Genomic DNA, 111,637 nt, shown 5'->3' with positions numbered 1-111,637 from the left:
TCAGGTCGTCCTGGCGCTCGGTGAGCTGCTGCTTGAGATCCCTGACCTGCTTGGCGCGGTCGTCGGCGGACTTCTGCGCCCGGTTGGCCGACTGCATCGCCGACAGCAGCGTCATGACGCGGGTGCCGTCCTGGTTGGCGAAGTAGCTGAGGGTCGCGCTCTGGTCGAGGAACGCCTGGGGGTCGTCGGAGGTCGCGAGCAGGAACGCCTGGTCCGACGTCGTGCCGCCGGTCATGTAGCTCGTCGCGGCGAGCGTGCCGACGCGCTCGGCCGCGTTGTCCATGGCCTTCTGCTGCCGCCTGGCGTTCTCCCTGGCGACCTTCGCCGCGCGCTCGGCCTGCTTCAGCTTGACCTTGAGACCGTTGATCTCCTCGCTGACGGTCTCCAGTTCCTCGTGGATCTCCTCGATCTTCTTCATCGGGTCGGGCTCGGCGTGGGCGACGCCGGGGGCCGCGACGCCGGGGACGACGAGGGCGGAGACGAGCAGGGCGCTGGCGACGGCGAGCAGACGGCTTCGGGCGTGCTTCACGGTCTTCCTCTCCTGGGCCGCCTAGGGCTCGGCGAGGAGACTAACGAAAACCCCGGTCCGTGCCAACCGGAACCGTGCACGGGTCGGCGAAAGCGCTGTCCTGCGGATAGTCTCGGCGTCACTATGGAGTTGACGATCCGGAGGGCGCGCACGCCCGACGTCCGCGCTATCCGGCGGCTGGTCGACACCTATGGCGGGCAGGGCCGCCGCCTCCTCCAGAAGAGCACGGTCAAGCTCTATGAGGACATGCAGGAGTTCTGGGTGGCGGACGCCCCCGGAAACGGCGGAGTCATCGGCTGCGGGGCCCTGCATGTGATCTGGGAGGACCTCGCCGAGGTGCGGACCGTCGCAATCGACCCCGAATGCAGGGGTCTGGGCATCGGCCACCAGATCGTCGAGCGGCTGCTGGAGACCGCGCGGGATCTCGGGATCAGGCGGGTTTTCTGCCTCACCTTCGAAGTGGACTTCTTCGCGCGCCACGGCTTCACCGAGATCCAGGGCACCCCGGTGTCCCACGACGTCTATGAAGAGCTCCTTCGCTCCTATGACGACGGCGTCGCGGAGTTCCTGGATCTGGACCGGGTGAAGCCGAACACCCTGGGCAACACCCGGATGCTGCTTCGCTTGGAGGAATGACGTCATCATGAGTGGACCCCCCAACCCGTATGGCCCCGGAGGGGGATATGGGCCTCCCCAGCCGCAAGGCGGACCTCCGCAGGGGCAGGGATTTCAAGGACGTCCCGGATTTTCCGATCCGGGACGCGCCCAAGGCGGCCGTTCGCCCGAGCCGCCCCGTCCGCCGGTGCGTCCGGCGGGCCCGCATCCGGCCGAGAGCCTTCCGCTCGCGGCATTCCGTCCTCGCGCGCTCGCCCGGCTGATCGACGCCGGACTGGTGTGGGCGCTCGGATTCGCCGTGCTGTTCCCGATCGTGCTCGCCTCGATCGGCGTGAACAAGGAAGAGGACGGCGTCTGGTCCGGCCCGGTGCTGTGGACCACATTCATCGTCGTCGCCGTCATCCCGTTCCTGTACGAGGCCGTCCAGTTGGCGGTGTGGGGGCGGACCCTCGGCAAACGGCAGATCGGGCTGCGGGTGGTGCTGGCCGACCCGGCCGGCGAGCCGCTGCCCATCATGACCGCGGTCTACCGCGCGGCGATCAACAATCTCGGCTACATGCTGGGCATTTTTCTGTTCCTCCTCCTGGGCGTGAAGGTGTGGTCCTTCTTCGTCTTCTTGATGTTCGTGGCCGCGGCCGGGGTCTTCATGGCCTACGCCTGGTCCGTCTGGGACAGGCCGCTCTTCCAGTCCATCCATGACCGTTACGCCGGTACTGTCGTGGTCGATGACCGCGCCGACTGGTCATAGGGTCAGGCCATAACGTTCCCCCCTAAGGGGAGATGCTCATCACACGAAGGCCGTCCGGAAGCATCTTCCGGACGGCCTTCGTCGCGTCCGGGCGGATCAAGCAATTCTCACCCCATATCTCCGGGTATATCTGGTGTGGGAGGCGCCGCGGAGCCACGGTGATGGGTTAAAGGTGGCATCTGCGTTGGATTCGGGTGGGAATCCATGATCGACTTGTCGCCCGAGATGGCCTCGGCATGAATCTTCCGTTGGAATCCGGCACGATTACGGTCCGTCACATCCCGGGAGCGAAAACTCAGGCGGGCGCTGAATTGTCATCGGCAGTCGTCGGGTATATCTTTGGCAACCGAATGAACTATCGCCGGGCTCGCCCGATCGGTGCGCGACCCTATCGGTGTCCGACTCGAGTGCCCCGGCTCTACCGATTGCTGAAAGGCCAGCCCCATGGCACGCGAAACTATTGTTCGTCTGGTCGACGATCTCGACGGCGGCGCGGCGGACGAGACCGTGTCGTTCTCGCTCGATGGCGCGGCCTATGAGATCGACCTGAGCTCCGAGAACGCCAAGAAGCTGCGCGATTCTCTCGCCGCGTTCGTGGAGCACTCACGCCGCGCCGGCGCGGCCAAGCGCGGCCGTGCCGCAGGGCCCGCCAAGCGCGGCGCGTCCAACCGCGAGCGCAGCGCCGACATCAGGGCCTGGGCCAAGGGCCAGGGCATCAAGGTCAACGAGCGGGGCCGCATCCCGGCCTCCGTGGTGGAGCAGTACGACGCCGCACACTGAGCGCGCGGCGCACATCAGCGAACGGCCCGTCCCGCCCTGTGCGGAGGCGGGCCGTTCGCTTGTGGCGTACCCGAAAGTCCCAACAGAAGCGGGAAACTGCGCGTCTTCAGGGGTAGTCGTGGGAGGAGAGCCCCAATAGGTCGTTCGCCTGTGGCGTATCGGGAACACGGCACGCTCAGTCGGTAGTTGGATGAGGATGAACAGCCCCAGCACTGGGAAGGTCTTCACCTGAAGACCTCCTGCGGGGCGGTGTGAGGGAGCGACGAGATGTTCGAAAGGTTCACCGACCGTGCACGGCGGGTGGTCGTCCTGGCCCAAGAAGAGGCCAGGATGCTCAACCACAACTACATCGGCACCGAGCACATCCTCCTTGGCTTGATCCACGAGGGTGAAGGTGTCGCCGCCAAGGCCCTCGAGAGCCTGGGGATCAGTCTCGAAGCCGTGCGCCAGCAGGTCGAGGAGATCATCGGCCAGGGTCAGCAGGCGCCGTCGGGGCACATCCCCTTCACCCCGCGCGCCAAGAAGGTGCTTGAGCTGTCGCTGCGCGAGGCGCTGCAACTCGGCCACAACTACATCGGCACCGAGCACATCCTGCTCGGCCTGATCCGCGAGGGCGAAGGCGTCGCGGCGCAGGTCCTGGTGAAGCTGGGCGCCGATCTCAACCGGGTCCGCCAGCAGGTCATCCAGTTGCTGCACGGCTACCAGGGGAAGGAGGCGACGGCGACCGGCACCGCTACGGAGTCCGCTCCCTCCACGTCCCTGGTGCTCGACCAGTTCGGCCGCAACCTGACCCAGGCCGCCCGCGAGGGCAAGCTCGACCCGGTGATCGGCCGGGACAAGGAGATCGAGCGGGTCATGCAGGTGCTGTCCCGCCGCACCAAGAACAACCCAGTGCTGATCGGCGAGCCGGGCGTCGGCAAGACCGCGGTGGTCGAGGGGCTGTCCCAGAAGATCGTCAAGGGCGAGGTCCCCGAGACGCTCAAGGACAAGCAGCTCTACACGCTCGACCTCGGCGCGCTGGTCGCCGGTTCCCGCTACCGCGGTGACTTCGAGGAGCGCCTGAAGAAGGTGCTCAAGGAGATCCGCACCCGCGGCGACATCATCCTGTTCATCGACGAGCTGCACACCCTCGTCGGAGCGGGCGCGGCCGAGGGCGCGATCGACGCCGCCAGCATCCTCAAGCCGATGCTGGCCCGCGGTGAGCTGCAGACCATCGGCGCGACCACGCTTGACGAGTACCGCAAGTACCTGGAGAAGGACGCGGCCCTCGAGCGCCGCTTCCAGCCGATCCAGGTCGCGGAGCCGTCGCTGTCGCACACGATCGAGATCCTCAAGGGCCTGCGCGACAGGTACGAGGCGCACCACCGCGTCTCGATCACCGACGGCGCGCTCGTCGCGGCCGCGCAGCTGGCCGACCGCTACATCTCCGACAGGTTCCTGCCGGACAAGGCGATCGACCTCATCGACGAGGCGGGCTCGCGCATGCGCATCCGCCGGATGACCGCGCCGCCGGACCTGCGCGAGTACGACGAGAAGATCGCCGACGTCCGTCGCGAGAAGGAGTCCGCGATCGACGCGCAGGACTTCGAGAAGGCCGCGGCGCTGCGCGACAAGGAGAAGCAGCTCCTGGCCGCCAAGGCGCAGCGGGAGAAGGAGTGGAAGGCCGGCGACATGGACGTCGTCGCCGAGGTCACCGAGGAGCTCATCGCCGAGGTCCTGGCGACCGCCACCGGCATCCCGGTCTTCAAGCTGACCGAGGAGGAGTCCGCGCGGCTGCTGCGCATGGAGGACGAGCTGCACCGGCGCGTCATCGGCCAGGAGGACGCCATCAGGGCGCTGTCCCAGTCGATCCGGCGTACCCGTGCGGGTCTGAAGGACCCCAAGCGTCCCGGCGGCTCGTTCATCTTCGCCGGCCCGTCCGGCGTCGGTAAGACCGAGCTCTCCAAGACCGTCGCGGAGTTCCTGTTCGGCGACGAAGAGGCACTGATCTCGCTTGACATGTCCGAGTACATGGAGAAGCACACGGTGTCGCGGCTGTTCGGCTCTCCGCCCGGATACGTCGGGTACGAGGAGGGCGGCCAGCTCACCGAGAAGGTGCGGCGCAAGCCGTTCTCGGTGGTCCTGTTCGACGAGATCGAGAAGGCCCACCCGGACATCTTCAACTCGCTGCTGCAGATCCTGGAGGACGGTCGCCTGACCGACGCCCAGGGCCGGGTCGTGGACTTCAAGAACACCGTCATCATCATGACGACCAACCTCGGCACCCGGGACATCTCCAAGGGCCTGTCCATCGGCTTCGGCCGCGCGGACGACGCCAAGGGCGACTACGAGCGGATGAAGGCCAAGGTCGGCGAGGAGCTCAAGACCCACTTCCGGCCCGAGTTCCTCAACCGTGTCGACGACATCGTGGTCTTCCACCAGCTCACGCCGAAGGAGATCATCCAGATCGTCGACCTGATGATCGCCCGCCTCGACGAGCGGCTGCGCGACCGCGACATGGGCATCGAGCTCAAGCAGTCCGCCAAGGACCTGCTGGCCGAGCGCGGTTACGACCCCGTCCTGGGCGCCAGGCCGCTGCGCCGGACGATCCAGCGGGAGATCGAGGACACGCTGTCGGAGAAGATCCTGTACGGCGACCTCAAGGCCGGCCAGATCGTCGTGGTCGACACCGAGGGCACCGGCGAGAACGCGAAGTTCACGTTCAAGGGCATGCCGAAGCCGTCGTCCGTGCCGGACGTCGCGGTGATCGAGGAAGCCTCGCCGCTGAACCTCAACAAGGACTGACGCAAGTCCCGAGCCACGGGCCCGCGACCCTTCGGGGTGCGGGCCCTTCGGCTTTCCCGGGCTTGCTTCCGGGGGTTCAGGCGTCGGCGGGGGCGATGGTGCCGGGCAGGGCGTACCTGCCGTCGTCCAGGGGGTCAACGAGGGCGTCGGTGATGAGGCCGTCGAGGGCGCGTTCGCGTTGGACGGCGTCGGCCCACACCACGTCGAGGGCGGCCTTCTCCACGGGGTGCGGGGAGTCCCTGAGGACCGCCAGGAGCCGTCCCCGGCACTGCCGGTCGGTGCCCGCATAGGTCTGGCCGCGCCGCGGCGGGCCGTCGTAGGCGGGCTTTCCTGCGCGGTACCAGGCGCACTGGGAGATCACCGGGCAGTCGGCGCAGCGGGGTGAGCGCGCGGTGCAGATCAGCGCGCCGAGCTCCATGACGGCCACGGCCCAGGTGGCCGCCGTTTCCGGGTCGTCGGGGAGCAGGGACTCGGCGAGGCGGAGCTCGGCCGTCGTCTGGGACTTCGGCGGGTGCTCGGCACCGGACTTCAGGCGGGACAGGACGCGTCTGACGTTGGTGTCCAGGACGGCGTGCCGCTGGCGGAAGGCGAAACTGGCGACGGCCGCGGCCGTGTACGCGCCGACGCCGGGCAGCGCGAGCAGCTCGGCGTGGTCGGAGGGCACCTGGCCGCCGTGCCGTTCGGTGATCGCCACGGCGCAGGCGTGCAGCCGCAGGGCGCGGCGCGGGTAGCCGAGGCGTCCCCAGGCGCGGACGGCCTCGCCGGACGGCTCCGCGGCGAGGCTCGCGGGCGTCGGCCAGCGCGCCATCCAGACGGTCCACACGGGCAGCACCCGGTTGACCGGCGTCTGCTGGAGCATCAGCTCGCTCACCAGGATGGACCAGGGCGAGGCGGACGGCGCGCGCCACGGCAGATCGCGGGCGTGGACGGCGTACCAGTCGAGAATCGGTTGGGAGGGCATCGCCCGTCAGCTTAGGGGGTGCGCGTGTCGCACGGCACGGCGGAAGATCCAAAAAGCATACTGTCGGCATGGATTCGGGCACGCCGGGTTACGAGGATGACGGTTACGCCGAGGCGTACTGGCGGCGCAGGGCGCTCGCGCTGGGCGCGGTGCTGCTTGTCGTAGGCGGTGTGGCGTGGAGCTGCATGGGCGAGGACGCGCCGGTCCAGAAGGCGGCGGGGACGGGCACGGCCAGCGCCGCGCCCAGCGCGTCGCCGAGCCCGGGGCCGAGCGCGAGCGAGAGCCCGACCGACGCGTTCGTGATCCCGACGGTGACGTTCACCGCCACGGTCACCGCGACGGTCGCGGCCCCGCGCAGGCCGGGCGACAGATGCGCCAAGAACACCGTGGTCGCGACGATCACCCCGGACAAGCCGCAGTTCCGGCCCGGTGAGCGGCCGACGTTCCGGGTGACCGTGGTGAACACCGGGGAGCTCGACTGCACCTTCGACGTGGGGGCCGAGCGGTTCGTCGCGCGGATCACGACGGGGCCGTACAAGATCTGGTCGTCGGCGCACTGCCCGGCCGGGGGCGGCTCGTCGATCCAGCTGCTGCGCAGGGGCGTCCCGTACACGACGACGCTGGAGTGGAACCGGCGGCGCAGCAGCGCGAGCGCGTGCGCGTCGCGGCTGGACAAGGTGTCGCCCGGCGACTACACCGTGCGGGCGACCGCGCCCGGCGTGAAGACGCCCAAGCAGACGTTCACCCTGCTCGCGCCGAACTGAACCGCAGGTCAGAGCCCATTTCTCGAAGTTGTCCACAGGCTCGGAAAAAATTGTCGGCGGTTCGGCCTAGGGTCGTGCCATGGCCAAGGCAGTGAAGACCGCGTACAGGTGCGGCGAGTGCGGATGGCGGACCGCCAAGTGGGTCGGCCGGTGCGGTGAGTGCCAGGCGTGGGGCACCGTCGGCGAGGCGGGCGCGGCCGCCACGCCGCCGCGGGTGGTGGTCGCGGGGCCCGTCACCACGCCCGCGCGGCCGATCGGCGAGGTCGACGTGCGGTCGTCGGCGAGCAGGCCGACGGGGATGGACGAGCTCGACAGGGTGCTGGGCGGCGGGCTCGTGCCGGGGGCGGTGGTGCTGATGGCGGGGGAGCCGGGCATCGGCAAGTCGACGCTGCTGCTCGAGGTGGCGGCGCTGGCGGCGGATCAGGGGGCGGTGCTGTATGTGACGGGTGAGGAGTCGGCCGAGCAGGTGCGGCTGCGGGCCGATCGGGTGGGCGCGATCACCGAGCGGCTGTATCTGGCGGCGGAGACGGATCTCGGGGCGCTGCTCGGGCATGTGGAGGCGGTCGAGCCACGGCTGCTGATCGTGGACTCCATCCAGACGGTCGGCTCGGCCGAGGCCGACGGCGCGCCGGGCGGGGTGACCCAGATCCGGGAGGTCACGGCGAACCTGATCCGGGTGGCCAAGGAGCGGGCGATCACCACGGTGCTGGTCGGGCACGTCACCAAGGAGGGGGCGATCGCGGGGCCGCGGCTGCTGGAGCACCTTGTGGACGTCGTCCTGTACTTCGAGGGAGACCGGCACAGCAGGCTCCGGATGATCCGCGCGGTGAAGAACCGCTACGGGCCGACGGATGAGCTCGGCTGCTTCGACCTGTCGGAGGTCGGCATCGTGGGGCTCGCCGACCCCAGCGGGCTGTTCCTGACCCGGCGGGAGGAGCCGGTGCCGGGCACCTGCGTGACCGTCACGCTGGAGGGCAGACGGCCCCTGGTGGCCGAGGTGCAGGCGCTGGTCGGGCAGAGCTTCCTGCCGTCGCCGCGGCGGGCGACGTCGGGGCTCGACTCGACGCGTGTGTCGATGGTGCTCGCGGTGCTGCAGCAGCGGGCGCGGATGAAGATGCACGAGAAGGACGTCTACGTCTCGACCGTGGGCGGGGTGCGGCTCACCGAGACGTCGGTGGACCTCGCCGTCGCGCTGGCGGTGGCCGGGTCGAGTTCGGAGCAGCCGCTGTCGCCGACGTTGATCGCGGTCGGCGAGGTCGGGCTCGCCGGGGAGGTGCGCGCGGTGCCGGGGGCGCAGCGGCGGCTGAGCGAGGCGGCGCGGCTCGGCTTCCGCAGCGCGATCGTGCCACGCGGGGCCCTGGAGCTGGGGAAACGCGGTCCGCTGCGGGAAATCGGGGCAGTCGAGTTCGAGGGAATGAAGGTGATCGAAGTGGACACGCTCGCCGAAGCCACACGTGTCGCGTTCACCGCGCCTTGATCGCGATGAACATCTCATATCCATCACTTCAGCAAAAAAGGGGAACCAAGGGGGTGAGCAGCACGTCCGATCGAACGGAGAAGGGTTCTCGGTAAACTGTCTTCGCCCGAATCTCTTCCCAGGGGCGTAGAACGGTGGAGATCTTCCGGTCCCGCCGCGTTCCCTCTGACGACCGGCGACCTGCGGGGGTCCAGTGCCAGCACCAGAGAAGACCGTCGACGACCGACGCCGTACGACCCTGGGCGCGGTGGCTCCGGGGACGCAGTTGCGCGACGGGTTGGAACGCATCCTGCGCGGCCATACCGGCGGCCTGATCGTCCTGGGCTACGACAAGCTGGTGCAGGAGCTGTGCACCGGCGGGTTCGAGCTCGACGTGGAGTTCTCCGCGACCCGGCTGCGCGAGCTGGCGAAGATGGACGGCGCGATCGTGGTGGACTCCTCGTGCACCAGGATCGTGCGGGCCGCGGTGCACCTCGTGCCCGATCCGGCGATCCCCACCGAGGAGTCGGGGACCCGGCACCGGACCGCCGAGCGCGTCGCGAAGCAGACCGGCCACCCGGTCATCACGGTGAGCCAGTCGATGCGGATCATCGCGCTGTACCTCGACGGGCGCTATGTCCTCGAGGACTCCGCGGCGATCCTGTCGAAGGCGAACCAGGCCCTCGCCACGCTGGAGAGGTACAAGCTCCGGCTTGACGAGGTCTCCGGCACGCTGTCGGCGCTGGAGATCGAGGACCTGGTGACGGTCCGGGACGTCACGGCCGTCGTGCAGCGGCTCGAGATGGTCCGGCGCATCGCCGACGAGATCGACGGCTACGTCGTGGAGCTCGGCACCGACGGGCGGCTGCTGTCGCTCCAGCTCGACGAGCTCGTCTCGGGCGTCGAGGAGGAGCGCGAGCTGATCGTGCGGGACTACCGGCCCACCCAGCGGCCGGTCGCCGCGGTGCTCGAGGCGCTCGACGCGCTCACGGCCGCCGATCTCATCGACCTCGGCGACGTCGCCCGCACCATGGACTTCACCGGCACCGACGCCCTCGACCTGCCGGTGAGCCCCAAGGGCTACCGCCTCCTGGCGAAGGTGCCCCGGCTGCCCAACACCGTCGTGGAGCGCCTCGTGGAGCACTTCGGCGGCCTCCAGAAGCTCCTGGCGGCCACCACCGACGACCTCCAGGCCGTCGGCGGCGTCGGCGAGTCCCGTGCCCGCTCCGTCCGCGAGGGCCTGTCCCGCCTCGCCGAGTCCAGCATCCTGGAACGCTACGTCTGACCCGCCCGCCCGCCGCGTCGTCCCGCGAACGCGGCGGGGTCGGGGGGCCGGATCAGATGTGGGTGAGCAGGGTCCTGAGGTGGTCGGTCAGGGGGGTGGGGCGCTCCAGCATGGCCATGTGGCCCGCGGTGGGGATGACCTCCAGGCGGGCCTTGGGGCACTTGGTGGCGATGGTGAGGCTGTGCTCGACGGGGGTGAGGCGGTCGTTCTCGGCGGCGACGATGAGGGTCTCGATGTCGGCGAGGGGGGTGCAGGGGGAGATCTCGGGGGTGGTGATCATCGAGTGGAGGAAGCCGGTGAGGGCGTCGAGCCGGGTCTCGGCCATCATGTCCTCGGCGAAGCGGACCGCGGTGGGGCTGGCGTCGGGGCCGAAGGCGATGAAGTCCTCGATCAGCAGTGACGCGGTGCGGCCGTGCCGGCGCACCCGCTCCAGCGGCAGGACGCGCGGGGTGGCCGAGCGCAGGCCCGTCGGCAGGAGGCGCTGGGTGATCCTGGCGAGCGCGGCGGGCAGTCCCAGGGTGACCTCGCCGAGGCCGCCGCTCGACGTGCACACCAGCGCCGCCGCCTTGATGCGGGAGCCCATCAGCTCGGGGTAGGAGTCGGCGAACCGCATGATCGTCATGCCGCCCATGGAGTGGCCGACGAGGACGACGGGCGTGTGCTCGGGCACCGTCGCGTCGAGGACGGCGCGCAGGTCGTGGCCGAGTTGCGGCAGCCCGTAGGTGCCGTGCGCGGCCGATCCCGACCTGCCGTGGCCGCGCTGGTCCCAGACGACGACGCGGGCGCTGTCCTGCAGGGCCTCGCGCTGGAAGTGCCAGGAGCCGCCGGTGAGGGTCCAGCCGTGGCAGAAGACGACGGCGACGTCGTCGCGGTCGGGGTTGTCGATCTCGGCGTGCAGGATCGTGCCGTCGTCGGCGGTGACCTCGACGGGCGTGCCGCGGCGGCGGCCCAGGGGTTCGCCCGCGTAAGGGTCGGGGCGCAGGGCAAGGCGGCGTGCGGCGTGCCGTTGGACGGCGGCCCCGGCGACTGCTGCCCCGGCCGTGGTCGCGCCGAGGGCGGCGGCGGTCCACAGTGTGGTGCGACGGCTCATGGATCGACCTCCTCTTCCCGCATTGTTATACATCTTGTCCAGCAATGGGAAGCGCCGGGGTCATGCCCCGCGGGCCCGGTCAGCCCGGTCAGTAGGCGCGGTGCCAGAGGTTGACGGCGTAGTCGACCTCGAGGCCCGGGGTCTCGGCGAGGAAGCGTTCGGCGAGGTCGGCGGGGAACTCGATGCCGAGGACCGCGGCGAGGTCGTCGCGTGAGGTGAACGACCAGCGCAGCATCAGGGGTTCCCGCGCGAACCCGTGACGGTTCCAGAACCGTTCGACGGCCTCGGGGTCGTAGGCGGGCAGCCACTGACGGAACCAGCGCCCGAAGGTCGAGCGCGTCGCGTCGTTGTCGATCACCAGGGCCGCGCCGCCGCGCCGCAGCACGCGGGAGACCTCGCGCAGGCCGGGTTCGCAGCCTGGCCCGAAGAAGTACGCCCACCGTGCGTGCACGACGTCCACCGACGCGTCCGGCAGCGGGATCTTCTGGGCCGAGCCCGTCCGGACCGAGACGTGCCCGAGGCCGGCGACGCGTCTGCGGGCCGTCGCGGCGAGCCCGGCGTGCGGCTCGACGCCCACGACGCGCCCGGCCCGCTCGGCGAAGAACGGCAGGTGGAACCCGGTTCCGCAGCCGAGGTCGAGCACCGTCGCGCCGTCCCAGGGGCGGATCCGCCACATCGCCTCGGCGAGCAGCCCGTCGGGGTCGACCGCCTTGTTCTCGAGTTCGTAGATCTGCGGCGTGTTCCAGATGTTGGGACTGGGTACGGCTCCGGGGGCGATCTCCATCACGCCACCGAGGGTAACCGCGTCCGCCGGTTTCTCCGCCCCGTCGGAGGTGGGGGCCTTGTGCTTCGCGCCACGCGGCGCGCTTCCGCGCGAGAAAGCGCATAGGCTTTCACTGCTAGGAACGGCCAGGGAGGCGCAGCCTTGTCCCGTAACGACATAGCCAATTCGATCAGGGTGCCCGACGCCCCGATCACGCTCTCGACGGCCTCGGTCTACCCGGAGAAGGTGCCGAGCGCGTTCGAGACGGCCTCCTGGCTGGGTTATGACGGCGTCGAGGTGATGGTGACCCTCGACGCGGCCTCGCAGGACCTGAACGTGCTGCGGCGGCTGTCGGAGTACCACCAGATGCCGATCAAGTCGATCCACGCGCCATGCCTGATCTTCACGCAGATGGTGTGGGGGCGTGATCCCTGGGTGAAGCTGATGCGCTCGAAGGACATCGCCGAGCAGCTCGGGGCCGAGGTCGTCGTGGTGCATCCGCCGTTCCGCTGGCAGCGCGAGTACGCCCGCGAGTTCGAGGTGGGGCTCGCCAGGATGCAGGACGAGACCGACGTGATCTTCGCGGTCGAGAACATGTTCCCGGCGAAGGCGCGCGGCACGGAGCTGGGCATGTACTCGCCGCACTGGGATCCGAGCGGCTACGACTACCCGCACCTGACCTTGGACATGTCGCACACCGCGGTGTCCGGCAGCGACTCGCTGGCGATGGCCGACAAGTTCGGCGACCGGCTGCGGCACCTGCACCTCGCCGACGGCGTAGGCATCCCGAACAAGGATGAGCACCTTGTCCCCGGCCGTGGCACGCAGCCTTGTGGGGAGATGCTTGAGCGCCTTGCCCTTGAGGGCTACCGGGGCCATGTGGTGCTCGAGGTCAACACCCGCAAGGTGACGTCGCGGTCTGAGCGCGTTGAGGATCTCGCCGAGGCGCTGGCGTTCGCGCGGCTGCACCTTGCGGCGAGCCGGACCTGGGAGGTCTCGGCGTCCGGTGAGGTCTCCCGGCAGTCCGGCCGCTAGGGCCGCTGGGGGCCGTGGGGCTCCCGGGGGTGGGCTGGGGCGCGCCACGCGGTGTGCCGCCTTCTGCACGGATCTGAGCGGCCCGCAGGGGCCTTCCCGGCCGCGTCGGCGCGGGCGCGCGCGGTGGGCGCGGCCTAGGGTGGTGGGCGGGGGAGTGCCAGACCGGGAAGGGGACCCGATGCTGCGCCGGACACTTCAGGCTGCCGCACGCAGGGGCGGACCGCTGCGCAAGGCCGTCGAACGGATGCCTTCGGCGCGCGCGGCCGCCGGGAGGTACGTCGCGGGGGAGACGGTCGGCGAGGTGCTGCTCGCCACCAGGATTCTGCGCAGCGAGGGCATGCTGGTGAGCGTCGACAGGCTCGGCGACGACGTCACCGACCGGGCGGAAGCCGAGTCGACCGTCCAGGCGTATGAGCGGCTGCTCCAGGAGCTGCCCGAGGGCGCGGAGGTGTCCCTGCGGCTCGGCGCGTTGGGGGTGCGCTTCGACGAGGCGCTCGCCTATGCGTGCGCCGAGCGGATCTGCGAGGCGGCCGCCGCGGCGGGCACGACAGTCACGATCGACATGGAGGACCACGGGAGCCTCGAGGCGACGCGGCGCGTGGTGGACGGCCTGCGGTTCGGTTATCCGGCGACGGGCGCGGTGGTGCAGTCGTCGCTGCGCAGGTCGGAGGAGTACTGCGCGGAGCTGTCGCACGCCGAGTCGCGGGTGCGGCTGTGCAAGGGGTCGTTCCCCGCCTCGTCCGACGTCGCGTTCACCGACCGCGAGGAGATCGACAGGTCGTTCGTCAGGTGCCTGCGCGTCCTCATGGCGGGGGAGGGCTATCCGATGATCGCCACGCACGACCCCCGGCTGCTGGAGATAGTCGACGCCCTGCGGATCATCCACGACAGGCCGTACGACTCCTTCGAGTACCAGATGTTCTACGGCGTCCGTCCCGACGAACAGAGGCGTCTGGCGGACTCGGGGGCGCGTATGCGCGTCTACGTGCCGTACGGAGGCAACTGGTACCCCTACGTGATGCGCAGGATGTCCGAGCACCCGGCCGATCTGCGGTTCCTGCTGCGCGGCGCTCCCACCTGATCGGGAGGGGGGTCCGCGGCCGCACTAGGCTGGGACGTCGGATGACTCCCCTCAGCTCGTGACCAGGTCAGGTGTGTGATGATCGCGATACTCGGTACCGGCAAGATGGGCGAAGCGCTGCTTTCCGGGCTGCTCCGGGCGGGGCGCACGCCCGACGAGGTGCTGGTGACGGCACGCCGTCGCGAACGCGCTGAGCTGCTGCGCGAGCGGTACGGGGTCGGCGCGGTGTCCAACGCCGAGGCCGCGGCGAAGGCGTCGGTGCTGGTCCTGGCGGTCAAGCCGCAGGACATGGGCGCGCTGCTCGACGAGGTCGGCGGGCACGTCGCGGCGTCCACGCTCGTGGTCTCGATGGCGGCGGGGATCACCTCGGGCTTCATCGAGCAGCGGCTCGGCTCGGACGCGCCGGTCGTGCGCGTCATGTCGAACACGCCGGTGCTCGTGGACGAGGCGATGAGCGTCATCTCGGCCGGGTCGCACGCGTCGGAGGAGCATCTGCGGCTCGCCGAGCAGCTGCTCGAGCCCGTCGGCAAGGTGACGCGCATCCCCGAGTCGCTGCAGGACGCCGCGACCGCGCTGTCCGGCTCGGGACCCGCGTACTTCTACTACCTGGTCGAGGCGATGGTCGACGCGGGCATCCTGCTGGGGATGCCGCGCGCGGCGGCGCTTGACATGGTGATCCAGTCGGCGGTGGGCGCGGCGGTCATGCTGCGCGATTCGGGCGAGCACCCGGTTCTGCTGCGCGAGGCGGTCACCTCGCCGGGCGGCACGACGATCGCGGCGATCCGCGAGCTTGAGCGGCACGGGGTGCGGGCGGCGGTCCTGGAGGCGATCGAGGCGGCGCGCAACCGGGGCAGGGAGCTCGCCGGGGGCTGAGGCCCGCTACGTACCGGCCTCCTGTGATTCGGGGGGTCTGTGCTTTTTCGGGGGACCCAAGGGGATTGCGCGGTATGCGCACCTAGCATGCGCTTGTGACGATGCGGCGTTTCGTCCCCCCGGCGCTTGCCCTCGCCCTCGCGCTCGGCTCGCTGAGCGGCTGCTCGGACGACGGGGACACCGGCAGGATCAGGCTCGGCGTCGTCGAGCGCGGCGGGGTCGCCGAGACCGTCGAGGCCCCGGCGACGCTGACGGCCAAGGCGAACGCGACGCTGCGCAGCCCGGCCGACGGGACCGTCGCGAAGCTGCGGGTCAGGGACGGCGACCGGGTGAAGGAGGGGCAGGTCCTCGCAAGGATTGCCTCGCCCTCCGCCCAGGAGCAGCTCGACCAGGCCGAGGAGGCCGACCGGCAGGCCGCCGACGGCGTCGCGCGGCCCTCGGGGCTGAGCATCGCGGCGTTCAAGGACGAGATCGACAAGATCGCCAAGCGCGGCTTCAAGAAGGCGCGTGAGGTCGCGATGACGATCGAGGACCCGAAGGAGCGCGCGAAGGCGCTCGCGGAGATCACCCAGGCCGAGGGCGACTACGCCAGCGCGGCGGGCGCGGCCGAGGCCGCGGTGGAACGGCTGAACGCGGGAATCGGCGGGGTGACCGCCGCGCTGTCGTCCATCGGCGCGGCGAGCAGGGTGCAGACGAAGGCCGCGGTGAAGGCGGCGCGCAGGACCGTCGACGGGCTTGTGCTGCGCGCGCCGTTCGCGGGAGTGGTGAGCCTCGGCGGGCCGTCGGGGGGCAGCAATGACGCGCTGGCGGGGTTGCTTCCGTCGCAGCTCGCCGGGCTGACCGGGGACCTGGCGGTGCCGGGGGCGGCGACCGACGGGGCTGCGGTCGCGGTCGGCGCGCCGGTGACGTCGGGGGCCGCGGTCGTCACCGTCACCGACGTGTCCGAGCTGCGGCTGACCGCCGACATCGACGAGTCCGACGTGCTCAAGGTCGAACGCGGACGCAGCGCCGACGCCGACTTCGACGCGCTTCCCGAGGCCGTGTACACGGCGAAGGTCTACAGCGTCGGGGTGACGCCCAAGGCCGGGACGGGAGGCGGCGTCACGTACCAGGTCCAGCTTGAACTCGCCGGGGGGACCCTCCCTGACGGGGCCGAAGCGCCCGAGCCGAAGCCGGGGATGAGCGCGGTCGTGCGCATCACCGTCAGGGAGGTGGACGACGTTCTTGTGATCCCCGTGGCGGCCGTCGTCAGCAGTGGGCGTGACAGCGTCGTGTGGGTGAACGACGGGGGCAAGGCCGTACGGCGGGTCGTGAAGCTGGGGGCTGAGGGGGACGGAAGGGTTGAGGTCGTGTCCGGGCTCGGGGAGGGCGACGCGATCGTCGTCTCGGGGGCCGACTCGGTCGAGGCGGGACAGGACCTGACGTGAGCGGGACGCCCGCCTTGGAGGCCGTGGACGTCACCCGTACTTATGAGTTGGACGGCGTCAGCGTGCAGGCGCTGAAGGGGGTGAGCCTGCGGATAGCGCAAGGCGAGTACGCGGCGATCCTCGGGCCTTCGGGGTCGGGGAAGTCCACGCTCATGCATCTGCTCGGCGCGTTGGACCGGCCGACGACGGGGACCCTGCGCGTCGCGGGACGCGACATCTCCGCGCTCAGCCCGGATGAGCTCGCCGAGCTGCGCAACACGCACATCGGGTTCGTCTTCCAGTCGTTCCACCTTCTGGCCCGCACCAGCGCGCTGGACAACGTCGGGCTTCCGCTCGCGTACCGGGGCGTGCCGAAGGCCGAGCGCCGCGAGCGCGCGGCGGCCGCGCTGGAGACCGTCGGCCTCGCCCACCGGCTCGGCCACCGCCCCAACCAGCTGTCGGGCGGCGAACAGCAGCGCGTCGCGATCGCGCGGGCGCTGGTCGGCAACCCCCGCCTCCTGCTGGCCGACGAGCCCACCGGCAACCTCGACACCCGTACCGGCCACGAGGTGATGGACCTCTTGGAACGCCTGAACGCCGAAACCGGCGCGGCGGTCATCCTGGTCACCCACGAACCCGACGTCGCCGAACGCGCCCCCCGCCGCCTCCACGTCCGCGACGGCCTCCTCGCCCACGACACCGCCCCCGACCCCACCCCCGCCCCCGACCGCAACCGCGCCACCGACCGCGACCCCGGGACCGGCCGCGACCCCGGAATCAGCCGCGACGCCGGAATCGAGCGCGACGCCGGGATCGGCTGCGACGCCGGAATCGAGCGCGACGCTGGGATCGAGCGCGACGCTGGGATCGGGCGCGACGCTGGGATCTGGCGCGACGCTGGGATCTGGCGCGACGCCGGGATCGGGCGCGACGGCGGGATCGGCCGCGACGGCGGAATCGAGCGTGATGCCGGAATCGACCGCGACGCTGGGATCGACCGCGACGCTGGGATCGGCCGCGACGGCGGAATTGGGCGTGATGCCGGGATCGGCCGCGACGGCGGGATCGGGCGTGATGCCGGGATTGAGCGCGACGGTGAGAGTGGGCGTGATGTCGGGGTTGAGGGTGAGGGGGTGGAGGGCGCGTGAAGGTGGGGGAGTTGGTTGCGGTGGCGGTTGAGGCGTTGCGGGTGAATCGGGTGCGGAGTGGGCTGACGATGTTGGGGGTGGTCATTGGGGTTTGGGCGGTCGTGGTGCTCGTGGCGATCGGCGGGGGCGCGCGGGACATGGTCGAGGGGGAGATCGAGGGGCTCGGGTCGAACATCATCTTTGTGGTGCCGGGGGAGTTCGGGCTGGGGTCGGCGCCGACCGTCAGCCGGATGACGGCCGAGGACGTGGCGCTGCTGCGCGGGGTGGCGGGGCAGGGGGCGGTGACCGCGGCGCTGACGTCGGGGGAGGCGGTGCGCAACGGGCGCGCCGAGCTGTTCACCACGCTCACCGGCGCGGACGAGAACGGGCTGCGCGTGTTCGACCGGCCGCTCGACCGTGGGCGGTACCTGTCGGAGATCGACGTGGAGACGGCGCGGCGGGTCGCCGTCCTCGGGCCTGACGCCGCCGCGCGGCTGTTCGGGGACGTCGATCCGCTGGGGCGTCAGGTGAGCGTCGCGGGCGCGCGGTTCCGGGTGGTCGGGGTGTTCGCGCCGGTCGGCCAGACGTTCGGGCAGTCGCGCGACGCCGAGGTGCAGATCCCGCTGACCGCCGCGCACCGGCTCCTCGGCGTGAACCGGGTCGACCTCGTCGCGGTGCGCGCGCCCGACGCCGACGCCGTCACCGCGCTCCAACCGAGGATCGTCAGCGCGCTAGAGGACGCCCACCCTGGCGAGCGCTTCTCCGCGGTAACGCAGACCCAGCTACTCGGCACGATCGGCACGGTTCTCAGCGTGCTAACGGCCGTCCTGGCGGCGATTGCGGCGATCTCCCTGCTGGTCGGCGGCGTCGGCGTCTCCAACATCATGCTGGTCGGCGTCCGCGAACGGACCCGCGAGATCGGCCTCCGCAAGGCCCTCGGCGCACGCCAACGCGACATAGTCGGCCAGTTCCTCGTGGAAGCGGTCCTTCTGACCTCGGTGGGCGGCCTCACCGGCATAGCCCTTGGCGCTGCCACGTCCCTGGCGATCGCCGCCCTGTCCCCGGTCCCCGCCACCATCGCCTGGTGGTCCCCGGCCCTGGCCTTCACCGTCTCGGCCGCCGTCGGCATCTTCTTCGGCGTCATGCCAGCCCGCCGCGCCGGCCGCCTCGACCCCGTAACCGCCCTCCGCACCGACTGACCCCACCCGCGTTGCACCCTGCGCGCTCTACCTCCCGCACCGCGCGCTTTGCGCCCTGCGCCCTGCGCCGCGTGCTTCACATCCCTGCGTCCCGCACCGCGCGCTTTGCGCCCTGCGCCCAGCGCCGCGCGCTTCACATCCCTGCGTCCCGCACCGCGCGCTTTGCGCCCTGCGCGCAGCGCCGCGCGCTTCGCGTCCCTGCGTCCCGCACCGCGCACTTTGCGTCCTGCGTCGCGTGCGTCGTGTGCGTCGCGTGCGTCGCGTCCATGCGTCCCGCGCCGCGCGCTTTGCGTCCTGCGCCCTGCGTCGCGTGCTTTGCGCCTTGCGTTCTGCGTTGCGTGCTGGGTGCGTTTCGCGTGTTGTGCTTGTGTTTGGGGGTGTGGGTTGGGGTTAGGCGACGACGGTTAGGCCCTGGTCGGGTTGGGTGTCGGGGGTGGTGAGGGCTTGGGTGATGAAGGTGGCGGTTTGGCGCATGGCTTCGTCGGCGTCGGGGAGGAGGCGGTTGAGGAGTTGGAAGACGTGGATCTGGCCGGGCCAGATCTGGAGGTCGACGCGGCCGCCGGCGGCGGTGAGGAGGCGGGCGAGCTCTTCGGCCTCGGGGCGGAGGACCTCGTCGCCGCCGACCTGGATGAGGACGGGCGGGAGCGCGGTCCAGTCGGCGGTGAGGAGGTGCAGGCGGGGGTCGATCTCCAGACCGGCGACCAGCTTGCCGACGCGGCGGGCCGCGAAGGGGCTGATGAAGGAGTCGCGGACCTGCTTGTCGTGCGGGACGGACAGCTCGCACAACAGGTCGACCCACGGGGAGTACAGGACGATGCCGACGGGCTCGGGAAGGCCGGTCCTGGTGATCTCCCCGGCGAGCCCGGCGGCGAGGTGGCCGCCCGCGGAGTCGCCCATGATCACGATCTTCTGGTGGCCGCGGTCGAGGAGCCACTGGTAGGCGGCGAGGGCGTCCTCAAGGGCGGCGGGGAAGGGGTGCTCGGGGGCGAGCCGGTAGTGCGGGGCAAGCACGGGAAGCCCGGTGTCGAGGGCGACGCGGCTGGTGAGGGGCCGGTGCGTCTGCGGGGAGCACAGGATGTAGCCTCCGCCGTGCAGGTAAAGCACGGCTCCGGAGTCGTCGGCGGACTCGGGGATGATCCACTCGGCCCGCATGACGTGCCCGGTGCGCAGGTGCGGGTCGCGTACCCGCTCGACCCGGACGCGCCGGTCGGTCGGCAGGAGGGCCGCGGCCCTGTCCAGTGCGCGGCGCGCGACCCGGATGGGCACGGGGTGGCTCGGGGCGCGGTGGATGAGGGGGCGCATGGTGAGGCGGAGCGCCCCGCCCAGCACGCGGCTCTGCAGGCTGGGACGCCACTCCCAGTCCCCGTCGGAGGCGCGCGGGACGGGCACCGATGAGACGAGGTTCTCAGTCATGGCCACCCCAAGTGTTTCCGCTTTGTTAAAGGTTACCCATTCTGACAACAGAGTTACCCTACGAAAAGCGTCAAATTGGTACGCTCCATGTCACGCTCCGTATAACACGCTACGGTGGGATCATCGGGCGGTCGACGAGGCGGCGGAGTGATCAATGAGCGGCGAACTGCGGGTCTACTGGGACGACAAGCTGCTGTCCTACGACTTCGGCCCGACCCACCCGCTCAACCCGATCAGGGTGGATCTGACCATGCGGCTCGCCCGCGCGCTTGGCGTCTTCGACCACGCGGAGGTCGCCGGGTTCACCTCGGCCGGTGACGGGCTCATCTCGCTCGTCCACGACCGCGCCTACATGGAGGCGGTCAAGGCGGCCGGGCACACCCTGAAGCCCGACTACCGGTACGGGCTCGGCACCGCCGACAATCCGCTCTTCGCGGGCATGCACGAGGCGTCCGCGCTGGTCGTGGGCGCGTCGGTGGCCGCCGCGCGCGCGGTGTGGGAGGGCGAGGTGCCGCACGCGGCGAACATCGCGGGCGGCCTGCACCACGCGATGCCGGACGCCGCCGCCGGCTTCTGCGTCTACAACGACCCGGCCGTCGCGATCGCCTGGCTGCTCGAGCACGGCGCGCAGCGGGTCGCCTACGTGGACGTCGACGTGCATCACGGCGACGGCGTCCAGAAGGCGTTCTACGACGACCCGCGCGTCCTCACCATCAGCCTGCACGAGACGCCCAGAACGCTCTTTCCGGGCACCGGGTTCCCGCACGAGACCGGCGCGGAGGGCAGCGCGGTCAACGTCGCGCTGCCGCCCGGCACGGGGGACCGCGCGTGGATGCGCGCCTTCCAGGCCATCGTCCCCCAGCTTCTTGAGGCGTTCCAGCCGCAGGTCCTGGTGACCCAGCAGGGCTGCGACACGCACGTCCAGGACCCGCTCGCGCACCTGTCCCTGAGCGTCGACGGCCAGCGCGCCATCTACGGCGAGCTGCACAGGCTCGCGCACGAGACGGCGGGCGGCAGATGGGTGCTCACCGGGGGCGGCGGCTACGAACTCGTGCGGGTCGTCCCGCGCGCGTGGACGCACCTGCTCGCCGAGGCGTCGGGACGGCCGATCGACCCGCAGACGGCGTGCCCGGAAGACTGGCGCGCGTACACGCTGGAGCGGACGGGCGAGGTCGCGCCCAAGGTGATGACCGACGGTTTCCAAGTGGAGGTGCAGACGTGGGGCGAGGGCTTCGACCCGGCCAACCCGATCGACCAGGCGATCCTGGCGACCCGCAAGGCGGTCTTCCCCGAGCACGGCCTGCTCCCCCTGTGACCGGACCCGAATCCGCAGCCGAACCCGTGCCGACGCGCGCGGAGCTGCGCGCGCACCTGCTGCGCCACTACATCGCGGGCGACGTCGCCACGCCGAGGCACAACAACCTCAGGCACTTCCGCAAGATGGCAGAAGGCGACCCGTACTACCAGTTCGGCCTCGACCTCGGTTCCTGGACGTACGAGCGCACCGTCGCGATGATGGCCGACCTCGCCGGGACGAGCCCCGACCTCGACCACTGGTACGGCGACGACACCATCGACGTCGACCGCACCCTCGACGCCCTCGACGCGATGGGCGACCGGATCGGGAAGGCGGCGCGGGAACGTCAGACGGTCGTGCTCGCGACCGGCCACCCCGCCGCGCTCCTCGACGTCCTGTACGCGCCGCTCGCCGACGCGTTGCGCGCCGCGGGCTGCACTGTCCCGACGCCCGCCGACGGCTGGTCATACCTGTCGTTCGAGGGCAGACACGGCCCCGAGACCAGGACGATCCGGTACACCAAGGGCGTCGCCGCGCTCGAGGGAGAAGGCGAGTTGCGGCACACGCATCACTCCGCTCCCATGGAAGAGATGCTGGCAAACCTCGCAGGTGAATCCCGGTATTGGCCGGACCTGGTCATCGCCGACCACGGGTGGGCTGGAGCGGCGGGAGAGGCGGGCGTTTCGACGGTGGGATTCGCCGACTGCAACGATCCCGCCCTGTTCGCGGGGCATGTCCTGGGGAAAATAGAGGTCTGTGTGCCGCTGGACGACTTCGTGCTCCCCCGGCACTACACCCCTCTGACGCGCTATCTGATGGCCCGCGCTGACCTGTCGGCCTGAAGAACCCCTTGCGACTTGCGGTACGCGATTTACGCTGGATGAAGAACACGTGCGGTGATCGAAGTCACCCGAAGGGCAGGTGCGCGGCACGTGTGGGAGAGGGCGACCCATGGGCGCAGGCGAACGACCCCTCAGTGAGGTGAGGTTCCTGACCGTCGCCGAGGTGGCGTCGGTGATGCGGGTGTCCAAGATGACCGTCTACCGACTGGTGCACTCGGGCGAACTACCGGCCATCCGGGTCGGGCGCTCGTTCCGGGTTCCCGAGCAGGCTGTCCACGACTACCTGCGAGAGGCATACATCGAGGCCGGGTAGTCCAAGCCCGCGCCTTTGACGGGGACGGGGACACCACCGACACCGGCGGCCGAGAGGCCGCCGGTACTACTCAAGGGACGACCACCGGTAGTGTTAGGCGCTGGACCGCTGTCTAGCGGCCCTTTCCTGCACACCCCGCAACGGTCATCCGGGCGATGGCCGGGGATCGTCTGAGTGAGGTTTCGTGGGTTCCGTTATCAAGAAGCGTCGTAAGCGGATGGCCAAGAAGAAGCACCGCAAGCTGCTGAAGAAGACCCGCGTGCAGCGTCGCAACAAGAAGTAGGCCGCAGCTCGCAGCGACTTCCAGCCGTGAGGGGTGGGCCGCACCATGGGTTCTACACCCGCGTCATCTCCGCGTGCGTCTTCTGCGCGTACCGGTTCCTCCCCCTCAGGGGGAGCGGCCCGCGTCGTCCTGGTCACCGGGGTCTCCAGGTTCCTGGGCGCGCGGGTCGCGAACACCCTTCAGGCCGATCCGGGGATCGAGCGGGTCATCGGCGTCGACACGGTTCCGCCCGCGCACCGGCTCGGTCGCACCGAGTTCGTCAGGGTGGACATCCGCACCCCGAGCATCGCCAAGGTGATCGACACCGCGGAGGTCGACACCGTGGTGCACCTGAGCCTCGTGACGTCTCCGTCGGGGCAGCGCGCCGCCGCCAAGGAGATCAACGTCATCGGGGCGATGCAGCTGCTCGCGGCGTGCCAGCGTTCGCCGCACATGCGCAAGCTCGTGGTGCGCTCGTCGGCGTCGGTGTACGGGTCGTCGCCGCGTGATCCCGCGGTCTTCACCGAGGACACCGAGCCGGTGGAGCCTCCGGTGTCGGGTTACGCCAAGGACGCCGCCGAGGTCGAGGGCTATGTGCGCGGGCTGCAACGCCGCAGGTCCGATCTCGTCGTGTCGGTGCTGCGGTTCGTGAACTTCCTCGGCGCGGGCGTCGACTCGCCGCTGACGCGGGTGCTGCGCATGCCCGCGGTGCCGACGGTGCTCGGGTACGACCCGCGGCTGCAGTTCCTGCACGAGGACGACGGCGTCGAGGTGCTGCGCAGGATGACCCTTGAGGACCATCCCGGCGTGTACAACGTCGCGGGCGACGGCGTCCTGCTGCTGTCGCAGTGTCTGCGCAGGGCCGGGCGCGCGGCGGTGCCGTTGCCGTCGCCCGCCTACGCGCTCGTCGGGGACGCCGGGCGCAGGGCGGGCACCCTTCCCGGCTTCTCCAGCGAGCTGCAACGCTGGCTCACCTACGGGAGGGTCGTGGACACCGCACGGATCGAGGCGGAGCTGGGGTGGCGTCCCAAGTTCGACACCGCCGCCGCCTTCGCCGAGTTCGCCCAGGCCCACGGGCTGTCCAACGAGCTGCCGCTCGGTCTCTTCGACATGCTCGCCGCGGGCCTGCCGGGCGGGGGTGCCGCACGATGATGAACGCCTCCGACGGCCGCGACGACGCCGACACCGCCGAGCCGATGGCGCGGGTCATCCCGCTGCACGGCTACCGCGAACCCGACGACGAGCGCGGCTCGCTGGAGAAGGCGGTCGCGTCGGGCCTCGCGTTCCTGCGCCGCCGCGTCGCCGGCGACTACGAGGTCGACGAGTTCGGCTACGACCCCGACTTCACCGACTCCGTGCTCGTCCCGCTCGCGCGGCTGCTGTACCGGCACTGGTTCCGGGTCGAACTGCACGGCCTGGACAACGTGCCAGATACCGGCCCCGCACTGCTGGCCGCCAACCACTCGGGCGTGCTCCCGCTCGACGCGATCATGCTCCAGGTCGGGCTGCGCGACGCGCTCGACCGGCATCTGCGGCTGCTCGGCGCGGACCTTGTCTACCAGGTGCCGTTCCTCGGGCATCTGTCCCGCAAGTCGGGCCACACCCTCGCCACCCCGCCGGACGCGCTGCGGCTGCTGGCCAAGGGCGAACTTGTCGGGGTGTTCCCCGAAGGCTTCAAGGGCGTCGGCAAGCCGTTCAGCGAGCGCTACCGGTTGCAGCGGTTCGGCCGTGGCGGGTTCGTCGTGACGGCTTTGCGGGCCCGTGTCCCGATCATCCCGACGGCGATCGTCGGGGCCGAGGAGATCTATCCGAAGATCGGCGACCTCAAGCCGCTCGCGCGGCTGCTCGGGTTCCCGTACTTCCCGGTGACGCCCACGTTCCCCTTGCTCGGGCCGCTCGGCGTGGTGCCGCTGCCGTCGAAGTGGATGATCCAGGTCGGCGAGCCGATCAGCGTCGAGGACTACGACCCCGACCAGGCCGACGACCCGATGGCGGTCTACGAGCTCACCGACCGGGTGCGCGAGACAGTCCAGCAGATGGTGTACGACCTGCTGTTGCGGCGAGGACCGGCCTTCTAGCCGTCTCAGACGCGGCTTACGGGCGCGCGGTAGTGGCGGCGCAGCGCGATGCCCGCCGCGACGCCCCCGGCCAGCGCGCCCGCGCCCGCCGCCGCGGGCAGGGTCACCAGGGCGACCTTGCGGCCGGTGCGGAAGTCGTGGATGGGCCAGTCGTCGGCCTTGGCGCGGTCGCGCAGCTCGCCGTCGGGGTTGACCGCGTGCGGCTCGCCGACGGCCGTCAGCATCGGCAGGTCGTTGGCCGAGTCGCTGTAGGCGGCGCAGCGGGCGAGGTCGAGCCCTTCCCGCTCGGCGAGCGCGCGCACGGCCTCGGCCTTGGCGGGCCCGTGCAGGAGGTTGCCGACGAGGCGGCCGGTGTAGTGGCCGTCGACGGTCTCCGCGACGGTCCCCAGCGCGCCCGTCAGGCCCAGCCTGCGCGCGATCACCCTGGCGATCTCCACCGGCGTGGCGGTGACCAGCCAGACCTGCTGGCCCGCGTCGAGGTGGTTCATGGCGAGGCTGCGGGTGCCCTGCCAGATCCTGTCCTCCATGACGTCGTCGTAGATCTCCTCGCACAGGGTGACGAGCTCTTCGACGGACTTGCCCGCGACGAACCCGAGCGCGGTCTCGCGCGCGGTGCCGATGTGGTCGGCGTTCTCGGTGCCGCGCACCCGGAAGACCGCCTGGCCCCAGGCGAACAGCAGGAGGTCGCGGCTGGTGAACATGCGGCGCTTGGCCAGCCCGCGCGCGAAGTGGTAGATCGACGCGCCGCGCATCATCGTGTTGTCGACGTCGAAGAAGGCTGCGGCGGAGGGGTCCTCCGCGAGCGGCAGGCGTTCGACGGCCTCGACGGCAGCCTTGCCCGCGTCCACCGGGTCGTCCTCGTGCCTGTGCCAGAACCGCCGCATGCTGGTGACCATCTCCGCTCCCCGTCGCCTGTCAAGGAAGCCTAGTTGGGCCCGCGCCCGATTCCGAGTCCGTGTCTCCGATTCGGGACCGTCGTCACAGAACGCCCGGGGGCGCTCCCGACGAAGTCGGGGTGGCCCAAAGCGCCCCCGGGCCAAATCGAACACCGCCCGGAGCTCAGCTGGCGCGGGGGTCGTGGGGGAGGGTGCGGGCGAGGGTGCGGACCGCGCGGTGCTGGAGCGCCTTGACGGCCCCGGCGTTCTTGCCCATCGCCTCGGCGGTCTCGGCGACGGACATGCCCTGGAGGAAGCGGAGCGAGACGCACAGCCGCTGGTCGGGGCCGAGCCGTCGGACTGCCTGGAACAGGGTCTGGTTGGCCAGGGCGTCGAGTACGGCGTTCTCGGGGCCGTCCAGGGGGGTCTCGGGGGGTTCGTCGGTGACGAGTTCCCACCGGTACCTGCCCGACTTGTAGTGGTCGGCGACGAGGTTGCGGGCGATCGTGACGAGCCATGCCCCGAAGTCGCGGCCCTGCCAGGTGAAGTCGCCTATCCGGCGCAGGGCGCGGGCGAACGTCTCGCTCGTGAGGTCCTCGGCGAGGGGGTGCGCGCCGACGCGGGCGTGGACGTACCGGTAGATCAGATCGACGTACTGGCCGTAAAGATCGGCGAAGGCGTCCCGGCAGCCTTTGCGGGCGCGTTCGACAAGCGGCTCCGGGCTCGATGGCTCCGCACGTACGGCTCCGACGTGCATGGGAGGTCTCCTAGGGGCTGCTTGTGACCTTCGGCACGAAGGCCACACTAGGGAGTCGGACAGAGCCCGGCAATGCCGCGTTACATGGAAAAACCGTGAGAAATTGCCCTCCCGGTACGCCCCATCGCGGTTCATCGGGCACCATGGGGGCGCGATGGTCGAAGGAATGCTGGCTCTTGTGGCGACTTTGGCAGCCCTCGTGGGCGCCGGGTTGCTCGTTCAGAGCGCCCTCAAAGAGCGGCGGGCGCATCTCGCCGTGTGGTCGGCGGCCCTTGTCCTGATGGGGCTCGGGCTCGCGGGCATGGCGCTCGGCTCCTTCGCCGGATTCAGCGGACCGGCGTTCCGGCTTTCGGCGGTCACCGCCGGGCTGCTCGCCCCGCTGTGCACGGCCGTCGGGCTGATCGAGCTCGCGGCCAAGCCCGTCCAGGTCAGGTTCGCCGCGCGGCTCGTCGGCGTCTCCTACGGGCTCGTCGCGCTCGTGGTGCTGCTGCTCGACCCGCTGTCGACCAAGAAGCAGGACAGCGGCCTGCCCAACCCCGGCGACGCCTACGGCCCGCTGCCCGGGACCCTGCTCACCGGCGCCACGGTGCTGACCGTGCTCGCGCTCATCGCGGGCGTGGCGACCACCGTCGTGCGCACCCAGAAGCGCGACAAGGCCGCCTACCCGCTGATGCTGCCGGCCGCGCTGGCGACGGTCGCGGGGATGATCAACGTGATCGCCGTCGGCTGGCTGCCCGGTCTGCTTAAGATCGTCGGGCTGGCCGCCGCCGCGGGGCTGATCTTCTTCGCCGCCTCCAAGACGACGGCCGAGTCCGCCGACTCCGACGAGGACGACAGGCACGACGAAGCGGGCAGCACGGCCCCCAGGGGCGCGACAGGCCCACATGACTACGGCTCGGCAGACCAGGAAGCAGAGGACGAGATGGCCTTCGACCCGCCGCACCGCCCGCAGCAGCCGCCCCGCAACACCCAGGGCATGCGCAGGCCCGAGCCGCCGCAGCCGCCGCTGCCCCCGCAGGGCGGCAGGCACACCGGCCAGCGCCCGATGCCGCCGCAGCCCCCGGCGGGCCCGCCCACCCAGGCGATGCCGCCGATGCAGTCCACCGGCCCGGTCGCGCCGGACGACTGGTTCGCCACCCCGCCGCCGCCCCAGCCGCAGCCGCCGACGGGCCCGTACGGCCAGATCGTCGTCTACACCCTGCTCGACGGCCGGGAGCAGGCGTTCGACCGGCAGGTCAACCAGCTGATCGGCGAGGCCGTGCGCGCCGAGGACGGCATCCTGATCTTCACCTGCCACGAGGTGGAGGGCGCGCCGACCCAGCGCATCTCCTACCAGCTGTTCCGCGACCGCGCCTCCTACAACGAGCACCAGGGCCGCCCGTACGTGCACCGCTTCCACGGTGAGAGCCGCACGCACGTGCTGGCCACCAACGTCATCGACCTGAAGCTGACCGGCGGCAGCCTGCCGGTCCTGCGATGATCACCCTGCTCTCCCGGCCCGGCTGCCACCTGTGCGACGACGCCCGCGCGGTGATCGAGCGGGTGGCGGCCGACTGCGCCGAGCCCTGGGAGGAGCGGGACATCACCCGGGACGAGGCGCTGCTGCGCGAGTACCACGACCACATCCCGGTGACCCTGGTCGACGGCCGCCAGATCGACTTCTGGCGGGTGGATGAAGATCGTTTGAGGCGCGCGCTAGCCTCTAGGTGAGTGTCTCGTCCGTCACACTCTCCGAGCCGGTGGCCACTGCCCACCAGGGACAACCGGCCGGACACCGATTCCCCGACTTTGTGCATTCGTTCACGACCGGGTTAACCTGGTGGAAATACGCCTCTCCCGGGGTGGGAGGGGCTGCTCAGGAGAGGCCAACCCACCCGCGATGAGCCCCCGGCAGGCGCACGACTCGGACCCCTCGGCCGGCAAAGACGTCTCCGGACGGGACCGCGCTCCCCGGGAGACCCATCGGGAGAGCAGCACTCGTGACGGCCCTACGAAGGCAGGCGTGAAAGGCATCCCCGAGGCGACCGTGGCACGGCTCCCGGTCTACCTCCGGGCGCTGAACGGGCTGGCCGAGCGCGGCGTGATGACCGTCTCTTCCGAGGAGCTCGCCGCGGCGGCGGGCGTGAACTCCGCCAAGCTCCGTAAAGACCTGTCACACCTCGGCTCGTACGGCACGCGCGGGGTCGGATACGAGGTTGAGTACCTCGTGTACCAGATCTCCCGCGAGCTCGGCCTCACCCAGGACTGGGTCGTGGCCATCATCGGAGTGGGTAACCTTGGCCGGGCTCTCGCCGGTTACGGCGGGTTCGCGTCCAGGGGTTTCCGGGTGGCCGGACTGCTCGACGCCGACGCCGCGACCGTCGGCCAGCGCATCGCCGGGCTCACCGTGGAGCACATAGACGAGCTGGAGACCATCATCAAGGACCATGGCGTGTCCATCGCCGTCATCGCCACCCCGGCGTCGGCGGCGCAGTCGGTGTGCGACCGGGTGGTCGCCGCCGGGGTCACCAGCGTGCTCAACTTCGCCCCCGTCGTCCTCACCGTCCCCGAGGGCGTCGACGTCCGCAAGGTCGACCTGTCGATCGAACTCCAGATCCTGGCGTTCCACGAGCAGCGCAAAGCCGGCGGACCGCACGAAGAGTACGTAGAGGTACATCCATGAGCCTGCTCGTCGTCGGCCTGAGCCACCGATCCGCCCCCGTCACGCTGCTGGAGCGCGCCTCCATCACCGGCGACGACCTGGTGAAGCTGCTCCACGAGATCCACGACGCGGTCCGCGAGACCATGATCGTCTCGACCTGCAACCGGGTCGAGGTCTACGCGGCGGTCGACAAGTTCCACGGCGGCGTCCAGGTGATCTCCGAGGCGCTGGCCAGGCGCTCGGGCATCGCCCTTGAGGAGCTGACCCGCCACCTTTACGTGCACTACGAGGACCGGGCCGTCCAGCACGCGTTCTCGGTCGCCTGCGGCCTTGAGTCCATGGTCGTCGGCGAGGGGCAGATCCTCGGCCAGATCAGGTCGGCGTTCAAGCTCGGCCAGGACGAGGGCACGATCGGGCGGGCGCTGCACGAGGTCGTCCAGCGGGCCCTGCGGGTCGGCAAGCGGGCGCACTCCGACACCGGCATCGACAAGGCGGGTGCGTCGCTCGTCAGCGTCGGGCTCCAGGTCGCCGCCGCGCACCTCGGCGAGCTCGAGGGCCGCAGCGCGCTGGTGATCGGCGCGGGCGCGATGAGCGGCCTCGCGGTCGCCACGCTGGCCCGCAGCGGGGTCGGCGAGATCGCCGTCGCCAACCGGACCTACTCGCGCGCGGTGCGCCTTGCCGAATCGGCGGCCGCCGAGGGCGTCCCGGCGCGGCCGCTCGAACTCGAACAGCTGGACGCCGAGCTGAACCGCGCCGACCTGATCGTCTCCTGCACCGGGGCCGGGCGGATCATCACGCCCGCCCAGCTCGAGCCGGGCCGCAGGTTCATCCTCGACCTCGCGCTGCCGCACGACGTCGACCCGGCCGTCCGCGACGTGGAGGGCGTCGGCCTCGCGGGCCTGGATGACCTGCGCACCGCCGAGGAGGCGGCGCGGGCGATCGGGCCCGAGGCCGTCGAGGCGGTGCGCCGGATCGTCGCCGACGAGGTCGCCGCGTTCCTGTCGGCCGAGCGGGCCGCCGCCGTCGCGCCGACCGTCGTCGCGCTGCGCACCAAGGCCGCCGAGGTGGTGGAGCTGGAACTCGCGCGGCTGCGCGCCAAGCTGCCCGACCTCGACCCCAAGACCGAGCACGAGCTGGCCATGACCGTCCGGCGGGTGGCCGACAAGCTCATGCACGCGCCGACCGTCAGGGTGAAGGAGCTCGCGGCCTCGCCGGGCGGCGACTCCTACGCCGACGCCCTGCGCGAACTGTTCGACCTCGACCCCGCGGCGCCCGAGGCAGTGACCCGCGCGGACATGCCGCGCCAGGAACGGAGGCCGTCGTGACCCAGCGAGCCCTGCGCCTCGGGACCCGCAAGAGCCTGATGGCGACGACCCAGTCGGGCCTGGTGGCCGACGCGTTGACCGCCGCGACCGGGCATGCCGTCGAACTCGTCGGGGTAACGACCGAGGGTGACGTCTCCAAGGCACTGCTCGCCCAGATGGGCGGCACCGGCGTGTTCGTCAACGCGCTGCGCGAGAAGATCCTCGCCGGTGAGGTGGACTTCGCCGTGCACTCGCTGAAGGACCTGCCCACCGGCCCCGCCGACGGCATCGCGCTCGCCGCGATCCCGTCGCGCGACGACCCGCGTGACGCGCTGTGCGGCCCCGGCAAGCTGAGCGAGCTGCCGCAGGGCGCGCGCGTCGGCACCGGCTCGCCGCGCAGGATCGCCCAGCTGCGCGCGATGCGCCCGGACCTCGAGGTCGTGGAGATCCGCGGCAACGCCGACACCCGCCTGGGCAAGGTGACCGCGGGAGAGCTCGACGCGATCGTGCTCGCGCACGCCGGGCTCGTGCGGATCAGGCGCACCGGCGACATCGGCGAGGTCTTCCAGCCCGACCAGATGCTGCCGGCCCCCGGCCAGGGCGCGCTCGCGCTTGAGTGCCGGGCCGACGACGCAAGGATGATCGAGATCCTCAGCGCGCTGGACGACCCGGCCAGCCGGGCGGCCGTCACCGCGGAACGCACCGTGCTCGCGGTGCTGGAGGCGGGATGTTCCGCGCCGGTGGGCACGTTCGCGTACCTGGAGGACGAGCAGAACCTGAGCCTGACGGCGGCCGTCGTGTCGGTCGACGGAACCCGCCAGATCAGGCTCACCGCGAGCGGCCACCCCGACCGGGCCGAGGATCTGGGCCGTGGACTCGCGGCCCGGCTCCTCGCCGAGGGGGCCGACAAGCTGATGGAGGTGCCATGACCGTCACATTCGTGGGCTTGGGCCCGGGCGATCCCGGCCTGCTCACCCTGCGAGCGGCCGAGGTACTGGGGAAGGTCGACACGGTCGTGGTGAACCGTTCGTCCTGCCCCAAGGAGGTGCTCGCGCTGTGCGGCGCCGCCGAGATCGTCGACGCCGACGACAGGGACGCGGCCAAGCTCGTCCTCGCCGCGGCCAAGACGGGCGAGGTGGCGCGGCTGGTGTCGGGCGACTCGGGCCTCGGCGGCAAGACCGCGAGGGAGGCCGAGCAGTGCGCCGCCGAAGGCGTGCCGTTCGAGATCGTGCCGGGGGTGTCGGCGGTCACGGCGGTGCCGCAGTACGCGGGCATCCCGCTGCGCGACGACCGCACCCGCGAGGTCCGCGTGATCGACGCGGCCGGCGGCGGCGTCGACTGGGACACGGTGGCCTCGGGCGAGGCGACCCTGGTGATCCTGGGCGCGGACGGCATGATCAGCGAGATCGCCAAGGGCATCATGTCGGCGGGCCGTCCGGACTCCACGCCGGTCGCCTACACCGCGCTGGGCAGCACGACCGAGCAGGAGACGGTCGTCACCACGCTCAACCGGCTGTACGCCGAGACCAAGGGCATGGACACCCCCGCGATGATCATCGTCGGCGAGGTCGTCCGGTGGCGGGACCGGCTGTCGTGGTTCGAGACCAAGCCGCTGTTCGGCTGGCGGGTCCTGGTGCCGCGCACCAAGGAGCAGGCCGCCGACCTGTCGGAGCAGCTGCGCTCCTACGGCGCGGTGCCCGACGAAGTGCCGACGATCTCGGTGGAGCCGCCGCGCACCCCGCAGCAGATGGACCGGGCCATCAAGGGCCTGGTGACCGGCCGTTACGAGTGGGTGGTCTTCACCTCAGTGAACGCGGTCAAGGCGGTGCGCGAGAAGTTCGTGGAGTACGGGCTCGACGCGCGTGCTTACGCGGGCCTGAAGGTCGCGGCCGTGGGTGAGCAGACGTCGGCGGCGCTTGTCGAGTTCGGCGTCGTGCCCGACCTTGTGCCGTCCGGGGAGCAGTCCAGCGAGGGCCTCCTGGAGGTCTGGCCGCCCTACGACGAGGACCTCGACCCGATCAACCGGGTGCTGCTGCCGCGCGCCGACATCGCCACAGACCGCCTCATCTCGGGCCTGACGGACCTCGGGTGGGAGTGCGACGACGTCACCGCCTACCGGACGGTCAGGGCCGCCCCGCCGCCCCAGCCGATCCGCGAGGCCATCAAGGGCGGCGGCTTCGACGCCGTGCTGTTCACCTCGTCCTCGACGGTGAAGAACCTGATCGGCATCGCGGGCAAGCCGCACAACGTGACGGTGATCGCGGTGATCGGCCCGCAGACCGCCAAGACCGCCGAGGAATACGGGCTGCGCGTCGACGTTATGGCTGAGAAGCCGTCGGTGTCGGCGCTGGCCGAGGCGCTGGCGGAGTACGGGTCGAAGCGGCGCGCCGCCCAGGTCGAGGCGGGCGAGCCGCTGCGCAAGCCCAGTCAGATGCGGCGCGGAGCGAGGAAGAAGAGGTTCACCTGATGATCGAACGTCCCCGCAGGCTCCGCAGGACCCCGGCCCTGCGCAGGCTGGTCGCCGAGACCCGGCTCGACCCCGCCGACCTGATCCTGCCGATGTTCGTCAAGGAGGGCATCGCCGAGCCCGCCGAGATCGTCTCGATGCCCGGCGTGTACCAGCACACCCGCGACAGCCTGCGCAAGGCCGCCCACGAGGCGGCCGAGGCGGGCGTGGGCGGCGTCGTGCTGTTCGGCATCCCCGCCGACAAGGACGAGCGCGGCTCGGCGGCCGACGACCCGAACGGGATCATGCAGGTCGCCCTGCGCGATCTGTCCGCCGATCTCGGCGACGCCCTGGTCCTGATGACCGATCTGTGCCTCGACGAGTACACCTCGCACGGACACTGCGGGCTGCTGACCCCGTCGGGCGAGGTCGACAACGACCCGACCCTCGAGCGGTACGCGTCGATCGCCGTCGCGCAGGCGCAGGCGGGCGCCCAGGTCGTCGCGCCGAGCGGCATGATGGACGGCCAGGTCGCGGCGATCCGCGCGGCGCTCGACGGCGCGGGCTTCACCAATCTGCCGATCATGGCCTACTCGGCAAAGTACGCCTCCGCGCTGTACGGGCCGTTCCGCGACGCCGCCGAGTGCGCCCCCCAGTTCGGCGACCGCGCCGCCTACCAGCAGGACCCGGCCAACGCCCGCGAGTCGCTGCGCGAGGTCGGCCTCGACCTCGTCGAGGGCGCGGACATCGTCATGGTCAAGCCCGCCGGGCTCTACCTCGACGTCGTCCGGCAGGTGAAGGACTCCGTCGAGGTGCCCGTCGCGGCCTACCAGGTGAGCGGCGAGTACGCGATGATCGAGGCGGCGGCGGCCAACGGCTGGATCGACCGCGACAGGGCGATCCTCGAGTCGCTGGTGTCGATCAAGCGCGCCGGGGCCGACCTGACCCTGACGTACTGGGCCACCGAGGTCGCGCGACGGCTTCGGTAGGGTCCGTGCCCGGTTCGGCCGGGTGATCTCCTTTGTAGTTATCCGGCTAGTCATTTGGAACCGTATCCGGGGGTCGGCGCGCAGGCCCGGGGAGGCTTTCGCCATCATCGGGGGAAGGGCGGTTCTCTCCTCGGGGGGCGGTACATGTTGGCGGTGACGCGCTATTCACGCACGAAGAACCGGTTGGCCGACGCGGCACGGGACTACGCGCGGCGGGGCTGGACCGTCGTGGCGGGCGCGTCCGCCGGGGTGGACCGGGCGTGTTCGTGCGACAGGATCGGCTGTCCCGACCCCGGCGCGCATCCGGTGTCGGCGGCCTGGGGCATCCAGGCGACCGCCGAGGCCGAGACCCTGAACCGCTGGTGGTCGCGCACGCCGGCCGCCAACGTCATCCTGCCGACCGGCCTGGTCTTCGACGTGTTCGACGTCCCCGCCGCCACCGGCCGGGCCGCCCTCGAGGCGATGGCCGCCGCCGGCGTGCCGACCGGTCCCGTCGCCGGGGTGGGCGACGACAGGCTGCTGTTCTTCGTCGCCACCCGGGGCAACCCCGAGGACGAGGCCGAATGGTGGTCCTGCCACCTCGACTCCACCCCCGAGACCATCGCCGACAACCCGGGCATGCGCTGGCACTGCCGCGACAGCTACGTCGTCGCGCCCCCGTCCGTCCTCCCCTCCGGCCGCGAGGTCTTCTGGGTCCGCCCCCCCGACGGCGCGCCGCTGCCCGACCCCCTGCGCATCCTCGAGTACCTGGCCGAGTAGCCGGGACCCGAGAAGACCGAGGCGCGGCCCATGGGCCGCGCCTTTCGCCGTTGCCTGACCTTTCCCCGCCCGTTGCCGTGTCCTGGGCAGGCGTATCGGCGTCGAGAATCTCCTGATGGAAAGATCATTTCAGGGTCTTTCAGCCCTGGAAGGAGAAGACCCATGGAGATCATCAGGACCATCCCCGCACTGCGGGCCGCGCTGCGGGCGGCGGGGGGAAGCGTGGGGTTCGTCCCCACGATGGGCGCGTTCCATGACGGGCACGCCTCCCTGATGCGGCGGGCGCGCGAGGAGTGCGACACCGTCGTGGTGTCGCTGTTCGTCAACCCCGCGCAGTTCCCCGACCGCTCGGTGTTCGAGGCGTATCCGCGCGACGAGGCGCGCGACGCGCGGATCGCCGGGGAGCAGGGCGTCGACCTCCTGTTCGCGCCCGAAGCCGCCGAGATGTACCCCGACGGCTTCGCCACCGAGGTCCGGATCGACGGGCCGCTGTCCCAGACGCTGATCCGGTCGGGTCTGAGCGGGGACGGGCAGCTCACCGGGATGTGCACGGTGATCGTCAAGCTGCTCAACATCGTCGGCCCGGACATCGTGTACTTCGGGGAGAAGGACCTGCCGCACTGGATCGCGGTCGAGCGCATGGCCGGTGATCTGAACGTGCCCGCCGAGATCCGGGTTCTGCCGACGGTCCGGGAGGCCGACGGGCTCGCGATGTCGAGCCGCAACGTCCACCTCGGCCCGCACCGGGCCCGCGCGGCGTGCGTGCCGCGCGCCCTGAACGCCGCGCTCGCCGTGGTCGCCGAGGGCGGACGCGACCCGCGCGACGCCCGTGCGCGTGCCCTCGCCGAGCTCGCGGCCGAAGGTGTCGACGTCGAGTACTTCGAGATCCTCGACGGCCGGACCCTCTGCCCCGTCGACGACCTCGCCACGCCCGCGGTCGTCGCGATCGGCGCGCGCGTGGGCGCGGTGTCCCTGCTGGACATCGCCCGCACCGCCCCGCCGACCCACGACGCGGCAGCCGGCCGGACCACCGCCGCGCACGTCAGCTGACACCCGACCGCACCCAGGAGACGCATCGTGTCCAGCCATCCCGTCCCACCCGAGCAGAACAGCCCGGCGCGACCCGAACCCGTCCGACGGCGCGGGCCCGTCACGCTGACCGACGTGGCGGCCATGCACCGACGCGGTGAGCCGCTCGTCATGGTGACCGCCTACGACCACCCCGGCGCGCAGGTGGCCGACTCGGCGGGCGTCGATCTGGTCCTCGCCGGGGACTCCGCGGCGATGACGGTCCTGGGCTACCCCTCGACCGTCGAGGTGTCGGTGGAGGAGATGCTGATGCTCACCGCGGCGGTCCGCCGCGGCCTCACCACCGCGCTGCTCGTCGGCGACCTGCCCTTCGGCTCCTACGAGGTCTCCGACGAACAGGCCGTGGGCACCGCCCAGCGGTTCGTGAAGGAGGCGGGCTGCGCCGCGGTGAAGCTCGAGGGCGGCGGCGCGATGGCGGTCAGCCGCGCCCGCGCCATCGTGCAGGCGGGCATCCCGGTGATGGGGCACGTGGGGCTCACCCCGCAGACCGCGCACGCTCTGGGCGGCTTCAAGGCGCAGGGCCTCAGCGCGGAGCGCGCGCGGGAGATCCTCGCCGAGGCGCTCGCGCTCCAGGACGCAGGCTGCTTCGCGCTCGTCTTCGAGGCGATCCCCACCGAGCTCACCGAGGCGGTGATGCCCAGGTTCACCGTGCCCGTCATCGGCATCGGGGCCGGGGCCGCCACCGACGGCCAGGTCCTCGTGTTCCACGACCTGCTCGGCATCTTCCACGACTTCACGCCGCGCTTCACCAAGCGGTACGGCGACCTGCGCACCGATATGACCGACGCCATCCGCGCGTTCGCCGACGAGGTGCGCGACCGGGCCTTCCCCGGCCCCGAGCACTGCTACCACATGCCCGAGGACGAGCTCGCCGCCTTCAGCCGGTCATTGCTCCCGCAGAGCCGCAGGGCCGCTACTTCTTCGGGGGCTTGATGGTGATCTTGCCGCCCCACTTGCTGTAGGTGGTGATGACGGTGATCTTGGGCTTGCCCTCGGCGGTGATGACGAGCTTGAGCTGGCGGGGGAGCCACGAGGTGCCGATGGTGAGGTCGTAGGAGACCTTGGCCTTCTTGTAGCCGGGGGCGACGTCGTCGAGGCCGGAGACGTCGGTGGCGGTGCCGAGCCAGCGGGTGTTGCCCTTGCGGCTCAGGGTCTCGGTGGCGTCCAGGAGGTCGGTGAGGGCCGCGACGGAGCCGCCCCAGCGGGCGTGCGCGGCGAGGACGCCGTAGGTCCGTGCCTTGCCCACGGGGAACTTCTGCCAGTTCGCGCCGACCTGGACGTGCGCGGTCCCGCCGATGACGATCGCGGGACGCTTGGCGAACGGCTTGGGCCCGGCGAGGTTGATCTTCAGATCGCCGTTCTTGACCCAGCCCGAGGCGTTCGTGCTCTCCTTGCCGGAGGTCCGCTTGAAGCCGAGCGCGAAGCTGTCCTTGCCGTCGACGGCCGTGGTGATCTTCCCGGCGAGGCCGGGTCCGTCGAGCTGCTCGATGGTCGGAGTCGGCAGCGGCGTCGCGGTGGCGAGCGGGGTCGAGGCGGCGGGGGTGCTCGTGGGGGAGACGACGACCTCGGGGTCGCCGCCCTGGTTCGCCGCGTACGCGACGCCCCCGACGACCAGAACAGCCGCCACGCCGCCGCTCAGGAGCAGCAGGGGACCCCTGCGCGCCCCGCCCTGCGACAGGCCGTTGGCGTCCTTCTTGGGGGCCAGGAACGACCGCTGCTGCGGCGGCGGGGGCGGCGCGTCGGCCGCGCGCTTGGCGAGCTCGCGTACGCGGGCGCGTCCGCGCTTCTCCCAGTCGGCCCCGAAGACGGGGCTGACGGCGTCGTCGAGCTCGGCGAGGAAGTCCGCGGCCGACCCGGGACGGTCGTCGGGCGACTTGGCGAGGCCGTGCAGGACGAGCGGGCGCAGCGGGCCCGGCACGTCGGTGACGGGGACCGCCATGTTGTTGTGCGCCTTGCCCAGGCCGCTCGTGGACGTGGCCGGGAACAGCCGCCGCCCGGTCAGGCACTCCACGAACACCGCGGTCGCGGCGTAGATGTCGGCGCGGTCGCTCTGCGGCGAGCCGTGCCAGCGCTCCGGCGCCTGGTAGGCGGGGTTGCCCGCGGGCGCGCCCCTGCCCTGCACGACCGCGATGCCGAGGTCGCTCAGCTTGGCGCGGCCGTCGGGCGCGATGAGGACGCGGTCGGGCGTCACGTCGCCGTGGTGCACGCCCTTGGCGTGCGCGGCGGCAAGGCCCAGCAGGATGTCGCTGAGGACGACCACCGCCGACTCCGGGTCGAGCGGGTCGGTCAGCAGCCTGCGCAGCGCCACCCCCTCGAAGTACTCCGAGACGATCGCCGCCTCGTCGCCCTCGGTGACCAGCTGGTAGACCTGGACGAGGTTGTCGTCCTCCAGTTGGGAGAGGGTCTCCATCCGGTGGGCGAAGGCCCCGTCCCGAGGCAGCGCAGGAGGCAGGTACCGGATCGCGACGTTCGTCCCGGTGAGCTCGTCGGTGGCGAGCACCTGCCGCCCGGACGCGTCGGTCCCCAGCTCGCGGACGAGCGAGAACCCCGGTACCGCCCAGCCGTCAGTCACTTCAGTCCAGCCCCTTAACGCACGTGCATTTCCAATGCCCTCATGGGTGGATATCGGCAGTTGCGGTGCGTGGTCAAGCGAGTTACCGGATTGTGTCGGGGTCGGCGCATATGTGCGGCCGAAAGGCCACGGCGCGCGCATCCGGCGGTGACCTTCCGTGATCTTCTGACGGACCTGGGCACGCTCACCCGAGGGGTGCTGGCAGACTGAGTCCGTGACTTCCACCGAGCGATCCCAAGCCCTGTTCGAGCGGGCCCAGAGCGTCGTGCCGGGTGGTGTGAACTCGCCGGTCCGGGCGTTCCGGGCCGTCGGCGGAACGCCCCGGTTCATGGCCTCGGCCAAGGGCGCCTACCTGACCGACGCCGACGGCAACACCTACGTCGACATGATCTGCTCGTGGGGGCCGATGATCCTCGGCCACGCCCATCCCGACGTCGTCGCGGCGGTCACCGCGGCCGCCGCGTCCGGGACGTCGTACGGCGCGCCGACCCAGGGTGAGGTGGATCTCGCCGAGGAGATCGTCGCGCGCACGGCCGTCGACAAGGTGCGGCTGGTCAACTCCGGCACCGAGGCGACGATGTCGGCGATCAGGCTGGCGCGCGGGTTCACCGGGCGGGCCAAGATCGTCAAGTTCGCCGGGTGCTACCACGGGCACGTGGACGCGCTGCTGGCCTCGGCCGGGTCGGGCGTGGTCACCCTCGGGCTGCCGGACACTCCCGGCGTCACGGGGGCGTCCACCGAGGACACCGTCGTGCTGCCGTACAACGACGCGCTCGCCGTCGAGAAGGTCTTCGCCGAGTTCGGCCACGAGATCGCCTGTGTGATCACCGAGGCGTGCCCGTCGAACATGGGCGTGGTCCCGCCGATCGACGGCTTCAACGAGCTGCTGCGCCGCCTGTGCGCCAAGCACGGGGCCCTGCTGATCCTGGATGAGGTGCTCACCGGCTTCCGCGTCACGAAGTCCGGCTGGTACGGGCGTGAGGGCGTCAAGGCCGACCTGTTCACGTTCGGCAAGGTGATGGGCGGCGGCCTGCCCGCCGCGGCGTTCGGCGGCCGCGCCGACGTCATGGACCACCTCGCCCCGGCCGGGCCGGTCTACCAGGCGGGCACCCTGTCGGGGAACCCGCTGGCGACCGCCGCGGGCCTGGCGACGCTGCGCGGCTGCACCGACGAGGTCTACGCCAAGGTCGACAGGTCTGCAAGGCTCGTCGGCGAGTGGGCGTCGGACGCGCTCAGCCGCGAGGGCGTCCCGCACCGGCTGCAGACCGCGGGGAACCTCTTCTCCGTCTTCTTCACCGACGAGCGCGTCCTCGACTTCGAGGCCGCGCGCAAGCAGAACTCCGCCGCCTACGCCGCCTTCTTCCACGAGGCCCTGGAGCGCGGCGTGTACCTGCCGCCGTCGTCGTACGAGGCGTGGTTCCTCAGCGCCGCCCACGACGACGCGGCGCTCGACCGGATCGCCGAGGCACTGCCGCACGCCGCCCGCGCGGCCGCGCGGGCAGTCTGAGTCGCCCGCACGGGTACCCTGGGGCCGCCATGACTGAGACCACGATCGTCCACCTGCTGCGCCACGGCGAGGTCCACAACCCGCGTGGTGTGCTCTACGGCCGGCTGCCCGACTTCCACCTCAGCGAGGACGGGCACCTCATGGCCAAGGCCGCGGCCGACTTCCTGGGTCGCCGCGACATCGCCGCCGTCTACACCTCGCCGCTCGAGCGCGCGCAGGAGACCGCGGCGCCGCTCGCCGAGGCCACCGGGCTCACCCCGATCGTCGACGACCGGCTCATCGAGGCCGAGAACGTCTTCGAGGGCGAGGTCTTCACGATGGGCCGGCTCGCCGACCCGCGCGTGTGGCCGCGCTTCCGCAACCCGTTCAGCCCGTCGTGGGGCGAGCCGTTCGAGGTCGTCGCGCGGCGCATGAACTCGCTGACCGAGGACGCGCGGCGCGCCGCGCGCGGCCACGAGGCGGTGTGCGTGAGCCACCAGCTGCCCATCTACACCGCGCGGCGGCGGGCCGAGGGCCTGCGGCTGTGGCACGATCCGCGCCGCCGCCAGTGCGGCCTGGCCAGCGTCACGAGCCTCATCTTCGAGGGCGAGACGCTGGCGCGCGTGGACTACCACGAGCCCGCCGCGCATCTGATCAAGGGTCCCACCGTCCCCGGCGCCTGAGTCGCCGGTACAGTCGGGTACTACAGCCCGTAGTACTTCAGGAGTGTTCATGATCCCCCGTGCCGTCGCCGCGTCCGGTGCCGCCCTCGCGCTGCTGCTGGCCGCGGCGTGCGGATCGGGCGGCGGCGGGACCGCGCCGGGCGCGCCGATCCCCGTCGGCGAGCGCAAGACGCCGTCGACGGTCACGGGCGAGGACCTCGAGGGCAAGCCGCTCGACCTGGCGTCCTTCAAGGGCAAGGTCACCGTCGTGAACTTCTGGGCGTCGTGGTGCGGCCCCTGCCGGGGCGAGGCCGAGACGCTGGAGTACGTCTACAAGGAGAACAAGGACAAGGGCGTCGAGTTCGTCGGCGTGGACATCGAGGACACCCGCGACGGTGCCAAGGCGTTCACCCGCACGTTCGGCACGACCTACCCGAGCTTCTTCGACCCAGAAGGCAAGATCACCCAGGCGTTCTCGACGGTCAACCCGAGCGCGCTGCCGACCACCCTGATCCTCGACCGCAAGGGCCGGGTCGCCGTGCAGTTCCCCGGCCTTGTGACGACGACGAAGCTCGAACCGGCGCTCGCTGAGATCGTCGCGGAACAGTGAGCGTCGCGGCCGTCGGCATCGAGCAGACCATCACCAGCGGGACCCTGGTGCTGGCGCTGCCGCTCGCCGCGCTCGCGGGCATGGTGTCGTTCCTCAGCCCCTGCGTGCTGCCTCTTGTCCCCGGCTACCTGTCCTATGTGACGGGCATGACCGGCGAGGACCTGGCCGAGCAGCGCAAGGGCAGGCTCGTCGGCGGGGTCGCGCTGTTCGTCCTCGGCTTCACGTTCGTCTTCATGGCCTACGGCTTCTTCTTCGGCGGGCTCGGCCGCTGGCTGCACGCCTACGAGGACGTCATCACCCGGACCCTCGGCGCGGTCACGATCGTCATGGGCCTGCTGTTCATGGGCATGTTCACGCGGTTGCAGCGCACGGTGAAGTCCGCGCGGCTGCCCAGCGCGGGCATCGCGGGCGCGCCGCTGCTCGGCGCGCTGTTCGGCCTCGGCTGGACCCCGTGCATCGGCCCGACGCTCGCCGCGATCCAGGCGCTCGCGGTCACCGAGGCCACCCCGATACGCGGCGGTCTGCTGTCGTTCGTCTACTGCGTCGGGCTCGGCCTGCCGTTCCTGGTGACCGCGCTGGCCTACCGCCGCGCGCTGGGCGTCTTCGGGTGGGTGAAGCGGCACTACCTGCTGGTGATGCGGCTCGGCGGAGGGATGCTCGTCGCGATCGGCGTGCTGCTGCTGACGGGGCTGTGGACCGAACTCAACAACGAGCTGCGCGTCTGGATCGGCGGCTTCGGGACGGTGATCTAGATGGGACTGACCGGCTGGCTCCGCTGGGGCTGGCGGCAACTGACGTCGATGCGGACGGCGCTCGTGCTGCTGTTCCTCGTCGCGCTCGCGTCGGTGCCCGGCTCGATCTTCCCGCAGCGCGGCATGTCGCCGGAGAAGGTCCAGGAGTACTTCACGAACAACCCCGACCTCGCGGTCTGGCTCGACCGGCTCTCGCTGTTCGACGTGTTCGCCGCGCCCTGGTTCGCCGCGATCTACCTGCTGCTGTTCACGTCGCTCGCGGGCTGTGTGGTGCCGCGCGCCTGGCAGCTGTTCCAGCATGTGCGGGCGCGGCCGCCGAAGGCCCCCAAACGGTTCGGACGGCTTCCGCAGCACGCGGAGTTCACGTCGGAGGCGGCGCCGTCGGAGGTCGTCGAGGCGGCGCGTACGGCACTGCGGGGGCGGCGGTTCCGTACCGTCGTGGACTCCGGTGCGGGCGGCGAGTCCGTCGCGTCGGAGAAGGGGTATCTGGGCGAGGCGGGGAACCTGCTGTTCCACCTCGCGCTGCTCGCGCTGCTGTTCGCGGTCGGACTCGGCGCGCTGTTCGGCTACCGGGGCAACCTCCTGCTCACCGAGGGCAAGGGCTTCAGCAACTCCCTCGCCTTCTACGACGAGTATCAGCCGGGCCACTTCGTTGACCCCGAGGACCTCGCGCCCTTCCAGCTCACCCTTGACGACTTCGAGGCGTCGTTCATCTCCTCGGGCCCGCAGACCGGGCAGCCCAAAGGCTTCTCCGCGAAGGTGACGTACCAGGAGGAGCCCGGAGGCGAGGGGAAGAAGTACGACATCCGGGTGAACCACCCGCTTCAGGTGGACGGCGCGAAGGTCTACCTCCTCGGCCACGGCTACGCCCCCACCTTCAAGATCACCGACTCCGAGGGGAACGTCGCGTTCGACGACGCCGTCCAGTTCCTCCCGCGCGAGACCGGCAACCTCACCTCCGAGGGCGTCCTGAAGGCCCCGGACGCCAAGCCGCAGCTGGCGTTCCAGATGATGTTCTGGCCGACCGCCGGCGCGTCCGGCGACGGGACCGCGATCGTCTCCACGTTCCCCGGCCCGCTCAACCCGACGGTCGCGGTCATGGCCGCGTTCAAGGGCGACCTGAACATGGACGGTGGCGCGCCCCAGTCCGTCTTCGAGATCGACTCCACCAAGCTGGAGATGGTCAAGCTCGCCGAGGACGCCAAGGTGCTGAAACTCGGCGACAAGCTCGAGCTGCCCGACGGCGCGGGCACGTTGGAGTTCACCGGCTTCAAGGAGTACGGGGCCATCACCGTCACCTACGACCCGGGTCGCGTGCCCGCGCTGGTCGCGGGGGCCCTGGCGATCCTCGGGCTCGTCGGCTCGTTCATGATCCGGCGGCGCAGGGTGTGGGTCCGTGCGAGCGTCGGGAAGGACGGGCGTACCTTGGTCGAGGTCGGCGGCCTCACCCTGGGCGCGGCCACCGCCGAGTTCGACGAGATCGTGCGCGAACTGCGGCCAGACGACGACGGGCGCGACACGCGTCCGCAGGACAGCGAGCCGGTCGCGACCGGCCCGATCAAGGAGTGACACGGTGGTCGACGCCGATCTGGCCGGCCTGAGCAACAACCTCGTGCTCGGCGCGGTGCTCTTGTACGTCGTCGCGATGTTCGGCTACGCGGCCGACCTCGTCGCCTCGCCCACCCGGGCCGAGCGCCGCGCGCTGGTCGGCGCGGGCGCGCCGGCGTCGGACGAGGCGCCCGAGGAGGGCAAGAGGCGGGTCGACTGGGGCCGCTTCGCCGTCCTCATCACCTGCCTCGGCTGGCTCGCGCACGCCGCGGCGATGATCGCCAGGGGCGTCGCGGTCGAGCGGTGGCCGTGGGCGAACATGTACGAGTTCGTCGTCGCGATCTGCCTCGCGGCGGTGACCGCGTACCTCGTGCTGCTGTACAAGGCCAAGGCGCGGTTCCTCGGCGCGTTCGTCATGGTCGCGGTCGTGATCGGTCTTGGCGCGGCGACGATCTGGCTGTACCAGGAGGCGGGCGCGGTCGTCCCGGCCCTCGAGTCGTACTGGATCGCGATCCACGTCAGCGCGGCGATCATCGCGTCGGGCGGCTTCACCGTCGGGTGCGTCGCGAGCGTGCTGTACCTCGCGGCGGCGCGGCGCGAGGCGGCCGGGCCGGAGAAGAGCAAGCCCGGCCTGCTCGACCGGCTCCCGTCCGCCGACGTCTTCGACGGCCTCGCCTACAAGTCCGTCATGTTCGTCTTCCCGATCTGGACGTTCGCCATCATCGCGGGCGCGATCTGGGCCGACTCGGCGTGGGGCCGCTACTGGGGCTGGGACCCCAAGGAGACGTGGTCGTTCATCGTCTTCGCCATCTACGCCGGATACCTGCACGCCCGCGCCACCGCGGGCTGGAAGGGCAAGAAGGCGGCGGCGGTGTCGCTCGTCGGTTACGCGGCGCTGCTGTTCAACCTCGTCGGCGTGAACATCTTCTTCGAGGGACTGCACTCCTACTCCGGCATGTGATGTGATCTTGCCCCGTTCCGCGCTTGAATGGTCCGCGTTGTCCGGCTACGCGGGAGATTGCGAATGCGGTGGGGTAGACACCGGAAGACCGCCGAGGCGATCCCCGCGGCCCCGGTCCGTCCAGACGCGGTACGCGCCCGTGAGGTGCAGCCGCGCGACGGCCGGGGCCGCTTCCGTCGCGCGGGACGCGACGACGCCTCGGTCGGCCTGCGGGACGCCGCGGCCTACGAGCTGTACGACGCGGTGGACGCCATCGTCGCGGTGCCCCCGCACCCGCCCGACCACCCGTGGGGCGGCGACGGACGCGTCAACTGCGGGCCGCTCGAGGACGTCCTGGTCCGGCAGTGGGACGCGGGACTCGGGCCACCGCCCGAGGCGATCGTCCGGGCCGTGGAGAGCCTCGCGGCGCTGCCCGCACGGCTGAAGGAGAAGCTCGCCCGCGGCCTCGACGCCATCTACGTCGGCCCCGGCGGCGTGCCCGACCTCGACCACATGGGTGAGCTCAAAGGCCGGGCACTGCCGTCCGGCGCGGCCACGTGGGACATCTGCGCGGGCGCGTACGGCCACCGCAAGATCGTCGTGGGCGACCGTCCGTCGCCCACCCCCGACGTGATGATGCACGAGGTCGGCCACGCCCTCGACGACGTGGACGACCCCACCGGCGGCTGGGCGTCGGACTCCCCCGAGTTCCAGACGCTGTTCCGCGCGTGCTCGCCCTTCCTGCGCAGCGGGTTCCACCGCCAGGAGGGGGTGCTCGGACGCCGGGAGTTCTTCGCCGACGCGTTCGCGGCGATCGCCTCGCACCAGCGTCCCGCCCTTGTCGACATGCTGGGCGGCAACATCCGCCTGGCACTCGACGTGATGCTGTTCTTCAACCGCAGGTATGGAATCTGAGGAGTACGAGGATGTACGTGATCAGACTCGCCAATGGGAGATTGCGGGTGCCGCACAGCGAACTCACCGAGAACGACGAGATCGTTCAGACCTATCGCGAAATAGGGCCGGAAGACGAGGAATACTCAGCACTGATGGCCGAGGCGGTCAGTGAAGAGGAACTCGTCAGGATCAAGGAGCGCTGGCGCAGGGACGACGAGGCGTTGCGCGCGAGCTTCGAGGCTTGGAAGGCCGAAGCTCCGGAGGAATAAGCCGGAACGGCCGTCACTTCCTAGCGGACTTCGGCGAGCGGCTCTTCGCCGCGCAGGAGTGCGTGCACCTCGGACTCGCGGAACCGGCGGTGGCCGCCGGGCGTGCGGATGCTGCTGATGCGGCCTGCGGCGGCCCAGCGGGTGACCGTCTTCGGGTCGACCCGGAACAGCGCGGCGACCTCACCAGGTGTCAACAGACGCTCACTAGTGCTTTCCACGGATTCTCTCCCCTTTTGTCCCGCTCTGGTGACGGGTGGTTGGATTCCAAGTCTGACGGGTCAAGACCGATTCATGCCTTGTTTTCGGAAAAGATGACTTTCCGTGACGCCCTGACCAGGGGCTATGTCGGAAAGTAACCGATGCATGTCTCACAGCAGCAACGTGGGTGTCACTGACACCGCCCTTGACCTTCGCAGACCCCGTCTGATGACGGTTTCCGGTGGTTGGTTCGGAGCCGGGGGAGTGCCCTCGGCTAGGGTTCGCCTCATGTCGGATCTGGTCACTTTGTCGGAAATCGAAGAGGCGGCGCGTCGGCTCGTCGGCGTCGCCGTGCGCACCCCTCTGGTCCGTCTCCCCGGGACCGAATTGTCGATCAAGCCGGAATCGCTGCAACCGATCGGCGCGTTCAAAATCCGCGGCGCATATGCGGCGATGACCGCTGGACCGGTCCCGTCGGGGGTGGTCGCGCATTCCAGCGGCAATCATGCCCAGGCCGTCGCGTACGCGGCGCGGGAACTCGGCATTCCGGCGGTACTCGTCATTCCGCATACCGCGCCGGAGCTGAAAGTCCAGGCGTGTCTCGACCTCGGGGCCGAGGTCGTTCTGGTCGAGCCGAACATGGAGGCCCGTGTGGGGACTGCCGCGCGCCTCGCCGAGGCCCACGGCTACGACCTGATCCCGCCCTTCGACGACCTCAGGGTCATCGCGGGCCAGGCCACCATCGGCCTCGAGATCGTCGCCGACGACCCCCACGTGGACGTCGTCCTGGTCCCGGTCGGGGGCGGCGGCCTCATCGCAGGCGTCGCGACGGCCGTCAAGCTCCTGGCCCCTCGCGCGAAGGTAATCGGAGTAGAGCCCTCCCTGGCCGCCGACGCCCGCGAATCCCTCCGCAGCGGCGTCCCCATCGCCTGGGACCCCGCCGACACCGCCCGCACCATGGCCGACGCCCTCCGCGCCGAACGCGTGGGCGACATCCCCTTCCGCCACATCCTCAAGTACGTGGACGACATCATCACCGTCACCGAAGAAGAGATCTTCGAAGCCACCCGCCGCATAGCCGCCGCCGCCCACCTCATCGCCGAACCCGCCGGCGCCGTAGCCACCGCCGCCTACCTCTCCCACCGCCCCAAACTCCCCGACGGCACCCGCTACACCGCAATCCTCTCCGGCGGCAACACCGACCCCGCCCTCCTCTTCGACTAACCCCGGCCCCCCAGCGCCCGAAGCCGAAAGCACAGTCCCTCCCGCGAGGTCCCCGGCGCGCGGAGCCGGGGCGCGGGCGGAGGGCCCGCTTCGGTGGGTCAGATCGCGGTGCGGAACGGCCCCTCGACGGGCCGGGCCAGCGGGTGCCCGGCGGCCCCGAGGAGCTCGTTGAGCACGTCCCGAAGCGCGGCGGCGCCGTCGAGGTCGAAGACGAGGGTGTCCACCGGCCGGTACGGCCACGGCGAAACCTGCGGCAGCAGGATGATCTGATCCCCCGCCCGCCCCTCGCGCCCACGCTCAAGCCCGACAAGCACCGGATCGTCCCCAAGGTTCACCGCCGCGACATCGGCGCACGGCCCATAGTGCGCCTCGTCGTCCCGGTGGGGGAGCGTGCACCAGTCCGGACACGACGGCCAGTTCTTCTCCTCCTCCTCACCACCTGACGGCATCGGGCTCCGGGGAGCGCCCCGCCACAGCCCCACCGTCAAGCGCCGCCACCTGTCACGCGCCCTGCGCGAACTCCGCGAGACCCGAGGTCACACCGCAGACTGGGTCACCAAACGCCTCGAATGGTCCACCGGCAAACTCAGCGGCATCGAGAACAACAAGTGGAAGCGCCCCAACCCCCGCGACATCCGAGACCTCTGCGAACTCTACGAAACCGACCAGGAAACCTGCGACACCCTCATGCAACTCGCCCGCGATTCCCGCAAGCGCGGCTGGTGGGAGGACTACAACGACGTCTACGGCAGCATCTACATCGGTTTCGAGCAGGAGGCCCGTCGAATGCGGGTGTACCAGCCGCTGGTGATCCCTGGGCTACTTCAGACACCCGCGTACATGCGCGAACTGATGCGGGCGGCGCTGATTCGCGGCTCGGAGGTCGAACGGCGGGTCGAGATTCGGCTGCAACGCCAGAAGGCGCTCAGCCACGAGGACCCGCTTAGGGTCTGGGCAGTGATCGACGAGGGTGCGCTACGCAGGCCATTCGGCAGCACGAAGGACCAACGAGAGCAACTTGCTCGGTTGATCGAGACTGAGGACTCGGACAGCGTGACCGTCCAGATTCTCCCGTTCAGTAAGGGGCTGCACGCGGGCCACGGTGCCAGCTTCGTGATCCTGGACTACCAGGAAGATCCGTCCCTCGTTTACATCGAGGTCGGGGCGCGCACGCTGTACGTGGAGTCTGAGGAGGACTTGGACTATTACGACGAAAGGTTCCAACACCTCCAGGCCACGGCTCTTTCTCCGGCAGAGTCCATCCGATTCCTGCATGACATGAGCGCACTGCTGTAGGCCAGATATAGGCTGACTTCGTGTCCCACCTGGCGTTCCGCCCGCAGCCGACCTCGGATCCGGCCGATACTTTCGTCAGGGTCACCTGGCGTAAGTCCTCCCACAGCACCGGCGACCACATCGAGTGCGTCGAACTGGCGAAGGCTTCAAGCCTGGTCGGCGTCCGCGACTCCAAGCACCCCGAGGCGGGTCACCTGACCCTCGGCCAAGCGACCTTCGCCCGCCTCACCGCCAGCATCAAGACCGGCTCCCTCGACCTCTGACGCGGGTGGGCGGCGGCTGGTCTCCTGTGGGGTGACCTTGCCTTCGCCGGACACTATGGGGGCTTGCTGGCCGTAGGTGGTCCTGCGGGTTTCCGGTAGCGGGCGAGGGTCAGACTCCTGGGCAAGTTCGGGCACACTGCGAGGGAGGGTGATGGCGGTGGCTCTACGCTTCATCGGGAAGGACGACGAGTCGAAGTCGGGCGGAAGCCCGGCGGTGTTCGTGGACGAGGAGACCAACGAGCTGGTCTTCCAGGGGCTCACGGTGACGGACGTCGAGGAGCTCGCCGTGATCGACGGGCACAGCCGGACGATGCCGGGGGAGTCGTCGTTGCGAATGCCCGCGCGGATGGCCGCGACGATCATGGAGGCGCTTGATGTCATCAGGGATCGTTCCGCCTGACGACGACTTCTTTCCCGGTTTGTTCCGCAGGACGCGGTCGTCGGCCGTGCACCTGGAGATGCGCGACGGCTACATGGCCGACGCGGACTTCGACAGGTGGCTGGCCGAGGGACGTCCCGCGAGCGTCGATCCCGTTCCCGGAGACGAGGGGTGGATGTCCACGGTCGCCGAGGCGGTGCGCCGGGGCGTCGAGGTGCGGCGTGCCCGGATCGTCTCGACCGATCCCGTCAGCGACTACACGGCCTGGCTGCACGCGGTGACCGCCCGGTTCAACGTGGCAGCCGGGGAACAGGTGAGGTGGCTGCCACGTCGGCGGGCTTCCATGCTCTGCCTGCCCGGGAACGACTTCTGGGTCTTCGACGACACCGTCGTGTGGAACCACTTCACCGGCGACGGCGAGTGGCTGGGCGTTGAGGTGACGGACGACCCGGCTGCCTCCGCGTTCTGCCGTAAGGCGTTCGACGGCGTCTGGACGGTGGCCGTTGAGCATGGGGAGTTTTGCGTCTGAGTGGGTGTGCATCCTTCGTCGGCGGTGCAGGCGGCGCGTGAGGTCGTCGCCGGGAGGCTGCGTGATCTGCGGCTTGATGTAGTGCCCAAGTTGACGGGGCGGGCGTTGGCGGCGGCGTGCGGGTGGCACGAGTCCAAGGTGTCGAAGATCGAGTCGGGCAGGCAGGGGGTGTCCGATGACGACATCCGGGCCTGGTGCCGGGCGTGCGGCGTCGACGGGGAGGCAGCGGGGCTCGTCGCGTTGAACCGTCGTGCGGACCAGTCCTACGTGGAGTGGCGGCGTGCCCTGCGCGGCGGGCTGGCGCACGTGCAGGACTCGTTCATGCCCAGGTGGACGAGCACCCGGCACTTCAAGGTCTACGAGCCGGGCGTGATTCCGGGGCTCTGCCAGACACCCGCCTACGGGCGCGCGATTCTCAGCGCGGTGTCTCGCTTCTACGGGGTCGCTTCCGATGTGGAAGAGGGCGCGCGGGCCCGGGCGGCGCGGACGCGTCTGCTGCGGGAGGGCGGCCGCCGCTTCGCCTTCCTAATCGAGGAGACAGCGTTGCGCTCACGGATGGGCACCGCCGAGATTATGGCCGAACAACTCGGCCACCTCCTTTCGGTCGCCGCCCTGCCCAACGTCTCCCTGGGCGTGATCCCCTTCGACGCCCCGCGCCCGCTCTACCCCGTCGAGGGCTTCTGGATCTACGACGACGCCGAAGTACTCGTAGAGACCGTGTCGGCACAGCTCAGCATCGTCGCCCACCAGGAAGTCCACCTCTACACCCGCACCTTCGAAACCCTCTCCACCATCGCCGCCCACGGCCCCACCGCCCGCACCCTCATAACCAGAGCCCTAACCACCCTGGACCCCTAGCAAGCCCGCGCAAGTTCCGGAACCTCGCGGGACCCGGATTCGCAAGACGGGGACGCTTTCGGCGAGCCCCGGCGCGGAGTCGGCAAGTCCGTCCACAGTCGTGGATCGGGAGCGCGCTTTGCCTTCACCGTCGTGAGGACACGTCTTCGCACCTCGCGAACGTGTTCACGGCGTCGAGAGGGAGGCCGAGATGTCCGCGTCCACGCCACGGCCCAGGGCGGTCGATCTGCCCGTGCCGAGTGCCGCGAAGTTGACGGTTCCGGAGCTGCTGCGCCTCGGCGTGCTCCGCGACGGCGTCCAGTTGACCACGACGGGAATCCGGTTGCCGCTGCTGGGCCAGGTGGTCCCCCGCGTCGAGATCGAGATCTCGGACGGCGACTACGTCCGGAAGGTCACCGTGCGCGTCGACCAGCGGTCCCCGTTCCGGTTCGACGGAACCCGGCTGAGCGCGCGCGTCAACGGCACGGACCACGAGGTCGCCTGCCGTCAGTGCGTCGACGAGGACAGGGCCCCGACCGGCATGTACAACTTCGGGCTGCTGCGTGAGAACGGTGTGCGCAGCTTTGTCTTCGATTACCACACGTACTGCGCGTACTCCTGCGACTTCTGCTTCAAGGAGTCCGAGTGGGAGATCCTCGCGGTCAGGGAAAGCGGTCCGGCGAACTACACGGCGAACTTCGACGCGTGTCTTGCCTACGTCCAGGACCACGCCGACGACTTCCGCACAAAGTACGACATCGTCTGGCTGTGCACGGGAAGCATCCGGGACACCGATCTCGAACTCGAACGGCACTGCCGCCTGGCCACCGCCCTGCGCTCGATCGGCTACGAGCAGGGCATCTACGTCTCCCAGGTGATCCCGCAAGGAATCCGCGGTGACACGGCCCGTCGCCTCGACTACCTGCACGCCCTCAAAGAGTCCGGCGTGTCCCGGTTCAACAGTGGGGTGGAGATCGTGAACGACGCGTACCGCCGCCGCTACGTCCACGGTTACAAGGGCACGCTCACCTTCGACGACTACGTCACGGTGTTCACCGACGCCGTCAGCGTCTTCGGCGGCCACCAGGTCGGAAGCTGCCTGCTCGCGGGCATCGAACCCGCGACGGACACGCTGCGCGGCCTGGAGACCATCGCGGCGCTCGGCGTCGTGCCCTCCCCGACGGTGCTGACCCCGTTCGTCGTCAAGCAGCAGGACATCCCGTTCCACTACGACATCGAGGGCTTGGTCAACGTCCACCTCGGGTTCCGCAGGATCATCGAGGCGCACGGGCTGCCGGTGTTCTCCGGGGTCTTCAGCCTGGCCTGACACACGGGAAAGTCGGTGCCTGTCGGCGTCGGGTCGGTTACGCTGTGGCCCGTCCCCGCAGGCGGCCGTCTACCGCCCTGCTCACCGGCGCGAACAACGCGCCAGCAACCAAGGGAGTTGCCGATGCCGCGCACCCTGATTCGCGACCTTCCAGGCCATCCGGACGAGTCGGTCACCGTCTGCGGATGGGTTCAGGCGCTGCGGCTTCAGCGCCGCATCCAGTTCGTCATCGTCCGCGACCACACCGGGTCGGCGCAGGTCACGCACGTGCGGGACGGGGGCGCCATCGAGGCGGCCTTCGAGGACGCGACCGCCGAGTCCGCGGTGCGGATCACCGGGAAGGTCGTCCGGAACGGCAAGGTCAAGCTCGGCGGTCTGGAGATCGTTCCAGAACGCGTCGAGATCGTCGCGGCGGCCGAGGCCCCGCTGCCGATCGACGAGCACACCAACCTCGACCAGCGCCTTGACCGGCGGTTCCTTGACCTGCGCCGCCCCGCACAGCAGCTCGTGTTCCGGGTGCAGAGCACCGTCGAGCGCGCCATGCGGGAGATCGCGGAGGCCGAGGGATTCACCGAGCTGCACACGCCCAAGCTGATGGGGACGGCGTCGGAGTCGGGCGCGGAGGTCTTCGAGGTCGGCTACTTCGGCCGCACCGCCTACCTGGCCCAGTCGCCGCAGTTCTACAAGCAGATGGCGATCGCCGGCGGCATCGACCGCGTCTTCGAGATCGGGCCCGTCTTCCGCGCCGAGCCTTCCTTCACCTCGCGGCACGCCACCGAGTTCACCGGCGTCGACCTGGAGATCGCGTGGATCGACTCCGTCGAGGACGTCATGGCGGTCGAGGAACGGATGCTCCACCACGTCCTCACCGAGGTGCACCGCCGTCACGCCGCCGAGATCGGGGAGCGCTTCGGCGTCGTGGTGGCCGTCCCGGAGCTGCCGTTCCCGCGCATCACCATGGCCGACGCCCTGACCCGGCTGCGCGCGACGGGCTGGGACCCCGAAGGCGTCAAGGACGACCTCGACCCCGAAGGCGAACGCGCCCTCTCCGCGCTGATCGCCGCCGAGACCGGGCACGAGTTCGTCTTCGTCACCCGCTACCCCGCCGCCGTCCGCCCGTTCTACCACCTGCGTCCGGCCGACGACCCGACCGTCACCGAGAGCTTCGACCTCCTGTGGAAGGGCGTCGAGATCACCACCGGCGCCCAACGCGAACACCGCCACGACGTCCTCACCGCCCAAGCCGAAGAGAAGGGCATGGCCCTGGAGCCGCTCCGGGACTACCTCGACTGCTTCCGCTACGGCACCCCACCCCACGGCGGCCTGGGCCTGGGCCTCGCCCGCCTCCTTATGCTCCTGCTCGCCCTCCCCTCAATCCGCGAGACCACCTTCCTCTTCCGAGGCCCCAACCGCCTCAACCCCTGACCCCGGTCGCCCGACGGGCCTGGAGTTCCCCGCGCGGCGTGGTTTCGAGGGCGTGTTGGCGGGGGGCGGGGTCGCCGCTTGATCTTGTCGGGAGGGGCGGGGTGGGTGGGGGTTGGGGGTTTGGGGTGGGTCGGGGGGGAGGGTGGCTGAGCAGGGGATACCCTCGGAAGACCATGCGTCCAGTCATTGCGTATACCGCGTCCAGGTTCTTGCTGTTCGCCGCGACTGCGGCGATTCTGTTGTTGATTGGGGTGACCGGGCTGTTGAATCTTGCGCTGTCCGTGTTGATCTCTGGGATCGTCAGTTATGTCGTGCTGTCCAAGCAGCGGGACGCGGTGTCCACCGCGGTGGTGGAGCGGACGCAGCGGCAGGGGCACGGGCACGGCGAGGGTGACGGGGGAGCCGCGCCCTCCGCGGAATAGGCTGCACCCATGACCCGTGCCGATCTGGACAAGAAACCCTCGGACGTCGCCGCGATGTTCGACGACACCGCCGAGCGGTACGACCTGCTCAACACCCTGATGACGGGCGGGCAGGACCGCGTGTGGCGCAAGGCGGTCGCCCGGGCGGTGGACGCCAGGCGCGGCCAGCGGGTCCTCGATCTCGCGGCCGGCACCGGGACGTCCTCGGCGGTCCTCGCCGAGGAGGGCGCCGACGTCGTCGCGTGCGACTTCTCCCTCGGCATGCTCCAGGTCGGCACCCGCCGCCAGGCCGGAAAGGCGGGGCTGACGTTCGTCGCCGGCGACGCCCTGCGCCTCCCCTTCGCCGACGGCTCCTTCGACACCGTGACGATCTCGTTCGGCCTGCGCAACGTCGCCGACGTCACCGCCGCCCTGACGGAGATGCTCCGGGTAACCAAACCGGGCGGAAAACTGGTGATATGTGAGGTGAGCCACCCGGGCAACCCGCTCCTGCGCACCGGGCACCGCCTCCACCTGAAGGTCGGCCTGCCTCTTCTCGCCCGCTTCAGCTCCAACAAGGACTCCTACAACTACCTCGCCGAGTCCACCCTCAAGTGGCCCGACCAGCGGGGCCTCGCCGCGCTGCTGCGCGAGGCGGGCTGGGACCGGGTCCAGTGGCGCGACCTGACCTTCGGGGTGGCCGCCATTCACCGCGCGTGGAAGCCGGAGATCATTACCGAAGGGGGGTAACCTCCTCTGCCGCTCGTGAGCACGGCGGGTGTAGCCTCGCCTCGAGAGAGTTTGTGAAGTTGTTCACAAACGCACTTGAAGCGGAGCGAAGAAGGTCGGCAGTTGAGCGAGCACTCCCCCGAAGCCGCGGACGTCATCGTCGTGGGAGCCGGTCCCGCCGGTTCGACGACGGCGTACTACCTCGCGCAGACGGGCCTGAAGGTCCTCCTGCTGGAGAAGGCGACCTTTCCCCGCGACAAGATCTGCGGCGACGGGCTCACCCCCCGCGCCGTCCGCCAGCTGATCGCCATGGGCGTGGACATCAACGCGCCGGGCTGGATCAGGAACAAGGGCCTGCGCATCTACGGCGGCGGCGTCAAGATCGAACTGCCCTGGCCCGAACTCGCGACGTTCCCCGACTTCGGCCTCGTCCGTCCCCGCATGGACCTCGACGCCCTGCTCGCCGAGCACGCCGTCAAGGCCGGGGCCACCCTGATGCAGGGCACGACGGTCACCGAACCCGTCATCGACGAGCGCAGCGACCGCGTCATCGGCGTCCGCACGAAGGACGGCCGCGAGTACCGCGCGCCCCTGGTCGTCGCGGCCGACGGCAACTCCGCGCGCCTCGCCCTCGCGCTCGGCATCCGCAAGCGCGAGGACAGGCCGATGGGCGTGGCGGTCCGCCGCTACTTCGAGACCCCCCGCCACGACGACGACTACCTCGAGTCGTGGCTCGAACTGTGGGACGGCGAAAAACTGCTGCCCGGCTACGGCTGGGTCTTCGGCTGCGGGAACGGCACGTCCAACGTTGGACTCGGCCTGCTCAACACCTCGAAGTCGTTCCAGAACACCGACTACCGCGAGATGCTCCGCCGCTGGACCGCCGGAATGCCCAAGGAGTGGCAGTTCGACGAGGCCCACGCGACAGGTCCGGTCCGCGGCGCGGCACTGCCGATGGGCTTCAACCGGCAGCCGCACTACTCCCGGGGCCTGCTGCTGGTGGGCGACGCCGGGGGCATGATCAACCCGTTCAACGGCGAGGGCATCGACTACGCGATGGAATCCGGCCACCTGGCCGCCGACATCATCGTGCAGGCGCTGGCCAGGCCGACCGCCGCACAGCGGGAACGGGCGCTGTACGAGTACCCGCGCGTCCTCAAGGAGGAGCACGGGGGGTACTTCACGATCGGGCGCGTGTTCGTGAATGCCATCGGCGACCCGCGGGTGATGAAGTTCGCCACCCGGCACGGGCTGCCCCACCCGACGCTGATGCGGTTCACGCTGAAGCTCCTGGCCAACCTCACCGATCCGCGCGGGGGAGACGCGATGGACCGGATCATCAACGCGATGACCCGGATCGCACCGTCGGCCTGACCTTCCCCGCCCCACAACAGAAACCCCACTGGTACGGACCAATGCGCGTTCTCACTAGGATGATGCAGCTCACAACGGTGAGATGTGTCACGAACTCTGAGGGGGGTGTGTGATCCCGTGGACCTCTACTTGCCGATCGTCGTGCTCGGGGCGCTGGCGGCGGCCTTCGCCGTCGGCTCAGTGATCATGGCGGCGTTCACCGGCCCCAAACGCTGGAACAGGGCCAAGCTCGAATCCTACGAATGCGGTATCGAGCCGACGCCACAACCGGTCGGCGGCGGCCGGTTCCCCATCAAGTACTACCTCACGGCGATGCTGTTCATCGTCTTCGACATTGAGATCATCTTCCTGTACCCCTGGGCGGCCTCGTTCGACCGCCTCGGGCTCTTCGGACTCGTCGAAATGGTGTTGTTCATCGCCACCGTCCTCGTCGCGTACGCCTATGTCTGGCGGCGCGGCGGCCTGGAGTGGGACTGATTCACAATGGGTCTTGAAGAGAAACTCCCGAGCGGCTTCCTGCTCAGCACCGTCGAACAGGTCGCGGGCTGGGCACGGCGCAGCTCCACCTGGCCGGCGACGTTCGGCCTCGCGTGTTGCGCCATCGAGCTGATGGCGACCGGCGACCCGAGGCACGACATGTCCCGCTGGGGCATGGAGCGCGCCGCGGCCACGCCGAGACAGGCCGACCTGATGATCGTCGCGGGGCGGGTGAGCCAGAAGATGGCGCCCGTCCTGAGGCAGGTCTACGACCAGATGACCGAACCCAAGTGGGTCATCGCGATGGGGGTCTGCGCCTCTTCGGGTGGCATGTTCAACAACTATGCGATCGTCCAGGGCGTCGACCACATCGTACCAGTGGACATTTACCTGCCCGGATGCCCCCCGCGTCCGGAGATGCTGCTCGACGCGATCCTGAAACTGCACGACAAGATGCAGAACACCAAGCTCGGCGTGCAGCGCGAACGGCAGATCCAGGAACTGGAGAAGGCGAAGCTGCGACAGCTTCCGCTCCTCGGACAGTCCGGAGCGCGGTCATGAGCGAGCAGGACGCCGCGCGCCGCGGCATGTTCGGCGCGAAGACCACCGGCGACACCTCCGGCTACGGCGGCCTGGTCGTCAGGGCTCCCGTCGCGGCCTCGTCGCCGCGCCCCTTCGGCGGGTACTTCGACGACATCGCCGACCACCTGGAGCGGTCCGGCTTCGGCGACGCGATCGAACGCACCGTCGTGGACCGGGGCGAGCTGACGTTCTTCGTCAAGCGCGACCGGCTCAAGGAGGTCGCCGCGATCCTGCGCGACTCCCCCGAGCTGCGGTTCGAGCTGCTGTCGGGCGTCTCGGGCGTGCACTACCCGCAGGAGGAGGGACGCGAGCTGCACGCCGTGTACCACCTGCTGTCGATGACGCACAACCGACGCGTCCGCCTCGAGGTCGCCGTCCCCGACGCCGACCCGCACGTGCCGTCGGTGGTCGAGGTCTACCCGACGGCCGACTGGCACGAGCGTGAGACCTGGGACTTCTTCGGCATCATCTTCGACGGCCACCCCGCGCTGACCCGGATCGAGATGCCTGACGACTGGGTCGGACACCCGCAGCGCAAGGACTACCCCCTCGGCGGCATCCCCGTCGAGTACCGCGGCGCGGAGGTCCCGCCGCCCGACGAGCGGAGGTCGTACTCATGACCACCACATATGACGCCTACAAGGCCGGGGCGACCGACGACGGCACCACCGAGGGCAAGGTGTTCAACCTCGCCGGCGCCGACTGGGACGACGTCGTCGCCGGGGCCAAGGACGCCGCCGACGACGAACGCCTCGTCATCAATATGGGCCCGCAGCACCCCTCGACGCACGGCGTGCTGAGGCTCATCCTCACCCTCGACGGCGAGTCCGTCGACGAGGTGCGGGTGGGCATCGGCTACCTGCACACCGGCATCGAGAAGAACATGGAGTACCGCACCTGGACGCAGGGCACCACGTTCTGCACCCGGATGGACTACCTCGCGCCGATCTTCAACGAGACGGCGTACTGCCTCGCGGTGGAGAAGCTGCTCGGCGTCACCGACCGCATCCCCGAGCGGGCCAACGTCATCCGCGTGCTGATGATGGAGCTGAACCGCATCTCCTCGCACCTCGTCGCGATCGCCACGTTCGGTCTCGAACTCGGCGCGACGACGGTGATGCTGAACGGCTTCGTGGAGCGCGAGTACACCCTCGACCTGTTCGAGGAGATCACCGGCCTGCGGATGAACATGGCCTATGTCCGGCCGGGCGGCGTCGCCCAGGACATCGGCCCCGCGGCCATCGCGAAGCTGCGCGCCTACCTCGAGCGCATGCCCGAGCGCTTCCGCACGATGCGCAAGCTGCTCGACGCCAACCCGGTCTACCTGGCCCGTACCAAGGACGTGGCCTACCTTGACCTCACCGGCTGCATGGCGCTCGGCATCACCGGCCCGGTGCTGCGCAGCGCAGGTCTTCCGTGGGACCTGCGCAAGTCGCAGCCTTACTGCGGCTACGAGACGTACGACTTCAAGGTGCACACGCAGGACACCTGCGACGTGTACGGCCGCTATCTCGTCCGGATGGCCGAGATGGAGGAGTCGCTGAAGATCGTGGAGCAGTGCGTCGAGCGGCTCACCAAGGGCTCGGCCAAGGACGGCCCGGTGATGATCGACGACAAGAAGATCGGCTGGCCCGCACAGCTGGCGATCGGCACCGACGGCATGGGCAACTCCCCGGCCCACATCGGGCACATCATGGGCGAGTCCATGGAGGCGCTGATCCACCACTTCAAGCTGGTGACCGAGGGCTTCCGGGTCCCGGCCGGGCAGGTCTACGCGGCGGTGGAGTCGCCGCGCGGCGAGCTCGGCGCGCACCTGGTCTCCGACGGCGGCACCCGCCCCTACCGGGCCCACTTCCGCGAGCCCTCCTTCGTGAACCTTCAGGCCACCGCCGCGATGTGCGAGGGCGGCTACGTCGCCGACGTCATCGCCGCGGTCGCCTCCATCGACCCCGTGATGGGAGGTGTCGACCGTTGACTTCCTCCGTCGCCCCGAAGGGCGGGGATTCCAGCGGTCACCCGCTGGGGTTCCTGCTTCACAGGGCAGTGCCGCCCCCGCTCGCGCGGAGTCGGTCTTACCTCCCCTCGACAGGCGTTTCAGCTCTCCGCCAGCCCGGCGGCGAGCAGGTTCTTCGCTGCGTTGACGTCCCGGTCGTGGGTCGCACCGCAACCTCCACAGGTCCAGTCACGAACGTGGAGCGGCATCGTGTCCGCTCGGCGCCCGCACGCGGAGCACAGCTTGCTGGAGGGGAACCGACGGGCCACGACCACGAGCCGTCGCCCGTACCAGTCGGACTTGTACTCCAGCATGGTCCGCAGCTCACTCCATGCCGCGTCGCTGATGGCGCGGGCGAGCGTGCGGCAGCCGAACAGATCGCCGACGGCGAGGTCCTCGATCACGACCGTTTGGTTCTCGCGGACGAGTCGGGTGGTCAGCTTGTGCAGGAAGTCGCGCCTGCGATCGGCGACCCGGGCATGGGCACGGGCAACCTTGAGGCGCGCTTTCTGCCGATTCTTCGATCCTCTGGCCTTACGGGACAACTCCCGCTGGGCCTTGGCCAGACGGTGCCGGTCCCGGCGTTCATGCCGGGGGTTGGCGATCTTCTCTCCAGTGGAGAGGGTCACCAGGGAGGTGATCCCGGCGTCGACACCGACCGTGGACCTTGCGGGACCGAGGTGAGTGACGGTTTCGCGGCAGAGGACGGACACGAACCAGCGGCCTGCGGCGTCGCGGGAGACGGTCACGGTCGTGGGCTCCGCGCCGTTGGGCAGGGGCCGGGACCACACGATGTCCAGCGGTTCGGCGATCTTGGCGAGGGTCAGGCACCGGTCCTTGAGCCTGAACGCCGACCGGGTGTACTCGGCGGAGGCACGGGACTTCCTCTTCGACTTGAACACGGGATGGCCGGCGCGTTTGGCCCAGAAGTTCACGAACGCGCTCTGCAGATGACGCAGTGCTTGCTGCAACGGCACCGACGACACCTCGTTGAGGAAGGCAAGGTCCTCGGTTCGCTTCCACTGGGTGAGGAGCGCGGAGGACTCTCCGTAGGAGATGCTGCGCCCCTCACACCGGTAGGCGCGGGTGCGTTCTTCGAGCATCCGGTTGTAGACCAGGCGCACACAGCCGAACGTCCGAGAGAGGTCTTCGGCTTGTTCGGGAGTGGGATAGAAGCGGAACTTGAACGCCCGCGTCACGGTGCGCGCCATGCCTCATGTTTTACCAAAGGCTCACGCAAGAACACGCAACGTGAAGGGAGGGAGCGGTGCTTTCTCCCCCGCATGAGCGCGGGAGCCTCGACACCGCACACCCGATGACCGGTATTCCTGTCGGCTTCACGGGGCATTTCCCCGAGGGCTCGGCGTATGACGTGGAGACCAGGCAGCGCCTGGAGCAGGACGCCAAGGAGATCATCGCCAAGTACCCCAAGACGCGCAGCGCGTTGCTGCCGCTGCTGCACCTCGTGCAGTCCGTCGACGGGTGCGTGACGCAGGTCGGGGTGGAGTTCTGCGCCTCGATGCTTGACATCACGCCCGCGCAGGTGACGGGTGTGGCGACGTTCTACACCCAGTACAAGCGCCGCCCGATGGGCGACTACCACGTGGGCGTGTGCATCAACACGCTGTGCGCGGTGCTCGGCGGCGACGAGATCTGGGACGCGCTGAGCGAGCACGTCGGCGTCGGCCATGACGAGGTCACCGACGACGGCAAGGTGTCGCTCGAGCGGCTCGAGTGCAACGCCGCCTGCGACTTCGCGCCGGTGATGATGGTGAACTGGGAGTTCTACGACAACCAGACCCCCGACTCGGCCAAGCAGCTGGTCGACGACCTGCGCGCGGGCCGCCAGGTGCCGCCGACGCGCGGGCCGAACGGCCTGTGCACGTTCAAGGAGGCGTCCCGGGTGCTCGCCGGCATCAACGACGGACGCGCGGGCGAGGGCGTCCAGGCGGGTCCCGAGTCGCTGGTCGGCCTCGAGATCGCCAAGGAGAAGGGCTGGGAGGCGCCATGACGACCCTCACCCCCGTCCTCACCAGGCACTGGGACCAGGCTGATTCGTTCACCCGCGCGGGCTACGAGCGGGAAGGCGGCTACTCCTCCCTGCGCAAGGCCCTCACGATGGAGCCTTCCGCGATTGTCGACGCGGTCAAGGACTCGGGGCTGCGCGGCCGCGGCGGCGCGGGCTTCCCCACGGGTATGAAGTGGGGATTCCTCGCGCAGGGCACCGGCAAACCCACCTACCTGGTGGTCAACGCCGACGAGTCAGAGCCGGGCACCTGCAAGGACATCCCGCTCATGCTCGCCAACCCGCACGTGCTGGTCGAGGGCGTGATCATCAGCTCCTTCGCGATCGGCGCGCACCAGGCGTTCATCTATGTGCGCGGTGAGGTCCTGCACGTCATCCGACGGCTTCAGCAGGCCGTCGCCGAGGCGTACGAGGCCGGGTATCTCGGCACGGACATCCTCGGGTCGGGCTTCGACCTCGAACTCGTCGTCCACGCGGGCGCGGGCGCCTACATCTGCGGCGAGGAGACCGCGCTGCTCGACTCGCTTGAGGGCTTCCGGGGCCAGCCCCGGCTGAAGCCTCCCTTCCCCGCGGTGGCGGGCCTTTACGGCGGGCCCACCGTGGTGAACAACGTCGAGTCGATCGCGTCGGTTCCCTCGATCGTCGGCAAGGGCGCGGACTGGTTCGCCTCGATGGGCACCGAGAAGTCGAAGGGCTTCGGCATCTTCTCGCTCTCGGGCCACGTCACGCGGCCTGGCCAGTACGAGGCCCCGCTGGGGATCACGCTGCGCGAGCTGCTGGAGATGGCGGGCGGCATCCGCGAGGGCCACGAGCTGAAGTTCTGGACCCCCGGCGGATCGTCAACCCCGATCTTCACCGCCGAGCACCTCGACGTGCCGCTGGACTTCGAGTCGGTGGGCGCGGCGGGGTCGATGCTCGGCACCCGCGCGTTGCAGATCTTCGACGAGACGACCTGCGTGGTGCGGGCCGTCTCCCGGTGGACGGACTTCTACGCGCACGAGTCCTGCGGCAAGTGCACGCCGTGCCGCGAGGGCACCTACTGGCTCAAGCAGATGCTGAAGCGCCTCGACGCCGGACAGGGCACAGAAGAGGACCTGTCCACGATGAACGACATCGCCGACAACATCCTCGGCAGGTCGTTCTGCGCGCTCGGCGACGGCGCGACGAGCCCGATCCACTCCTCGATCAAGTACTTCCGTGAGGAGTACCTGGCGCACTTCACCCACGGCGGGTGCCCGTTCGACCCCGCCAAGTCCACGAAGTGGGGCGCATAAATGACCGCGACATCCGAGACGGGCGTCGTTCCCCAGGAGGACCTCGTCTCCCTCACCATCGACGGCTTCGAGATCTCCGTCCCGAAGGGGACGCTGGTCATCAGAGCCGCCGAACTGCTCGGCATCCAGATCCCCCGGTTCTGCGACCACCCGCTGCTCGACCCGGTCGGCGCGTGCCGTCAGTGCCTTGTGGACATCCCCGACGCCGGCAACGGCAGGGGCTTCCCCAAGCCGCAGGCGTCGTGCACGATCCCCGTCGCTGACGGCATGGTCGTCAACACCCAGCTCACGTCCCCGGTCGCCGACAAGGCGCAGAAGGGCGTGATGGAGTTCCTGCTCATCAACCATCCGCTCGACTGCCCGGTCTGCGACAAGGGCGGCGAGTGCCCGTTGCAGAACCAGGCGATGTCGAACGGGCGGGGCGAGTCGCGGTTCGTCGAGCGCAAGCGCACGTTCGCCAAGCCGCTGCCGCTGTCGTCGCAGGTGCTGCTGGACCGTGAACGCTGCATCCAGTGCGCGCGCTGCACCCGGTTCTCCGAGCAGATCGCGGGCGACCCGTTCATCGACCTGTTCGAGCGGGGGGCCAAGGAGCAGGTCGGTACCGCCGACGGCGAGCCGTTCTCCTCCTACTTCTCCGGCAACACCGTGCAGATCTGCCCGGTCGGCGCGCTGACCGGCGCGGCCTACCGGTTCCGGGCGCGGCCGTTCGACCTGGTGTCGTCGCCGTCGGTGTGCGAGCACTGCTCGTCGGGCTGCGCGCTGCGGACCGACCACCGGCGCGGCAAGGTCACCCGGCGGCTGGCCGGTGACGACCCGCAGGTGAACGAGGAGTGGAACTGCGACAAGGGCAGGTGGGCGTTCACCTACGCCACCGAGCCCGACCGCCTGCGCTACCCGCTCGTGCGCAACGAGGACGGCGTCCTCGAGCCCGCGTCCTGGCCCGAGGCGCTGCGCGCCGCGGCCGAGGGCCTCGGCTGGAAGAGCGCCGCGGTCCTGGCCGGTGGACGCCTCACCCTTGAGGACTCCTACGCCTACGCGAAGTTCGCGCGGATCGCGCTCGGCACGAACGACCTCGACTTCCGGGCCCGTCCGCACAGCGCCGAGGAGGCCGACTTCCTGGCCTGGGGCGTCGCGGGGCACGGGATCGAGGTGTCCTTCAGCGCGCTGGAGAAGGCCCCGGTCGTCCTGCTCGCGGGCCTCGAGCCCGAGGAGGAGGCCGCCGCGGTCTTCCTGCGGCTGCGCAAGGCGGTGCGCAAGCACGGCCTGAAGGTGCTGGCGATCGCGCCGTTCGCCACGCGCGGCCTCACCAAGCTGAACGGACGGCTTCTGCAGGCCGGTCCCGGCGGTGAGCCGGAGGCGCTGAGCATCTCCGGTGAGGCCGCCGAGGCGCTGGCCGCAGAAGGCTCGGTCATCCTTGTCGGCGAACGCCTGGCCGAGGTGCCCGGCGCGCTCAGCGCGGCGGTGCGGCTCGCCCAGTCCACGGGCGCGAAGCTCGCCTGGGTGCCGCGCAGGGCGGGCGAGCGCGGCGCGGTCGAAGCCGGTCTGCTGCCGGGGCTGCTGCCCATCGGACGGCCGCTCACCGACCCGCAGGCGCGCGCCGAGGTCGCCAGGGTGTGGGGCGTCAGCTCCATCCCCGACGCCCCCGGCCGCGACACCGCCCACATCCTCGCCGCCGCGTACGCGGGCGAGATCGAGGCGCTCGTCGTCGGCGGCGTCGACCCCTACGACCTGCCGGACCCGGCGTTCGCGCTCGCGGCGCTGGACAAGACGCCGTTCATCGTCAGCCTCGAGCAGCGCGCGAGCGCGGTCACCGACCGCGCGGACGTGGTGCTGCCGGTCGCGGCCGTCGCGGAGAAGGCGGGCACCTTCGTCAACTGGGAGGGCCGCGGACGGTCCTTCGAGGCGGCGCTGAAGGTCCCCGGCGTGCTCAGCGACCTGGCTGTGCTCGGCGCGCTGGCCGACGAGCTCGACTTCCACCTCGGTCTGCCCGACGCCGCAGCGGCCCGCCGCGAACTCGGCGAACTGGGCTCCTACCGGGGCGAGCGGTCGGGCGCGCCCGGCACGCTGACGGAGTTCACCTACACCCCCGGCGACGGCGAGGCGCTGCTGGCCACCTGGCGGCAGCTCCTCGACGACGGCCGCCTCCAGGACGGCGAGCCGCACCTGAAGGGCACCGCACGTCCGGCCGTCGCCCGGATGTCGGCGGCCACCGCCGAGGCCAACGGCCTGCGCGGCGTCGTGACGGTCTCGACGGATCGGGGCGCGGTCACCGTGCCGCTCGTCATAGACGACCTTCCCGACGGCGTCGTCTGGCTGCCCGGCAACAGCTCGGGGATCAACCTTGCCCGCGACCTCGGCGCGGCCTCCGGCAGCGTCGTGAAGATCGGAGGCGTCGGCTGATGGACAGCTACCCCTACCCGACCCTCGCCGACTTCGGCAAGGACCCCTGGTGGCTGATGCTGGGCAAGTGCGTGGCCATCTTCGTGTTCCTGGTCCTGACCGTCCTGCTGTCCATGTGGGTGGAGCGCCGGATCATCGGCCGGATGCAGCTGCGCATCGGCCCGAACCGCGCCGGGCCGTTCGGCCTGCTCCAGGGTCTTGCCGACGGCATCAAGCTGGCCCTGAAGGAGGACATCGTCCCCTCCGGGGTCGACAAGCTCGTCTTCTGGACGGCCCCGGTGATCTCCGCGATCCCGGCGTTCATCTCCTTCATCATCATCCCGTTCGGCCCGACGGTGTCGGTCTTCGGCCACAAGACGCCGCTGCAGGGCACCGACCTTCCGGTCGCGGTCCTGCTGGTGCTGGCGATGGCGTCGATCGGCGTCTACGGGATCGTGCTGGCGGGCTGGGCGTCGATGTCGCCCTACTCGCTGCTGGGCGGGCTGCGCTCCAGCGCCCAGGTCATCTCCTACGAGATCGCGATGGGCCTGTCGTTCGTCGCGGTGTTCCTGTTCGCCGGGTCGCTGTCGACGTCGGAGATCGTCGCCGCGCAGCACGACCGGTGGTTCGCGGTGATGCTGCTGCCGTCGTTCGTGGTCTACGTGATCACGATGATGGGCGAGTCGAACCGCATCCCGTTCGACCTGCCCGAGGGTGAGGGCGAACTCGTCGGCGGGTTCCACACCGAGTACTCGTCGCTGAAGTTCGCGATGTTCTTCCTCGCCGAGTACATCAACCTCGCGACGCTGTCGGCGCTGGCGACCACGCTGTTCCTCGGCGGCTGGCGCGCCCCCGCCCCGATCTCGACGGTCTGGGCCGGCGCGAACGAGGGCTGGTGGCCGATCCTGTGGTTCCTGGTGAAGATGTGGATGTTCATCTTCTTCTTCATCTGGCTGCGCGCCTCGCTCCCGCGCGTCCGCTACGACCAGCTGATGAAGCTCGGCTGGAAGGTCCTCATGCCGTTCTCCCTCGGCTGGATCCTCCTCGTCGCCACCTTCCGCGCGCTGCGCAACGAGGGCTACAGCTCCACCGCGTTCGTCATCGGCGCGGCGGTCCTGGTGGCCATCGCGCTCGGGATCTCGGTGGTGGTCGACATGCTGAAGCGCGACAAGCAGGCCAAGGGCGGGCCCGGCGGAGCCGAGACCGAGCCCGCGCGGCCGGGCGGCAAGCCCGACCCGTACGCGGGCGGTTTCCCCGTCCCGCCGCTCGACGCCCCGCACTACCACGGGGTCGTTCCGAGCCCCGCGACCGAGCAGTCCGCGACCGAGAAGAAGGAGGTCGAAAGTGGGATTCACTGACTTCCTGAACCCGGTCAAGGGGTTCGGAGTCGCCTTCCACCAGTTGTTCACCAAGGTGGAGACGGTCCAGTACCCCGAGGTGAAGGTGGCCACCGCGCCGCGCTTCCACGGCAGGCACCAGCTGAACCGCTGGCCCGACGGCCTGGAGAAGTGCATCGGCTGCGAGCTGTGCGCCTGGGCGTGTCCGGCCGACGCGATCTACGTCGAGGCCGGGGACAACACCGACGAGGAGCGCTTCTCGCCGGGCGAGCGTTACGGCCGCGTCTACCAGATCAACTACCTGCGCTGCATCCTGTGCGGCCTGTGCATCGAGGCGTGCCCGACCAGGGCGCTCACGATGACCAACGAGTACGAGCTGGCCGACGACAGCCGCGAGTCGCTGATCTACACCAAGGAGATGCTGCTCGCCCCGCTGCGCGAGGGCATGAACCAGCCGCCGCACCCGATGGAGCTCGGCGAGACCGAAGAGGACTACTACCGGCTCGGTCTCGGCGCGAAGGACGGTGACTTCTGATGGTCGCCTTCTGGATTCTCGCGGTGGTGTCCGTGGCCGCCGCGCTCGGCATGATCTTCCAGAAGAAGGCCGTGTACTCGGCGCTTCTGCTGGCGGTCGTCATGCTCAGCCTCGCCGCGCTCTACGCCGTCCAGGACGCGCCGTTCCTCGCGTTCGTGCAGGTGATCGTCTACACCGGCGCGGTGCTGATGCTGTTCCTGTTCGTGCTGATGCTCGTCGGCGTCGCCTCCACCGACTCGCTCGTGGAGACGATCTCCGGCCAGCGGCTGTGGGCGGCGATCGCCGGACTCGGCTTCGGCGGCCTGCTCGTCTTCGGGTTCGGCTCCGCGGCCTTCTCCGACGACATCGGCCTCGCCGGCGCGAACGCAGAAGGCAACGTCATCGGCCTGGCCAGGCTGCTGTTCGGCAAGTACGTGTTCGCCTTCGAGGTGACCAGCGCGCTGCTGATCACCGCCGCGCTCGGCGCGATGGTGCTGGCGCACAAGGAGCGGATCACGCCGAAGCCGACCCAGCGGGAGATGTCGGAGGAGCGGTTCAAGTCCGGGACGCACCCGGGCAACCTGCCGCCGTCCGGCACGTACGCCCGCCACAACGCGGTCGACATGCCCGCGCTGCTGCCCGACGGCTCCATCTCGGAGCTGTCGCTCAACCCCGTCCTCACCGGCCGTGGCGACGACGCCGCCGAACGGCACACCGACCTCGCCGGAGCCTCCGAGGCCGAGGCCGTCGAAGAGGACGTCAAGGCCGTGCGGGAGGCCCAGCAGTGAGCCACTACCTGATCCTGTCGACGCTGCTGTTCACCATCGGCGCGGTCGGCGTGCTCGTCCGGCGCAACGCGATCGTGGTGTTCATGTGCGTCGAGCTGATGCTCAACGCCACGAACCTCGCGTTCGTCAGCTTCTCCAAGCTGCACGGCAACCTCGACGGCCAGATCATCGCGTTCTTCGTGATGGTCGTCGCCGCGGCCGAGGTCGTGGTCGGACTGGCGATCATCATGACCATCTTCCGATCCCGCAGGTCCTCGTCGGTCGACGACGCGAACCTGCTGAAGTACTAGGAGCGGGGCATGGAGAGCCACATCCTCGCCGCGACCGGACTCCAGTCCTGGGCCGGACTGCTGATCGCGCTCCCCCTCCTGGGGGCCGCGGTCCTGCTGCTGGGCGGGCGCGCCACCGACAAGTGGGGCCACTACCTGGCCACGCTGCTGTCCGGCGGCGCGTTCGTGCTCGGCTTCGCGATGTTCTGGCAGATGCTCGGCTACGGCGCTGAGGAACGCGCCCGCAGTGTGCACCTCTACCAGTTCTTCAAGACCGGTGACCTGAGCTTCGACCTCGGCATCCTGCTCGACCAGCTGTCCATCAGCTTCGTCCTGCTGATCACCTTCGTCGGCACGCTCATCCACATCTACTCCATCGGCTACATGGCGCACGACGCGAACCGTCGGCGCTTCTTCGCCTACCTCAACCTGTTCATCTCGGCCATGCTGCTGCTGGTCCTGTCGGACAACTACCTCGGCCTGTTCATCGGCTGGGAGGGCGTCGGCCTGGCGTCCTACCTGCTGATCGGGTTCTGGCAGCACAAGCCGACCGCCGCCGTCGCGGCCAAGAAGGCGTTCGTCGTCAACCGCGTCGGCGACATCGGCCTGGTCATCGCGCTCGGCATCATGGTCGCCACGTTCGGGTCGCTGGCGTTCGAGGAGGTCTTCGGCGCGGTGTCGGGGGCGTCCCAGGGAGTCATGACGGCGCTCGGGCTGATGCTGCTGCTCGGCGCGTGCGGCAAGTCCGCGCAGCTCCCGCTGCAGTCCTGGCTCCTCGACGCGATGGAGGGCCCGACCCCGGTGTCGGCGCTCATCCACGCGGCGACGATGGTCACCGCGGGCGTCTACCTGATCGTCCGCTCCGGCGTCATCTTCGAGGCGTCCGCCGCCGCGCAGACCGTCGTCGCCATCGTCGGCGCGGCCACGCTGCTGGCCGGTGCGATCATCGGTTGCGCCAAGGACGACATCAAGAAGGCCCTCGCCGGGTCCACGATGTCGCAGATCGGCTACATGGTCCTCGCCGCGGGCCTCGGCCCCGTCGGGTACGTCGTGGCCATCGCCCACCTCATCGCGCACGGGTTCTTCAAGGCCGGGATGTTCCTCGGCGCGGGCTCGGTGATGCACGCGATGAAGGACGACGTGGACATGCGCAAGTACGGCGCGCTCCGCACCAGCCTGAAGATCACCTTCGTGACGTTCTTCTTCGGCTACCTCGCCATCATCGGCGTCCCGCCGTTCTCGGGCTTCTTCACCAAGGACGGCATCATCGAGGCCGCCTGGCACGAGAACACCGTCCTGGGGATCTGCACGATCGTCGGCGCGGCCATCACCGCGTTCTACATGTCGCGCCTGATCTTCATGACGTTCTTCGGCAAGGCCCGCTGGGACGACGACGCGCACCCGCACGAGTCCCCGCCCGTCATGTGGATCCCGCTCGTGGTCCTGGCGGTCGGCTCGATCGGGATGGGCGGGTTCCTCATGCTCGGCGACAGGTTCGGGGCGTTCCTCGAACCCGTCACGCGCACCCCGCACACCGAGCACGACTACTTCAGCGCCGTCGGCATCGTGACGCTGGCGCTCGTCGTCGTCGGCGTCGTCATCGCCTGGTTCAAGTACGGCGCCGCGCCGGTGCCGCGCGAGGCCCCGCGCGGGTCGTGGCTCACCACGTTCGCGCGCCGCGACCTGTACGGCGACGCCCTGAACGAGTCGCTGCTCATGCGGCCCGGCCAGTGGCTGACCCGCCTTTCGGTCTGGTTCGACAACCGGGGCGTCGACGGCGTCGTCAACGGCCTCGCGGCCGGGATCGGCGGCACGTCGGGACGCGTCCGGCGGCTCCAGACCGGGTTCGTGCGGTCCTACGCACTGTCCATGTTCCTGGGCGCGGGCCTCCTGGTCGCCGCGCTCCTGGTGGTGAGGATCTGATGCTCTCCGCACTCATCGCCCTCCCCGCGCTCGGCGCGCTTGTCGTCGCCCTGCTGCCCAAGGGCAGGGACGAGCTCGCCAAGCAGATCGGGCTCGGCGTCGCACTCCTCGTCCTCGTCTTCGGCGTCACCCTCGCCGCTGGCTGGGACACCGGCTCCACCGCCCGCTACCAGTTCGCCGAGACCTACTGGTGGATCAAGGACTTCGGCGTCCACTGGGCCGTCGGACTCGACGGCATGGCGCTCGTCCTCGTCCTGCTGTCGCTCATCCTCGTCCCGCTGGTCATGCTGGCCAGCTGGACCGCCGCCGACCGCTACGGCGGCGCGTTCGAGGAGGTCGCGGCGGCCCGCGCCGAGCAGGCCAAGGCCGCCGAGGAGGCGGGCAAGCCCGGCAAGACCCCGTTCGGGGTCGTCGGGTCGCGCTCGGCGAAGACGTACTTCGCGCTCATCCTCCTCATGGAGTCGATGATGATCGGCGTCTTCGCGGCGACCGACGTCTTCCTCTTCTACGTGTTCTTCGAGGCCATCCTCATCCCGGTGTACTTCCTGGTCGGCCTGTTCGGCGGGCCGCAGCGGTCGTACGCGGCGGTGAAGTTCCTGCTGTACTCCCTGTTCGGCGGGCTGCTGATGCTGGTCGCCGTCATCGGGCTGTACGTGGTGGCGGACAAGAACACCTTCCTCATCACCGAGCTGACCGGGGTGAACATCGACCCGGCGACGGCCAAGTGGCTGTTCCTCGGCTTCTTCATCGCCTTCGCGATCAAGGCGCCGATGTTCCCCGTCCACACCTGGCTGCCGGACACGGCCGCGCAGGCTCCGGCGGGCGCGCTGGTCCTCATCGTCGGGGTGCTCGACAAGATCGGCACCTACGGCATGATCCGGTTCTGCCTCGAGCTGTTCCCCGGGGCGTCCAAGTGGGCGACGCCGGTGGTGATCGTCTTCGCGGTGATCAGCATCGTGTACGGGGCCGTCCTGGCGATCGGCCAGGTCGACCTCAAGCGGCTCATCGCCTACACCTCGATCAGCCACTTCGGGTTCATCGTCCTCGGCATCTTCGCGATGACGTCGATGGCGCAGTCCGGCGCGATCCTCTACATGGTGAACCACGGGTTCTCCACGGGCGCGCTGTTCCTCGCCGCCGGCTACCTCATCGTCCGGCGCGGCTCGGCACGCATCGACGCCTACGGCGGCGTGCAGAAGGTCGCGCCGCTGCTGGCCGGGACGTTCCTCATCGCGGGCCTTTCGGCGCTGTCGCTGCCGGGCCTGTCGACGTTCGTCTCGGAGTTCATGGTCCTCGTCGGCACGTTCACCCGGTACCAGGTCGCGGCGATCATCGCCGTGTCCGGCATCGTGCTTGCCGCGCTGTACGTCCTGTGGGCCTACCAGCGGATCGCGGGCGGCCCGGCCGCCGAGGCGATCTCCCGCAAGGGCGCGTTCCCCGACCTCAGCCGACGGGAACTCGCCGCGATCGGCCCGATCCTCGCCGTCATCGTCCTGCTCGGCTTCTTCCCCGGGCCGATCGTGAACGTGATCAACCCGACGGTGGAGCACACCCTCTCGGTCGTCGACATGCACGACCCTGAGCCCACCGTGGCGGAAGCCCCTGGAGGCCAGCCGTGATTAGTGAAACTGCGGTGTTGGCCGCGGAGAACTTCCGCGCGCCGCACATCGAGTACTCCCACCTCGCGCCGATGCTCATCGTCCTCGGCGTGGCTGTCGCGGGCGTGCTCGTCGAAGCCGTCGTCGGACGGGGCTGGCGCGGCCGCGTCCAGATCCCGCTCGCGTTCGCCGGACTCGGCTCTGCGCTGATCTGGCTGATCATGCTCGCGGTCAACCAGAAGCCGCACAGCGTCGACGCCGAAGGCGCGCTCGCCACCGACGGGCCCACCCTGTTCATGCAGGGCACCATCCTGGTGATGGCGATCCTCAGCCTCCTGCTCGTCGCCGACCGGCAGCAGGAGACGTTCGCCGCCCAGGCGGCGGCGGTCCCCGGCAGCGAGGCCGAGGCGCAGGCGCTGGCGAAGGGCTCGGTGCAGACCGAGATCTTCCCGCTCGTCATGTTCGCCGTCGCGGGCATGCTCATGTTCCCCGCCTCCAACGACCTCCTCACCATGTTCGTGGCGCTCGAGGTCATGTCGCTGCCGCTGTACCTGCTGTGCGGGCTCGCGCGACGCCGTCGTCTCCTCTCGCAGGAGGCGGCCGTCAAGTACTTCCTGCTCGGCGCGTTCTCCTCGGCGTTCTTCCTCTTCGGAATCGCCCTGGTCTACGGGTACGCGGGCAGCGTCAAGCTCGGGGACATCGCCCTCGCGGTGCAGTCCGGGCCGGGTGCGGCTGCGGGCGCGCCCGTCGAGGTGCCGTCGCTCGTGCTGTACATCGGGTTCGCGCTCATGGCCGTCGGGCTGCTGTTCAAGCTCGGCGCGGTTCCGTTCCACTCGTGGAAGCCCGACGTCTACCAGGGCGCGCCGACCCCCGTCACCGCGCTCATGGCGTCCGGGACGCTCGTGTCGGCCGTCGGCGCGACCATGCGGGTGTTCTACGTGTCGTTCGAGACGCTGCGCTGGGACTGGCGGCCGATGATGTGGGCCGTCGCGATCCTGACGATGATCGTCGGCGCCATCGTCGCGATCACCCAGACCGACATCAAGCGGCTGCTGGCCTACTCGTCGGTCGCGCACGCGGGGTTCCTGCTGACCGGCATCGTCGCGATGTCCGAGGCCGGGCTGTCGGCGGTCATGTTCTACCTCGCCGCCTACGGGGCCGCGACCATCGGCGCGTTCGCCGTCGTCAGCATGGTCCGGGACACCGGGGGCGAGGCGGGACACCTGTCGCGCTGGGCGGGGCTCGGGCGTCGGTCGCCGGTCGTCGCGGGGATCTTCGCGTTCTTCCTGCTCGCCTTCGCGGGCATCCCGCTCACGAGCGGGTTCAGCGGGAAGTTCGCGGTCTTCACCGCCGCCGTCGAGGGCGGGGCCACCCCGCTCGTCATCGTGGGCGTGCTGTCGTCGGCGATCGCGGCGTTCTTCTACGTCCGTGTGATCGTCGTCATGTTCTTCAGCGACCCCGAGCCCGACGGCCCGTCCATCGTGGTCGCCCCGGCGACCGCGGCGGCGGTGGCCCTCGGGCTTGCGGCTACTGTGGTACTCGGTGTGCTTCCGCAGCCACTGCTCGACCTGGCCAACACGGCGGCAGGTCAGCTTTTCGTCCGTTAGCCAGAAGGGGGCGCTTACGTGAGTGCTGCCGTTCCGTTCGATCTGCGGGTGGACGACGCGCTCGCCGCCCAGGTGCAGCAGGGGCTCGGCGACGTCGAGTCCCTGCTGCTGGAGACGGTGCACAGCGACTACGCACTGCTCACCGAGGCGTCCGAACACCTGCTGAACGCGGGCGGCAAGCGGTTCCGGCCCATGCTGGTCCTGCTCGCCGCCCAGTTCGGCGACCCCACCGCGCCGGACGTCGTCCCCGCCGCGGTGGTGCTCGAACTGACCCACCTCGCGACCCTGTACCACGACGACGTCATGGACGAGGCCCCGCTCCGGCGGGGCGCGGCCTCGGCGAACTCCCGGTGGAACAACAGCGTCGCGGTGCTCACCGGGGACTACCTGTTCGCCCGGGCCTCGGACCTGCTGGCCGACCTCGGGCCCGAGGCCGTCCGGGTGCAGGCGCGGACGTTCGCGCGGCTCGTGCGCGGACAGATCCAGGAGACCGTGGGCGTCCCGGAGGGCGGCGACGAGCTCAAGCACTACCTCCAGGTCGTGGCGGACAAGACAGCCTCCCTGATCGCGACCTCGGGGCAGTTCGGGGCGATGATGGCGGGGGCGTCACAGCATGTGGTGGACACGCTGACGTCGGCGTGCGAGAAGATCGGCGTCGCGTTCCAGCTGTCGGACGACATCCTCGACGTCGCGTCGGAGTCGTTCCAGTCGGGCAAGACGCCGGGGACCGACCTGCGCGAGGGCGTCCGCACCCTCCCGATGCTCCATGTCCTGAGCGGCGAGTCCGCGGGCGACGACCGCCTCCGCACCCTCCTGTCCGGCCCCATCGCCGACGACGCCGACCACGCCGAGGCCCTCGCCCTGCTGCGCGCCCACCCGGCCATGGAACGCGCCCGCTCCGACACCCGCCGCTGGGTCGAAGACGCCCGCACCCAGCTCCTCACCCTCCCCGACATCCCCGCCCGCCAAGCCCTAACCGGCCTCTGCGACTACGTAGTCTCCCGAACCGGCTGACCCCGCGAACCTCAACAAAGGGGACGGGCCACCGCCCGCCCCCTTCCCCCTTGTCCGGGGTCACGCCCACCGCGCCCGGAACCAACCGCCGACGCGAGCTAGCACCCCCGCCTTCCGCGGCCTGGGGGTTCTGCGCGGCAGGGGAAGACCGGGCCAGTAGTCGTCGTCCGTGGCGGGCACTTCGGGCCGCACCTGCCGCCCGCCCTGCGCCCGCACAGGTGGCCGTGCCGCGGGGGGCCGGGCGGGTGGTCTGGAAGGCCGAGGCCGCGACGTCGGCGGCCGAGATCCCGGCGGCCCAGCCGCGCCCGACGCCCCGGAAGCCCCCCGCCGAAGCGACCCACCCGCCCCCGAGAGAGCCAACACCCCGGCCTGCCGCCGCACCGCCCCGGCAGCCCCGGACGCCGCACCACGCGCCCCGCCGCTGGGCGCGCGGCGCGAGGCGGGGGAGCGCAGCAGCCGCCACAGAAAATGCCCAAGCCCGTCAAGGTTCTCGGCCTCGGCCCACATGTCCCGCCCGCCCACCCGGACGAGCGCCCGCCAGACCCCGGTGGACGCCCCCCACCAGAGCGTCACGACCTCCGGAAAGGAGCCGAGAATCCCTACGATCCGCTCCTGCTCCGCACCCTGGCAATCCGGCCGGGTGCGCGTCGGGCCGGGGGAGGAGGCGTTGCCGTCGAGGGGAACACCGTCATGTTCGCGCATAGCTGGGGACTCGCTTCCTGACCAGGACCACTCCCGCAGGTCGGGTCCGTGCTTGATGTGCGGTGATCGCGACAGGCGGCCCGGCAAGGGCCCCGCCCGTCACCCGTCGGCTTTGGCGTCGATCTCGAACCAGACGAGAGTCCCCCGCCCATCGGGCCCGGGGTCGTGCCCCCACGAGTGCGCGAGCACGTCGAGCAGGAATAGCCCCCGCCCGTCCTCGTCGTCTTCTCTCGCGACCCGCCGACAGGGCACCCCACCCCCCTCGTCATAAACCTCGACGCGGACGCGCCCCTCCCCCTCCCGCCGCAACACGGCGACCCGCACGATCCCCCGCGCACCCCCATGTTGCAGCGCGTTCGTAGCGACCTCCGACGTGAGCAGCCGCAACGTGTCCAACGCCGCCTCCGTCGCCCACGTCTTCGACACCCCCGCCGCCCACTTCCGCGCCCGCCCCGGCATCAACTCATCAGCCCGAAGCCGCGCAAACCCCACAAGCTCAAGTCCCGCCCGGCTCGTACGCGTTCTTTGGAATTCCTCGTCCATGACCGCTCCGTCGTTGGTAGCTTGCAGTGACCGGATGTACCGAGATAGTGGCTGTTGTTATCCCTAAAGTCCAGTGATAACAACAAACTTGATGTCCCTATCCGGCCGCTGAAACCTGTAACTCTGGACAGATCGTGAGGAATGCGCCATGGCGACGCCGACTTACATCCCGTCCGTGCGGGCCCGACGCCTCGCGAGGATCCTCAAGGACTCACGTGAGACAGCGGGGCTAAGCCAGACATCGGTAGCCGGACGCTTCGGCTGGTCCCAGCAGAAGCTCTCCTACATCGAGTCGGCACGGAACAAAGTGAGCGAACAGGACGTCGCGAACCTTCTCGACGTCTACGGCGTCGAGAGCCCCGACCGCGACGCCGTTCTGACCCTCGCCCGCGAAGCCGACCAGCGAAACTGGTGGACCGACTTCACCGGCATCCTCACCGGCCCCTATGTGGCCCTAGAAGACGAAGCCTCCGAAATCATCGAGTGGGCTCCCTACATCGTCCCCGGCCTGCTCCAGACGGCCGACTACGCCCGCGCCCTGATGGCGACCACCGAGGTGTCCGACCTGGAGTTCGAACAGAAACTGCGGGCGCGGATGGCGCGGCAGACAGTCTTGTCCCGTAATCCCGCGCCCCGGCTCCACGTCATTCTCGACGAGGCGGTCCTCGAAAGGCCGATCGGAGGACCTGAAGTCTTGCAGGGCCAACTCCTCCGCCTCCTGGCCGAGGCCGAGCGACCGACCGTCACAATCCAGATCTTGCCCAAGGCGGTCGGTGCCCATCCCGGCGTCGACGGGCCATGCATCCTTCTCCGTTTCGCTTCAGATTTGGACCCGGACGTCGCTTATGTCGAGGGCTTCATGGGCGGTGCATATCTTGAACAACCACGCAAAGTCACCTGTTGTAGGGTTGCTCTAGAGCGACTGCACAAGATCGCTCTGCCACCCGACGAGTCGGCGGCCCTGATCAGGGCTGCCGCGCACCCTTAGAGGTCCAGGCCATGAACCCTTTGAACTGGCGCAAGAGCAGCTACAGCAACGCCACCGGCGACGCGTGCGTGGAGCTCGCCAACCTACGCGGACATGTCGGGATTCGTGACAGCAAGAACCCCAACACCGCCCCCTTGACCGTCACCCGCTCCCAGCTGAGCCACCTCACCACCCGAATCCGCACCAACACCCTCTAACCCCCCACCCCCCGACAGCCACCCTGCCGGGGGTTCCGCATCTCCACACCCTTCCGAACACCACGCACTCGCGTGGTGCCCGTCAGGGCTGGGCGGGCAGGTAGAGCGTCTGTCCGGTCGCGCGGGCGGTGCGGGCGGCGGGGATCCTGGCCGCAGTCGCCGTCGGCAGCAGTGCGGCGGCTTCGTCCCAGGCGAAGAACCCGTGGCCGTCGAGCTCCGCGTTCTGGACGCGGATCTGGGCGGGGTCGGTGACGGTGCCGCCGTCGAACAGGAAGTTCATCATGGGCCTGGGCCTGTCGCCGTGGGCTGGGACGAAGTCGATCACCAGAAGCCGCCCGATATCAGGCTTGAGGCCGAGCTCTTCGACGACCTCGCGTTCGGCGGTCTCGTGGGGGGCCTCGCCGTGTTCGATGATGCCGCCGGGGATCTGCCAGTAGCCGCGGTAGTTGGGTTTGACCATGAGGACCTGGTCGTCGGCGTCGGTGAGCAGGACGACGACCGACACGTACACGGTCGGGAGCGTCTCATACCACTGTGCGGGCGGCAGGTAGGGCTGGGTCATCTCTTTGACGGTACTCCGCAGGAGCCAGGCCGGTGAGAGATCCGCGTCATCTGGGACGTGGCAGGTCAGTTCCGGCCTGGTCGAGGAAGTCACCGACCTCCGCGATGTCCCGGTGAGGGGTGAGGGCGGCGGCGAGCAGGCTGATCCGGTCCTGGGCGCGTCGGGAGCGGATTCGCTGGGCGAGGGCCAGGGCCTCCAGCGCGCGGTGGGCGGCGGCGTCGATGTGCCCGGCCTGGGCGAGGGCAGTGGCGGTGAGCGCGGTGTGCAGGGCCCGGGTGCGGACGTTTCCTGAGGGCAGGTTCATCACCTGGTTCTGGTGGGTGAGGGCTTCGCCGGGACGTCCGAGGTCCAGCAGGGATCGCATGGCGCTTCCGGCGAGGTGGGCGGAGCTGAAGTAGCGGGCCCAGGAGGGGCCGGTGCCGTCGGCTCGGTCCAGGGCGTCCGCGGCTTTCCCGATCGCGGCCTGAAAGCCGCGCAGGTCGCCGGCGACGGCGTGGGCGGTGGCCTGGCTGGACAACAGCCGGGCCGCGACGGTGGGAGTGGGGCGGCGGCCGGCTCCGTCGGTCGCGGCGCGCGCCAGCCGGACGGCCTCGCCGGGCAGGCGGAGGTAGACGGCCTGGGTGGCGAGGTTGGCGAGGATGTGGGCGCCGTAGGTGCGGTCGCCGGATGCCTTGGACAGGCGCAGCGCCTGGATGAAGGAGCGTTGCGCGGCTCCCTGCTGGGAGATGTCGTAGGACATGAATCCGGCCACCCCGGTGAGCTCGGCGGCGATGGAGAACAGGTCGCGGCCGACCGGGTCGGTGTAGGAGCCGCGCAGCAGCGGGGCGACGTCGCGGGTGAGGAAGTCGGCCAGGAAGGTCCGGGCGTGACCGCCGCCGTGCCGTCGGTCGAGGTCGAGGAACTGCTCGAAGCAGTCCCGTAGCGCCGTGACATCCTGCGCGGTGACGTTCCGGCCCGCGGTCCGGGCGACCGAGGTGTCCGGTGGGTCGAAGTGCCAGCGCCAGCCGGCCTCGGCTGCCGCGGCGGTGACGAACGGCGCGGTGCTCGCGGGCGCGTCCCGCTGGCCGAACCGGCGCCATAGCCCGGCGGCGGTCTCGACCGCTTCGGGCACCGTGACGGGAAAGGCGAGGGCATCACGATCAGTGTCGCGGCCGGTGAATCCGAGCTCGGCGACCGACACCTGTCGGTGCAGCCGCGCCCCCAGCACGCGCGCGATGAGCTCGGGACCGGGCTGCTCGGGGTGACGGCCACGCAGCCACCAGTACACCGACGCACCGTCGTACTTGAGGATCAGCCCGTGTTCACGGGCGGCGGCGCGGTTGACCTGGCGGGCGAACGCGGCGTGAGAGCGGTCGAAGGCGGCCTCGGCCAGCAGGTCGGCCAAGCTGTGGTTGCTGACCGGTCTACTCGCCACGTTGACCTTCCCACCGTCGGAACGGGTCGACTCAGCCCGCCCCCACAGTAAGCGGACAGGAACAGTCCCGTCACTGACCGCGCAAGAACACGCAAGGTGCGCACGGTCGCCGCAACCGCGCACATGCCGTCTCCTGTGCGGTCTGTGGCGTCTTCGGGGTGAGGTGGGAGTCCTGGCCCAACCGTGGAGGTGACCAGCCCATGGACGAGATCTCCGAAGAGATCAGCCAGTACATCGGCCGGATGAAGGCCGCTGCCGCGTCCGCCGAGATAACGCTCCACCCGCCGCTGCTTATGCTGGGCACCAGCGAGCGGGTCGGATCCAACTGGCTGTCGGACACCCTGCGGGCCGTATCCGGCCAGCACAATGAGCCGTTCCGGCAGCAGCTCGGCCCCGACCACCCGCTGTCGGCGCTCAACGTCCACGTCGGAGACCTCAAGTGCGCCGCTGGACGGCTCGGCCCCTACGGACGGCTGTGGTTGGCGGAGTTCGTCGCAAGCAAGTACGGGCCGGTCCGGCAGACGGTGAAGGAGACCAACCTGTTCTTCGCCCTGTCGAACCTGCTCGCCCTGTTCCCCGACGCGCCGATCACCGTCCTGACCCGCAGCCCGCTGGGCGTCGCCTCCTCCTTCGCGCGCGGATGCCTCTATCGCCGGTGGGACTACCCGGCGCGGTACCAGCAGATGGTCGCCACCACCCGCCGGATCCGGCACGCCCGGTATGCGCCGCTCGTCCCCGACGACCAGCCCACCGACCTCGTCGCCCTCGTCCGTCTCCAGGTTCTCAACGCTCTCCTGCTCGCCGAAGCCCTCGGCGACCGCGACATCCTGGTCTTCCCCTACGAGAGCGCGCTGTCCGGCCAGCGCACCGCGCTCCGGCTCCTGACCGAGGCACTGCCCGACCTGGCGGCCGACCTCGCCCCGCCCGCCGCACCCGCCCGCTTCGGTGAAGGCGACGACACCTTCGCTACGAACCGGCCGAAGACCGACCCGGTCGCCTACCTCGACCCCGCCGGCGCTGAACTCGTCCGCTCCACCACCGCGATCACCCTCAAGATCGCCCGCGACGTCGCTCCCGCGGCATCGGCTGAGCGGGCCGCCTGCTGGCTGGCCGGCGACCACCGGTACCTCCTGAAAAGCCCCGCCGCCAAGCGCCGACCGGCCGCCCGACGGAGCACTCCCGGGAGCCCGCGGTCTGCGATCGGCGTCACCTACGTCCGGCACGGGCCTGTGGAGTGGCGGAACCTGCTGGTCGGCAACGCCGAGTTCGCCGCGTTCCTCAACGCATTGTCCGACGCCGGGCTCGACAACAGCCATGAAGGCACGCACCTGCTGGTGTGCCCGATGCCGCACGAGCGCGGCGGACGCCTGCATCGCGACCCGTCCGACGGCCGGTGGACCGTGCGCCCCGGCTACGACGACCACCCGGCCTACTGGGTCACCTGGATCGGTGCCGCGCTGTTCGCCCTGGCCGACGGCGGGCGGCTCCCGACCCGCACGGAGATGATCGACGGGTCTGGCCGCGACCCACGCGCGACGAACTCCGACTACGCCCACGGCGACGTCACCCCGATCACCGAAGCGGGCCGCTCCGGCACCGACATCCACCACCTCGTCGGCAACCTTCAAGTCTGGTGCTCAGACGGCCCTGGACCAAACACCCTCCTAGAGGGGCCTGCGGCCCGATGGATCCACGGTGCCGCCTGGAACACCCCCTCCACAGCCCGCGAGATCCACCGCGCCCGCCACCGCCACCTCACCGGCAGCTCGCGCGGCGTCGGAATCCGCGTCGTGCGTGACCGTCCCGCCGCGCCGCTCCGATCAGACGCCCTCGCCAACCTGGCACGGGACTGGCTGGACTACCTCTCCCGCCCCGAGGCGCAACTCATCAGGCGCGGCGCGACCTTCACGCACATGATCGGCCTGGCCACCGCGTCACAGGCCGATGTTGGACTTGGCGCCCTGATAGGACCCGGCCTCCGGAAACCCGTCCCGGACCAGACCGGCGAACCTCTCGCTGAACCCCAGCGAGGGCAGATCGTCGACCTTCACGAACTCCACGCCCCGGATGGGCCGCGTGTCGGCACCGGCAGCGACCTCGCCCAGGACGCCGCCCGTCCGGCGGGCTTCGAAGGTGATGTGGACGACATGGGCGCTGTTGCCCGGCAGGTGATCGCAGACGTAGAGCAGCCGGCCGGGCGCTACCTCGACACCGGTCTCCTCGCGCATCTCCCGCACCAGCGCCTCGGCCAGGCTCTCCCCGGCCTCGACCTTCCCACCGGGCAGGGACCACGCCCGGCCTGTGTCGGTGTCCTGGTTGAGCAGCAGGATCTCGTCGTCCTCGACGACGACTCCGGTCACCCGAACGTTCAGCATCCCCGCAAGCTATCCCAGGGAGCAGCCCAGTGACCCACGACCAGCCGATACAGGTTGTGATCGCGGCAGGAGGGCTCGGCACCCGCGTTCACGCCTGGTCCCGCTACCTGCCCAAGGAGTTCTATCCCGTCAACGGACGGCCCGGACTCCTCCACCTCCTCGAAGAGATCGCCCAGTCCGGGCCCGCGCACGTCGTCATCGTCTACCACCGCTACTACGAGGCGTACGCGGCCTGGGCACGCCATGCCCTCAGCGCCCATGGCCGAGCCCGCTACCAGCGAGCCTCCGGACTCCGGCTCCCCGGCGCAGACCCCCTCAGAGATCTGCTCGTCGAGTTCATCGCCCAAGACGGTCCCTACGCCGACCTCAGCTCGGTGATCAACGGAGCCGACCACCTCGCCCGCGCCGCCCAGATCTCCTCGATGTACGTCGCTTTCGGCGACAACCTCTACCTCGACGCCAACCCGATCACCGCCCTCAGCCGCACGCCCGCCGAAGACATCGCGGTCTACGCCCGGCCCTACCAGGCAGAGCTCGCGGGCCGCCGAGGAGTCCTCATCACCTCGGCCAGCGGCGGAGTCCGCCACATGGCGGCCCTGATCGAGAAGCCGGACCCCGCTAAAGCCCGCACACTTGAGCAGATCCACGGAGCCGAAAACCTCTGCCTCCTGGAAGGCCGCTTCCGACTGACGGCGGACTTCATCGACTTCACCCGGCGCTACCGAACGCCGGCAGGGGACGAACCGAAGCTCTCCAGGGCCATCAGCGCCTTCGCCCGGGACAACCTCGTACACGTGATCCACACGAGCGGAGAAACCACCGATCTCGGCTGGCCGACCTGCACGCCCGACCCAGTCCGACAACCGGTCTAGCCACCCGAACCCCCGAATGGCCCGGGATCGACGCCGTCGCCTTCTTCCCCGCCACTACACCTGCGCTTCTTCGGCACTGCCCAATTAGGCACTCCGAAGTTCGGCGGTGAGCCGGTTTCTGGCGGGGGTGGGCGTGGGGGGTGGTGAGGTTCGGCCGGTGGAAGTGGATTGGGCTGATGGGGTTTGTGGGGTTTAGGGGAGAGAGTCGATTGAGATGTTTCCGGCGGTTGTGGAGGCGTGGATGGTTCGGGGGGCGTCGGGGGTGTGGGGGATTGTCGAGCGGGGGGTGCCGGTGCTGGTTTGGGCGTCGAGTTGGTAGGTGTCGGGTGGGAGGTGGATTTGGATGTTGCCGGTGGTTGTGGTGGCGTGGACGGATTGTGGGGGGTTGGTGAAGTGGAGGGTGAGGTCGCCGACCTGGGCTTCGGCTTGGGTGGTGGGGGATGTGGCGTTGGTGAGGTCGATGGTGCCGGTGCGGACCTTTGCTGTTATCGGGCCTGTGATGTCGCGGGCCATGATGGAGCCGGTGTCGGTGGTGAGGTCAAGGGTGCCGGTCAGGGCGGTGACGGTGATGGGGGCTGTTGAGGCGCGGATTTTCAGGTGGGTGGTCGGGGGGATTCTGAGGGTGTAGGAGGCGTCGCAGGCGCCGATTCTGGTGGGGCAGTGGACGCGTAGGCGGAGGGTTCCGTCGGTCCATTCCTCGGTGATCTCGGGGCGGGTCAGGGCCCATCTGACGGTGCGCTCGATGGAGATCTTGCCGGGTTCGCCCGGGGAGATGTCGAGGCCGTTGAGTGTGTCGGCGTCGATTTGCAGGAGGGAAGGGACGGAGTTGTGGACGCTGTCGGTGATCTCGCTGCGCAGGAACAGGGGGCTGAGGATCGCGAGGGCTCCGGCGAGGATGGCCAGGACGGTGAGCGCGATGCCCGGGCCAAGCCAGCGGGGACGGGGGCGACGGTCGGCGGGGTCGGTCAAGGGGGGTGTCCTCTCAGGGGCGGTCGCCGAGGTGGGCCAGCACGGCGAGGACTCGGCGGTGGTCGTTGTCGGCGTGCGCGAGGCCGAGCTTGGCGAAGATGTTGTTGATGTGCTTGGCGACGGCGCTCTCGCCGATGTGCAGCGCGGCCGCGATCCCGGCGTTCGATCTGCCCTCGGCCATCGTCGCGAGGACCTCGCGTTCGCGCGGGGTGAGGGCGTCGAGCCGGTCGCCGCGCCGGCGTACCAGGAGCTGCGAGACGACCTCGGGGTCGAGGACGGTGCCGCCCGCGGCGACCCGGCGGAGCGCGTCAAGGAACTCGGTGACGTCGGCGATCCGGTCTTTCAGCAGGTAGCCGACGCCCGTCGTCTGGCCGGCCAGCAGCTCGGTCGCGTACTGCTCCTCCACGTACTGCGACAGCACGAGCACCGCCACCTCGGGCCACGACCTCCGGATGACGAGCGCGGCCCGCAACCCCTCGTCGGTGTGCGACGGCGGCATCCGCACATCGGTGACGACGACGTCGGGCCGCTCCCGGTCAAGTTCGGCGAGGAGCCCTTCGGCGGTGCCGACGGAGGCCGTCACGGTGCACCCGTCGCGCTCCAGGAGCCGGACCAGGCCCTCCCGCAGCAGCACCGAGTCCTCGGCGATGACTACCCGCATGGCAGCTCCGCGGTGATCGTCGTGGGCCCGCCCACGGGGCTGTGGACGGCCAGCGCCCCGTCGACCGACCGCGCCCGGTCGGCCAACCCGCGCAACCCACTCCCACGTGACGGGTCCGCCCCGCCCGTCCCGTCATCGCGGACGGTGATCCGCAGGAGGTCCCCAGCCCGTCCGACGGCCACGTCGGCACGCGTCGCCCCCGAGTGTTTCGCGGTGTTCGTCAGGGATTCCGACACGATGAAATAAGCGACCGACTCCACGACCGCCGACGGCCGCCGCGCGATGGCCACGTCGAGCGTCACCGGGACGGGCGAGCGCGCCGCGATCCCCGAGAGCGCGGCGGCGAGGCCCCGGTCGTCGAGCACGGCCGGGTGCAGCCCCCGGACGACGTCGCGCAGCTCGGCCAGCGCCTGCTTGGCCTCCTCATGCGCCTCGGCGATTTCTGGGAGATCAGGATGGGATGCCCGCATCATCCCCAGGTTCATCGCGAGCGCGACGAGCCGCTGCTGTGTCCCGTCGTGCAGGTCGCGTTCGATGCGGCGGCGTTCGGCGTCGGTCGCCGCGACGACGGCCGTGCGGCTGCGCGTCAGCGTCTCCACCCTCCGGTGCAGCCGCGCGGCCCGGTCTTGGCCGAGGAGCGCCCTGGCCAGCGCGACGTCGAGCACGGCGAGCCCCCGCGCGATCCACGGCGTGACCCAGAGCAGGACGACCCCCGTACCGGCCGCGACCCAGACGACGGGCCCGCCGAGCACGTCACCCAGCACGGAGTGCTCGGGCAGCCACCCGGACGCACCGAGCAACGCGAACACCGGCAGCGCGAAAGCCGCACTCCAAAGCCCGACGACCACCACCGCAGCCGACGGATGCAGCACCCCGGCCAGCAGGTGAAACGTGATCCTCCGCCACACATACCTGTCGGCCAGAGCCTCCCGCACAGGACGCCCCGCCTTGGGCCGCTCACCCGGCGAAGGAATGATCACCTCCCCGAGCACCTCACGAATCCGCCCCCGCTGCGCCCGCGCCAACGCCCCCGACGCCGCAAGCACCGCCCCGACGGCGAACGGCAAGGCCACCACCGCCACCGCGGGCGCAGCCGCGACCCCGAGCACGGCAAGCCCCACAAGCGCGACCGGCCCGCCCGTCACCAGATGCACGGTGGCCCGCCACCCCCGCCCCGAGAACGGCCCAGCCAGCCCCTGCCACCACCCGGTCCCTGTCATGCCCCAAACCCTAGGCACACCCCCCCAGAAACCACGATCCCCCCACTTACCCCCTCAGGGGTGGCACCAACACCACCCCGCGAGGCTGCGGGTGGGTCAGCGTTGGTCTAGGTAGAACATGCCGGCTCGGTTGTCGACGGACTGGGTGGCCTTGGCGAGGCGTTTGACCTTGATGGTGTGGGTTCCGCCGGTGAAGTAGTAGTTGTACGGGTCCCAGACCTTGATGGTCTTGTTCTTCTTGTTGTAGCCGTAGGCGACGATGATGTGGCCGGGGTTGCCCTTGCTGATCTGGCCCTTGTACCAGGGGAGTTTGCGCATGTAGACCTGCAACGGCACGGCCTTGCGCAGCACGCCGACGTTGTGGATGACGCGTTCGGCGAGCTTCGCCGGGTCGTCGACGTCGTAGACGAGGGTGTAGGCGTACCCCTTGCGCGCCGCGTAGCTGTTCAGGACCTTGACGGCGACGTTGTCGTACGTCCCCGCGGGGGCCTTCGTCTTCATCTTCTTGGCGAGGACGCGCTGGGAGACGCTGATCCCCATCGTCCCCAGCGAGATGGACGAACCCGCAGGATTGCACCAGAGCGGGTCGCTTTGGAACACCTTCTTGATGTCGAGCGTGATCCGCGCCGGCGACGCGGCGACCGCCTTGGCCGTCGAGTCGGCGGAGACGGCCGAGACGGCGACCGCGTCGACGGCGACGGGCCGCGCCGCCGCGACCGCAGGGGCGGCCGGGACGACGAGGATCGACGCGATGAGGGCGGTGCCTGGCACCAAGCTCGCGAGTACCTTGTTCACCTGGTGGGACTCCGGGCGTTCGGGGTGGTTTCGAGTAAGAGTGCCGAACGATGCCGACCGGTGCAAGTGTCTCAAGCGCCCACGGTGACTGGTGTGGCGGTCCGTGACCTGCGTGCCGTGCGGAACGCGTCGAAAGTGAGGATCGCCAGCGCGAACCAGACGAGTCCGAAGCCCGCCCAGCGGCTTCCCGGCATCAGCTCGTGCTGCACGAACAGGCCAACGAGGAACTGCAGAACCGGCGCGACGTACTGGAGGAGCCCGACCGTGCTGAGCGGCAGGGCCTGCGCGGCGACGTTGAACAGCATCAGCGGCGCGGCCGTCACGACGCCGAGGCCGAGCATCAGCGCGACGTTCAGGGCGCCCTCGTGGCCGAACGCGGCGGACCCGTCGACCTGGGTCCAGAGCATGAATCCGACAGCCGGGACGAACAGGACAGCCGACTCCACCGCCATGCTCTCCGCCGACGCCATCGCCGCCTTCTTCTTCAACAGCCCGTACACGCCGAACGTGAACGTCAGCGTCAAGGCGACCCAAGGCGGCCGCCCGTAGTCGACCGCAAGGATCAGCACCGCTACGGTCCCGATCCCGACCGCGATCCACTGCCACTTCCGCAGCCGCTCACGCAGCAGGACGACGCCGAGCAGCACGGAGAACAGCGGTGTGATGAAGTAGCCGAGGCTCGCCTCGATCGTCTGCCCGCTGTTGACGGCGACGATGTAGGTGCCCCAGTTGACGGCGATGAGGACCGCCGCCGCGGACAGCGTCTTCCACTGCGCGGGGGTGGTCCTGCGCACCCACGCCCACTTGCGGACGACGGTGAGCAGGAGGCCGACGGTGACCAGCGTCCAGATGATGCGGTGCGCGAGGATCTCCCCCGCGCCCGCGGGCTTGAGAAGGGGGAAGTAAAGGGGGAAAAGTCCCCAGAGTACGTAGGCCGCGAACCCTGCCGCGAGCCCCCGCCGAGATTCCATGACGGGCAGCGTACCAAGGTGTAATCAGCCAAGCTCGGTTGAGTCCTGTCTTGACCGGGCGGATATCCTTACCACATGTTCGGATTCGCGAAGACGTCGATGGTCAGCCCAGACAAGGCACTCCCCGGACGCGACACCCCCGTCCCCGTCGCGCCACGGCACACGGTCCTCGACGCGCCCCTCGCGCCCCCGTTCCCCGAGGGCGCGGAGATCGCGGAGTTCGCCATGGGCTGCTTCTGGGGGGCCGAGCGCGTCTTCTGGCGCACGCCCGGCGTGATCTCCACGTCCGTGGGCTACGAGGGCGGCTACACCCCCAACCCCACCTACGAGGAGGTCTGCTCGGGCCGCACCGGCCACACCGAGACCGTCCGGGTGGTCTTCGACCCCGCCGAGGTCTCCTACGAGACCCTCCTCAAGGTCTTCTGGGAGAACCACGACCCCACCCAGGGCATGCGCCAGGGCAACGACGTCGGCACCCAGTACCGCAGCGCCATCTTCACCCACTCCGACGCCCAGGCCGCGGCCGCCAAGTCCTCCCGCGACGCCTACCAACAGGTCCTCACCACCGCCGGCCTCCCCGACATCACTACCGAAATCACCCCCGCCCCCGCCTACTACTACGCCGAGGACTACCACCAGCAATACCTCTCCGACGCCAAAAACCCCAACGGCTACTGCGGCCTAGGCGGCACCGGCCTCAGCTGCCCCATCGGCATCGCCCCGGCGGAATGACCCGGACGGATCGCGACGAACTCGCGATCCTCTGGGCCGAACACCGCGGTCGCACGTTCCCCGACGACCTCAAATTCACCGACGGCCTTGACGACACGGTCCTCCTGGATCTGCACATAGCAGGCGCGGTGATGAACACCCTCCGCGGTGATCGTCTACCCCCGTTCACTGTCGGGGCCTTGAAGGAAGGCATCACCCTGCTCCGCCGATCCTTCCGAAAGATTCCGAAGGGGCCGGCCCGTCCCTACGCTGCCCGGCTGATCCAGATGTCCACATTGGCGCTCAACGAGCACTACAGAGCCGTCAGAGGATGAACGTTCGCGATCGGCCTCCTGCGTGAGCTCGCCTGCGAACCAGACGCCTCCGGAACCCTGTGGTGGTTTGGGTCTGGACGGGCCCCGACCGCTTCAGCACCCCGGACCTCGAACCGCCCTGCCCGGCCGCCGACGTGGAACACGCGGCGGCGCGGGTGGCGAGCGCCCGGCGCGAGCTGGCTGGCACCGCTGTCAGCAGGATCAGGCGGTGCGGCGTGTGCGTGGCCAGTTCGGGTCGTGCTGCGCCCCTCGGCTATGCCTGATCGCGGATTAGGCCGGTTGGGCCGCCCTCTCGCAGAACCAGGGAGGCCAGCGTTACACCTACCAGTGGGGGTTACCGCAGGACTGGCCACGCACAGCGCGACGGTAGCGAACCCCACTGACAACAACAGCATGGGAAGCAGCCCAAACCACCGCCCCTGACCTAACCGCCTGCCCATGAATAGGTGCAGATCAGGCGGCGGGCTTGCGGGAAGGCGTTATTCGGGCGGATCCGGCTCCGTCTCCTGACCACGGCGGCACCCGGCGCTCTTGGGTGCGGACCGGTCGATCTTTTGAGGAGGCTGTCCATGGTCGGTTCACAACGTGCAGCGCGGCAGCATCCTGGTCGGATGCTCGGGCAAGCAGCAGACGAACGACACAGCGTTCGACCCGAAGAGCTTCTACTCCTACCGGCTCGACCCCGCCGCCGACGTCCCGGCCCTGGTGAAGACCCACGGCGGTCCCCAGACGAAGATCGGAGGCTGACCGATGGCACGTCATGTCGGAATCATCGTGAAGTCGGTGCTCACGGCGGCGGCCGTGGCGGTGCGTCGAGGTGTCGGGTCTGTGGTCGAGGGTGAGAAGGTGGGGTTCTCTTTTGTGACTGTCCGTACGGGCATGTGCACTCGCTTATAGCATCCGTGCTATGGCTTGGGGTGCTGTGGAGGTGCTGTGGAATTGGGGCCGGAGGTATGGGGGTGTGCGTCGCGGAGGCGCACATGGTGGACGTGGAGGAAGGGTGGAGTGATGGGTGGGCGGACTGATTGGGATGGGCTTCGCGAAAGGCGTATGGCGGAGCCGGGGGCTGCCGAGGCGTACGAGGCGGCTCGGCGCGCTTACGAGCTCGGGCGTGTGGTCAGGGGGTTGCGTGAGGGGCGGGGGTGGAGCCAGAGCCGCCTCGCTGAAGCCGCCGGGATGACGCAGTCGGCGGTCGCTCGGTTCGAGGCCGGTGGGACGGTTCCGACCCTGCAGGTTCTTGAGCGTCTGGCGACGGCGTTGGAGGTTGAGCTTGTGGTTCAGCTCCGCACTCGTGCCACCTGATCCGGGCGGTTGTAGTAGTTGATGCTGGCGGCGAGATCGCGGTCTGCGTAGATCTTCGGCCAGGTGAATGACCTTGAAGGCCCGCGTATTCACGGGGCGGGGCCGGCGGGGGTGGGGAAGTTTGTGGGTGTTCGTCGCATTGATCGTGTTGTGGGGGGAAGGGGGGTTATGTAAGGGATTTGGCTAAGGGGGCACCATGGGATTCCTGGACAAGATGAAGAATCGGGCCGAGCAGATGAAGGGGCGTGCGAAGGAGGCCGTCGGGCGGGACAACAGGGACCGGTCGATGGAGGCCGAGGGGCGTGCTGATCGGCTCAAGGGCAGCGCCAAGCAGGCCGGGGAGCATATGAAGGACGCGGTGCGCGACATCAGGCATCGGGGGAAGTAGCAGCGGGGCATGACGGCCGGGGCGGGCAGACCGCCCCGGCCGTCGCCATGCCCGGTCCGGTTGGGCGGCGGGGGACGGGGTAAGGGTGTCCGATATCCCCCGCTGGACGTGTCCGCTTTGTGGTGGGGTTCGGCGGAGGGCCCGGTGGCTGCGTCAAAACGGACATGGGGGTTGATGTGGAGCGCAGGATGTACGGGGCCGGGACCGGGGCCGCGGTGCTCGGGTTCCTGTTGGTGCTGGCGTCGGGCGGCGACGGGTGGGCGGCGTGGCTGGGCGCGGTGTTCGGGATCGCCGGGTTCCTCACGCTGTTCGAGGCGCTTGTGGTGCGCGGGGTGCGGCCCCGCAAGGTGATCGACGGTCTCGCGCCGCTCGCCGTCCTCGGGCTGTTCGTGGAGTCCGCGCTGTGGCTGCTGCTCTGAGCGGGCCCTGAGAACAACGGAATCCCCGCCCGGTGGACCGGGCGGGGATTTGTGCGTCCGGGCTAGCGGAGGTGGTTGGTGAAGGAGAGGAAGACGGTTTCGCCGGTGGCGTTCTGGACCGCGTCGTTGTCGGTGGCGATCCAGGGCCGGCCCGTGGTGGTGACGGCGAAGCCCTCGACCTTCTCCTGGACCCAGCCGTTCAGCGAGGCCAGGTCGGGCAGGAGGTCGCGGACGAGGGTCTTCTTGAGGATCGGCAGCCCCGTCGACGCGGCCTTGGGCACCGGCACCGAGTACAGCTTCTTGTGCGCGGCGAGGGTGCCGGACGCCTTGTCGCGCTCGACGAGGATCAGCTTCCCGTTGTGGAGGGTGATCTCCGAGAGCCCGTTCCAGTTGGCCGCCGACGCCGAAGGCGCGATCGGGTACCCGAACCAGGACCACGAGCCCGTCGCCGGAACATAACGCCCGATCCGGACGACGTTCTCCGGGTCCCCGGTCAGCGGCCGCTGCAGCGTCACCCACACGGTCTCGGACTTCCCGGTCCCGCTGACGGTCACCCCCTCGAGCCCCTGCGACCCGGCCCGCGAGGACACGTCGGCGGGAAGCGGGATCTCCTCGACGACCTCCCCCTTGGCCGAGACCCTGACGAGAAGGTTCTCCGGTCCCTTCGCCCCCTCATGCGCGATCCAGAACCCCCCGGCAGGACGCGCCGCGATGCCCTCGGCGTCATAGGAAGCGGGCGAGCCCCCCTTGGTGACGGTCAGGGCAGCGGTGATCCGCGCCGGGGTCGTCCAGGTGTCGATCGTGAAGATCCGCGTCGGCGAGTACGCGTTGTCGGAGATCGCGTAGAGCCCGTTCAGGCTCCACGGCTTGGCCGACAGCCCGGAGATCGCGCCCCAGCCGATGGGCGTGCCGTCCTTGGCGGTGTCGGACACGAGGCCCAGCGTCCGGGGCTTGCCGATCTTGAAGACCTGCACCCCGGCGCGCACGCCCACGGACGCATCGTCGTTCTCGGAGGAGACGATGAACAGCCCGCGCGACGGCACCGCAAGCAGGCCCTCGGGCCCCGCGTTCGTCGCGAGGAACTGCACGAACACGGGCTTGGCCGGACGGCTCACGTCGTAGACCGCGACGAAGTTCGACCGCTCCGACCCCACGAAGGCGTACCGCTTGCCCTGGAAGGTCGCGACGGTCAGCCCCTCGGGCTCGGTGCCCTTGTTGGCGGCCCTGTCCTCGTTGTGGTGCCCGTACTTGATGGCGAGGCGCTCGAAGCTGTTCCCGGCGTCCCACAGCACCTTGCCGCGCGCGTCGAAGACGGTCCAGCCCCGGCTGCCGCCCTTCCAGTCGCCCTCGTTGGCGGTGGCGAGGGTGTTGTCGTCAATCCAGGAGATCGCGTCCGGCTCGCGCGGCACGTCGGTGATCGTCCCGGTCGGCGAGATGACGCCTTCCTCGACGGTGTCGACGCCGGAGACCGTCACCTTCCCGGCGGACCAGACGTCCTCGATCCGCCCGGAGGCGAGGTCGACGATCGCGACCCCGTTGTTCTCCTGAAGCGTCACCGCGACGCGTCCACGCCCGTTGATCGTGACGAACTCGGGCTCAGGGTCGGTCGGCGCGGCGATGCCGGAGGCGGCGAAGATGGGAAGGGCGCTCCCGTCGTCCTTGGTGAAGGCGACCTTGCGCAGCTTCCACGAAGCCGGGTCCTTGGCCTTGACGTCGAGGATCTGCAGGAACCCTGCGGGGGCCTGCGGAAGGTCGCCCTTCTTGCCGCCGGGCGGCGTCGCGTCCTCGTCGCGCTGGTTCTCGATGGCGATGGCCGCGTACCCGCCGCGCACGGCGATCGAGTCGGGCTGTCCGCCGAGTTCGACGCTGCGGACGATCTTCCGGTCGGCGACGCGCACGACGTCGACCCGCCCGGACGGCGCGGTGAAGCTCGTGCTGGTGTCGACCACGATCAGCGCGTAGGCCCCGACGACGGCGACGGACGTCGGCTGCCCGCCCTTGACGTCGAGGGTCCCGAGCCCCTTGGGGGAGCCGGGCTTGGACAGGTCGAGGAAGCCGACCCGCTCGCCGGGGGCGTCGGTGTAGATGAGGGTCCTGCCGTCCTCGGTGACGGCGCTGATCTCCGCGACTGTCTCGTCGGCGGGATCGACGCCCTTGGGCAGGTTCTGGAAGACCGGGTAGGTGGCGGCCCGCTCGAAGAGCGGTTTCGCGCCGCCGGCCTGGGCGGCGGGGGCGAGGCCGGCGATCAGCGCCGCGCCCGCGAGGGCTCCGGCGGTCCAGCGCATGCGAGGTCGCAAGGGTTACTCCGTTCCGTGTCAAACGGAACGACCCTCGCAGCGGCCGGAGACGCCGGGGTGAACGCAGCGCGTCGGCGTCCTGAAGGGCCGGGGAGTACCTTCAGATCATGAAAGTCTGCTGTGCGGACATGCGTTACCACTTGACCCCCCGGTGCGACCAGCACGACGACCCGTTCGACTGCCCGGATCAGCTCATCTGGCACAGCGCGAAGCGCCGCCGGTGGGGGTTGATCATCCACGACGGCGGAGCCTCGATGATCAAGATCAAGTTCTGTCCGTGGTGCGGGGCGAAGCTCAGGGGGGACGCGCCTCAGTAGGGCAGGACGCGGCCGGACGGGGTGCGGAGGTCGAGGTCGGTGCTTGGCTTACGGGGGACACGCGGAAGCTTGACGATCTGCTGCTGCCTTGCCATTTCGATCATCTCCCCTCGGAGACAGGCCGCTAATCGGCCGGGATGTTCACCCTCGGCGGAATCCCGCGTTCGTCCACTGGACCGCCGTGGGTTGTGCCGAGCTTACGCACGCTTTGCTGCTGCTTCATCCGATTTTGCGGTGGGCGGTATCACACAAGGTGATCGTATGGTCTCTTCCCGTCATTGTGCAGGGGGTTCCGTGATGATCCCCGAGAGGTCTTTTGCCGTGGGATACCCCGCAGACGCCTCTTCATAAACAGGAGAATGCCCGGGCTTCTTCCGTGCAGGGAAGGACCCGGGCTTCGCGAGGGCGTTCAGGGACGGGGTTTACGAGGTGATGTCCTTGGCCCGGAACCGCCGGAAGGCGATCGCGAACAGCACAAGCGCATACGAGACGGACAAAGCCGCCCCCTTGGCCATGCCTGTCCACTGGATGTCCGGCTGGAGGGCGTCCATCCACGCGTACATGTAACGGGTCGGCAGGACGTCGCGCCAGGAGCCGAGCGCCTCGACCGCCTCGAGGATGTTGCAGACGATCACCATGCCGACCGCGCCGCCGACCGCGCCCAGCGGCGAGTCCGTGCTCACCGACAGCAGGAACGCCACGGCCGCGACGACGAGCTGCGAGATGAGCGCATAAGCGGCGATGATCCCCATCCGCCCGAACGCCGCCTCCGCCGGGAATGTGCCGCCCGTCGGGATCGTCACGTCCGACCAGCCGAACACCAGCGTGCCCGCGAGCAGCGCCATCAGCGGCAGCGTCAGCACCGCGGCGGCGGCGTACCCGAGCGCGACGATCAGCTTCTGCCGCAGCAGCCTGTCGCGCGGGACGGGCGCGGCGAGCAGGTACCGCAGCGACGACCACCCCGCCTCGCTGGCGACGGTGTCGCCGCAGAACAGCGCGACCGCGACGACCAGCAGGAACCCGGTCGCGACGAACAGCGCGAACAGCGCGAAGTTCAGCCCGCCCGTGGTGGCCGCGTCGACCAGCGAGGGACGGCCGTCGTCGTCGCCCTCGCCGCCGATCTGGAACGCCACGATCAGCACCCAGGGCAGCGCGAGCAGCAGCCCGAACGTGACGAGGGTGCGGCGGCGGCGGAACTGCCGCACCGCCTCCACCCGCAGCGGAAGCGCCCGGCTCATACCCCGCCTCCGATGATCTCGAGGAACACGTTCTCCAGCCCACGGCCCCCGACGATCTCCCCGACGGGCCCGTCGGCGACCTTGGCCCCGCGCGTCATCACCACGACGTGCGTGCAGGTCTGCTCGACCTCGCTCAGCAGATGGCTGGAGACGATCACGGTACGGCCGCGCGCGGCGTAGTCCACGAGGACCTCGCGCATCTGCCTGATCTGGGGCGGGTCGAGCCCGTTGGTGGGCTCGTCGAGGACGAGGAGGTCGGGAAGGCCGAGCATCGCCTGGGCGATCGCCAGCCGCGCCCGCATACCTTGCGAGTACGTCCGGACGGGACGGGCCAGCGCCTCCTCGCCGAGGGCGGCCACCTCCAGGGCCTCCTCAAGGTGCGCCTCGGAAAGCGGCCGTCCGGTGGCCCGCCAGTACAGGGTCAGGTTGTCGCGCCCGGAAAGGTGCGGAAGGAACCCGGGCCCTTCGACGAACGAGCCGAGCCTGCGCAGCACGTCGGCCCCCGGCGTCACCTTGTGGCCGAAGATCCGGATCTCGCCGCCCTCGGGGTGGATGAGGCCCATGAGCATGCGCAGGGTCGTCGTCTTCCCCGCGCCGTTGGGGCCGAGCAGGCCGAGCACCTGCCCCTTCTCGACCTTGAACGACAGGTCGTCCACTGCCTTGAACCCGTTGGAGTAGGTCTTGGTCAGGCCCTCGATCCGCAGCGGCACCTCGGCGAGCGCGGGGTCGAAGCTGTCCTTGGGCCTGCGCCGGTACAGCAGCGCCCCCGCGACGACCAGGGCCGCGACGGGCAGCGCCCACACCCACGCCGGGGGCCGCCCGGCCGGGGTCGCCAGGCCGGGAACGGTCGGCAGCGTCAGCGCCGAACCCGCCGAGATCTTGTACGTCGCCGGGGCGAGCGGCCCCGCGAAGCCCTGGTCGGTCGTGGACAGCGTGATCCTGATCCGGTGCCCGCGCGCGAAGTCGTAGTCGATCGCCGGGAGGACGACCTCGGCCTCGCCCGCCTCGGTGAACCTGACGGGCGCGGCGATCCGCCTGGCCAGCGCCGCGTTCCCCTCCGGCGTCACGTCGTAGACCTTCGCGAAGAGCGTTGCCGCCTTGTCGACCTTGACGGTCAGGCGCGGCGATCCCGTCACCCGAAGGGAGGCCGCCAAGGGCTCGGTGGTGAAGGACGCGCTCTGCCCCGGCATGTCGAAGTCCGCGCCGAGCGAGCCCAGCGACGAGCCCAGCGCGCTCAGGCCGCCCAGGCCGGGCAGCGCCGAGATCGCGGCGGGGACCCCGCCCGCCGGGTTCTGCACGGCCTGCTCACCGCCCTCCACTGGCATCTCGCGCGGCGTCGAGGACAGGCCGGGGTAGGCGTCGGCGGTGGCCGCGCGCAGCCACGTGCGGCCGTTCGTGGAGTCCACGCCCGTCGCCCGCGTGACGGTGAAGGCCGCGGCGGGCTCGGCGTCGAGCCCCTTCAGATGGTCGTCGAACCATGACGCGGTCAGCTCGGTGAGCAACGGGGTCTCGGCCTCGCCGCCGTCATGCCCGCCCTGGTACCAGACGACGGAGACGGGCCCCGCAGCGCGCTCGGCGTTGGCGTCGGCGTGGTCGAGGGGGAAGAGCGAGTCGCTCTGGCCCTGGATAAGCAAAGTCGGCGCCTTGACGGGCGGTGCCGTCGCCGGAGACGACTTCCGCAGGAGCGCGACGTCCTCGTCGGTGTGCTCGCCGGTCTGCGCGATCCGCTGGTACATCGCGCACAGCTCGGGACGGAACCGTCCACAGGCTGTGGACCCGTCGGACTCGCCGGTGAAGAACAGCCCCGCCCACAGCTTCTTGAACACCCCGTCCGGAAGCAGCGCGTCCGAAAGGTCATGCCACGTGATCGACGGGACGAGCGCGTCCACCCGCGTGTCGTAGGCCGCCGTCAGCAACGAGATCGCCCCGCCGTACGACGGCCCGGCCATCCCCACCCGGGGGTCGCCTGGCCCGTCCTGGAGGACCTCGGGCCGCTTCCCGAGCCAGTCGATCAGCTGCCGGGTGTCCTTCACCTCGTAGTCCGGCGAGTTCAGCGCGATCTGGCCGCCCGACTCGCCGAAACCGCGTGCCGACCACGTCAGCACCGCGTACCCGCGCCCCGCGAGCTCGCGCGCCGCCGCGGCCTGCGACCGCTTCGAGCCGCCGAACCCGTGCGCGAGCAGCACCGCCGGGACGCGTCCCGCGCCCTCCGGCCGGTAGAACGTCGCGTCAAGGGTGATCTTCTCGTCGTCGCGCGGACCGTCGACGACGTCGATCCGCACGTCCTCGCGCGCCACTGCCGGGGCGTCGTCGCGCACCAGGAGGAACCCGCCCCCGGCCGCCGCGACGAGGCCCGCCACGGCCGCGCCCGCGACCCACCGCCTCATGCGGGCGATGCTACGCGGGCACGCGTAAGCCGGAGATCAAGGACGCGACGGGCTCAGTGGCGGTGCCGGTGCGTGCCGAGCAGGCCCTTGCGCTGGCTGTGCCCGACCTCGCCGGTGTGCCCGCTGCCGGGCCCCTGGTGCGAGCCGTGGTCCATGCCGGACTGCGCCCTTGACTGCTTGCGCTTGGCCATCGCCGCGCTCACCGCGCTGATCACCACGGGCGCGGCGGCCGTCAGGATCATCTGGACCTGGCCGCGCGGAATCCCCGTCTTGCGGGCGAGCCGCTTGGCGAGCGGGCTCAGCGCCTTGCCGAGGACGGCGGTGCCGACGAGCCCACCGCCCGCCATCGCCGCCATCTTCTTGCCGCTGGAGTGCGCGCCGCCGCCTGACGACTCCTCTTCGAGCCACATCAGGGTCTCTTCGTCGAACCTCTGGGTCATACAACGAGCGATGCCCCGCGGCGCGGACGCCCAGCCCCAAGGGCCGGTCACTTTCCGGTGAGCTCGAAGGCCAGGCGGTCGGCGTCGGGCTCGGTGAACTGGCCGGTCAGCATGACCCTGCCGCCCTTGATCGGCGCGTCGACGGTCGGCGCGGTCACCACCCGGCCCGCGACGACGAGGACGAGCTGTTTGCCGGACGCCTTGGCCGTCAGCTCCTCGAACTCGCCGCGATCGCCCGACAGCAGGTGCAGCACGACCCCGTAGGTGCCGTCCGGCAGCGCCTGCACGTCGACGGAGCTGACCCGCTTGACCTCGATCCCGTCCTCCACCACCTGGTAGCAGGACGGCTCGGGCCCGGCGAACCCCAGGATGTCGGCCGTGCACGCGGCGGGCACATGCTGGGCGACCGGGTAGATCAGCAGCGGCGCGGCGAGATCGACGCGCGGCTGGCGCGCCACCGACAGCAGGACGGCGGTGAGCGCCACCGCGCAGGCGGCCAACGCGATCACGACGACCGACGCGATCATCAGTGTCCTCGGCGGTCTGCGCATCGGCCGATTGTCGCAGAACCCCGAGGGGTCGCCGCAACACCGAAGATCGCCGGAAACGCCCGGGCGGACGGCCCGGAGCCCGCGTTCCGGGCCTAACGGGCAGGGCCCGGACCCCCTTCGCGGAAGGAGATCCGGGCCCTGTAAGGGTCCCTCAGAGGGTCTAGTCGACCCGCCAGGTGTCGCCGCTGGCCAGCAGCGCGGCGAGGTCGCCCTTGCCCTGCTTGGCCTTGGCCTCGGCCACCTGCGCGTTCAGCAGGGAGTCGTAGGACGGCCGCGGCGCGGAACGGAACACGCCGATCGGGACATGGGTGAACGCCGGCTGGTCGAGCCGCGACAGCGCGAACGCCAGCGACGGGTCGGTCGCGTGCGCGTCGTGGATGACGACGTCCGGGTCGTCCGGGCTGCCGACCTTGAAGCCGAAACCGTCGCGGACGAGGGCCTTGTCGCGGTCCTTGCCGTACACGAGCGGCTGGCCGTGCTCCAGCCGCAGCGTGATGTCGTCGCGCTGTTCGGCGTCCTTCAGCGGCTCGTACGCTCCGTCGTTGAAGATGTTGCAGTTCTGGTAGATCTCCACCAGCGCCGCACCAGGGTGCTCGGCCGCCGCCCGCAGCACCGACTGCAGGTGCTGGCGGTCGGAGTCGATGGTCCGCGCGACGAACGCGCCCTCCGCGCCGATCGCCAGGGAGATCGGGTTGAACGGGGCGTCCACCGAGCCCATCGGGCTCGACTTGGTGACCTTGCCGGTCTCGGAGGTCGGCGAGTACTGGCCCTTGGTCAGCCCGTAGATCCGGTTGTTGAACAGCAGGATCTTGATGTTGACGTTGCGGCGCAGCGCGTGGATCAGGTGGTTGCCGCCGATCGACAGCGAGTCGCCGTCACCGGTGACGACCCACACCGACAGGTCCTGCCTGGCCGAGGCCAGGCCGGTCGCGATCGCCGGGGCGCGCCCGTGGATCGAGTGGAACCCGTAGGTGTTCATGTAGTACGGGAACCGCGAGGAGCAGCCGATGCCCGAGATGAACACGGTGTTCTCGCGCTTGATCCCCAGCTCGGGCATGAAGCCCTGGACGGCGGCCAGGATCGCGTAGTCCCCGCATCCGGGGCACCACCTGACCTCCTGGTCAGATTTGAAGTCCTTCATCTTGAGGGGGACTTCGGACTTGGGGACGAGGGAGAGGGCGTCAAGCACTGTGGATCACATCCCGGATCACGTCGGCGAGTTCCTCGGCCTTGAAGGGGAGGCCGCGGACGCGGTTGTAGCTGACCACGTCGATCAGGTACTTGCTGCGCAGCAGCGTGGCGAGCTGCCCGAGGTTGATCTCGGGCACGATCACCTTGTCGTAGGACTTGAGCACCTCGCCCATGTTCGCCGGGAACGGGTTGAGATGCCTGACGTGCGCCTGGGCGACCTTCCCGCCCGCGCGGCGGACCCGTCGGACGGCGGCGGAGATCGCCCCGTAGGTGCCGCCCCAGCCGAGGACCAGGACGCGCGCGTCGCCGTCGGGGTCCTCGACCCGCAGCGGCTCCACGTCGTTGGCGATCCCGTCGACCTTGGCCTGACGCAGCCGCGTCATGAGGTCGTGGTTGGCCGGGTCGTAGGAGATGTTGCCCGAGCCGTCGGCCTTCTCCAGACCGCCGATGCGGTGCTCGAGACCCGCGGTCCCCGGGACGGCCCAGGGGCGGGCCAGCGTCTCCGGGTCGCGCTTGAACGGCTGGAAGTCCTCCTGGTTCGGCGCGGCGAAGTCCGCCTCGATCACCGGGAGGTCGGCGACCTCAGGCAGCTTCCACGGCTCGGAGCCGTTGGCGAGGTAGCCGTCCGAGAGGATGAACACCGGGGTCCGGTACTTCACCGCGATCCGTGCGGCCTCGATCGCGGCGTAGAAGCAGTCGGCGGGGGACAGCGGCGCCACGATCGGCACCGGGGACTCGCCGTTGCGGCCGAACATGGCCTGCAGCAGGTCGGCCTGCTCGGTCTTGGTCGGCATGCCCGTGGACGGCCCGGAACGCTGCACGTTGACGATCAGCAGCGGCAGCTCGACGGAGACCGCCAGGCCGATCGTCTCGGCCTTCAGCGCCACACCCGGGCCCGACGTGGTGGTCAGGCCGAGCGCGCCGCCGAACGACGCGCCGAGCGCCGCGCCGATCGCCGCGATCTCGTCCTCGGCCTGGAACGTGCGGACGCCGAAGTTCTTGAACTTCGACAGCTCGTGCAGGATGTCCGAGGCGGGGGTGATCGGGTAGGAGCCGAGGAAGACGTCGAGGCCGGAGCGGTCGCCCGCCGCCACGAGGCCCCACGCGAGCGCGGTGTTGCCGGTGATCTGGCGGTACAGGCCGGGCTCCAGCGTCGCCGGCTTGACCTCGTAGGAGGTCGCGAAGTCCTCGGTGGTCTCCCCGAAGCTCCAGCCCGCCTGGAACGCCGCGACGTTCGCCTTCATGATCTCGGGCTTCTTGGCGAACTTCTTCTCGAGGAAGCCGATCGTGCCCTCGACCGGACGGTGGTACAGCCAGGACAGCAGCCCGAGGGCGAACATGTTCTTGGCCCGCTCGGCGTCCTTCTTGGACAGGTCGAAGTCCTCGAGGGCCTTGACCGTCATCGAGGTGAGCGGCAGCGCGTGCACCCGGTAGTCGTCGAGCGAGCCGTCCTCCACGGGGCTCGTCGCGTAGCCGACCTTGACCAGGTTGCGCTTGGAGAACTCGTCGGTGTTGACGATGAGGTCGGCGCCCTTGGGGAGGTCGCCGATGTTCGCCTTGAGCGCCGCCGGGTTCATCGCCACAAGGACGTTGGGCGCGTCGCCCGGCGTCATGATGTCGTGGTCGGCGAAGTGGAGCTGGAAGCTCGAGACACCGGGGATGGTCCCGGCGGGAGCGCGGATCTCCGCCGGGTAGTTGGGCAGGGTCGAGATGTCGTTGCCGAACTCGGCGGTCTCTGCCGTGAACCTGTCGCCGGTCAGCTGCATGCCGTCGCCGGAGTCACCGGCGAAGCGGATGATGACGCGGTCGAGCTGCTTGACCTGTTTGGTGGTCACTGCGCCTCCTTGGCAGCAGGCACTGTGAGCGCTGAGGGCGCTGTTGGCGCGTCGGGCACAGAAGGCACAGTGGGCACCGTGACGTTGAGTGCTGGGTGTGCGGGGTACTCGCTCCGCTCGGTCAACGGAGGACGGCCTTTCTCGACGGCGCAGCTCTGCCGCCGCGGGCTTGAGGGATTCCCGGGGCGGGAGGGCTACTAGGGCTTTGTGCTTATGGTACGACGACCCGGATGAGCAGGGATCGGCCACGCCGCGGCCGTGCTTCACCCGGGCACTGAGGACCCCGCGCCGAGAGCCGGACAGTGCAGTTACCAATGTACCGAACCGACGGTGTGGGGTACCTGCCCGCCCTGCCCGCAAGCCCGTCCCGAGTGTGATCTGCGTCGCTTCTGTTGCGGAGCGTGATCAGGCCGGGGAATTTACCTGCAATTTTCGGTATGAGTCCGGCGCGCGGGGGGTGGCGATCTTAGTGTGCGTTCCATGATCGCCCTTATCACCGGTGCAAGCAGAGGCATCGGATATGAGACCGCGCGGGGACTTCTCGCGCAGGACGTCACAGTCGTCATCGGGGCACGCGACGAGACCCGGGGCCGTAAGGCGGCCGCCGAGCTCGGGGCGGAGTTCGTCGCGCTGGACGTGACGTCTCCCGAGTCCGTCGCCGCCGCGGCCGCCGAGGTCGAACGGGTCCACGGCGGGCTCGACATCCTCGTCAACAACGCAGCGATCCTGCGGATGGAGAACAACACGGTCCCGAGCCAGGTCCCCCTGGACGACCTCAGGGACACCTTCGAGACCAACGTGCTGGGCCTCGTCTCGGTCACCAACGCGATGCTGCCGCTGCTGCGCGCGTCGGCGGCGGGCCGGATCGTCAACCTCTCCAGCGAGCTGGGGTCCATGGCCCGGATGTCCGACCCGGACCACCCGTACTACGGGTTCAACCTCCTCGCCTACAACACCTCGAAGGCGGCGGTAAACATGATCACCGTCTCCTACGCCAAGGAACTCGCCGACACCCCCATCCGGGTCAACGCGGTCAACCCCGGTTACTGCGCCACCGACCTGCACGGCCTCCCCGGCCCCCGCACCGCCGCCCAGGGCGCCGCCATCGCCATCGCCCTGTCCCTGTCCCCCGACGCCCCCACCGGCACCCACCAGGAAGACACCGGCCCCGTCCCCTGGTAACCCCCCACGGACGCGCACCCCCTTACCCCCAAGGCAGCTCCCATGCACACCCCCGCCCAACCCCCGAAGCCCCCAAGCGCTCAAAGGAAGCCGCCTAAGGCCCAAAGCGCCCGAACGAAGTCGCCGAAGGCTCAAAGCGCCCGCAGGAGGCCCCCGAAGGCCCTGAGGGCTCGCAGGAGGCGCAACCCGCTCCCGACAGGACCGGGCAGGCTCCGACAGCCCCCGTTCCCCCTCCAAAATCTGTGTGGCCGGACCCGAAGGGTCCGGCCACACAGATTTTTCTGTGTTTTAGGTCTTGCTCAGGGGCCTTAGTCAGCCGCGTTCCTTCGTTATCTGGTCAGTGATCGTCGCCGCGCGGGCCGCGGAGACCGACTCCACCTGGACCCAGGCGTAGCTGTAGAAGTTGCCCTGGCCGTTGTTGAGGGAGCGGACCCACTTCTTCCACGCCGCGCCGACGACCGAGCAGCGCAGCGTCGTCTTGCCCTTGGGGATCTTCACCGACTTGTGGCACTCGCCGATGAGCTTCGTCCCGGCCTTGTCGGTGGTCGCCGTCGCGTGGTAGCGGACCCATGCCGTCGCGCCGTCGTTCTGGAACGCCTGCTCGACCTCGCAGCGCGCCTCGGTGCAGCCGTTGGCGCGGGACGTCCCGGACGCCTGGATCGGCGAGTACGGGTCGAGTGCGCCGACGAGGTTGTTCTTCACCTTGTCGAGGACGCCGTCGTAGAGGGTGTTGAGCTCGCTCGCGCCGAGTTCGGCGACGGTGAAGGTGAAGGAGTCCTCGCCGCCGGCCTTCACCTGAAGGAGCCGGTGCGGCGCGACGTCGGTGACGAGGTACTGCGCGTTGCCGCCCTCGAACGACAGCGCCTGCTGCCCGGAGACGGGCTGGGTCGTCGGCTGGCCGGTCGGCACGACGGTCGGCTTGGCCTGGCCGAGGTTCTGGCTGAGCGCGGAGGGGATCAGCAGCGCGCGGATGTCGAAGCCGCGCAGCGACTTGGGCGCCTTGGACCACTTGTCGGCGTAGTCGCCGGCGATAGCGTTGCGTGTCTCGGGCTGGCTCGTCCAGAACGCGAGCGGGCCCTTCACGTACATGTCGCCGTCGAGGAGCATCATCTCGACGCGCTGGCCGAAGACGGTGAGCGTGCCCGACGCGGTACCGGCGTGCGTAACCGACAGGTCGGCTTGCACGGGCGTAGAGCCGGACGTGAAGTCGCCGGTGTAACGCAGTCCGCGTACGTCGCCGAGAGCCGTCGCGGCGGCGGTGCCCTTCTCCTGCGCGGTGAGGCGCTTGGGCGGGTCCTCCTTGCCCGACCACACGGCTATCGCGACGACGGCGAGCACGATGACGAGCGCGCCGACCGCCGACAGCAGCGCGACGAGCGGCTTACGGCTCGCGCGCGGTCCAGGAGCGCCGGGCGGGAACTGGCCGGGGCCGCCGGGGAAGCCGCCCTGGCCGAAGGGAGCGCCCTGCGGGTACTGCCCCGGGGGGTACTGCCCGCCCTGCGGGTACTGGCCGCCCTGCGGCGGATACTGGCCACCTGGCGGGTACTGGCCGGGCGGCGGCTGCTGGAACGGCGGCGGCGTGCCCTGCTGAAACGGCGGCGGAGTGCCCTGTCCCGGCTGGCCGTATTGCCCCGGCTGTCCCTGTGGGTTCTGCGGCTGGTCGGACGGCGGCTGGCCAGGCTGGCCGCCCTGCCCGCCCCAACCCTGGGGCGGCGGCTGCCAACCCTGCTGTTCCGGACCCTGTCCCATCAGCGCACCACCCCGTATAACGCGTGTTCCTGGCGAGACCCTATGTTCGTCTCATTGATCCGTAAAGATGGATGCATCGCGCGCGGCGTTGGTTCCCCACGACGGTCTACAGTGCCTGAGTGTGCGCGACTACTACGGCTCCTACGTCCTCGTCGCGGTCCTCTTCCTTATCGGTGCGGGGATCGTCGCGGGAGGGCTTGCCGCGAACCGGCTGCTGCGGCCCGACCGGCCCACCGCCGAGAAGCTCACGACCTACGAGTGCGGCGTCGACCCGGTCGGTGAAGGCTGGGCCCAGTCTTATGTCCGGTACTACGTCTTCACCTACCTGTACGTGGTGTTCGCCGTAGACGCCATCTTCCTGTTCCCGTGGGCGACGGTGTTCAGCGCCGACGGTTACGGCGGCCTGACGCTCGGGGAGATGTTCGTCTTCCTCGGCTTCCTGTTCACGGGACTCCTGTACGCCTACAAGAAGGGAGTGCTCACGTGGGTGTAGTGGACCTCCCGGAGCCGTCCGTAGGGCCGCTGTCGAAGCTCGCGCCCAAGCCGGTCAAGTTCGTGCTCAACTGGGGCCGCAGGTACTCGCTGTGGGTGTTCAACTTCGGCCTCGCCTGCTGCGCGATCGAGTTCATCGCCGCGTCGATGGCACGGCACGACTTCATGCGGCTCGGCGTCATCCCGTTCGCGCCGGGTCCCCGTCAGGCGGACCTGATGGTGGTGTCGGGGACGGTCACCGACAAGATGGCCCCCGCCATCCGGCGGCTGTACGAGCAGATGCCCGAGCCGAAGTACGTCATCTCGTTCGGGTCGTGCGCGAACTGCGGCGGGCCGTACTGGGACTCGTACTGTGTGACCAAGGGCGTCGACCAGATCATCCCCGTCGACGTCTATGTGCCGGGTTGCCCGCCGCGTCCCGAAGCGCTGTTGCACGGGATCGTGCGGCTCCAGGAGAAGATCGCGGGCGAGTCGCTGGGCGACAGGTACTCCGGTCCGCCCGCGCCGCCCCCGGTCTGGGACGCGCCCGCCAGCGTGCTGCGCCGCCCGCTCCAGCCGGTGCCCGAGATGCTCCGGGAGAACGACACGCCGACGCAGGGCATCACCGCCGTCACGCAGGCGACGGAGACCCTGCGGACGCGGCCGATGCCGGTCAGCGACTACTCGATCATCCCGGGGATGGCCGACGAATGACCCCTGCGGAACTCCAGGAGCGCATCACCGCCGCGCTCCCCGACGCCGCGGTCTCGGTGTCGCTTGACGAGATGACCGTCGACGTGCCCGCCGCGGCGTGGGTCGAGGCGCTCACGTTCGCGCGCGACGACCTCGGCTGCGCGTTCTTCGACTTCCTCACCGGCGTGGACGAGCTCGACGACGGCTTCCGCGTCGTCGTCCACGTCTACTCGCTCGAAGGCGGCCACCATCTCCTGCTGCGCGCGCTCGTCCAGCGCGACGAGCCGGTGATCGCCTCGGCCGTCGGGGTGTACCGGGGCGCGGACTGGCACGAGCGCGAGACGTTCGAGATGTTCGGCGTCGTCTTCGAGGGCCACCCGAACCTGCGTCCGCTGCTGCTGCCCGACGGGTTCGAGGGCAATCCGCTGCGCAAGGACTTCGTGCTCGCCGCGCGTGTGGCCAAGCCGTGGCCGGGCGCTAAGGAGCCGGGCGAAAGCGGGGGCGCGCCTTCGCGGCGTAAGAACCTGCCGCCCGGCGTCCCGCAAGGATGGGGGCCCAATGCGTGACGTCGTCGCGCTCGCCCTCGTCACCGTCGCGTTCCTCACGCTGCCGCTGCTGATCGGGCAGACCGAGCACAAGGTGATGGCGCACATGCAGAGCCGCCTCGGCCCGATGTACGCGGGCGGCTTCCACGGCTGGGCGCAGCTCATAGCCGACGGCGTCAAGTTCGCGCAGAAGGAGGACGTGGTCCCGGCGAACGCGGACCGCAGGGTCTTCCTGCTCGCGCCGGGCGTCGCGCTCGTGCCTTATCTGGTGGTGCTGGCCGTCATCCCGGTCGGTCCCGGCCAGGTGGCGGTGGACCTGTCACTCGGGCTGTTCTTCGCCCTCGCGGTCATGGGGATCGGCGTGATCGGCTCGATCATGGCCGGGTGGGCGTCGGCGAACAAGTACTCGCTGCTCGGCGGGATGCGGGCGGCGGCCCAGCTCGTCTCCTACGAGCTGCCGATCGTGCTGGCGGCCGCGTCGTTCGCGATGGCGGCGGGGACGCTCAGCCTGAGCGGGATCGTCGAGGAGTGGCGCTGGTACTGGCTGTTCTGGCAGGCGGGCGCGGCGGCGGTCTTCTTCATCGCGGGTCTCGCGGAGCTGCGCAGGCCGCCGTTCGACATGCCGGTCGCCGACTCCGAGGTCATCTTCGGCCCGTACACCGAGTACGGCGGACTTCGCTTCGCGTTCTTCCTGCTCGCGGAATACGCCGGAATCCTTGTGCTCTGCTCGCTCACGACGGTTCTGTACCTGGGCGGGTGGAAGGGGCCGCTTCTTCCCGACGCGGTCTGGACGCTCATCAAGGTCTTCGCGCTCGCGTTCGTCGTCATCTGGGTCAGGGTGTCGGTCCCGCGCATGCGCGAGGACCAGCTCCAGAAGCTGGCCTGGGTGTGGCTCGTCCCGATCTCCCTTGCGCAGCTCGCGCTTACCGGTGTGGTGAAGGTGGTGATGGCATGAAGCTCGGCCTGGCCAAGGGCCTCGCGGTGACCTTGCGGACGATGACGCGGCGGTCGGTCACCCGGCAGTACCCGGACGTTTCCCCCGACCTGCCTCCCCGCTCGCGCGGCGTCATCGCGCTGTTCGAGGAGAACTGCACGGTCTGCATGCTGTGCGCGCGCGAGTGCCCCGACTGGTGCATCTACATCGACTCGCACAAGGAGACGCTCCCGGCCGAGGGCTCGGCCCGCGCGCGGTCGCGCAACGTCCTCGACAGGTTCGCCATCGACTACTCGCTGTGCATGTACTGCGGGATCTGCGTCGAGGTGTGCCCGTTCGACGCGCTGTTCTGGACGCCGGAGTTCGAGTACGCCGCCTACGACATCGCCGAGCTCACCCACGAGCGCGAACGGCTGCGCGAGTGGATGTGGACGGTGCCGCCGCCGCCCGCGCACGAGCCGAACGCCGACCCGCCGAAGGAGCTGCGTTGACCGGCTTTCTCCAGGCCGACGCGGGGGGTGGGCGGTGACCGTTCCCGAGATCGTGTTCACCGCGCTCGGCGTCGTCGCGGTCGCGTCGGGCGTGCTCACGGTGACCACGCGGCAGATCGTGCACGCGGCGCTGTGGCTCGTGGTGAGCTTCGGCGCGGTCGCCGGGATGTACCTCGTGCTCACCGCCGAGTTCGTCGCGTGGGTGCAGGTGCTCATCTACGTCGGGTCGATCGTGGTGCTGCTGCTGTTCGGCATCATGCTCACCCGCGCGCCCGTGGGCCGCTCTGACGGCCTCGACTCGCGGAACCGTCCGTGGGCCCTCGCCGTCGCCGTCGGGACCGCCGTGGTGCTCGTGACGGTCCTGTGGCGCGGGTTCCGCGACGCGCGCATCGACCTCGAGCCGGGCGGCGGCTCGGGCGAGGAGATCGGCGCGGCGGTGTTCCGGCAGTGGGTGCTTCCGTTCGAGGTGCTCTCTGTGCTGCTGCTGGCCGCGCTCGTCGGCGCGATCGTGCTGTCGAAGGCCCGTAGGGCCGACGGCTCCCGGACGCCGGAGGAGGGCTGATGTCCGTCGCCTACCCCGCGGTGTTCGCCGCGCTGCTGTTCTCCGTCGGCGTGTACGGGGTGCTCGCGCGGCGCAACGCGATCCTCGTGCTGATGTCGGCCGAGCTGATGCTGAACGCCGTCAACATCAACCTCGTCGCGTTCGACGTGTGGCTGAAGGACGTGCTGCACGGCGGCCAGGTGCTCGCGCTGTTCACCATCGTCATCGCCGCCGCGGAGGTCGGCCTCGGCCTGGCGATCGTGCTTCTGCTGTTCCGCAACCGGGGGAACATCGACGTGGACAGGCAGGACACCTTGCGCGAGACGGACGAGCCGTCCGATGCGGCGTCCGACGAGCCCGTCGTGACGGGGGAGGCGCGGTGACCGTCCTCGCGGCGCAGGCGATCGCGCTGCCGTTCCTCGGCGCGCTGTTCGGGCTGCTGCTCGGGCCGTGGACCACCCGGCGGCTCGCCGAACTCGGGCTGCGGACCGCCGCGCCCGTCCCGCCCGTGCGGCCGACCGAGGCGCGCGGCGCGGAGGCGCACGTCGAGGCCGAACCCGACGTCCCGGGCGGCGACGTGCCCGCCGAAGGGCTACCCGCTCCCGGCTACGCGCCGGGCGGCGGCTCCCGGGGGGCGCTGGGGCCCGTCCTCTTCGCGGTCCTGCCCACGGTGTTCGCGGCAGGGCTCACCATCGTCATCGGCCTTACGGCATGGCTCAGCCCCGGCGTACGCCAGAGCACCCTCACCACGATCCCCACGGGCGGCCCCGAGATCTCCGTGGGGGTGTCGATAGACGGGCTCGCCGCCCTCCTCGGCGTCCTCGTCGGGATCGTCGCGCTCGCCGTGCAGGTCTACTCCGTCGCGTACATGCGCGACGAGCCCAGGTACTCGTCTTACGCGGCGTTCGTGTCGCTGTTCACTGCGGCGATGCTGCTCGTCGTCTACGCGAGCGACCTCCTCGTGCTGTACGTCGGCTGGGAGGTCATGGGCATCTGCTCGTACTTCCTCGTCGGCCACCACTGGGAGGAGAAGACCGGCTCGCGGGCGGCGGTCAAGGCGTTCCTCGTCACCCGGATCGGAGACGCGGGACTTCTCCTCGGCGTCATCGTGCTCGGCGTGGGCGCGGGCAGCTTCGACATCGCGACGGTCCTGGCCAAGGCGGGTTCACTGCCTGACGGGACGGTCCTCGCCGCCGCGCTGCTCCTGCTGTGCGGCGTCGCGGGCAAGAGCGCCCTGTTCCCGCTGCACACCTGGCTCCCCGACGCGATGGCCGGCCCCACCCCGATCAGCGCGCTCATCCACGCGGCCACGATGGTCGCCGCGGGCGTCTACCTCGTCGCCCGGCTGTACGAGGTGTTCCTCGCCGCGCCCGCGTCGCTGGCCGTCCTCGGCGTGCTCGCGGCGGTGTCGATGCTCGGCTCGGCCTGCGCGGCGCTCGCCCAGGCCGACCTCAAGAGGGTGCTCGCCTACTCGACCATCAGCCAGCTCGCCGTCATGGCGGCGGGACTGGCCGTCGGAGCCAAGTCGGCGGCCATGTTCCACCTGGTGACGCACGGGGCCTTCAAGGCGCTGCTGTTCCTCGCCGCCGGGTGCGTCATCCACGCCGTGGGGTCCAACCTGCTCGCCGACATGGGCGGGCTCGCCAAGGCGATGCCGTACACGTTCGTGTCCATGACGATCGGATACCTCGCCCTTGCCGGGGTGCCTCCGACGTCGGGCTTCTTCTCCAAGGACGCGGTGCTCGAGCACGTCCAGGACAACGCGCTGCACGGCGGCGAAGGCATCCCCGGGTGGGTGGCGTGGGCGCTGTACCTCAGCCTCCTGGCGACCGTCGCACTGACCGCGGCGTACGCCACCCGGGCCTGGCTGCTGACGTTCCTCGGGCCCGCGCGCGAGGCGCACGAGGCCCCGGGGGCGATGAAGTGGCCCGTGGTCCTGCTGGCGGGGGCGTCCGCCGTCCTGGGGTTCTTCGCGCTCGGGGACGAGGAGCTGCGGCCGCACCTCGCGCCCGCGGCCATGAGCCTGCTGTTCACCGCGGCGGGCGTCGCGGCCGTCTACCTCGTGTGGCGCGACGACCCCGCCCGCGACCCGGCGTCCCGGCTCGGATTCCTGCGCAAGCCGTTCGAGCGGGCCTTCTACGTGGACGAGCTGTACGACCTTACGATCGTCCGTCCTGTGCGGCTGCTGGCGAAGGGCGTACGGGGACTTGATACGCACGTCGTCGACCGGGCCGTGGAGTCGTCGGTACCGGCGACCCGCCTTCTGGGCAGGCTCGCGCGGCTGCCCCAGAACGGCAACCCGCAGACGTACCTCACCGGCGTCCTCGCCGGAGCCGTGTTCCTCGTCCTCGCGGTGGTGGCCCTGACATGAGCACCCTCGTCCACCTCCTCTGGATACCGCTCGTAGCGGCGGTCCTGCCTTACGCGCGGATCGGGTTCATCGCCCGCGACCCGTTCGGGTTCGGCAGGTACGCGTCGGGCTTCGTCCTCGCCATGGCGCTCGTCCAGGTCGCCGCCTTCGACTACGGCGAACCGGCGCGTATGCAGCAGCGCATGAACGAGCCGTGGATCAGCGCGCTGGGCGTCAGGTTCCACCTCGGGATCGACGGGGTGTCGCTTCCCCTTGTCGTCCTGACCGCTCTGCTCGTTTTCCTGTGCTTCGTCTACCTCGCCCGGCGCGAGGTCGCGAACGCGCGGCTGCTCACGAGCCTCCTGCTCATCCTCGAGTTCGGGATGATCGGGACGTTCCTGGCGCTCGACCTCGTGCTCTTCTTCGTCTTCTTCGAGATCGTGCTCCTGCCGATGTTCGCCGTCATCCTGCTGTGGGGCGGGCCGGGGCGCAGGCACGCCGCGTACAAGTTCCTGCTCTTCACCCTCGCCGGGTCCGCGCTGCTGCTCGCCGGACTCGTCATGCTCGGGTGGCACGCCAAGACGTTCGACATGATCGCGCTGGCCGAACAGCACGGGCGCGGGCTGTCGCACGGCGTCCAGGTCGCGGCGTTCGCGCTCGTCGGCCTCGGGCTCGCCGTGAAGGCCCCGATCTGGCCGCTGCACACCTGGCTGCCCGACGCGCACACCGAAGCCCCCACGGTCGGCTCGGTGCTGCTGGCGGGCGTCATGCTGAAGATGGGGACGTACGGGCTGGTCCGCATCGCCGTCCCCGCCCTGCCGGAGGGGGCCGCCTACTGGGCGCCCTGGCTCGGCGTCCTCGCCGCCGTCGGGATCGTCTACGGGGCGTTGGCCTGCCTCGCCCAGACCGACCTCAAGCGGATGATCGCGTACTCGTCGGTCGGGCACATGGGGTTCGTGCTGCTCGGCATCGCCACCCTCACCCCGGTCGGCCTGAACGCCGCGCTCTTCGGCAACATCGCGCACGGCCTCATCACCGGGCTGCTCTTCTTCCTCGCGGGATCGGTCAAGGACCGCTACGGAACAGGCGACCTGTCCGGGATCGGAAGCGGGATGCTCGCGCGAGCGCCAAGGCTGGCGTCAGTCTTGACGTTCGCGTGCGTCGCGTCCCTCGGGCTGCCGGGACTCGCCGGGTTCTGGGGGGAGATGATGGCGCTCGTAGGCGCGTACTCGCCTGCGAGGGACCTGCCGCGCGACACCTTCCTCGTGCTCATGGCCGTCGCAGCCGTCGGGGCCGTCCTGACGGCCGCTTACTTCCTGCGGCTGCTGCGCAAGATCACCCATGGCCGGGCCGGGACCGGCGCGGCGGTCGCCGACGTGGGCGCGGCCGAGTGGGCGTCCTGGACCCCGCTCATCGTGCTCGTCCTGCTCGTCGGGCTGTGGCCCAAGGTCCTGCTGGCCCTCACGGACGGCCCGGTGCGGGCGCTGATCGGAGCCGGATCATGATCCAGCAGATCGACTACGGGGCCGTCGCGCCCGTTCTGGTGACCGCGCTCGGCGCGGTGGTGGTGCTGCTCGCGGGGGCGTTCGAGGTGCCCGGCCGCGTTCTCGGCTGGCTGACGGCGGGGGTGTCGCTCGGCGGGCTCGTCGCGGTGTTCGTGCTCGCGGGTGGCGGGGTCAGGACCACCTTCTGCATCCCGGAGACGCTGCGTGACGGCGGCGCGGCCTCGTGCTCGTACTCGGCGGACAACTTCACGCTCGTCTTCCAGGGGATCGTGCTGGCGGCCGCCGCGCTCGTCGTCTTGCTGTCGCTCGCGGACCTCACCCTCGCCAAGGTGCCTTTGGGGGAGTACTACTTTCTGCTTCTGTGCTCCGTTACGGGGGCGCTGACGCTTGTCGCAGCGCGGGACCTGGTACTGCTCGCCGTGGGGCTGGAGACCCTTGCGCTGCCGGTGTTCGCGCTGGTGGCGCTCAAGAGGTACGACGGGAGGGCCACCGAGGCTGCGGTGAAGCTGCTGCTCGTGTCGGTGGCGTCGGCGGCGGTGCTGCTGTTCGGGATCAGCCTCGTCTACGGGGCGACCGGCGCGCTGCACTTCGACAGGATCGCCACGGCCGCCGTCACGCCCGAGCTCGCGCCGGTGCTGACCGCCGGGATCGTCCTGGTCATCTGTGGTTTCGCGTTCAAGGTGGCGGCTGTTCCGTTCCATGCCTGGACGCCCGATGTGTACCAGGGGGCTCCGCTGCCCGTCGCGGCGTTCCTGTCGGTCGTCTCCAAGGCCGGGGGGTTCGCCGGGCTCGGCCTGGTCGCCGCGCTCGCCTTCCCCGGCCAGGGAGACGTCTGGGGGCCGCTGCTGGCCGTGCTGGCGGCGCTGACCATGACCGTCGGCAATGTGCTCGCGCTGCGCCAGACGCACGCGGTGCGGCTGCTGGCGTGGTCGTCGGTGGCGCAGTCGGGGTACATGCTCGCGCCGCTGGCGGTCGGGGAGGAGACCGTCACCGTCGCCGTCGCGTCGATGGCCGGATACCTGGGCTTCTACGCGGTGATGAACCTCGGGGCCTTCGCCGTCGTGACGGGGTTCGCCGACCGGCGTCAGGGACGCGAAGGGGAAGAGGGGAACCTTCTGGCCTCCTACCGGGGACTTGCGCGGTGGAGCCCTGCCGAGGGGCTGGCGCTCGCGTTCTTCCTCATCTGCCTCGCCGGACTGCCTCCGGGCATCATGGGGCTCATCGCCAAGGTCGTCGTCTTCGAGGCGGTGATGACCGGGCCCGTCGTCTGGCTCGCCGTGGTGATGGCGTTGAACACCGTCATCGGGCTGTACTACTACGCGCGCTGGGCCATCCTGCTGTTCGCGCCGGAAGCCGAGGCTTCGGAGGGGATGCCTCGGGCGCTGTCGTTCCGGCTCGCCCTCGGCGTCACCGCCCTCGGGGCCGTCGTGCTTTCCGTACTGCCGAACCTGCTGCTGCACGCCACCCTCGCCGTCGGCTGAGCGCGCGCTTATCGGCGGGCTTCCGGGGGCCCTGTGGGGCGGGCTCAAGGAACGTTTACCCAGGTAAGTCCGTTGTTTCGGGCGTAGGGCTGCGGGGGGAGGCTCCACGGGGGGAGGAACTCGGACATGAACGGCATCAAGACGGCGTTGCTCATCGGCGCCCTCTCGGCGGTGATGCTGCTCGTCGGCTGGGCGCTCGGCGGCCGGGGCGGGCTCACCGTCGCGCTGCTGATCGCGCTGGTGAGCAACGGCATCGCGTACTTCTTCAGCGACAAGATCGCGCTGCGGTCGATGCGCGCGCACCCGATCAGCGAGGTGGAGGCCCCCGGCCTGTACGCGATGGTCCGGGAGCTTTCGACGCAGGCCCGTCAGCCGATGCCGCGCCTGTACGTCTCGGAGACGCCGCAGCCGAACGCGTTCGCCACCGGCCGCAACCCGCGCAACGCCGCGGTCTGCGTCACCCGGGGCATCCTCCAGATGCTCGACCAGCGCGAGCTGCGCGCGGTCATCGGGCACGAGCTGTCGCACGTCTACAACCGCGACATCCTCATCTCCTCCTTCGCCGCCGCCCTCGCCACCGTCATCACCTACCTGACGTACCTCGGCATGTTCTTCCGCGGCGGCAACGACCGCAGCGGCGGCCCGGGCATCATCGGCTCGCTGCTGATGATCTTCCTCGGCCCGCTCGCCGCGAGCGTCATCCAGATGGCGATCAGCCGCACCCGCGAGTACCAGGCCGACGCCTCCGGCGCCCAGCTCACCGGCGACCCCCTGGCCCTCGCCAGCGCCCTGCGCAAGATCTCCGGCGGCGTCCGCGCCCGCCCCCTCCCCCCCGACCCCCAGCTCGAGTCCACCAGCGCCCTGATGATCGCGAACCCCTTCACCACCGGCGGCCTCTCCAAACTCTTCTCCACCCACCCCCCCATCGAAGACCGCATAGCCCGCCTCCAACGCA

The 111,637-nt window shown here is 70.1% G+C and carries 112 protein-coding genes and 2 pseudogenes (1 of these 114 cut by a window edge); 86 read left to right on the top strand and 28 right to left on the bottom strand.

Going from position 1 to position 111,637, the window contains the following annotated elements; all coding sequences use genetic code 11:
• Positions 1-529, bottom strand: the 5' portion of a protein-coding gene (locus R9X44_RS18575; RefSeq protein ID WP_319815457.1) for an NlpC/P60 family protein. 431 nt of this gene lie to the left of the window's left edge; only the first 529 of its 960 coding nucleotides appear in the window; the start codon lies at positions 527-529; its stop codon lies beyond the left edge, outside the window.
• Positions 530-652: 123 nt separating this feature from the next.
• On the opposite strand from R9X44_RS18575, the gene R9X44_RS18570 reads away from it, so the two are divergent.
• The 4 genes from R9X44_RS18570 to R9X44_RS18555 all read left to right on the top strand — a co-directional run bounded on the left by R9X44_RS18570 (position 653) and on the right by R9X44_RS18555 (position 5,456).
• Positions 653-1,165 carry an amino-acid N-acetyltransferase gene (locus R9X44_RS18570; protein ID WP_319815456.1) on the top strand — a complete coding sequence of 171 codons (513 nt, stop codon included), beginning with the start codon at positions 653-655 and terminating at the stop codon, positions 1,163-1,165.
• 166 nt (positions 1,166-1,331) lie between these two features.
• Positions 1,332-1,892, top strand: a complete 561-nt coding sequence (locus R9X44_RS18565; protein ID WP_319815455.1) for an RDD family protein — start codon at positions 1,332-1,334, stop codon at positions 1,890-1,892.
• Between the two features lie 444 nt (positions 1,893-2,336).
• On the top strand, positions 2,337-2,672 hold the full coding sequence (locus R9X44_RS18560) for an Lsr2 family protein (protein ID WP_319815454.1): 336 nt from the start codon (positions 2,337-2,339) through the stop codon (positions 2,670-2,672).
• Between the two features lie 267 nt (positions 2,673-2,939).
• Entirely contained in the window at positions 2,940-5,456 is a 2,517-nt protein-coding gene (locus R9X44_RS18555; RefSeq protein ID WP_319815453.1) for an ATP-dependent Clp protease ATP-binding subunit, read from the top strand.
• Between the two features lie 76 nt (positions 5,457-5,532).
• On the opposite strand, the gene R9X44_RS18550 is transcribed toward R9X44_RS18555, so the two are convergent.
• Positions 5,533-6,417 carry an A/G-specific adenine glycosylase gene (locus R9X44_RS18550; RefSeq protein WP_319815452.1) on the bottom strand — a complete coding sequence of 295 codons (885 nt, stop codon included), beginning with the start codon at positions 6,415-6,417 and terminating at the stop codon, positions 5,533-5,535.
• A gap of 68 nt (positions 6,418-6,485) precedes the next feature.
• Between R9X44_RS18550 and R9X44_RS18545 the strand changes: the two genes are divergently transcribed.
• From R9X44_RS18545 to disA, 3 genes are all read left to right on the top strand, one after another.
• Positions 6,486-7,181 (top strand): hypothetical protein, encoded by a 696-nt coding sequence (locus tag R9X44_RS18545; protein ID WP_319815451.1) that lies wholly within the window; start codon positions 6,486-6,488, stop codon positions 7,179-7,181.
• A gap of 79 nt (positions 7,182-7,260) precedes the next feature.
• The gene (radA, locus tag R9X44_RS18540) at positions 7,261-8,658 is read left to right on the top strand and encodes a DNA repair protein RadA (RefSeq protein ID WP_319815450.1); all 1,398 of its coding nucleotides are present in this window, start codon (positions 7,261-7,263) and stop codon (positions 8,656-8,658) included.
• Positions 8,659-8,851: 193 nt separating this feature from the next.
• Positions 8,852-9,922: a DNA integrity scanning diadenylate cyclase DisA gene (gene disA, locus R9X44_RS18535; RefSeq protein ID WP_319815449.1), complete on the top strand. Its 1,071-nt coding sequence runs from the start codon at positions 8,852-8,854 to the stop codon at positions 9,920-9,922.
• 52 nt (positions 9,923-9,974) lie between these two features.
• Here the strand turns inward: disA and R9X44_RS18530 are convergent, their stop codons facing one another.
• The gene (locus R9X44_RS18530; protein ID WP_319815448.1) at positions 9,975-11,012 is read right to left on the bottom strand and encodes an alpha/beta hydrolase; all 1,038 of its coding nucleotides are present in this window, start codon (positions 11,010-11,012) and stop codon (positions 9,975-9,977) included.
• An 88-nt stretch (positions 11,013-11,100) separates the two neighbouring features.
• The gene (locus R9X44_RS18525) at positions 11,101-11,796 is read right to left on the bottom strand and encodes a class I SAM-dependent methyltransferase (protein ID WP_319815777.1); all 696 of its coding nucleotides are present in this window, start codon (positions 11,794-11,796) and stop codon (positions 11,101-11,103) included.
• Positions 11,797-11,937: 141 nt separating this feature from the next.
• Here R9X44_RS18525 and R9X44_RS18520 point away from each other — a divergent pair, with 141 nt between their 5' ends.
• From R9X44_RS18520 to R9X44_RS18495, 6 genes are all read left to right on the top strand, one after another.
• On the top strand, positions 11,938-12,810 hold the full coding sequence (locus tag R9X44_RS18520; RefSeq protein ID WP_319815447.1) for a sugar phosphate isomerase/epimerase: 873 nt from the start codon (positions 11,938-11,940) through the stop codon (positions 12,808-12,810).
• A 178-nt stretch (positions 12,811-12,988) separates the two neighbouring features.
• Positions 12,989-13,891, top strand: coding sequence for a proline dehydrogenase family protein (locus R9X44_RS18515; RefSeq protein ID WP_319815446.1), 903 nt, complete (start codon positions 12,989-12,991; stop codon positions 13,889-13,891).
• Between the two features lie 78 nt (positions 13,892-13,969).
• Positions 13,970-14,764 (top strand): pyrroline-5-carboxylate reductase, encoded by a 795-nt coding sequence (gene proC, locus R9X44_RS18510; RefSeq protein WP_319815445.1) that lies wholly within the window; start codon positions 13,970-13,972, stop codon positions 14,762-14,764.
• 101 nt (positions 14,765-14,865) lie between these two features.
• Positions 14,866-16,191 carry an efflux RND transporter periplasmic adaptor subunit gene (locus R9X44_RS18505; protein ID WP_319815776.1) on the top strand — a complete coding sequence of 442 codons (1,326 nt, stop codon included), beginning with the start codon at positions 14,866-14,868 and terminating at the stop codon, positions 16,189-16,191.
• A complete protein-coding gene (locus R9X44_RS18500) occupies positions 16,188-17,318 on the top strand; it encodes an ABC transporter ATP-binding protein (RefSeq protein ID WP_319815444.1) in 1,131 nt (376 codons plus the stop codon). The genes R9X44_RS18505 and R9X44_RS18500 overlap by 4 nt, the downstream gene beginning before the upstream one ends.
• On the top strand, positions 17,315-18,496 hold the full coding sequence (locus R9X44_RS18495) for an ABC transporter permease (RefSeq protein ID WP_319815443.1): 1,182 nt from the start codon (positions 17,315-17,317) through the stop codon (positions 18,494-18,496). Before R9X44_RS18500 ends, R9X44_RS18495 begins: the two co-directional genes overlap by 4 nt.
• A 390-nt stretch (positions 18,497-18,886) precedes the next feature.
• On the opposite strand, the gene R9X44_RS18490 is transcribed toward R9X44_RS18495, so the two are convergent.
• Entirely contained in the window at positions 18,887-19,909 is a 1,023-nt protein-coding gene (locus tag R9X44_RS18490) for an alpha/beta hydrolase (RefSeq protein ID WP_319815442.1), read from the bottom strand.
• 154 nt (positions 19,910-20,063) lie between these two features.
• Between R9X44_RS18490 and R9X44_RS18485 the strand changes: the two genes are divergently transcribed.
• The 6 genes from R9X44_RS18485 (at position 20,064) to R9X44_RS18460 (ending at position 24,701) form a co-directional block, all read left to right on the top strand.
• Positions 20,064-21,224 carry an acetoin utilization protein AcuC gene (locus R9X44_RS18485; protein WP_319815441.1) on the top strand — a complete coding sequence of 387 codons (1,161 nt, stop codon included), beginning with the start codon at positions 20,064-20,066 and terminating at the stop codon, positions 21,222-21,224.
• Entirely contained in the window at positions 21,221-22,048 is an 828-nt protein-coding gene (locus R9X44_RS18480) for a phosphatase (RefSeq protein WP_319815440.1), read from the top strand. The genes R9X44_RS18485 and R9X44_RS18480 overlap by 4 nt, the downstream gene beginning before the upstream one ends.
• Positions 22,049-22,157: 109 nt before the next feature.
• Entirely contained in the window at positions 22,158-22,361 is a 204-nt protein-coding gene (locus R9X44_RS18475; RefSeq protein WP_123669307.1) for a helix-turn-helix domain-containing protein, read from the top strand.
• Positions 22,362-22,545: 184 nt separating this feature from the next.
• Positions 22,546-22,644 carry a 30S ribosomal protein bS22 gene (locus R9X44_RS18470; protein ID WP_012854759.1) on the top strand — a complete coding sequence of 33 codons (99 nt, stop codon included), beginning with the start codon at positions 22,546-22,548 and terminating at the stop codon, positions 22,642-22,644.
• A gap of 45 nt (positions 22,645-22,689) precedes the next feature.
• On the top strand, positions 22,690-23,775 hold the full coding sequence (locus tag R9X44_RS18465) for an NAD-dependent epimerase/dehydratase family protein (protein ID WP_319815439.1): 1,086 nt from the start codon (positions 22,690-22,692) through the stop codon (positions 23,773-23,775).
• Positions 23,772-24,701 carry a lysophospholipid acyltransferase family protein gene (locus R9X44_RS18460; RefSeq protein ID WP_413774956.1) on the top strand — a complete coding sequence of 310 codons (930 nt, stop codon included), beginning with the start codon at positions 23,772-23,774 and terminating at the stop codon, positions 24,699-24,701. The genes R9X44_RS18465 and R9X44_RS18460 overlap by 4 nt, the downstream gene beginning before the upstream one ends.
• A gap of 5 nt (positions 24,702-24,706) precedes the next feature.
• Here the strand turns inward: R9X44_RS18460 and R9X44_RS18455 are convergent, their stop codons facing one another.
• Both R9X44_RS18455 and R9X44_RS18450 read right to left on the bottom strand, forming a co-directional pair.
• Complete coding sequence (locus R9X44_RS18455; RefSeq protein WP_319815774.1) at positions 24,707-25,585, bottom strand: HAD-IB family hydrolase; 879 nt, start codon at positions 25,583-25,585, stop codon at positions 24,707-24,709.
• 175 nt (positions 25,586-25,760) lie between these two features.
• Positions 25,761-26,333: a sigma-70 family RNA polymerase sigma factor gene (locus tag R9X44_RS18450; RefSeq protein ID WP_319815438.1), complete on the bottom strand. Its 573-nt coding sequence runs from the start codon at positions 26,331-26,333 to the stop codon at positions 25,761-25,763.
• Positions 26,334-26,511: 178 nt separating this feature from the next.
• Between R9X44_RS18450 and R9X44_RS18445 the strand changes: the two genes are divergently transcribed.
• The 10 genes from R9X44_RS18445 to panB all read left to right on the top strand — a co-directional run bounded on the left by R9X44_RS18445 (position 26,512) and on the right by panB (position 36,494).
• Positions 26,512-27,813: a putative quinol monooxygenase gene (locus R9X44_RS18445; protein ID WP_319815437.1), complete on the top strand. Its 1,302-nt coding sequence runs from the start codon at positions 26,512-26,514 to the stop codon at positions 27,811-27,813.
• Positions 27,810-28,043 carry a glutaredoxin family protein gene (locus R9X44_RS18440; protein WP_319815436.1) on the top strand — a complete coding sequence of 78 codons (234 nt, stop codon included), beginning with the start codon at positions 27,810-27,812 and terminating at the stop codon, positions 28,041-28,043. The genes R9X44_RS18445 and R9X44_RS18440 overlap by 4 nt, the downstream gene beginning before the upstream one ends.
• Before the next feature lie 169 nt (positions 28,044-28,212).
• Positions 28,213-28,995: a redox-sensing transcriptional repressor Rex gene (locus R9X44_RS18435; protein WP_319815435.1), complete on the top strand. Its 783-nt coding sequence runs from the start codon at positions 28,213-28,215 to the stop codon at positions 28,993-28,995.
• On the top strand, positions 28,992-30,299 hold the full coding sequence (locus tag R9X44_RS18430; protein ID WP_319815434.1) for a glutamyl-tRNA reductase: 1,308 nt from the start codon (positions 28,992-28,994) through the stop codon (positions 30,297-30,299). The genes R9X44_RS18435 and R9X44_RS18430 overlap by 4 nt, the downstream gene beginning before the upstream one ends.
• A complete protein-coding gene (gene hemC, locus R9X44_RS18425; RefSeq protein WP_319815433.1) occupies positions 30,296-31,207 on the top strand; it encodes a hydroxymethylbilane synthase in 912 nt (303 codons plus the stop codon). The genes R9X44_RS18430 and hemC overlap by 4 nt, the downstream gene beginning before the upstream one ends.
• Positions 31,204-32,745, top strand: coding sequence for a uroporphyrinogen-III synthase (locus R9X44_RS18420; protein WP_319815432.1), 1,542 nt, complete (start codon positions 31,204-31,206; stop codon positions 32,743-32,745). The genes hemC and R9X44_RS18420 overlap by 4 nt, the downstream gene beginning before the upstream one ends.
• Complete coding sequence (gene hemB / locus R9X44_RS18415; protein WP_319815431.1) at positions 32,745-33,713, top strand: porphobilinogen synthase; 969 nt, start codon at positions 32,745-32,747, stop codon at positions 33,711-33,713. Before R9X44_RS18420 ends, hemB begins: the two co-directional genes overlap by 1 nt.
• Before the next feature lie 144 nt (positions 33,714-33,857).
• Positions 33,858-34,472: a bifunctional DNA primase/polymerase gene (locus tag R9X44_RS18410; RefSeq protein WP_319815430.1), complete on the top strand. Its 615-nt coding sequence runs from the start codon at positions 33,858-33,860 to the stop codon at positions 34,470-34,472.
• 162 nt (positions 34,473-34,634) lie between these two features.
• Positions 34,635-35,522, top strand: a complete 888-nt coding sequence (panC, locus tag R9X44_RS18405; protein WP_319815429.1) for a pantoate--beta-alanine ligase — start codon at positions 34,635-34,637, stop codon at positions 35,520-35,522.
• A 27-nt stretch (positions 35,523-35,549) separates the two neighbouring features.
• The gene (panB, locus tag R9X44_RS18400; RefSeq protein ID WP_319815428.1) at positions 35,550-36,494 is read left to right on the top strand and encodes a 3-methyl-2-oxobutanoate hydroxymethyltransferase; all 945 of its coding nucleotides are present in this window, start codon (positions 35,550-35,552) and stop codon (positions 36,492-36,494) included.
• On the opposite strand, the gene R9X44_RS18395 is transcribed toward panB, so the two are convergent.
• Positions 36,475-38,133 (bottom strand): serine/threonine-protein kinase, encoded by a 1,659-nt coding sequence (locus R9X44_RS18395; RefSeq protein WP_319815427.1) that lies wholly within the window; start codon positions 38,131-38,133, stop codon positions 36,475-36,477. The genes panB and R9X44_RS18395 overlap by 20 nt on opposite strands.
• Positions 38,134-38,347: 214 nt before the next feature.
• Between R9X44_RS18395 and hemL the strand changes: the two genes are divergently transcribed.
• The 8 genes from hemL to R9X44_RS18355 all read left to right on the top strand — a co-directional run bounded on the left by hemL (position 38,348) and on the right by R9X44_RS18355 (position 45,297).
• Positions 38,348-39,640 (top strand): glutamate-1-semialdehyde 2,1-aminomutase, encoded by a 1,293-nt coding sequence (gene hemL / locus R9X44_RS18390; RefSeq protein ID WP_319815426.1) that lies wholly within the window; start codon positions 38,348-38,350, stop codon positions 39,638-39,640.
• A gap of 29 nt (positions 39,641-39,669) precedes the next feature.
• Positions 39,670-40,302: a histidine phosphatase family protein gene (locus tag R9X44_RS18385; protein WP_319815425.1), complete on the top strand. Its 633-nt coding sequence runs from the start codon at positions 39,670-39,672 to the stop codon at positions 40,300-40,302.
• A gap of 49 nt (positions 40,303-40,351) precedes the next feature.
• Positions 40,352-40,891 (top strand): TlpA disulfide reductase family protein, encoded by a 540-nt coding sequence (locus R9X44_RS18380; RefSeq protein ID WP_319815424.1) that lies wholly within the window; start codon positions 40,352-40,354, stop codon positions 40,889-40,891.
• On the top strand, positions 40,888-41,643 hold the full coding sequence (locus R9X44_RS18375; protein WP_319815423.1) for a cytochrome c biogenesis CcdA family protein: 756 nt from the start codon (positions 40,888-40,890) through the stop codon (positions 41,641-41,643). The genes R9X44_RS18380 and R9X44_RS18375 overlap by 4 nt, the downstream gene beginning before the upstream one ends.
• Positions 41,644-43,212: a cytochrome c biogenesis protein ResB gene (locus R9X44_RS18370; RefSeq protein ID WP_319815422.1), complete on the top strand. Its 1,569-nt coding sequence runs from the start codon at positions 41,644-41,646 to the stop codon at positions 43,210-43,212.
• 4 nt (positions 43,213-43,216) lie between these two features.
• Positions 43,217-44,152 carry a c-type cytochrome biogenesis protein CcsB gene (ccsB, locus tag R9X44_RS18365; protein WP_319815421.1) on the top strand — a complete coding sequence of 312 codons (936 nt, stop codon included), beginning with the start codon at positions 43,217-43,219 and terminating at the stop codon, positions 44,150-44,152.
• 63 nt (positions 44,153-44,215) lie between these two features.
• On the top strand, positions 44,216-45,046 hold the full coding sequence (locus tag R9X44_RS18360) for a hypothetical protein (RefSeq protein ID WP_319815420.1): 831 nt from the start codon (positions 44,216-44,218) through the stop codon (positions 45,044-45,046).
• Between the two features lie 11 nt (positions 45,047-45,057).
• Complete coding sequence (locus tag R9X44_RS18355) at positions 45,058-45,297, top strand: hypothetical protein (protein WP_319815419.1); 240 nt, start codon at positions 45,058-45,060, stop codon at positions 45,295-45,297.
• A gap of 20 nt (positions 45,298-45,317) precedes the next feature.
• Here the strand turns inward: R9X44_RS18355 and R9X44_RS18350 are convergent, their stop codons facing one another.
• Complete coding sequence (locus R9X44_RS18350) at positions 45,318-45,515, bottom strand: BldC family transcriptional regulator (protein WP_319815418.1); 198 nt, start codon at positions 45,513-45,515, stop codon at positions 45,318-45,320.
• A gap of 268 nt (positions 45,516-45,783) precedes the next feature.
• Here R9X44_RS18350 and R9X44_RS18345 point away from each other — a divergent pair, with 268 nt between their 5' ends.
• Positions 45,784-46,719 (top strand): threonine/serine dehydratase, encoded by a 936-nt coding sequence (locus R9X44_RS18345; protein ID WP_319815417.1) that lies wholly within the window; start codon positions 45,784-45,786, stop codon positions 46,717-46,719.
• Positions 46,720-46,817: 98 nt separating this feature from the next.
• Here the strand turns inward: R9X44_RS18345 and R9X44_RS18340 are convergent, their stop codons facing one another.
• Positions 46,818-47,033, bottom strand: a complete 216-nt coding sequence (locus R9X44_RS18340; protein ID WP_319815416.1) for a hypothetical protein — start codon at positions 47,031-47,033, stop codon at positions 46,818-46,820.
• A gap of 76 nt (positions 47,034-47,109) precedes the next feature.
• On the opposite strand from R9X44_RS18340, the gene R9X44_RS18335 reads away from it, so the two are divergent.
• The 14 genes from R9X44_RS18335 to R9X44_RS18270 all read left to right on the top strand — a co-directional run bounded on the left by R9X44_RS18335 (position 47,110) and on the right by R9X44_RS18270 (position 58,313).
• Complete coding sequence (locus R9X44_RS18335) at positions 47,110-48,015, top strand: helix-turn-helix transcriptional regulator (RefSeq protein WP_319815415.1); 906 nt, start codon at positions 47,110-47,112, stop codon at positions 48,013-48,015.
• Between the two features lie 20 nt (positions 48,016-48,035).
• Positions 48,036-48,278, top strand: a complete 243-nt coding sequence (locus R9X44_RS18330) for a DUF397 domain-containing protein (protein ID WP_319815414.1) — start codon at positions 48,036-48,038, stop codon at positions 48,276-48,278.
• Positions 48,279-48,435: 157 nt separating this feature from the next.
• Positions 48,436-48,678: a hypothetical protein gene (locus R9X44_RS18325; protein WP_319815413.1), complete on the top strand. Its 243-nt coding sequence runs from the start codon at positions 48,436-48,438 to the stop codon at positions 48,676-48,678.
• Positions 48,653-49,186 (top strand): DUF6879 family protein, encoded by a 534-nt coding sequence (locus R9X44_RS18320; RefSeq protein ID WP_319815412.1) that lies wholly within the window; start codon positions 48,653-48,655, stop codon positions 49,184-49,186. The genes R9X44_RS18325 and R9X44_RS18320 overlap by 26 nt, the downstream gene beginning before the upstream one ends.
• On the top strand, positions 49,187-50,044 hold the full coding sequence (locus R9X44_RS18315; RefSeq protein WP_319815411.1) for a helix-turn-helix transcriptional regulator: 858 nt from the start codon (positions 49,187-49,189) through the stop codon (positions 50,042-50,044).
• Between the two features lie 190 nt (positions 50,045-50,234).
• Positions 50,235-51,350 carry a hypothetical protein gene (locus R9X44_RS18310; protein ID WP_319815410.1) on the top strand — a complete coding sequence of 372 codons (1,116 nt, stop codon included), beginning with the start codon at positions 50,235-50,237 and terminating at the stop codon, positions 51,348-51,350.
• 123 nt (positions 51,351-51,473) lie between these two features.
• Positions 51,474-52,775 carry an aspartate--tRNA(Asn) ligase gene (aspS, locus tag R9X44_RS18305; protein ID WP_319815409.1) on the top strand — a complete coding sequence of 434 codons (1,302 nt, stop codon included), beginning with the start codon at positions 51,474-51,476 and terminating at the stop codon, positions 52,773-52,775.
• A gap of 173 nt (positions 52,776-52,948) precedes the next feature.
• Positions 52,949-53,197, top strand: a complete 249-nt coding sequence (locus tag R9X44_RS18300) for a DUF4229 domain-containing protein (protein WP_319815408.1) — start codon at positions 52,949-52,951, stop codon at positions 53,195-53,197.
• Between the two features lie 9 nt (positions 53,198-53,206).
• Positions 53,207-53,926 (top strand): demethylmenaquinone methyltransferase, encoded by a 720-nt coding sequence (locus R9X44_RS18295; protein ID WP_319815407.1) that lies wholly within the window; start codon positions 53,207-53,209, stop codon positions 53,924-53,926.
• Between the two features lie 102 nt (positions 53,927-54,028).
• Entirely contained in the window at positions 54,029-55,279 is a 1,251-nt protein-coding gene (locus R9X44_RS18290; RefSeq protein ID WP_319815406.1) for a geranylgeranyl reductase family protein, read from the top strand.
• Between the two features lie 117 nt (positions 55,280-55,396).
• A complete protein-coding gene (locus R9X44_RS18285; RefSeq protein WP_319815405.1) occupies positions 55,397-55,756 on the top strand; it encodes an NADH-quinone oxidoreductase subunit A in 360 nt (119 codons plus the stop codon).
• Positions 55,757-55,762: 6 nt separating this feature from the next.
• Positions 55,763-56,317 carry a NuoB/complex I 20 kDa subunit family protein gene (locus tag R9X44_RS18280; RefSeq protein WP_123669283.1) on the top strand — a complete coding sequence of 185 codons (555 nt, stop codon included), beginning with the start codon at positions 55,763-55,765 and terminating at the stop codon, positions 56,315-56,317.
• Entirely contained in the window at positions 56,314-56,958 is a 645-nt protein-coding gene (locus R9X44_RS18275) for an NADH-quinone oxidoreductase subunit C (protein ID WP_319815404.1), read from the top strand. Before R9X44_RS18280 ends, R9X44_RS18275 begins: the two co-directional genes overlap by 4 nt.
• A complete protein-coding gene (locus R9X44_RS18270; protein WP_319815403.1) occupies positions 56,955-58,313 on the top strand; it encodes an NADH-quinone oxidoreductase subunit D in 1,359 nt (452 codons plus the stop codon). Before R9X44_RS18275 ends, R9X44_RS18270 begins: the two co-directional genes overlap by 4 nt.
• 119 nt (positions 58,314-58,432) lie before the next feature.
• On the opposite strand, the gene R9X44_RS18265 is transcribed toward R9X44_RS18270, so the two are convergent.
• Positions 58,433-59,542: an RNA-guided endonuclease InsQ/TnpB family protein gene (locus R9X44_RS18265; protein WP_413774955.1), complete on the bottom strand. Its 1,110-nt coding sequence runs from the start codon at positions 59,540-59,542 to the stop codon at positions 58,433-58,435.
• Positions 59,543-59,646: 104 nt separating this feature from the next.
• Between R9X44_RS18265 and nuoE the strand changes: the two genes are divergently transcribed.
• The 11 genes from nuoE (at position 59,647) to R9X44_RS18210 (ending at position 73,060) form a co-directional block, all read left to right on the top strand.
• Complete coding sequence (gene nuoE / locus R9X44_RS18260; RefSeq protein ID WP_319815402.1) at positions 59,647-60,342, top strand: NADH-quinone oxidoreductase subunit NuoE; 696 nt, start codon at positions 59,647-59,649, stop codon at positions 60,340-60,342.
• Positions 60,339-61,631, top strand: coding sequence for an NADH-quinone oxidoreductase subunit NuoF (gene nuoF, locus R9X44_RS18255; RefSeq protein ID WP_319815401.1), 1,293 nt, complete (start codon positions 60,339-60,341; stop codon positions 61,629-61,631). Before nuoE ends, nuoF begins: the two co-directional genes overlap by 4 nt.
• Positions 61,632-64,031, top strand: coding sequence for an NADH-quinone oxidoreductase subunit G (locus R9X44_RS18250; protein WP_319815400.1), 2,400 nt, complete (start codon positions 61,632-61,634; stop codon positions 64,029-64,031).
• Positions 64,031-65,368 (top strand): NADH-quinone oxidoreductase subunit NuoH, encoded by a 1,338-nt coding sequence (nuoH, locus tag R9X44_RS18245; protein ID WP_319815399.1) that lies wholly within the window; start codon positions 64,031-64,033, stop codon positions 65,366-65,368. Before R9X44_RS18250 ends, nuoH begins: the two co-directional genes overlap by 1 nt.
• Entirely contained in the window at positions 65,355-65,882 is a 528-nt protein-coding gene (nuoI, locus tag R9X44_RS18240; RefSeq protein ID WP_319815398.1) for an NADH-quinone oxidoreductase subunit NuoI, read from the top strand. Before nuoH ends, nuoI begins: the two co-directional genes overlap by 14 nt.
• On the top strand, positions 65,882-66,649 hold the full coding sequence (locus tag R9X44_RS18235) for an NADH-quinone oxidoreductase subunit J (RefSeq protein ID WP_319815397.1): 768 nt from the start codon (positions 65,882-65,884) through the stop codon (positions 66,647-66,649). The genes nuoI and R9X44_RS18235 overlap by 1 nt, the downstream gene beginning before the upstream one ends.
• Positions 66,646-66,939, top strand: a complete 294-nt coding sequence (nuoK, locus tag R9X44_RS18230; RefSeq protein WP_319815396.1) for an NADH-quinone oxidoreductase subunit NuoK — start codon at positions 66,646-66,648, stop codon at positions 66,937-66,939. The genes R9X44_RS18235 and nuoK (R9X44_RS18230) overlap by 4 nt, the downstream gene beginning before the upstream one ends.
• Positions 66,940-66,948: 9 nt before the next feature.
• Positions 66,949-68,841, top strand: a complete 1,893-nt coding sequence (gene nuoL, locus R9X44_RS18225; protein WP_319815395.1) for an NADH-quinone oxidoreductase subunit L — start codon at positions 66,949-66,951, stop codon at positions 68,839-68,841.
• Entirely contained in the window at positions 68,841-70,460 is a 1,620-nt protein-coding gene (locus tag R9X44_RS18220; RefSeq protein WP_319815394.1) for an NADH-quinone oxidoreductase subunit M, read from the top strand. The genes nuoL and R9X44_RS18220 overlap by 1 nt, the downstream gene beginning before the upstream one ends.
• A 71-nt stretch (positions 70,461-70,531) precedes the next feature.
• Complete coding sequence (nuoN, locus tag R9X44_RS18215) at positions 70,532-72,046, top strand: NADH-quinone oxidoreductase subunit NuoN (RefSeq protein WP_413774962.1); 1,515 nt, start codon at positions 70,532-70,534, stop codon at positions 72,044-72,046.
• An 18-nt stretch (positions 72,047-72,064) separates the two neighbouring features.
• Positions 72,065-73,060 (top strand): polyprenyl synthetase family protein, encoded by a 996-nt coding sequence (locus tag R9X44_RS18210; protein WP_319815392.1) that lies wholly within the window; start codon positions 72,065-72,067, stop codon positions 73,058-73,060.
• Positions 73,061-73,861: 801 nt separating this feature from the next.
• Here the strand turns inward: R9X44_RS18210 and R9X44_RS18205 are convergent.
• Positions 73,862-74,221 (bottom strand): ATP-binding protein, encoded by a 360-nt coding sequence (locus R9X44_RS18205; protein WP_319815773.1) that lies wholly within the window; start codon positions 74,219-74,221, stop codon positions 73,862-73,864.
• Between the two features lie 232 nt (positions 74,222-74,453).
• Here R9X44_RS18205 and R9X44_RS18200 point away from each other — a divergent pair, with 232 nt between their 5' ends.
• Both R9X44_RS18200 and R9X44_RS18195 read left to right on the top strand, forming a co-directional pair.
• Positions 74,454-75,293 carry a helix-turn-helix transcriptional regulator gene (locus tag R9X44_RS18200; RefSeq protein WP_319815391.1) on the top strand — a complete coding sequence of 280 codons (840 nt, stop codon included), beginning with the start codon at positions 74,454-74,456 and terminating at the stop codon, positions 75,291-75,293.
• An 11-nt stretch (positions 75,294-75,304) separates the two neighbouring features.
• The gene (locus R9X44_RS18195; RefSeq protein ID WP_319815390.1) at positions 75,305-75,490 is read left to right on the top strand and encodes a DUF397 domain-containing protein; all 186 of its coding nucleotides are present in this window, start codon (positions 75,305-75,307) and stop codon (positions 75,488-75,490) included.
• A gap of 82 nt (positions 75,491-75,572) precedes the next feature.
• Here the strand turns inward: R9X44_RS18195 and R9X44_RS18190 are convergent, their stop codons facing one another.
• Positions 75,573-76,052: an NUDIX hydrolase gene (locus R9X44_RS18190; protein WP_319815389.1), complete on the bottom strand. Its 480-nt coding sequence runs from the start codon at positions 76,050-76,052 to the stop codon at positions 75,573-75,575.
• A 46-nt stretch (positions 76,053-76,098) separates the two neighbouring features.
• Positions 76,099-77,466, bottom strand: a complete 1,368-nt coding sequence (locus R9X44_RS18185; protein ID WP_319815388.1) for a hypothetical protein — start codon at positions 77,464-77,466, stop codon at positions 76,099-76,101.
• 200 nt (positions 77,467-77,666) lie between these two features.
• Here R9X44_RS18185 and R9X44_RS35775 point away from each other — a divergent pair.
• A pseudogene (locus tag R9X44_RS35775) lies at positions 77,667-79,250 on the top strand (hypothetical protein); the annotation flags it as partial.
• A 150-nt stretch (positions 79,251-79,400) separates the two neighbouring features.
• Here R9X44_RS35775 and R9X44_RS18180 read toward each other — a convergent pair.
• Positions 79,401-79,841: an NUDIX hydrolase gene (locus R9X44_RS18180; protein WP_319815772.1), complete on the bottom strand. Its 441-nt coding sequence runs from the start codon at positions 79,839-79,841 to the stop codon at positions 79,401-79,403.
• A gap of 29 nt (positions 79,842-79,870) precedes the next feature.
• Here R9X44_RS18180 and R9X44_RS18175 point away from each other — a divergent pair, with 29 nt between their 5' ends.
• Positions 79,871-80,713 (top strand): sugar phosphate nucleotidyltransferase, encoded by an 843-nt coding sequence (locus tag R9X44_RS18175; RefSeq protein WP_319815387.1) that lies wholly within the window; start codon positions 79,871-79,873, stop codon positions 80,711-80,713.
• A 192-nt stretch (positions 80,714-80,905) separates the two neighbouring features.
• Here the strand turns inward: R9X44_RS18175 and R9X44_RS18170 are convergent, their stop codons facing one another.
• The 5 genes from R9X44_RS18170 to rarD all read right to left on the bottom strand — a co-directional run bounded on the left by R9X44_RS18170 (position 80,906) and on the right by rarD (position 85,329).
• A complete protein-coding gene (locus R9X44_RS18170; protein WP_319815386.1) occupies positions 80,906-81,682 on the bottom strand; it encodes a DUF4097 family beta strand repeat-containing protein in 777 nt (258 codons plus the stop codon).
• A gap of 13 nt (positions 81,683-81,695) precedes the next feature.
• Positions 81,696-82,343, bottom strand: a complete 648-nt coding sequence (locus tag R9X44_RS18165; protein WP_319815385.1) for a response regulator transcription factor — start codon at positions 82,341-82,343, stop codon at positions 81,696-81,698.
• On the bottom strand, positions 82,334-83,563 hold the full coding sequence (locus R9X44_RS18160) for a sensor histidine kinase (protein ID WP_319815384.1): 1,230 nt from the start codon (positions 83,561-83,563) through the stop codon (positions 82,334-82,336). Before R9X44_RS18160 ends, R9X44_RS18165 begins: the two co-directional genes overlap by 10 nt.
• A 96-nt stretch (positions 83,564-83,659) precedes the next feature.
• Positions 83,660-84,358: a C39 family peptidase gene (locus tag R9X44_RS18155; RefSeq protein WP_319815383.1), complete on the bottom strand. Its 699-nt coding sequence runs from the start codon at positions 84,356-84,358 to the stop codon at positions 83,660-83,662.
• Between the two features lie 71 nt (positions 84,359-84,429).
• On the bottom strand, positions 84,430-85,329 hold the full coding sequence (gene rarD, locus R9X44_RS18150; RefSeq protein WP_319815382.1) for an EamA family transporter RarD: 900 nt from the start codon (positions 85,327-85,329) through the stop codon (positions 84,430-84,432).
• Positions 85,330-85,404: 75 nt separating this feature from the next.
• Between rarD and msrA the strand changes: the two genes are divergently transcribed.
• From msrA to R9X44_RS18120, 6 genes are all read left to right on the top strand, one after another.
• The gene (msrA, locus tag R9X44_RS18145; protein WP_319815381.1) at positions 85,405-86,061 is read left to right on the top strand and encodes a peptide-methionine (S)-S-oxide reductase MsrA; all 657 of its coding nucleotides are present in this window, start codon (positions 85,405-85,407) and stop codon (positions 86,059-86,061) included.
• Positions 86,058-86,375 (top strand): hypothetical protein, encoded by a 318-nt coding sequence (locus R9X44_RS18140; protein WP_319815380.1) that lies wholly within the window; start codon positions 86,058-86,060, stop codon positions 86,373-86,375. The genes msrA and R9X44_RS18140 overlap by 4 nt, the downstream gene beginning before the upstream one ends.
• Before the next feature lie 585 nt (positions 86,376-86,960).
• Complete coding sequence (locus tag R9X44_RS18135; RefSeq protein WP_319815379.1) at positions 86,961-87,122, top strand: hypothetical protein; 162 nt, start codon at positions 86,961-86,963, stop codon at positions 87,120-87,122.
• Positions 87,123-87,383: 261 nt separating this feature from the next.
• Positions 87,384-87,677, top strand: a complete 294-nt coding sequence (locus R9X44_RS18130) for a helix-turn-helix transcriptional regulator (RefSeq protein WP_319815378.1) — start codon at positions 87,384-87,386, stop codon at positions 87,675-87,677.
• A 196-nt stretch (positions 87,678-87,873) separates the two neighbouring features.
• Positions 87,874-88,065 carry a CsbD family protein gene (locus R9X44_RS18125; protein ID WP_319815377.1) on the top strand — a complete coding sequence of 64 codons (192 nt, stop codon included), beginning with the start codon at positions 87,874-87,876 and terminating at the stop codon, positions 88,063-88,065.
• Between the two features lie 164 nt (positions 88,066-88,229).
• A complete protein-coding gene (locus tag R9X44_RS18120) occupies positions 88,230-88,484 on the top strand; it encodes a hypothetical protein (protein ID WP_319815376.1) in 255 nt (84 codons plus the stop codon).
• A 62-nt stretch (positions 88,485-88,546) separates the two neighbouring features.
• Here R9X44_RS18120 and R9X44_RS18115 read toward each other — a convergent pair whose 3' ends face one another.
• Positions 88,547-90,781 carry an esterase-like activity of phytase family protein gene (locus R9X44_RS18115; protein WP_319815375.1) on the bottom strand — a complete coding sequence of 745 codons (2,235 nt, stop codon included), beginning with the start codon at positions 90,779-90,781 and terminating at the stop codon, positions 88,547-88,549.
• A 107-nt stretch (positions 90,782-90,888) separates the two neighbouring features.
• Here R9X44_RS18115 and R9X44_RS18110 point away from each other — a divergent pair, with 107 nt between their 5' ends.
• Complete coding sequence (locus R9X44_RS18110; RefSeq protein WP_413774954.1) at positions 90,889-91,098, top strand: DUF6980 family protein; 210 nt, start codon at positions 90,889-90,891, stop codon at positions 91,096-91,098.
• A 422-nt stretch (positions 91,099-91,520) separates the two neighbouring features.
• Here R9X44_RS18110 and R9X44_RS18105 read toward each other — a convergent pair whose 3' ends face one another.
• The 6 genes from R9X44_RS18105 to R9X44_RS18080 form a co-directional block, all read right to left on the bottom strand.
• A complete protein-coding gene (locus R9X44_RS18105) occupies positions 91,521-92,336 on the bottom strand; it encodes an ABC transporter permease (protein WP_319815373.1) in 816 nt (271 codons plus the stop codon).
• Positions 92,333-94,723 carry an alpha/beta fold hydrolase gene (locus R9X44_RS18100; protein ID WP_319815372.1) on the bottom strand — a complete coding sequence of 797 codons (2,391 nt, stop codon included), beginning with the start codon at positions 94,721-94,723 and terminating at the stop codon, positions 92,333-92,335. The genes R9X44_RS18105 and R9X44_RS18100 overlap by 4 nt, the downstream gene beginning before the upstream one ends.
• 53 nt (positions 94,724-94,776) lie before the next feature.
• Positions 94,777-95,163, bottom strand: coding sequence for a DUF937 domain-containing protein (locus tag R9X44_RS18095; protein ID WP_319815371.1), 387 nt, complete (start codon positions 95,161-95,163; stop codon positions 94,777-94,779).
• A gap of 47 nt (positions 95,164-95,210) precedes the next feature.
• On the bottom strand, positions 95,211-95,714 hold the full coding sequence (locus R9X44_RS18090) for a SecDF P1 head subdomain-containing protein (protein WP_319815370.1): 504 nt from the start codon (positions 95,712-95,714) through the stop codon (positions 95,211-95,213).
• A gap of 160 nt (positions 95,715-95,874) precedes the next feature.
• Positions 95,875-96,855, bottom strand: a complete 981-nt coding sequence (locus tag R9X44_RS18085) for a 2-oxoacid:ferredoxin oxidoreductase subunit beta (RefSeq protein ID WP_319815771.1) — start codon at positions 96,853-96,855, stop codon at positions 95,875-95,877.
• Between the two features lie 40 nt (positions 96,856-96,895).
• Entirely contained in the window at positions 96,896-98,740 is a 1,845-nt protein-coding gene (locus R9X44_RS18080) for a 2-oxoacid:acceptor oxidoreductase subunit alpha (protein ID WP_319815369.1), read from the bottom strand.
• Between the two features lie 480 nt (positions 98,741-99,220).
• Here R9X44_RS18080 and R9X44_RS18075 point away from each other — a divergent pair, with 480 nt between their 5' ends.
• Positions 99,221-99,922 carry an SDR family NAD(P)-dependent oxidoreductase gene (locus R9X44_RS18075; protein ID WP_319815368.1) on the top strand — a complete coding sequence of 234 codons (702 nt, stop codon included), beginning with the start codon at positions 99,221-99,223 and terminating at the stop codon, positions 99,920-99,922.
• Positions 99,923-100,234: 312 nt separating this feature from the next.
• Here the strand turns inward: R9X44_RS18075 and R9X44_RS18070 are convergent, their stop codons facing one another.
• Positions 100,235-101,671 (bottom strand): hypothetical protein, encoded by a 1,437-nt coding sequence (locus tag R9X44_RS18070; RefSeq protein WP_319815367.1) that lies wholly within the window; start codon positions 101,669-101,671, stop codon positions 100,235-100,237.
• 121 nt (positions 101,672-101,792) lie between these two features.
• Here R9X44_RS18070 and R9X44_RS18065 point away from each other — a divergent pair, with 121 nt between their 5' ends.
• The 11 genes and pseudogenes from R9X44_RS18065 to htpX all read left to right on the top strand — a co-directional run.
• On the top strand, positions 101,793-102,164 hold the full coding sequence (locus tag R9X44_RS18065) for an NADH-quinone oxidoreductase subunit A (protein ID WP_319815366.1): 372 nt from the start codon (positions 101,793-101,795) through the stop codon (positions 102,162-102,164).
• A 29-nt stretch (positions 102,165-102,193) separates the two neighbouring features.
• Positions 102,194-102,637 (top strand): annotated as a pseudogene (locus tag R9X44_RS18060) (NADH-quinone oxidoreductase subunit B); the annotation flags it as partial.
• 215 nt (positions 102,638-102,852) lie between these two features.
• Positions 102,853-103,401 carry an NADH-quinone oxidoreductase subunit C gene (locus R9X44_RS18055; RefSeq protein ID WP_319815365.1) on the top strand — a complete coding sequence of 183 codons (549 nt, stop codon included), beginning with the start codon at positions 102,853-102,855 and terminating at the stop codon, positions 103,399-103,401.
• Positions 103,394-104,335: a complex I subunit 1 family protein gene (locus tag R9X44_RS18050; protein WP_319815364.1), complete on the top strand. Its 942-nt coding sequence runs from the start codon at positions 103,394-103,396 to the stop codon at positions 104,333-104,335. The genes R9X44_RS18055 and R9X44_RS18050 overlap by 8 nt, the downstream gene beginning before the upstream one ends.
• A complete protein-coding gene (locus tag R9X44_RS18045) occupies positions 104,332-104,805 on the top strand; it encodes an NADH-quinone oxidoreductase subunit I (protein ID WP_319815363.1) in 474 nt (157 codons plus the stop codon). Before R9X44_RS18050 ends, R9X44_RS18045 begins: the two co-directional genes overlap by 4 nt.
• 34 nt (positions 104,806-104,839) lie before the next feature.
• A complete protein-coding gene (locus R9X44_RS18040; RefSeq protein WP_319815362.1) occupies positions 104,840-105,367 on the top strand; it encodes an NADH-quinone oxidoreductase subunit J in 528 nt (175 codons plus the stop codon).
• Entirely contained in the window at positions 105,367-105,729 is a 363-nt protein-coding gene (gene nuoK / locus R9X44_RS18035; RefSeq protein ID WP_319815361.1) for an NADH-quinone oxidoreductase subunit NuoK, read from the top strand. Before R9X44_RS18040 ends, nuoK (R9X44_RS18035) begins: the two co-directional genes overlap by 1 nt.
• Positions 105,726-107,717: an NADH-quinone oxidoreductase subunit L gene (locus R9X44_RS18030; RefSeq protein ID WP_319815360.1), complete on the top strand. Its 1,992-nt coding sequence runs from the start codon at positions 105,726-105,728 to the stop codon at positions 107,715-107,717. Before nuoK (R9X44_RS18035) ends, R9X44_RS18030 begins: the two co-directional genes overlap by 4 nt.
• On the top strand, positions 107,714-109,201 hold the full coding sequence (locus tag R9X44_RS18025; protein ID WP_319815359.1) for an NADH-quinone oxidoreductase subunit M: 1,488 nt from the start codon (positions 107,714-107,716) through the stop codon (positions 109,199-109,201). The genes R9X44_RS18030 and R9X44_RS18025 overlap by 4 nt, the downstream gene beginning before the upstream one ends.
• Positions 109,198-110,682: an NADH-quinone oxidoreductase subunit N gene (locus tag R9X44_RS18020; protein ID WP_319815358.1), complete on the top strand. Its 1,485-nt coding sequence runs from the start codon at positions 109,198-109,200 to the stop codon at positions 110,680-110,682. Before R9X44_RS18025 ends, R9X44_RS18020 begins: the two co-directional genes overlap by 4 nt.
• Positions 110,683-110,808: 126 nt before the next feature.
• A partial coding sequence (gene htpX / locus R9X44_RS18015; RefSeq protein WP_319815357.1) for a zinc metalloprotease HtpX occupies positions 110,809-111,637 on the top strand: 829 nt, incomplete at its 3' end.

The sequence above is a fragment of the Actinocorallia sp. A-T 12471 genome, from assembly GCF_033875155.1.
GTDB lineage: Bacteria > Actinomycetota > Actinomycetes > Streptosporangiales > Streptosporangiaceae > Actinocorallia.
The sequence above is the reverse complement of the archived record's forward strand: the minus strand, read 5'-3'. Positions and strand labels throughout refer to the sequence as shown.

What these genes read in the sequence shown, in the direction of transcription:
- R9X44_RS18570 (WP_319815456.1), top strand. Translation starts at nt 653, where the DNA reads ATGGAGTTGACGATCCGGAGGGCGCGCACGCCCGACGTCCGCGCTATC.
- R9X44_RS18560 (WP_319815454.1), top strand. Translation starts at nt 2,337, where the DNA reads ATGGCACGCGAAACTATTGTTCGTCTGGTCGACGATCTCGACGGCGGC.
- R9X44_RS18555 (WP_319815453.1), top strand. Translation starts at nt 2,940, where the DNA reads ATGTTCGAAAGGTTCACCGACCGTGCACGGCGGGTGGTCGTCCTGGCC.
- R9X44_RS18550 (WP_319815452.1), bottom strand. Translation starts at nt 6,417, where the DNA reads ATGCCCTCCCAACCGATTCTCGACTGGTACGCCGTCCACGCCCGCGAT.
- R9X44_RS18545 (WP_319815451.1), top strand. Translation starts at nt 6,486, where the DNA reads ATGGATTCGGGCACGCCGGGTTACGAGGATGACGGTTACGCCGAGGCG.
- radA (WP_319815450.1), top strand. Translation starts at nt 7,261, where the DNA reads ATGGCCAAGGCAGTGAAGACCGCGTACAGGTGCGGCGAGTGCGGATGG.
- R9X44_RS18530 (WP_319815448.1), bottom strand. Translation starts at nt 11,012, where the DNA reads ATGAGCCGTCGCACCACACTGTGGACCGCCGCCGCCCTCGGCGCGACC.
- R9X44_RS18525 (WP_319815777.1), bottom strand. Translation starts at nt 11,796, where the DNA reads ATGGAGATCGCCCCCGGAGCCGTACCCAGTCCCAACATCTGGAACACG.
- R9X44_RS18515 (WP_319815446.1), top strand. Translation starts at nt 12,989, where the DNA reads ATGCTGCGCCGGACACTTCAGGCTGCCGCACGCAGGGGCGGACCGCTG.
- proC (WP_319815445.1), top strand. Translation starts at nt 13,970, where the DNA reads ATGATCGCGATACTCGGTACCGGCAAGATGGGCGAAGCGCTGCTTTCC.
- R9X44_RS18505 (WP_319815776.1), top strand. Translation starts at nt 14,866, where the DNA reads ATGCGGCGTTTCGTCCCCCCGGCGCTTGCCCTCGCCCTCGCGCTCGGC.
- R9X44_RS18490 (WP_319815442.1), bottom strand. Translation starts at nt 19,909, where the DNA reads ATGACTGAGAACCTCGTCTCATCGGTGCCCGTCCCGCGCGCCTCCGAC.
- R9X44_RS18485 (WP_319815441.1), top strand. Translation starts at nt 20,064, where the DNA reads ATGAGCGGCGAACTGCGGGTCTACTGGGACGACAAGCTGCTGTCCTAC.
- R9X44_RS18475 (WP_123669307.1), top strand. Translation starts at nt 22,158, where the DNA reads ATGGGCGCAGGCGAACGACCCCTCAGTGAGGTGAGGTTCCTGACCGTC.
- R9X44_RS18465 (WP_319815439.1), top strand. Translation starts at nt 22,690, where the DNA reads ATGGGTTCTACACCCGCGTCATCTCCGCGTGCGTCTTCTGCGCGTACC.
- R9X44_RS18460 (WP_413774956.1), top strand. Translation starts at nt 23,772, where the DNA reads ATGATGAACGCCTCCGACGGCCGCGACGACGCCGACACCGCCGAGCCG.
- R9X44_RS18455 (WP_319815774.1), bottom strand. Translation starts at nt 25,585, where the DNA reads ATGCGGCGGTTCTGGCACAGGCACGAGGACGACCCGGTGGACGCGGGC.
- R9X44_RS18450 (WP_319815438.1), bottom strand. Translation starts at nt 26,333, where the DNA reads ATGCACGTCGGAGCCGTACGTGCGGAGCCATCGAGCCCGGAGCCGCTT.
- R9X44_RS18440 (WP_319815436.1), top strand. Translation starts at nt 27,810, where the DNA reads ATGATCACCCTGCTCTCCCGGCCCGGCTGCCACCTGTGCGACGACGCC.
- R9X44_RS18435 (WP_319815435.1), top strand. Translation starts at nt 28,213, where the DNA reads ATGAGCCCCCGGCAGGCGCACGACTCGGACCCCTCGGCCGGCAAAGAC.
- R9X44_RS18430 (WP_319815434.1), top strand. Translation starts at nt 28,992, where the DNA reads ATGAGCCTGCTCGTCGTCGGCCTGAGCCACCGATCCGCCCCCGTCACG.
- R9X44_RS18420 (WP_319815432.1), top strand. Translation starts at nt 31,204, where the DNA reads ATGACCGTCACATTCGTGGGCTTGGGCCCGGGCGATCCCGGCCTGCTC.
- hemB (WP_319815431.1), top strand. Translation starts at nt 32,745, where the DNA reads ATGATCGAACGTCCCCGCAGGCTCCGCAGGACCCCGGCCCTGCGCAGG.
- R9X44_RS18410 (WP_319815430.1), top strand. Translation starts at nt 33,858, where the DNA reads ATGTTGGCGGTGACGCGCTATTCACGCACGAAGAACCGGTTGGCCGAC.
- panC (WP_319815429.1), top strand. Translation starts at nt 34,635, where the DNA reads ATGGAGATCATCAGGACCATCCCCGCACTGCGGGCCGCGCTGCGGGCG.
- R9X44_RS18385 (WP_319815425.1), top strand. Translation starts at nt 39,670, where the DNA reads ATGACTGAGACCACGATCGTCCACCTGCTGCGCCACGGCGAGGTCCAC.
- R9X44_RS18380 (WP_319815424.1), top strand. Translation starts at nt 40,352, where the DNA reads ATGATCCCCCGTGCCGTCGCCGCGTCCGGTGCCGCCCTCGCGCTGCTG.
- R9X44_RS18370 (WP_319815422.1), top strand. Translation starts at nt 41,644, where the DNA reads ATGGGACTGACCGGCTGGCTCCGCTGGGGCTGGCGGCAACTGACGTCG.
- R9X44_RS18360 (WP_319815420.1), top strand. Translation starts at nt 44,216, where the DNA reads ATGCGGTGGGGTAGACACCGGAAGACCGCCGAGGCGATCCCCGCGGCC.
- R9X44_RS18355 (WP_319815419.1), top strand. Translation starts at nt 45,058, where the DNA reads ATGTACGTGATCAGACTCGCCAATGGGAGATTGCGGGTGCCGCACAGC.
- R9X44_RS18345 (WP_319815417.1), top strand. Translation starts at nt 45,784, where the DNA reads ATGTCGGATCTGGTCACTTTGTCGGAAATCGAAGAGGCGGCGCGTCGG.
- R9X44_RS18320 (WP_319815412.1), top strand. Translation starts at nt 48,653, where the DNA reads ATGTCATCAGGGATCGTTCCGCCTGACGACGACTTCTTTCCCGGTTTG.
- R9X44_RS18310 (WP_319815410.1), top strand. Translation starts at nt 50,235, where the DNA reads ATGTCCGCGTCCACGCCACGGCCCAGGGCGGTCGATCTGCCCGTGCCG.
- aspS (WP_319815409.1), top strand. Translation starts at nt 51,474, where the DNA reads ATGCCGCGCACCCTGATTCGCGACCTTCCAGGCCATCCGGACGAGTCG.
- R9X44_RS18300 (WP_319815408.1), top strand. Translation starts at nt 52,949, where the DNA reads ATGCGTCCAGTCATTGCGTATACCGCGTCCAGGTTCTTGCTGTTCGCC.
- R9X44_RS18295 (WP_319815407.1), top strand. Translation starts at nt 53,207, where the DNA reads ATGACCCGTGCCGATCTGGACAAGAAACCCTCGGACGTCGCCGCGATG.
- R9X44_RS18280 (WP_123669283.1), top strand. Translation starts at nt 55,763, where the DNA reads ATGGGTCTTGAAGAGAAACTCCCGAGCGGCTTCCTGCTCAGCACCGTC.
- R9X44_RS18275 (WP_319815404.1), top strand. Translation starts at nt 56,314, where the DNA reads ATGAGCGAGCAGGACGCCGCGCGCCGCGGCATGTTCGGCGCGAAGACC.
- R9X44_RS18270 (WP_319815403.1), top strand. Translation starts at nt 56,955, where the DNA reads ATGACCACCACATATGACGCCTACAAGGCCGGGGCGACCGACGACGGC.
- R9X44_RS18265 (WP_413774955.1), bottom strand. Translation starts at nt 59,542, where the DNA reads ATGGCGCGCACCGTGACGCGGGCGTTCAAGTTCCGCTTCTATCCCACT.
- nuoE (WP_319815402.1), top strand. Translation starts at nt 59,647, where the DNA reads ATGACCGGTATTCCTGTCGGCTTCACGGGGCATTTCCCCGAGGGCTCG.
- nuoF (WP_319815401.1), top strand. Translation starts at nt 60,339, where the DNA reads ATGACGACCCTCACCCCCGTCCTCACCAGGCACTGGGACCAGGCTGAT.
- R9X44_RS18250 (WP_319815400.1), top strand. Translation starts at nt 61,632, where the DNA reads ATGACCGCGACATCCGAGACGGGCGTCGTTCCCCAGGAGGACCTCGTC.
- nuoH (WP_319815399.1), top strand. Translation starts at nt 64,031, where the DNA reads ATGGACAGCTACCCCTACCCGACCCTCGCCGACTTCGGCAAGGACCCC.
- R9X44_RS18235 (WP_319815397.1), top strand. Translation starts at nt 65,882, where the DNA reads ATGGTCGCCTTCTGGATTCTCGCGGTGGTGTCCGTGGCCGCCGCGCTC.
- nuoL (WP_319815395.1), top strand. Translation starts at nt 66,949, where the DNA reads ATGGAGAGCCACATCCTCGCCGCGACCGGACTCCAGTCCTGGGCCGGA.
- R9X44_RS18220 (WP_319815394.1), top strand. Translation starts at nt 68,841, where the DNA reads ATGCTCTCCGCACTCATCGCCCTCCCCGCGCTCGGCGCGCTTGTCGTC.
- nuoN (WP_413774962.1), top strand. Translation starts at nt 70,532, where the DNA reads ATGCTCATCGTCCTCGGCGTGGCTGTCGCGGGCGTGCTCGTCGAAGCC.
- R9X44_RS18205 (WP_319815773.1), bottom strand. Translation starts at nt 74,221, where the DNA reads ATGCCGGGGCGGGCGCGGAAGTGGGCGGCGGGGGTGTCGAAGACGTGG.
- R9X44_RS18200 (WP_319815391.1), top strand. Translation starts at nt 74,454, where the DNA reads ATGGCGACGCCGACTTACATCCCGTCCGTGCGGGCCCGACGCCTCGCG.
- R9X44_RS18195 (WP_319815390.1), top strand. Translation starts at nt 75,305, where the DNA reads ATGAACCCTTTGAACTGGCGCAAGAGCAGCTACAGCAACGCCACCGGC.
- R9X44_RS18190 (WP_319815389.1), bottom strand. Translation starts at nt 76,052, where the DNA reads ATGACCCAGCCCTACCTGCCGCCCGCACAGTGGTATGAGACGCTCCCG.
- R9X44_RS18180 (WP_319815772.1), bottom strand. Translation starts at nt 79,841, where the DNA reads ATGCTGAACGTTCGGGTGACCGGAGTCGTCGTCGAGGACGACGAGATC.
- R9X44_RS18165 (WP_319815385.1), bottom strand. Translation starts at nt 82,343, where the DNA reads ATGCGGGTAGTCATCGCCGAGGACTCGGTGCTGCTGCGGGAGGGCCTG.
- R9X44_RS18160 (WP_319815384.1), bottom strand. Translation starts at nt 83,563, where the DNA reads ATGACAGGGACCGGGTGGTGGCAGGGGCTGGCTGGGCCGTTCTCGGGG.
- rarD (WP_319815382.1), bottom strand. Translation starts at nt 85,329, where the DNA reads ATGGAATCTCGGCGGGGGCTCGCGGCAGGGTTCGCGGCCTACGTACTC.
- msrA (WP_319815381.1), top strand. Translation starts at nt 85,405, where the DNA reads ATGTTCGGATTCGCGAAGACGTCGATGGTCAGCCCAGACAAGGCACTC.
- R9X44_RS18140 (WP_319815380.1), top strand. Translation starts at nt 86,058, where the DNA reads ATGACCCGGACGGATCGCGACGAACTCGCGATCCTCTGGGCCGAACAC.
- R9X44_RS18130 (WP_319815378.1), top strand. Translation starts at nt 87,384, where the DNA reads ATGGGTGGGCGGACTGATTGGGATGGGCTTCGCGAAAGGCGTATGGCG.
- R9X44_RS18125 (WP_319815377.1), top strand. Translation starts at nt 87,874, where the DNA reads ATGGGATTCCTGGACAAGATGAAGAATCGGGCCGAGCAGATGAAGGGG.
- R9X44_RS18120 (WP_319815376.1), top strand. Translation starts at nt 88,230, where the DNA reads ATGGGGGTTGATGTGGAGCGCAGGATGTACGGGGCCGGGACCGGGGCC.
- R9X44_RS18110 (WP_413774954.1), top strand. Translation starts at nt 90,889, where the DNA reads ATGAAAGTCTGCTGTGCGGACATGCGTTACCACTTGACCCCCCGGTGC.
- R9X44_RS18105 (WP_319815373.1), bottom strand. Translation starts at nt 92,336, where the DNA reads ATGAGCCGGGCGCTTCCGCTGCGGGTGGAGGCGGTGCGGCAGTTCCGC.
- R9X44_RS18100 (WP_319815372.1), bottom strand. Translation starts at nt 94,723, where the DNA reads ATGAGGCGGTGGGTCGCGGGCGCGGCCGTGGCGGGCCTCGTCGCGGCG.
- R9X44_RS18095 (WP_319815371.1), bottom strand. Translation starts at nt 95,163, where the DNA reads ATGACCCAGAGGTTCGACGAAGAGACCCTGATGTGGCTCGAAGAGGAG.
- R9X44_RS18090 (WP_319815370.1), bottom strand. Translation starts at nt 95,714, where the DNA reads ATGCGCAGACCGCCGAGGACACTGATGATCGCGTCGGTCGTCGTGATC.
- R9X44_RS18085 (WP_319815771.1), bottom strand. Translation starts at nt 96,855, where the DNA reads ATGAAGGACTTCAAATCTGACCAGGAGGTCAGGTGGTGCCCCGGATGC.
- R9X44_RS18075 (WP_319815368.1), top strand. Translation starts at nt 99,221, where the DNA reads ATGATCGCCCTTATCACCGGTGCAAGCAGAGGCATCGGATATGAGACC.
- R9X44_RS18070 (WP_319815367.1), bottom strand. Translation starts at nt 101,671, where the DNA reads ATGGGACAGGGTCCGGAACAGCAGGGTTGGCAGCCGCCGCCCCAGGGT.
- R9X44_RS18055 (WP_319815365.1), top strand. Translation starts at nt 102,853, where the DNA reads ATGACCCCTGCGGAACTCCAGGAGCGCATCACCGCCGCGCTCCCCGAC.
- R9X44_RS18050 (WP_319815364.1), top strand. Translation starts at nt 103,394, where the DNA reads ATGCGTGACGTCGTCGCGCTCGCCCTCGTCACCGTCGCGTTCCTCACG.
- R9X44_RS18045 (WP_319815363.1), top strand. Translation starts at nt 104,332, where the DNA reads ATGAAGCTCGGCCTGGCCAAGGGCCTCGCGGTGACCTTGCGGACGATG.
- nuoK (WP_319815361.1), top strand. Translation starts at nt 105,367, where the DNA reads ATGTCCGTCGCCTACCCCGCGGTGTTCGCCGCGCTGCTGTTCTCCGTC.
- R9X44_RS18025 (WP_319815359.1), top strand. Translation starts at nt 107,714, where the DNA reads ATGAGCACCCTCGTCCACCTCCTCTGGATACCGCTCGTAGCGGCGGTC.
- R9X44_RS18020 (WP_319815358.1), top strand. Translation starts at nt 109,198, where the DNA reads ATGATCCAGCAGATCGACTACGGGGCCGTCGCGCCCGTTCTGGTGACC.